Annotated in this window: 107 protein-coding genes, 5 tRNA genes, 1 rRNA gene and 5 pseudogenes (2 of these 118 only partly in view); 82 read left to right on the forward strand and 36 right to left on the reverse strand. The window is 50.7% G+C overall.

The genetic code is table 11. The annotated features are described in order from the left end of the window. The 6 genes from ET464_RS18265 to ET464_RS18290 form a co-directional block, all read left to right on the forward strand. A 23S ribosomal RNA gene (locus tag ET464_RS18265) occupies nucleotides 1-1,467 on the forward strand (it extends 1,468 nt beyond the left edge of the window). Nucleotides 1,468-1,573: 106 nt separating this feature from the next. Beyond that, nucleotides 1,574-1,648 (forward strand) — tRNA-Glu (locus ET464_RS18270). 3 nt (nucleotides 1,649-1,651) lie between these two features. Then, a tRNA-Thr gene (locus tag ET464_RS18275) sits at nucleotides 1,652-1,727 on the forward strand. Between the two features lie 9 nt (nucleotides 1,728-1,736). Then, nucleotides 1,737-1,812 (forward strand) — tRNA-Lys (locus ET464_RS18280). A 9-nt stretch (nucleotides 1,813-1,821) separates the two neighbouring features. Beyond that, nucleotides 1,822-1,908: transfer RNA gene (locus tag ET464_RS18285), tRNA-Leu, on the forward strand. Nucleotides 1,909-1,915: 7 nt separating this feature from the next. Beyond that, nucleotides 1,916-1,990 (forward strand) — tRNA-Gly (locus ET464_RS18290). A 288-nt stretch (nucleotides 1,991-2,278) separates the two neighbouring features. On the opposite strand, the gene ET464_RS18295 is transcribed toward ET464_RS18290, so the two are convergent. The 3 genes from ET464_RS18295 to ET464_RS18305 all read right to left on the reverse strand — a co-directional run bounded on the left by ET464_RS18295 (nucleotide 2,279) and on the right by ET464_RS18305 (nucleotide 5,077). Further along, nucleotides 2,279-3,511 (reverse strand): aminopeptidase, encoded by a 1,233-nt coding sequence (locus ET464_RS18295; protein WP_129443406.1) that lies wholly within the window; start codon nucleotides 3,509-3,511, stop codon nucleotides 2,279-2,281. Nucleotides 3,512-3,523: 12 nt separating this feature from the next. Continuing rightward, nucleotides 3,524-3,733 carry a DUF2536 family protein gene (locus ET464_RS18300; protein ID WP_129443408.1) on the reverse strand — a complete coding sequence of 70 codons (210 nt, stop codon included), beginning with the start codon at nucleotides 3,731-3,733 and terminating at the stop codon, nucleotides 3,524-3,526. Between the two features lie 84 nt (nucleotides 3,734-3,817). After that, a complete protein-coding gene (locus tag ET464_RS18305) occupies nucleotides 3,818-5,077 on the reverse strand; it encodes an MFS transporter (protein WP_129443410.1) in 1,260 nt (419 codons plus the stop codon). A gap of 216 nt (nucleotides 5,078-5,293) precedes the next feature. Here ET464_RS18305 and ET464_RS18310 point away from each other — a divergent pair, with 216 nt between their 5' ends. Beyond that, nucleotides 5,294-6,913 (forward strand): S-layer homology domain-containing protein, encoded by a 1,620-nt coding sequence (locus tag ET464_RS18310; protein ID WP_244226589.1) that lies wholly within the window; start codon nucleotides 5,294-5,296, stop codon nucleotides 6,911-6,913. 107 nt (nucleotides 6,914-7,020) lie between these two features. Here ET464_RS18310 and ET464_RS18315 read toward each other — a convergent pair whose 3' ends face one another. Beyond that, the gene (locus ET464_RS18315; RefSeq protein ID WP_129443412.1) at nucleotides 7,021-7,611 is read right to left on the reverse strand and encodes an SEC-C metal-binding domain-containing protein; all 591 of its coding nucleotides are present in this window, start codon (nucleotides 7,609-7,611) and stop codon (nucleotides 7,021-7,023) included. Between the two features lie 185 nt (nucleotides 7,612-7,796). Between ET464_RS18315 and ET464_RS18320 the strand changes: the two genes are divergently transcribed. Both ET464_RS18320 and ET464_RS18325 read left to right on the forward strand, forming a co-directional pair. Continuing rightward, nucleotides 7,797-9,203, forward strand: a complete 1,407-nt coding sequence (locus tag ET464_RS18320) for an NAD-dependent malic enzyme (RefSeq protein ID WP_129443414.1) — start codon at nucleotides 7,797-7,799, stop codon at nucleotides 9,201-9,203. Between the two features lie 77 nt (nucleotides 9,204-9,280). Further along, nucleotides 9,281-10,114, forward strand: coding sequence for a sugar phosphate isomerase/epimerase family protein (locus ET464_RS18325; protein ID WP_129443416.1), 834 nt, complete (start codon nucleotides 9,281-9,283; stop codon nucleotides 10,112-10,114). On the opposite strand, the gene ET464_RS18330 is transcribed toward ET464_RS18325, so the two are convergent. Further along, a complete protein-coding gene (locus ET464_RS18330; protein WP_129443418.1) occupies nucleotides 10,096-10,311 on the reverse strand; it encodes a hypothetical protein in 216 nt (71 codons plus the stop codon). The genes ET464_RS18325 and ET464_RS18330 overlap by 19 nt on opposite strands. Before the next feature lie 209 nt (nucleotides 10,312-10,520). On the opposite strand from ET464_RS18330, the gene ET464_RS18335 reads away from it, so the two are divergent. Both ET464_RS18335 and ET464_RS20625 read left to right on the forward strand, forming a co-directional pair. Then, on the forward strand, nucleotides 10,521-11,096 hold the full coding sequence (locus tag ET464_RS18335; RefSeq protein ID WP_244226590.1) for a ribonuclease H-like YkuK family protein: 576 nt from the start codon (nucleotides 10,521-10,523) through the stop codon (nucleotides 11,094-11,096). A gap of 113 nt (nucleotides 11,097-11,209) precedes the next feature. Continuing rightward, entirely contained in the window at nucleotides 11,210-11,332 is a 123-nt protein-coding gene (locus tag ET464_RS20625; RefSeq protein ID WP_279630104.1) for a hypothetical protein, read from the forward strand. A 147-nt stretch (nucleotides 11,333-11,479) separates the two neighbouring features. On the opposite strand, the gene ET464_RS18340 is transcribed toward ET464_RS20625, so the two are convergent. After that, nucleotides 11,480-11,941 carry a Dps family protein gene (locus tag ET464_RS18340; RefSeq protein ID WP_244226591.1) on the reverse strand — a complete coding sequence of 154 codons (462 nt, stop codon included), beginning with the start codon at nucleotides 11,939-11,941 and terminating at the stop codon, nucleotides 11,480-11,482. 1,548 nt (nucleotides 11,942-13,489) lie between these two features. On the opposite strand from ET464_RS18340, the gene ET464_RS20930 reads away from it, so the two are divergent. After that, nucleotides 13,490-14,158, forward strand: a complete 669-nt coding sequence (locus ET464_RS20930; RefSeq protein WP_425271780.1) for an ATP-binding protein — start codon at nucleotides 13,490-13,492, stop codon at nucleotides 14,156-14,158. A gap of 17 nt (nucleotides 14,159-14,175) precedes the next feature. Here ET464_RS20930 and ET464_RS18350 read toward each other — a convergent pair whose 3' ends face one another. Together ET464_RS18350 and ET464_RS18355 are read right to left on the reverse strand one after the other, a co-directional pair. Further along, nucleotides 14,176-14,415, reverse strand: coding sequence for an NHLP leader peptide family RiPP precursor (locus tag ET464_RS18350; protein ID WP_129443424.1), 240 nt, complete (start codon nucleotides 14,413-14,415; stop codon nucleotides 14,176-14,178). A 69-nt stretch (nucleotides 14,416-14,484) separates the two neighbouring features. After that, on the reverse strand, nucleotides 14,485-15,237 hold the full coding sequence (locus ET464_RS18355; protein WP_129443426.1) for a class 1 isoprenoid biosynthesis enzyme: 753 nt from the start codon (nucleotides 15,235-15,237) through the stop codon (nucleotides 14,485-14,487). A gap of 393 nt (nucleotides 15,238-15,630) precedes the next feature. On the opposite strand from ET464_RS18355, the gene ET464_RS18360 reads away from it, so the two are divergent. Next, nucleotides 15,631-16,209: a hypothetical protein gene (locus ET464_RS18360; RefSeq protein WP_129443428.1), complete on the forward strand. Its 579-nt coding sequence runs from the start codon at nucleotides 15,631-15,633 to the stop codon at nucleotides 16,207-16,209. 167 nt (nucleotides 16,210-16,376) lie between these two features. Here ET464_RS18360 and ET464_RS18365 read toward each other — a convergent pair whose 3' ends face one another. Beyond that, nucleotides 16,377-17,258 (reverse strand): SDR family oxidoreductase, encoded by an 882-nt coding sequence (locus ET464_RS18365; RefSeq protein ID WP_129443430.1) that lies wholly within the window; start codon nucleotides 17,256-17,258, stop codon nucleotides 16,377-16,379. A gap of 182 nt (nucleotides 17,259-17,440) precedes the next feature. On the opposite strand from ET464_RS18365, the gene ET464_RS18370 reads away from it, so the two are divergent. Beyond that, nucleotides 17,441-18,472 (forward strand): NADH:flavin oxidoreductase/NADH oxidase, encoded by a 1,032-nt coding sequence (locus ET464_RS18370; protein ID WP_129443432.1) that lies wholly within the window; start codon nucleotides 17,441-17,443, stop codon nucleotides 18,470-18,472. 116 nt (nucleotides 18,473-18,588) lie between these two features. On the opposite strand, the pseudogene ET464_RS18375 reads toward ET464_RS18370, so the two are convergent. After that, a pseudogene (locus ET464_RS18375) lies at nucleotides 18,589-19,805 on the reverse strand (SLC45 family MFS transporter). A 16-nt stretch (nucleotides 19,806-19,821) separates the two neighbouring features. Next, complete coding sequence (locus tag ET464_RS18380) at nucleotides 19,822-20,562, reverse strand: glycerophosphodiester phosphodiesterase (protein WP_244226592.1); 741 nt, start codon at nucleotides 20,560-20,562, stop codon at nucleotides 19,822-19,824. A 247-nt stretch (nucleotides 20,563-20,809) separates the two neighbouring features. Between ET464_RS18380 and ET464_RS18385 the strand changes: the two genes are divergently transcribed. Both ET464_RS18385 and ET464_RS18390 read left to right on the forward strand, forming a co-directional pair. After that, entirely contained in the window at nucleotides 20,810-21,151 is a 342-nt protein-coding gene (locus tag ET464_RS18385) for a metal-sensitive transcriptional regulator (RefSeq protein ID WP_279630105.1), read from the forward strand. A gap of 14 nt (nucleotides 21,152-21,165) precedes the next feature. Further along, nucleotides 21,166-21,369 carry a copper ion binding protein gene (locus ET464_RS18390; RefSeq protein ID WP_129443434.1) on the forward strand — a complete coding sequence of 68 codons (204 nt, stop codon included), beginning with the start codon at nucleotides 21,166-21,168 and terminating at the stop codon, nucleotides 21,367-21,369. Between the two features lie 86 nt (nucleotides 21,370-21,455). Here the strand turns inward: ET464_RS18390 and ET464_RS20465 are convergent, their stop codons facing one another. Beyond that, nucleotides 21,456-21,572 (reverse strand): DUF6254 family protein, encoded by a 117-nt coding sequence (locus ET464_RS20465; protein ID WP_244226593.1) that lies wholly within the window; start codon nucleotides 21,570-21,572, stop codon nucleotides 21,456-21,458. Nucleotides 21,573-21,700: 128 nt separating this feature from the next. On the opposite strand from ET464_RS20465, the gene ET464_RS18395 reads away from it, so the two are divergent. Beyond that, nucleotides 21,701-22,438, forward strand: a complete 738-nt coding sequence (locus ET464_RS18395) for a GTP cyclohydrolase II (RefSeq protein WP_129443436.1) — start codon at nucleotides 21,701-21,703, stop codon at nucleotides 22,436-22,438. An 84-nt stretch (nucleotides 22,439-22,522) separates the two neighbouring features. On the opposite strand, the gene ET464_RS18400 is transcribed toward ET464_RS18395, so the two are convergent. Further along, complete coding sequence (locus ET464_RS18400; protein ID WP_129443438.1) at nucleotides 22,523-22,825, reverse strand: DUF6171 family protein; 303 nt, start codon at nucleotides 22,823-22,825, stop codon at nucleotides 22,523-22,525. A 17-nt stretch (nucleotides 22,826-22,842) separates the two neighbouring features. Then, nucleotides 22,843-24,336, reverse strand: coding sequence for an alpha-N-arabinofuranosidase (locus ET464_RS18405; RefSeq protein ID WP_129443440.1), 1,494 nt, complete (start codon nucleotides 24,334-24,336; stop codon nucleotides 22,843-22,845). Between the two features lie 608 nt (nucleotides 24,337-24,944). Between ET464_RS18405 and ET464_RS18410 the strand changes: the two genes are divergently transcribed. Then, the gene (locus ET464_RS18410; RefSeq protein ID WP_129443442.1) at nucleotides 24,945-25,805 is read left to right on the forward strand and encodes a DUF421 domain-containing protein; all 861 of its coding nucleotides are present in this window, start codon (nucleotides 24,945-24,947) and stop codon (nucleotides 25,803-25,805) included. A gap of 136 nt (nucleotides 25,806-25,941) precedes the next feature. Here ET464_RS18410 and ET464_RS18415 read toward each other — a convergent pair whose 3' ends face one another. Further along, nucleotides 25,942-26,718 (reverse strand): hypothetical protein, encoded by a 777-nt coding sequence (locus ET464_RS18415; RefSeq protein ID WP_208543867.1) that lies wholly within the window; start codon nucleotides 26,716-26,718, stop codon nucleotides 25,942-25,944. A gap of 327 nt (nucleotides 26,719-27,045) precedes the next feature. Between ET464_RS18415 and coxB the strand changes: the two genes are divergently transcribed. The 13 genes and pseudogenes from coxB (at nucleotide 27,046) to ET464_RS18475 (ending at nucleotide 37,880) form a co-directional block, all read left to right on the forward strand. Next, complete coding sequence (gene coxB / locus ET464_RS18420) at nucleotides 27,046-28,095, forward strand: cytochrome c oxidase subunit II (RefSeq protein WP_129443444.1); 1,050 nt, start codon at nucleotides 27,046-27,048, stop codon at nucleotides 28,093-28,095. A gap of 68 nt (nucleotides 28,096-28,163) precedes the next feature. Beyond that, entirely contained in the window at nucleotides 28,164-29,993 is a 1,830-nt protein-coding gene (ctaD, locus tag ET464_RS18425; protein WP_129444579.1) for a cytochrome c oxidase subunit I, read from the forward strand. Next, the gene (locus ET464_RS18430; protein WP_129443446.1) at nucleotides 29,990-30,607 is read left to right on the forward strand and encodes a cytochrome (ubi)quinol oxidase subunit III; all 618 of its coding nucleotides are present in this window, start codon (nucleotides 29,990-29,992) and stop codon (nucleotides 30,605-30,607) included. Before ctaD ends, ET464_RS18430 begins: the two co-directional genes overlap by 4 nt. Nucleotides 30,608-30,610: 3 nt before the next feature. Beyond that, nucleotides 30,611-30,931 carry a cytochrome C oxidase subunit IV family protein gene (locus tag ET464_RS18435; protein WP_129443447.1) on the forward strand — a complete coding sequence of 107 codons (321 nt, stop codon included), beginning with the start codon at nucleotides 30,611-30,613 and terminating at the stop codon, nucleotides 30,929-30,931. Nucleotides 30,932-31,042: 111 nt separating this feature from the next. Further along, nucleotides 31,043-31,945 (forward strand): cytochrome c oxidase assembly factor CtaG, encoded by a 903-nt coding sequence (ctaG, locus tag ET464_RS18440; protein ID WP_129443448.1) that lies wholly within the window; start codon nucleotides 31,043-31,045, stop codon nucleotides 31,943-31,945. Between the two features lie 52 nt (nucleotides 31,946-31,997). Continuing rightward, nucleotides 31,998-32,459, forward strand: a complete 462-nt coding sequence (locus tag ET464_RS18445; RefSeq protein ID WP_129443449.1) for a DUF420 domain-containing protein — start codon at nucleotides 31,998-32,000, stop codon at nucleotides 32,457-32,459. A 206-nt stretch (nucleotides 32,460-32,665) separates the two neighbouring features. Next, a complete protein-coding gene (locus tag ET464_RS18450; protein WP_129443450.1) occupies nucleotides 32,666-33,388 on the forward strand; it encodes a hypothetical protein in 723 nt (240 codons plus the stop codon). A 24-nt stretch (nucleotides 33,389-33,412) separates the two neighbouring features. Then, the gene (locus ET464_RS18455; protein WP_129443451.1) at nucleotides 33,413-33,802 is read left to right on the forward strand and encodes a GntR family transcriptional regulator; all 390 of its coding nucleotides are present in this window, start codon (nucleotides 33,413-33,415) and stop codon (nucleotides 33,800-33,802) included. A gap of 43 nt (nucleotides 33,803-33,845) precedes the next feature. Further along, nucleotides 33,846-34,267, forward strand: a pseudogene (locus ET464_RS20470) (ATP-binding cassette domain-containing protein); the annotation flags it as partial. Continuing rightward, nucleotides 34,256-34,753, forward strand: coding sequence for an AAA family ATPase (locus ET464_RS20475; RefSeq protein ID WP_482811947.1), 498 nt, complete (start codon nucleotides 34,256-34,258; stop codon nucleotides 34,751-34,753). The pseudogene ET464_RS20470 and the gene ET464_RS20475, both read left to right, overlap by 12 nt. A 39-nt stretch (nucleotides 34,754-34,792) precedes the next feature. Beyond that, nucleotides 34,793-35,695, forward strand: a complete 903-nt coding sequence (locus ET464_RS18465; RefSeq protein ID WP_129443453.1) for an ABC transporter ATP-binding protein — start codon at nucleotides 34,793-34,795, stop codon at nucleotides 35,693-35,695. After that, nucleotides 35,688-37,007 carry an ABC transporter permease gene (locus ET464_RS18470; protein WP_129443455.1) on the forward strand — a complete coding sequence of 440 codons (1,320 nt, stop codon included), beginning with the start codon at nucleotides 35,688-35,690 and terminating at the stop codon, nucleotides 37,005-37,007. Before ET464_RS18465 ends, ET464_RS18470 begins: the two co-directional genes overlap by 8 nt. A 27-nt stretch (nucleotides 37,008-37,034) precedes the next feature. Next, a complete protein-coding gene (locus tag ET464_RS18475) occupies nucleotides 37,035-37,880 on the forward strand; it encodes a phosphotransferase family protein (protein WP_129443457.1) in 846 nt (281 codons plus the stop codon). A 36-nt stretch (nucleotides 37,881-37,916) separates the two neighbouring features. Here the strand turns inward: ET464_RS18475 and ET464_RS18480 are convergent, their stop codons facing one another. Together ET464_RS18480 and ET464_RS18485 are read right to left on the reverse strand one after the other, a co-directional pair. Beyond that, nucleotides 37,917-38,993 (reverse strand): Gfo/Idh/MocA family protein, encoded by a 1,077-nt coding sequence (locus ET464_RS18480; protein WP_165280049.1) that lies wholly within the window; start codon nucleotides 38,991-38,993, stop codon nucleotides 37,917-37,919. Between the two features lie 20 nt (nucleotides 38,994-39,013). Further along, nucleotides 39,014-39,937 carry an AraC family transcriptional regulator gene (locus ET464_RS18485; protein WP_129443461.1) on the reverse strand — a complete coding sequence of 308 codons (924 nt, stop codon included), beginning with the start codon at nucleotides 39,935-39,937 and terminating at the stop codon, nucleotides 39,014-39,016. A 244-nt stretch (nucleotides 39,938-40,181) separates the two neighbouring features. On the opposite strand from ET464_RS18485, the gene ET464_RS18490 reads away from it, so the two are divergent. Beyond that, complete coding sequence (locus tag ET464_RS18490; RefSeq protein WP_129443463.1) at nucleotides 40,182-40,910, forward strand: ThuA domain-containing protein; 729 nt, start codon at nucleotides 40,182-40,184, stop codon at nucleotides 40,908-40,910. 488 nt (nucleotides 40,911-41,398) lie between these two features. Beyond that, nucleotides 41,399-42,610 (forward strand): acyl-CoA dehydrogenase family protein, encoded by a 1,212-nt coding sequence (locus tag ET464_RS18495; RefSeq protein WP_129443465.1) that lies wholly within the window; start codon nucleotides 41,399-41,401, stop codon nucleotides 42,608-42,610. A gap of 73 nt (nucleotides 42,611-42,683) precedes the next feature. Here ET464_RS18495 and ET464_RS18500 read toward each other — a convergent pair whose 3' ends face one another. After that, nucleotides 42,684-43,223, reverse strand: a complete 540-nt coding sequence (locus ET464_RS18500; protein WP_129443467.1) for a hypothetical protein — start codon at nucleotides 43,221-43,223, stop codon at nucleotides 42,684-42,686. A gap of 233 nt (nucleotides 43,224-43,456) precedes the next feature. Here ET464_RS18500 and ET464_RS18505 point away from each other — a divergent pair, with 233 nt between their 5' ends. The 3 genes from ET464_RS18505 (at nucleotide 43,457) to ET464_RS18515 (ending at nucleotide 45,586) form a co-directional block, all read left to right on the forward strand. Beyond that, entirely contained in the window at nucleotides 43,457-43,903 is a 447-nt protein-coding gene (locus ET464_RS18505; RefSeq protein ID WP_129443469.1) for a MarR family winged helix-turn-helix transcriptional regulator, read from the forward strand. Nucleotides 43,904-44,021: 118 nt separating this feature from the next. Beyond that, nucleotides 44,022-44,972 (forward strand): ring-cleaving dioxygenase, encoded by a 951-nt coding sequence (locus ET464_RS18510; RefSeq protein WP_129443471.1) that lies wholly within the window; start codon nucleotides 44,022-44,024, stop codon nucleotides 44,970-44,972. 5 nt (nucleotides 44,973-44,977) lie between these two features. Then, nucleotides 44,978-45,586, forward strand: a complete 609-nt coding sequence (locus tag ET464_RS18515; protein ID WP_129444581.1) for an alpha/beta hydrolase — start codon at nucleotides 44,978-44,980, stop codon at nucleotides 45,584-45,586. Nucleotides 45,587-45,659: 73 nt separating this feature from the next. Here ET464_RS18515 and ET464_RS18520 read toward each other — a convergent pair whose 3' ends face one another. The 7 genes from ET464_RS18520 to ET464_RS18545 all read right to left on the reverse strand — a co-directional run bounded on the left by ET464_RS18520 (nucleotide 45,660) and on the right by ET464_RS18545 (nucleotide 50,801). Continuing rightward, nucleotides 45,660-45,842, reverse strand: a complete 183-nt coding sequence (locus tag ET464_RS18520; RefSeq protein ID WP_129443473.1) for a twin-arginine translocase TatA/TatE family subunit — start codon at nucleotides 45,840-45,842, stop codon at nucleotides 45,660-45,662. Nucleotides 45,843-45,880: 38 nt separating this feature from the next. Beyond that, a complete protein-coding gene (gene tatC / locus ET464_RS18525; protein ID WP_129443475.1) occupies nucleotides 45,881-46,615 on the reverse strand; it encodes a twin-arginine translocase subunit TatC in 735 nt (244 codons plus the stop codon). Beyond that, a complete protein-coding gene (locus ET464_RS18530) occupies nucleotides 46,616-48,340 on the reverse strand; it encodes a GMC family oxidoreductase (RefSeq protein WP_129443477.1) in 1,725 nt (574 codons plus the stop codon). Nucleotides 48,341-48,354: 14 nt separating this feature from the next. Beyond that, a complete protein-coding gene (locus tag ET464_RS20800; protein WP_341869717.1) occupies nucleotides 48,355-48,627 on the reverse strand; it encodes a gluconate 2-dehydrogenase subunit 3 family protein in 273 nt (90 codons plus the stop codon). Beyond that, nucleotides 48,624-49,127 (reverse strand): gluconate 2-dehydrogenase subunit 3 family protein, encoded by a 504-nt coding sequence (locus tag ET464_RS18535; protein ID WP_341869718.1) that lies wholly within the window; start codon nucleotides 49,125-49,127, stop codon nucleotides 48,624-48,626. Before ET464_RS18535 ends, ET464_RS20800 begins: the two co-directional genes overlap by 4 nt. 169 nt (nucleotides 49,128-49,296) lie before the next feature. Continuing rightward, a complete protein-coding gene (locus tag ET464_RS18540) occupies nucleotides 49,297-50,286 on the reverse strand; it encodes an aldose 1-epimerase (RefSeq protein WP_129443479.1) in 990 nt (329 codons plus the stop codon). Between the two features lie 167 nt (nucleotides 50,287-50,453). Next, nucleotides 50,454-50,801 carry a hypothetical protein gene (locus tag ET464_RS18545; protein ID WP_129443481.1) on the reverse strand — a complete coding sequence of 116 codons (348 nt, stop codon included), beginning with the start codon at nucleotides 50,799-50,801 and terminating at the stop codon, nucleotides 50,454-50,456. Between the two features lie 184 nt (nucleotides 50,802-50,985). Between ET464_RS18545 and ET464_RS18550 the strand changes: the two genes are divergently transcribed. The 8 genes from ET464_RS18550 (at nucleotide 50,986) to ET464_RS18585 (ending at nucleotide 63,303) form a co-directional block, all read left to right on the forward strand. After that, nucleotides 50,986-52,071 carry a lactonase family protein gene (locus ET464_RS18550; protein WP_129443483.1) on the forward strand — a complete coding sequence of 362 codons (1,086 nt, stop codon included), beginning with the start codon at nucleotides 50,986-50,988 and terminating at the stop codon, nucleotides 52,069-52,071. A gap of 53 nt (nucleotides 52,072-52,124) precedes the next feature. Next, a complete protein-coding gene (locus tag ET464_RS18555) occupies nucleotides 52,125-53,348 on the forward strand; it encodes an MFS transporter (protein WP_129443485.1) in 1,224 nt (407 codons plus the stop codon). A 77-nt stretch (nucleotides 53,349-53,425) separates the two neighbouring features. Next, nucleotides 53,426-54,001, forward strand: coding sequence for a hypothetical protein (locus ET464_RS18560; protein ID WP_129443487.1), 576 nt, complete (start codon nucleotides 53,426-53,428; stop codon nucleotides 53,999-54,001). A 255-nt stretch (nucleotides 54,002-54,256) separates the two neighbouring features. Continuing rightward, entirely contained in the window at nucleotides 54,257-55,027 is a 771-nt protein-coding gene (locus ET464_RS18565) for a DUF2087 domain-containing protein (RefSeq protein WP_129443489.1), read from the forward strand. 14 nt (nucleotides 55,028-55,041) lie between these two features. Then, nucleotides 55,042-55,515, forward strand: coding sequence for a GNAT family N-acetyltransferase (locus tag ET464_RS18570; RefSeq protein ID WP_165280050.1), 474 nt, complete (start codon nucleotides 55,042-55,044; stop codon nucleotides 55,513-55,515). A 173-nt stretch (nucleotides 55,516-55,688) separates the two neighbouring features. Continuing rightward, nucleotides 55,689-56,909, forward strand: coding sequence for an S-layer homology domain-containing protein (locus ET464_RS18575; protein ID WP_165280051.1), 1,221 nt, complete (start codon nucleotides 55,689-55,691; stop codon nucleotides 56,907-56,909). A gap of 875 nt (nucleotides 56,910-57,784) precedes the next feature. Then, the gene (locus ET464_RS18580; RefSeq protein ID WP_165280052.1) at nucleotides 57,785-63,049 is read left to right on the forward strand and encodes a PKD domain-containing protein; all 5,265 of its coding nucleotides are present in this window, start codon (nucleotides 57,785-57,787) and stop codon (nucleotides 63,047-63,049) included. Nucleotides 63,050-63,063: 14 nt separating this feature from the next. Beyond that, a complete protein-coding gene (locus ET464_RS18585; protein ID WP_129443498.1) occupies nucleotides 63,064-63,303 on the forward strand; it encodes a hypothetical protein in 240 nt (79 codons plus the stop codon). A gap of 185 nt (nucleotides 63,304-63,488) precedes the next feature. On the opposite strand, the gene ET464_RS18590 is transcribed toward ET464_RS18585, so the two are convergent. Then, nucleotides 63,489-64,247: a DUF1836 domain-containing protein gene (locus tag ET464_RS18590; protein WP_129443500.1), complete on the reverse strand. Its 759-nt coding sequence runs from the start codon at nucleotides 64,245-64,247 to the stop codon at nucleotides 63,489-63,491. A 247-nt stretch (nucleotides 64,248-64,494) separates the two neighbouring features. Here ET464_RS18590 and ET464_RS18595 point away from each other — a divergent pair, with 247 nt between their 5' ends. After that, the gene (locus tag ET464_RS18595) at nucleotides 64,495-65,823 is read left to right on the forward strand and encodes a hemolysin family protein (RefSeq protein ID WP_129443502.1); all 1,329 of its coding nucleotides are present in this window, start codon (nucleotides 64,495-64,497) and stop codon (nucleotides 65,821-65,823) included. A 112-nt stretch (nucleotides 65,824-65,935) separates the two neighbouring features. Here ET464_RS18595 and ET464_RS18600 read toward each other — a convergent pair whose 3' ends face one another. Then, nucleotides 65,936-66,151 (reverse strand): hypothetical protein, encoded by a 216-nt coding sequence (locus ET464_RS18600; RefSeq protein ID WP_129443504.1) that lies wholly within the window; start codon nucleotides 66,149-66,151, stop codon nucleotides 65,936-65,938. Nucleotides 66,152-66,231: 80 nt separating this feature from the next. Next, entirely contained in the window at nucleotides 66,232-67,362 is a 1,131-nt protein-coding gene (locus tag ET464_RS18605) for an ROK family protein (RefSeq protein WP_129444583.1), read from the reverse strand. Nucleotides 67,363-67,603: 241 nt separating this feature from the next. Here ET464_RS18605 and xylA point away from each other — a divergent pair, with 241 nt between their 5' ends. From xylA to ET464_RS18630, 5 genes are all read left to right on the forward strand, one after another. Continuing rightward, complete coding sequence (gene xylA / locus ET464_RS18610; RefSeq protein WP_129443506.1) at nucleotides 67,604-68,917, forward strand: xylose isomerase; 1,314 nt, start codon at nucleotides 67,604-67,606, stop codon at nucleotides 68,915-68,917. 21 nt (nucleotides 68,918-68,938) lie between these two features. Beyond that, the gene (xylB, locus tag ET464_RS18615; protein WP_129443508.1) at nucleotides 68,939-70,435 is read left to right on the forward strand and encodes a xylulokinase; all 1,497 of its coding nucleotides are present in this window, start codon (nucleotides 68,939-68,941) and stop codon (nucleotides 70,433-70,435) included. A gap of 262 nt (nucleotides 70,436-70,697) precedes the next feature. Then, nucleotides 70,698-71,174 carry a MarR family transcriptional regulator gene (locus ET464_RS18620; RefSeq protein WP_129444585.1) on the forward strand — a complete coding sequence of 159 codons (477 nt, stop codon included), beginning with the start codon at nucleotides 70,698-70,700 and terminating at the stop codon, nucleotides 71,172-71,174. A gap of 139 nt (nucleotides 71,175-71,313) precedes the next feature. Continuing rightward, nucleotides 71,314-72,549: an MFS transporter gene (locus ET464_RS18625; RefSeq protein WP_129443510.1), complete on the forward strand. Its 1,236-nt coding sequence runs from the start codon at nucleotides 71,314-71,316 to the stop codon at nucleotides 72,547-72,549. 336 nt (nucleotides 72,550-72,885) lie between these two features. Further along, nucleotides 72,886-74,604: a methyl-accepting chemotaxis protein gene (locus ET464_RS18630; protein ID WP_129443512.1), complete on the forward strand. Its 1,719-nt coding sequence runs from the start codon at nucleotides 72,886-72,888 to the stop codon at nucleotides 74,602-74,604. Between the two features lie 34 nt (nucleotides 74,605-74,638). On the opposite strand, the gene ET464_RS18635 is transcribed toward ET464_RS18630, so the two are convergent. Then, nucleotides 74,639-75,538 carry a PAS domain S-box protein gene (locus tag ET464_RS18635; protein ID WP_129443514.1) on the reverse strand — a complete coding sequence of 300 codons (900 nt, stop codon included), beginning with the start codon at nucleotides 75,536-75,538 and terminating at the stop codon, nucleotides 74,639-74,641. 251 nt (nucleotides 75,539-75,789) lie between these two features. On the opposite strand from ET464_RS18635, the gene ET464_RS18640 reads away from it, so the two are divergent. Beyond that, nucleotides 75,790-76,269, forward strand: coding sequence for a hypothetical protein (locus tag ET464_RS18640; protein WP_244226595.1), 480 nt, complete (start codon nucleotides 75,790-75,792; stop codon nucleotides 76,267-76,269). A 5-nt stretch (nucleotides 76,270-76,274) separates the two neighbouring features. Here ET464_RS18640 and ET464_RS18645 read toward each other — a convergent pair whose 3' ends face one another. Then, nucleotides 76,275-77,282, reverse strand: coding sequence for a hypothetical protein (locus ET464_RS18645; protein WP_129443516.1), 1,008 nt, complete (start codon nucleotides 77,280-77,282; stop codon nucleotides 76,275-76,277). A 118-nt stretch (nucleotides 77,283-77,400) separates the two neighbouring features. Continuing rightward, complete coding sequence (locus ET464_RS18650; protein WP_129443518.1) at nucleotides 77,401-78,660, reverse strand: BaiN/RdsA family NAD(P)/FAD-dependent oxidoreductase; 1,260 nt, start codon at nucleotides 78,658-78,660, stop codon at nucleotides 77,401-77,403. Nucleotides 78,661-78,791: 131 nt separating this feature from the next. Here ET464_RS18650 and ET464_RS18655 point away from each other — a divergent pair, with 131 nt between their 5' ends. From ET464_RS18655 to ET464_RS18695, 11 genes and pseudogenes are all read left to right on the forward strand, one after another. After that, nucleotides 78,792-79,625, forward strand: coding sequence for an alpha/beta hydrolase (locus ET464_RS18655; protein WP_129443520.1), 834 nt, complete (start codon nucleotides 78,792-78,794; stop codon nucleotides 79,623-79,625). A 77-nt stretch (nucleotides 79,626-79,702) separates the two neighbouring features. Further along, complete coding sequence (locus tag ET464_RS18660; RefSeq protein ID WP_129443522.1) at nucleotides 79,703-81,436, forward strand: ATP-binding protein; 1,734 nt, start codon at nucleotides 79,703-79,705, stop codon at nucleotides 81,434-81,436. 2 nt (nucleotides 81,437-81,438) lie between these two features. Next, nucleotides 81,439-81,561: a hypothetical protein gene (locus ET464_RS20630; RefSeq protein ID WP_279630107.1), complete on the forward strand. Its 123-nt coding sequence runs from the start codon at nucleotides 81,439-81,441 to the stop codon at nucleotides 81,559-81,561. 111 nt (nucleotides 81,562-81,672) lie between these two features. Next, entirely contained in the window at nucleotides 81,673-82,107 is a 435-nt protein-coding gene (locus ET464_RS18665; RefSeq protein ID WP_129443524.1) for a BrxA/BrxB family bacilliredoxin, read from the forward strand. Between the two features lie 14 nt (nucleotides 82,108-82,121). Then, nucleotides 82,122-82,930, forward strand: a pseudogene (gene nadE, locus ET464_RS18670) (ammonia-dependent NAD(+) synthetase). 373 nt (nucleotides 82,931-83,303) lie between these two features. Further along, nucleotides 83,304-83,702, forward strand: a complete 399-nt coding sequence (gene acpS, locus ET464_RS18675) for a holo-ACP synthase (RefSeq protein ID WP_129443526.1) — start codon at nucleotides 83,304-83,306, stop codon at nucleotides 83,700-83,702. 189 nt (nucleotides 83,703-83,891) lie between these two features. Beyond that, the gene (locus ET464_RS18680) at nucleotides 83,892-86,102 is read left to right on the forward strand and encodes a heavy metal translocating P-type ATPase (RefSeq protein WP_129443528.1); all 2,211 of its coding nucleotides are present in this window, start codon (nucleotides 83,892-83,894) and stop codon (nucleotides 86,100-86,102) included. Between the two features lie 109 nt (nucleotides 86,103-86,211). Continuing rightward, entirely contained in the window at nucleotides 86,212-87,198 is a 987-nt protein-coding gene (locus ET464_RS18685) for a DUF8832 domain-containing protein (RefSeq protein ID WP_425271781.1), read from the forward strand. A gap of 67 nt (nucleotides 87,199-87,265) precedes the next feature. Beyond that, nucleotides 87,266-87,391, forward strand: coding sequence for a hypothetical protein (locus ET464_RS20635; RefSeq protein WP_279630108.1), 126 nt, complete (start codon nucleotides 87,266-87,268; stop codon nucleotides 87,389-87,391). Beyond that, nucleotides 87,381-87,905 carry an NUDIX domain-containing protein gene (locus tag ET464_RS18690; RefSeq protein ID WP_129443532.1) on the forward strand — a complete coding sequence of 175 codons (525 nt, stop codon included), beginning with the start codon at nucleotides 87,381-87,383 and terminating at the stop codon, nucleotides 87,903-87,905. The genes ET464_RS20635 and ET464_RS18690 overlap by 11 nt, the downstream gene beginning before the upstream one ends. A 63-nt stretch (nucleotides 87,906-87,968) precedes the next feature. After that, nucleotides 87,969-88,670, forward strand: a complete 702-nt coding sequence (locus tag ET464_RS18695; RefSeq protein ID WP_129443534.1) for a metallophosphoesterase family protein — start codon at nucleotides 87,969-87,971, stop codon at nucleotides 88,668-88,670. Between the two features lie 82 nt (nucleotides 88,671-88,752). Here ET464_RS18695 and ET464_RS18700 read toward each other — a convergent pair whose 3' ends face one another. Next, nucleotides 88,753-89,100 carry a c-type cytochrome gene (locus tag ET464_RS18700; RefSeq protein WP_129443536.1) on the reverse strand — a complete coding sequence of 116 codons (348 nt, stop codon included), beginning with the start codon at nucleotides 89,098-89,100 and terminating at the stop codon, nucleotides 88,753-88,755. A gap of 163 nt (nucleotides 89,101-89,263) precedes the next feature. On the opposite strand from ET464_RS18700, the gene ET464_RS18705 reads away from it, so the two are divergent. The 15 genes and pseudogenes from ET464_RS18705 to ET464_RS18770 all read left to right on the forward strand — a co-directional run bounded on the left by ET464_RS18705 (nucleotide 89,264) and on the right by ET464_RS18770 (nucleotide 101,856). After that, complete coding sequence (locus ET464_RS18705) at nucleotides 89,264-90,139, forward strand: helix-turn-helix domain-containing protein (RefSeq protein WP_129443538.1); 876 nt, start codon at nucleotides 89,264-89,266, stop codon at nucleotides 90,137-90,139. After that, nucleotides 90,139-91,371, forward strand: coding sequence for an A/G-specific adenine glycosylase (gene mutY / locus ET464_RS18710; RefSeq protein ID WP_129443540.1), 1,233 nt, complete (start codon nucleotides 90,139-90,141; stop codon nucleotides 91,369-91,371). The genes ET464_RS18705 and mutY overlap by 1 nt, the downstream gene beginning before the upstream one ends. Nucleotides 91,372-91,388: 17 nt before the next feature. After that, entirely contained in the window at nucleotides 91,389-92,012 is a 624-nt protein-coding gene (locus ET464_RS18715; protein WP_129443542.1) for a bifunctional 4-hydroxy-2-oxoglutarate aldolase/2-dehydro-3-deoxy-phosphogluconate aldolase, read from the forward strand. Between the two features lie 784 nt (nucleotides 92,013-92,796). Then, the gene (locus ET464_RS18720; RefSeq protein WP_129443544.1) at nucleotides 92,797-93,480 is read left to right on the forward strand and encodes a hypothetical protein; all 684 of its coding nucleotides are present in this window, start codon (nucleotides 92,797-92,799) and stop codon (nucleotides 93,478-93,480) included. 115 nt (nucleotides 93,481-93,595) lie between these two features. Beyond that, nucleotides 93,596-94,006: a helix-turn-helix domain-containing protein gene (locus ET464_RS18725; RefSeq protein ID WP_129443547.1), complete on the forward strand. Its 411-nt coding sequence runs from the start codon at nucleotides 93,596-93,598 to the stop codon at nucleotides 94,004-94,006. Nucleotides 94,007-94,080: 74 nt separating this feature from the next. After that, on the forward strand, nucleotides 94,081-94,278 hold the full coding sequence (locus ET464_RS20935) for an IS3 family transposase (protein WP_425271782.1): 198 nt from the start codon (nucleotides 94,081-94,083) through the stop codon (nucleotides 94,276-94,278). Nucleotides 94,279-94,298: 20 nt separating this feature from the next. After that, a pseudogene (locus ET464_RS20940) lies at nucleotides 94,299-94,433 on the forward strand (IS3 family transposase); the annotation flags it as partial. Nucleotides 94,434-94,471: 38 nt separating this feature from the next. Further along, nucleotides 94,472-94,669: pseudogene (locus ET464_RS20480) on the forward strand (multidrug ABC transporter ATP-binding protein); the annotation flags it as partial. Between the two features lie 306 nt (nucleotides 94,670-94,975). Further along, on the forward strand, nucleotides 94,976-95,989 hold the full coding sequence (locus ET464_RS18740; protein ID WP_129443551.1) for a LacI family DNA-binding transcriptional regulator: 1,014 nt from the start codon (nucleotides 94,976-94,978) through the stop codon (nucleotides 95,987-95,989). Between the two features lie 239 nt (nucleotides 95,990-96,228). Continuing rightward, nucleotides 96,229-97,467 carry an ABC transporter substrate-binding protein gene (locus ET464_RS18745; RefSeq protein WP_129443553.1) on the forward strand — a complete coding sequence of 413 codons (1,239 nt, stop codon included), beginning with the start codon at nucleotides 96,229-96,231 and terminating at the stop codon, nucleotides 97,465-97,467. 79 nt (nucleotides 97,468-97,546) lie between these two features. Next, nucleotides 97,547-98,413, forward strand: coding sequence for a carbohydrate ABC transporter permease (locus tag ET464_RS18750; protein WP_129443555.1), 867 nt, complete (start codon nucleotides 97,547-97,549; stop codon nucleotides 98,411-98,413). After that, nucleotides 98,413-99,237: a carbohydrate ABC transporter permease gene (locus ET464_RS18755; protein ID WP_129443557.1), complete on the forward strand. Its 825-nt coding sequence runs from the start codon at nucleotides 98,413-98,415 to the stop codon at nucleotides 99,235-99,237. The genes ET464_RS18750 and ET464_RS18755 overlap by 1 nt, the downstream gene beginning before the upstream one ends. A 40-nt stretch (nucleotides 99,238-99,277) precedes the next feature. Further along, nucleotides 99,278-100,948, forward strand: coding sequence for a glycoside hydrolase family 13 protein (locus ET464_RS18760; protein ID WP_129443559.1), 1,671 nt, complete (start codon nucleotides 99,278-99,280; stop codon nucleotides 100,946-100,948). Between the two features lie 199 nt (nucleotides 100,949-101,147). Continuing rightward, complete coding sequence (locus tag ET464_RS18765) at nucleotides 101,148-101,630, forward strand: DUF2975 domain-containing protein (protein ID WP_129443561.1); 483 nt, start codon at nucleotides 101,148-101,150, stop codon at nucleotides 101,628-101,630. Between the two features lie 10 nt (nucleotides 101,631-101,640). Then, nucleotides 101,641-101,856 carry a helix-turn-helix domain-containing protein gene (locus ET464_RS18770; protein WP_129443563.1) on the forward strand — a complete coding sequence of 72 codons (216 nt, stop codon included), beginning with the start codon at nucleotides 101,641-101,643 and terminating at the stop codon, nucleotides 101,854-101,856. Nucleotides 101,857-101,909: 53 nt separating this feature from the next. Here ET464_RS18770 and ET464_RS18775 read toward each other — a convergent pair whose 3' ends face one another. Then, nucleotides 101,910-102,566, reverse strand: coding sequence for a FusB/FusC family EF-G-binding protein (locus ET464_RS18775; protein ID WP_129443565.1), 657 nt, complete (start codon nucleotides 102,564-102,566; stop codon nucleotides 101,910-101,912). A 345-nt stretch (nucleotides 102,567-102,911) separates the two neighbouring features. After that, on the reverse strand, nucleotides 102,912-104,405 hold the full coding sequence (locus ET464_RS18780) for a DHA2 family efflux MFS transporter permease subunit (protein WP_244226596.1): 1,494 nt from the start codon (nucleotides 104,403-104,405) through the stop codon (nucleotides 102,912-102,914). 210 nt (nucleotides 104,406-104,615) lie between these two features. Between ET464_RS18780 and ET464_RS18785 the strand changes: the two genes are divergently transcribed. Continuing rightward, nucleotides 104,616-105,203 carry a TetR/AcrR family transcriptional regulator gene (locus ET464_RS18785; protein ID WP_129443568.1) on the forward strand — a complete coding sequence of 196 codons (588 nt, stop codon included), beginning with the start codon at nucleotides 104,616-104,618 and terminating at the stop codon, nucleotides 105,201-105,203. 93 nt (nucleotides 105,204-105,296) lie between these two features. Here the strand turns inward: ET464_RS18785 and ET464_RS18790 are convergent, their stop codons facing one another. Both ET464_RS18790 and ET464_RS18795 read right to left on the reverse strand, forming a co-directional pair. Next, nucleotides 105,297-107,939: a beta-glucosidase gene (locus ET464_RS18790; protein ID WP_129443570.1), complete on the reverse strand. Its 2,643-nt coding sequence runs from the start codon at nucleotides 107,937-107,939 to the stop codon at nucleotides 105,297-105,299. A gap of 64 nt (nucleotides 107,940-108,003) precedes the next feature. After that, entirely contained in the window at nucleotides 108,004-109,128 is a 1,125-nt protein-coding gene (locus tag ET464_RS18795) for a GntR family transcriptional regulator (RefSeq protein WP_129443572.1), read from the reverse strand. A 418-nt stretch (nucleotides 109,129-109,546) separates the two neighbouring features. Here ET464_RS18795 and ET464_RS18800 point away from each other — a divergent pair, with 418 nt between their 5' ends. The 4 genes from ET464_RS18800 to ET464_RS18815 form a co-directional block, all read left to right on the forward strand. Then, nucleotides 109,547-110,914 carry an ABC transporter substrate-binding protein gene (locus ET464_RS18800; RefSeq protein ID WP_165280054.1) on the forward strand — a complete coding sequence of 456 codons (1,368 nt, stop codon included), beginning with the start codon at nucleotides 109,547-109,549 and terminating at the stop codon, nucleotides 110,912-110,914. 84 nt (nucleotides 110,915-110,998) lie between these two features. Next, nucleotides 110,999-111,892, forward strand: coding sequence for a carbohydrate ABC transporter permease (locus ET464_RS18805; protein ID WP_129443576.1), 894 nt, complete (start codon nucleotides 110,999-111,001; stop codon nucleotides 111,890-111,892). A 10-nt stretch (nucleotides 111,893-111,902) separates the two neighbouring features. Next, on the forward strand, nucleotides 111,903-112,721 hold the full coding sequence (locus ET464_RS18810; protein ID WP_129443578.1) for a carbohydrate ABC transporter permease: 819 nt from the start codon (nucleotides 111,903-111,905) through the stop codon (nucleotides 112,719-112,721). 58 nt (nucleotides 112,722-112,779) lie between these two features. Then, nucleotides 112,780-115,343 carry the 5' portion of an alpha-mannosidase gene (locus tag ET464_RS18815; RefSeq protein ID WP_129443580.1) on the forward strand. It continues 160 nt past the right edge of the window, so 2,564 of the gene's 2,724 nt are visible here — the first part of the coding sequence; the start codon lies at nucleotides 112,780-112,782; its stop codon lies off the right edge, out of view.

The raw sequence follows: 115,343 nt of genomic DNA on the forward strand, positions 1-115,343 counted from the left end.
TATGAGCAATGGGGTGACGCAGAAGGGTAGTGACGCGGACTGATGGAATAGTCCGTCCAAGCAGTGAGGCTGATGTGTAGGCAAATCCGCACATCGAAAGGCTGGGCTGTGATGGGGAGGGAAATTTAGAGTACCGAAGGTCATGATCTCCGGCTGCCGAGAAAAGCCTCTAGCCAGGTGAAGGTGCCCGTACCGCAAACCGACACAGGTAGGCGAGCAGAGCATGCTAAGGCGCGCGGAGTAACTCTCGTTAAGGAACTCGGCAAAATGACCCCGTAACTTCGGGAGAAGGGGTGCCTCGGTAGGGTGAATAGCCCGAGGGGGCCGCAGTGAAAAGGCCCAAGCGACTGTTTAGCAAAAACACAGGTCTGTGCGAAGCCGCAAGGCGAAGTATACGGGCTGACGCCTGCCCGGTGCTGGAAGGTTAAGGGGAGCGGTTAGGGGTAACCCGAAGCTGTGAACCGAAGCCCCAGTAAACGGCGGCCGTAACTATAACGGTCCTAAGGTAGCGAAATTCCTTGTCAGGTAAATTCTGACCCGCACGAATGGCGTAACGACTTGGGCGCTGTCTCAACGAGAGATCCGGTGAAATTTTAATACCTGTGAAGATGCAGGTTACCCGCGACAAGACGGAAAGACCCCATGGAGCTTTACTGCAGCTTGATATTGGACTTTGGTACGATCTGTACAGGATAGGTGGGAGCCTGGGAAGCATGAGCGCCAGCTTGTGTGGAGGCGACGTTGGGATACCACCCTGATCGTATCGGAGTTCTAACCCGCTACCGTGAATCCGGTAGGGGGACCGTGTCAGGCGGGCAGTTTGACTGGGGCGGTCGCCTCCTAAAAAGTAACGGAGGCGCCCAAAGGTTCCCTCAGAATGGTTGGAAATCATTCGGAGAGTGCAAAGGCATAAGGGAGCTTGACTGCGAGACCAACAAGTCGAGCAGGGACGAAAGTCGGGCTTAGTGATCCGGTGGTACCGCATGGAAGGGCCATCGCTCAACGGATAAAAGCTACCCTGGGGATAACAGGCTTATCTCCCCCAAGAGTCCACATCGACGGGGAGGTTTGGCACCTCGATGTCGGCTCATCGCATCCTGGGGCTGAAGTAGGTCCCAAGGGTTGGGCTGTTCGCCCATTAAAGCGGTACGCGAGCTGGGTTCAGAACGTCGTGAGACAGTTCGGTCCCTATCTGTCGTGGGCGTAGGAAATTTGAGAGGAGCTGTCCTTAGTACGAGAGGACCGGGATGGACGTACCGCTGGTGTACCAGTTGTTCCGCCAGGAGCACCGCTGGGTAGCTATGTACGGACGGGATAAGCGCTGAAAGCATCTAAGCGTGAAGCCCCCTCAAGATGAGATTTCCCAGTATGTAAGACCCCTTGTAGACGACGAGGTGGATAGGTTCGGGGTGGAAGCGCAGCAATGCGTGCAGCTGACGAATACTAATCGGTCGAGGGCTTATCCTAATGATTACCCCGAGAACATCGGGACGGCTAAAGCGTGCAACATTGTTCATACTCAGTTTTGAAGGTTGCAATTGTCTTCTATGATATTGTTTCCTAACTCATGTAAGGCCCGTTGGTCAAGGGGTTAAGACACCTCCCTTTCACGGAGGTAACAGGGGTTCGAATCCCCTACGGGTCACCAAACGCCGTTGTAGCTCAATTGGTAGAGCAACTGACTTGTAATCAGTAGGTTGGGGGTTCAAGTCCTCTCGACGGCACCATTTACATGAGAGCCATTAGCTCAGTTGGTAGAGCACCTGACTTTTAATCAGGGTGTCGAAGGTTCGAGTCCTTCATGGCTCACCATTTGCATATGCGGTCGTGGCGGAATTGGCAGACGCGCTAGATTCAGGTTCTAGTGGTGTAACAGCCGTGGAGGTTCGAGTCCTCTCGACCGCACCATATGCACGCGGACGTGGCTCAGTGGTAGAGCATCGCCTTGCCAAGGCGAGGGTCGCGAGTTCGAATCTCGTCGTCCGCTCCATAATGAAGGTAACAGTCCTGTAGCTGAAGCTAGCTGCAGGGCTTTTTTGATTTTTCGGGAAGCTGTTATGGTCCATTTCCCGGTTATGCGCCGGCAGCAGTGGATCAGCGGCACGATCGTACCTTTTATTGCAGCTCAAAAAACAACCCCTGTGGGGAAAGCGCCTTATGTAAGATGCGCCTTGTCTCACGGGGGTTGCTTATGCTTATTGTTAGGCAAACGAACGAACGTTAAGTTAAACTCACAAGCCTGGTTCTTGCTGCTTTATCGCTTGGCAAGAGCAATGATTTAAAATGCCCAGTTGCCTTGCTTGAAGATGGGCTCTTCGTGGCCGTCTTCGGTAATGCCGGAGATGTCCATTTCCGCCGAGCCGATCATAAAGTCGACGTGGGTAATGCTTTGGTTGAGGCCACGCGCTTTGAGCTCATCCGGCGAAAGACCTTTGCCGCCCTCGAGGTTAAAGGCATAAGCGCTGCCGATCGCCAAATGGTTGGAGGCATTTTCGTCAAACAGCGTGTTGTAGTACAGAATGCCGGACTGCGAAATAGGCGATTGGTGAGGTACCAGAGCCACCTCGCCCAAATAATGGGCGCCTTCGTCCATTTCGATCAGGCTCTTAAGCGTTTCTTCTCCTTTTTCCGCTTGTACGCCTACAATGCGGCCGTTCTCAAACGTCAGCGTAAACCCGTCGATAATGTTGCCGCCGTAGCTAAGCGGCTTCGTGCTGGACACTTTGCCGTTGACGCCGGTAGCGAGAGGTGCAGTGAACACTTCTTCGGTAGGCATGTTAGCAACGAAGCTGATGCCTTTTTCATTGACGCTGTCCGCAGCAACCCAAATATGGCCTTTCGGCAGCTCAATCGTCAAATCTGTGCCAGGAGCGGTGTAATGCAGCTTTTTATATTTTTTGGCATTCAGGTAATCGGATTTCTGGTTCAGCGTCTGGATATGATTCTCCCATGCCGCTACAGGATCGCCTGTGTTGACACGAACTGCGGACAGGATAGCTTCCCATAGCTTATCGACTTGCCGATCTTCCGGCACATCCGGGAATACTTTCGCCGCCCATGCTTTGGAAGGCGCCGCTACGACGCACCAGCTCATTTTGTCCGCTTGCATGTATTGGCGGTATTGATACATCGCTTTGCCGTACGTGCGCTGATGGTTCGCGATGCGTTCGCCGGGCACGCCTTTCAGCAAATCCGGATCCTGGGATACGACGCTGACGATAGCAGCTCCGTTCTCGACAAGTTCCAGCATTTCGCCGGCGTACCATTTTGGCTCTTCCAGGAAAGCATTATCCGGAGCCAGGTCATAACGGAGACGGGTTACGGTATCGTCGCTCCAGTTGATTTTGACATTGTAGGCGCCTGCTTCATATGCTTTTTTGGCAATAAGGCGTACCAGCTCGGCAGCATCAATAGCAGCGTTGACGATCAGCGTTTGCCCTTTTTGAATTTTGACCCCGACATTCACGATCAGGTCAGCATAACTGTTCAGTTGTTCTTGAAATGTAGACATATAATCCCTCCGCTACTTTTTTAATTTGAAATGGACTGCTGCGCTATACAGCATTTTGCCGATGTTTGGGTGAAAGGTAACCTGGTATTGAATGGAGCTTACATCCAGCAGAAGCGCTTGGTTGTTTGTAATCTGCGTTTCAATTTGCTTCTCCAGCGACTTCAGGTCATACGCTTCAAATAATTCCACCTTGTTCTCAAACAAATCCAATTGAAAGTTCATATGTACTCTCCCGGCTTAAAAAACTTGTACTGCGTGGTTCTTGCGTCCCATGCAATACAAGTTTATTATACGCGACCGCGGGATTCAAGCTTCTCGGGCGACTGCCGCGGCAATTGGCCGGTTCAGACGGGTATGCAGCATGAAAAATAGTGCGGATGCGAGCCCGGCAAACACTGCGAGCCGCAGCACCGGCGCAAGGCCGCCATGGTCATACAGACTGCCCATCACATACGGGCCGATAACCCGCCCGATAGCGCTGATACCGCCGGTCAGACCGATATAAAACGGTGCGTTCTTGCCGGCATGCTCGGAAATAAAGGCGGGAGTTGCCGGAGCGATCAGCATTTCGCCGAGCGTAACAAATGTCATGCCGATCACCATTCCCGTGTAGCTCGGGAGCAGCAAAATAATAAAGAAGCCGAACATATACAGCAGTCCGCTGCCCGTCATTTGCGATGTTACCGTCCGCGCAGCAAACCGTTTAATAAGCATCGTAACCGGTTGGGCGACGAATATTAAGATGCCGTTTAACGTCCATAAGAAGCCGTACATCGACTTCGGAAGCCCTTCCGAAATAATGGAAGGCGATATGCCGGTATTCCACATCGAGTTGCCCAGATAAATAAGCAGCGTGCCGATGGACATGAACAGGTACACCCTCGTGTTCGCGAGCAGCGGCCAGAAGCCGCCGCCAGCCGCTTTGGGACGCTTGCCCGGCCCGTTGGCCGAAGCTGGGTTGGAATCGCGGCCAGGCGAGGGAGCCGCTGCAAAGTCTGGCATGCGGATCTTTCTTAAATAAACAAAAAAGAACGCAGCAAAAACCACAGAGCTGAGCCCGTTCAGAATAAAGCTTAACGAATAAGACACATCCGCCAGGAAGCCGCTTAACGCTGTGCCGATGGCGATGCCTATATTGCTGGCGACATAAGTGACGTTAAACAGTTCCGCCCGTCTGTCGGCAAACCGGAAACCGATAAAAGCCTGGATAGCCGGAAACGACATCGCATTAAAAAAACCGATCAGCCCCATCGTGACGATAAATGGAATCCAATACAGGCTAAGCAGCGGCAGCGCAAACAAAGCCAGCGCATTAGCCAAAATCGCGCCGACTATCAGCTTTTTCACCCCTAATTTGTGATACAGCGCGCCCCCAGCCAGTTGCCCCAAAATTGCGCCGACCGACTGCACAAGAATAACAAATCCGGCGGCAGCCATGCTTTTGCCCAGTTCGTCAAACACATACATCGATATAAGAGGCCACATTAAGGAACCGCCTGCGGAATTGACGAGGCTTGCGGCTAGAAATACATTCACTTCCTTTGGGTAATTATGTAAAAACTTCATGGAATCTATCCTCCTAATCTGGTTGTTCTTTCTATTATACTGGATTGTTTCGGGTTTCTGCCGCTTCTTTTTTTCATCCCAGCATTATGCACCGGTGGCAGAAGGACGGCGCGGAGACCAGCTTTTGGCTAATGTTGTAATGCTGCCGATTTGTTATGCTAGTAAAATGAGGTTTTTTGAGATGAGAGTTTCAAGGGAAAAAGGAGGTTGGCTTCATTGAATAAAAAGAGTCTGCTAAAAAGTGCGGCGGCCTTGATCCTGGTAGCGGGGGCTTGCCTTCCGGCATCGCGTTTGGCGGAAGCGGCGCAGTCTGCGAACATGCCGTATACCGATACTTCTTCCAGTTATGCAGCCGGCGAAATAGCTGATTTATATACAAAAGGGATAATGAACGGAACGGAGGCGGATTTGTTTTCGCCGAAAAAACCGATGACACGAGCAGAGTTTGTAACCGTGCTGGTTCGGCTGCTCCGGCTTCAGCCGGTACAAGCGCAGGTGTCTCCGTTTAAGGATATGAAAGCAGCGGACTGGTATTATCCGTCGGTGATGGCGGCCTTCCAGCTGCAGCTGACGACAGGGACGAGCGGCGAGGCGTTTACGCCGTCCCGCACGATAACACGCGAGGAAGCGGCCCAGCTGCTTGTAAGAGCGTTAAAACAAGCAGCGAGCGCCTCTGCAGCGGTGCCGTATACCGATGCCGCCAAAATCTCTTCCTGGGCAAAAGCAGCTGTAGCGAAAGCGAGTGCGCTTGGCCTTATAAAAGGAGATGAAGGCGGCAGCTTTCGGCCGGGTGAGGCCATGACAAGGGAAGAAGCAGCGGTTATGTTCGACCGCGTCCTAAACGATGACAGATGGGAAGAGGAGCTGGAGAAGCCGGTCAGCAGCGGCATTCAGCTCGGCTGGCAGTATCAGCAGACAACCGTTCAGTTCGAGCAGTCGGTTAAACGTTCGGATATCAATACGTTATCGCCAAGATGGTATTTTTTGGAGGCAAAAGGAGCGGTTTCGGACTATACGGATGTTTCGCTTGTGACCTGGGCGAAGCAAAACGGCAAAGCTGTATGGGCGATGGTTGGCAACCATTCGGATTTGGACATGACTCATGCGGTGTTGTCCAATGAGCAGTACCGGAAAGCAGCTGTTGCTCATTTGTCCGGACTGGTGAAAAAATATGATTTGGAGGGCCTTGATCTGGACTTTGAAAATGTCAGCCCTTCCGATAAAACCGGCCTGACGGCTTTTGTGGGCAGCCTTGCGTCCGAGCTGCACAAGCAGGGAGCGGTGCTGGCCGTTAATGTGTCGCCGGACAGAGGCACAGACTGGACGGAAGCATTTGACTATAAAGCGCTGGGCAGCAGTGCGGACTACATCGTAATGATGGGGTACGACGAGCATTGGGACGGCGATCCGGCTGCGGGCTCGGTGGCGTCCCTGCCGTATGTGGATGATGCGCTTCGGCTGCTGAAGAAGCAGGTGGAAGCAGATAAGATCATACTAGCGATGCCGTTCTATACCACCGATTGGACGGTGCAATCCGGCGGGAAGGCGCTGGCTTCGGCCTCCATCACGATGCAGGATCAGCAAGCCATTGTTCAGCAATACGCAGCCAAGCTGCATTGGGACAGCCAGCTGGGACAATATACCGCCGTCTATCGCAAAAACGGAAATACGCATCAAATTTGGATGGAGGACGGGCGTTCGTTAAGCAGTAAGGCGGCTGCCGCCTTCTCGTACGGGGCAGCCGGTTTTGCTTATTGGTATGAAGGAGCGGAAACCGGCGATGTATGGGCAAGCTTGTACAACGCCAACGTATTTACCCATTACGACTTTCAATAAAGGACGGGGCACATCAACACAAAAAAGCGGGTTTGCGCTGTAAACGCGAACCCGCTTTTTTGTGTTGTTATTATCCGATTCACAGCAATAGAATAGTAGAAAAAAAGTTAAACGAGGATGCCGCCCATGGCTTTTCCCATTTTTTCAAGCTCATCATTCATATCGAATGCAGGCAGCTCGGCGCTGGCGGCTGCATCGTTGTTTGAAGCCGCTTTAGGCGCGGCGGAAAGCTTGTTTTCGATAAAATCGTTTATTTCCTGGAACCGTTTGGAAAGCGAGGTTGTAGAAACGCCGTAGTGCTCGGCCAGCTCGGCTTGGCTCTTGGCGATGCCGTTCGCTTCCGATACGGCCAGCTCAATCGCTGCGCAATGGATGCCCGGCTTGCGGAAGGAAGGCTTCGTTTCTGCGGAGAAGCGGTTCCATAACGCAATAGCTTCTACAATAATGCTTTCTTCATAACGGCCGTTCATGTTCTCGTGCAGGTGAAGCGCAAGCTGGCGGTACGAATCGGCTTGCCATTCCAGCTCTTGTTCGACCATATGAATAATATCTTGTTCCGTTAATGCAACGCTGCGATGGCCGGAAGAAAGCAAAGCCGACTGCAATCTTGCATTAGTTTGATCCTTTTCCAGACAGCAGCGCTTATACTTCAATCCGCTGCCGCAATGGCAAGGCTCATTTCTGCCTATTGTTGCCAAACTATCAACTCCTGTACAACTTGCTGTGCTACCTAATCATACTAGATGCAAGCAGGGTATGACAAGTTTTATGAGTAATTTTGGATAAACTAGGAAGGATAAGACGAGTCTGGTAGCGAAATGGCGCAACTTGTTTTATGATGGGTATGGATATACGGCACACAGGTTGAGGAGGATGCATACAGATGGCTTACAACAGTATTATTGTCCGACTTGAAATGAATCATGAACGAATTAACTTTGGGAACGTAGCATCTGCTGTAAGCAAAGCCGGGGGAGATATTACGTCAATCGACGTCATCCGGTCCGGGCAGCTCAATTCGGTCCGCGATATTACGATTCATGTAGCCGATCAGAAGGATACCGAGGTCATTGATGCGCTGAAGCAGCTGCCGGGCATTGTCGTGGTTAACGTGTCCGATCAGACATTTCTGGCGCATCTGGGCGGCAAAATTGAAGTTACGCCTAAAATGCCGATTAAAAACCGCGATGATTTGTCCAAAGTATATACGCCTGGTGTTGCGCGCGTATCCAACGCCATCCATGAAAACCGAGAAAAAGCGTATTCGCTTACCATTAAGCGGAATACAGTTGCCGTCGTAACGGACGGAACCGCCGTGCTGGGATTAGGCGATATCGGGCCTGAGGCAGCCGCTCCTGTTATGGAAGGGAAAGCGATGCTGTTCAAGCAGCTGGCCGGCGTAGATGCGTTCCCGATATGCCTGAACACGAAAGACACCGAAGAAATCATACGTACGATCAAAAACATCAGCCCGATTTTTGGCGGCATCAATCTGGAGGATATCAGCTCGCCGCGCTGCTTTGAAATTGAAACCCGCCTGGCGCAGGAGCTCGATATTCCCGTATTCCACGACGATCAGCACGGTACGGCTATTGTTGTCGTTGCCGGTCTCTTGAATGCGCTTAAGGTCGTAGGCAAGCGTATCGAACATGTGCGTGTCGTCGTCAACGGCATTGGCGCTGCGGGCGTATCGATCTGCAAAATGCTGCTTGCCGCAGGTGTGACGCGGCTTGTGCCGGTAGACCGTGAAGGTGCGATTGTGCGCGGCGGCGGATATGATCACCACCCGATGTGGGCTTGGCTGGCGCAGCAGCCTCAGGTCGAAGACAAAGCGGGCACGCTGCAGGAAGTGATCGGCGGCGCTGACGTCTTTATCGGCGTGTCGAGAGGCAATGTGCTGTCGGCAGCTGATGTAGAACAAATGGCAAGCGACCGCATCGTATTCGCGATGGCCAATCCGACGCCGGAGATTGATCCGGAAGAAGCGATGAAGATTGTGCGCGTATTTGCGACAGGCCGAAGCGATTATCCGAACCAGATCAACAATGTGCTTGTATTCCCCGGCGTATTCCGAGGAGCGCTGGACTGCCGCGCCCGTTCGATTAACGAGCCGATGAAGCTGGCTGCCGCCCGCGCTATTGCTGCTGTCGTGACGGCTGAGGAACGAAATGAGCAATACATTATCCCGAGCATATTTAACGAGCAGGTTGTAGCCAAAGTGCGCAGAGCGGTAGTGGAAGCCGCTATTTTAACCGGGGTTGCCCGGCGTATTCCGCCGGATTTCCGCTGATGGCTTGCCTGCGGATTTGTGGCGTTAGCTAGGGGCGTCTTCCCGGCGCCCTATTATTGGGGAGAGGAATGAAAGCGATGTCAATTGGCGTGTTGGCGCATTTATTCGGCAGGCTGCCTTACCGGGAGCTTGCCGCCAAAGCCCGTTTGTACGGGTTTCAGCATGTGCAGCTTGCGCTTTGGAAAGCGGTAAGCGATGTGGATTTCAGCCAGAAAGGGAAGCTTAGTCCCGGTCTCGCGATGTCGATTGCAGAAGCGTTCGATAAAGAGAAGGTGCACATCTCGGTGCTGGGCTGCTACTTGCATTTTTTTGACCGGGATGAGGCTGTACGGCGGAACAATGTGGAACGATGCAAGGAGCTGCTTCGGTATGCGCGGCTGATGGGCGCGCCGATGGTTGCTTTTGAGACGGGCAGCTTGCCGGACAGGGATTATACGGAAGCCGACTGGCAGGTCATGAAGCGGGTGCTGGAGGAGCTGGCTGAAGAAGCGGAACGCTGGGGCGTCTTCATCGGGCTGGAAGCGGCAAACGGCCATTTGATCGGCACGGCGGAGCAGCTGCATGCGATGCTGGAGGAGGTGCCGACCTCGCAAATCGGCGTTGTGCTGGACCCGGGCAATTTGCTGCATGAAGGCAATATCGCCCGCCAGGAAGCGGTGATCGAGGAAGCGTTCCGGCTGCTGGGCGGCCGTATTATCGCTTGCCATGCCAAGGACAGGCTGCTTCAGCCTGACGGAAACGTCATAACGAAACCGGCCGGTCTCGGCCAGATGGATTATAACCTGTATATGAAGCTGCTGCAGCAGTATAAGCCGGAGGTTCACATTATTATGGAGGAAGCTGCGGAAGAACAGATGGCATCCTGTAAATCGTTTATCGAGCAAATCCGAAATCAATATTCCGTTCTATAAAACAAAAAGGAATCATCGTCCATGAGGGCGTGATTCCTTTTATGTTTATGATGCTCTTTGGCCAGCCGGGATTTCAGGGTAGGGGTTGTTTTGGTTGCGGGCTGTACCCCGTTCCAGCTTCCTCTTAATTGTTCAGGGCTTATTCTCCCTTGCTGCGCAAGCTTGCGGCGCTGTTTCTTAGCTTGGCTGATTGCCATGTTCCATTCCTCCTAGGTTGAACTTTAGCTTAGAGCGGTATCGTTCTTGTTGTTAGTATAGTCATTTCCGGCGCTAATCTCCACTCCCTGTCATGAATATATTGTGAAGGAAGGAAAACTTATTTGCATTACGGACATAACTATATAATAAGACGAAGAAAGGGCTGGCTAGTCCTAGGCAGGTGATAAGGATGAGACTAAACAAGCGAATGGCTTTGCCAGAAGAGCTAAGTTTTCAAAACTTGTCTGAAAAAAGGCTTTCACTTTACGATGTGATGGACCGGATTTTACATTTTATGGCGAGTGATCCTCATTCCTCTTACCAGTTCGTCATCGGGACGGACAGTCAAGTATTTAACGGTTATACCAAATTTATAACCGGGATCATTATGCGGCGGATCGGCAAAGGCGCCTGGGCTTGTTACCGGCAGGTCGTGGTGCCCCGCGAATTTACTTCCATCAAAGAGAAGCTGATGTACGAAACGGCGCTGTCGCAGGAGGTGGCATATTATTTTACGCGGGATGGCGGCGTCAGGCGGATGGAGGAGTTTCTGCTGCCGTATGTGTACCAGGGCGCTTCGCTGGAGCTGTTTATCGACATTGACGCCGGCACGGAGCCGATTGTGAACAAGACGTCGCTGTACGTGCAGGAGCTGGTCGACCAGGTGCATGGCATGGGCATTTACGAGCCGCGTGTAAAGCCGGACGCCTATGGCGCTTCCAGCTATGCAAACCGCTATACGAAGAAGCCGGTGGAAGACGGGAAAAAGTACGCGAAGCCGTAAAGGCAATGGCTGCATCCCGAGGCGTGCATCAGTTGGGTAATCCGGCTTATAAATGTTGTATAGTTGTGATAAGATATGGTAAAAGCCTGCGGTTTATGGTGTGCGGGGAGGGTATGACAATTATGGATGTGCCGGTATCAGTATGGATATTTGCCGCAATTATCGCCATAGCGGTTACATGGATCACGTTATGGGTAACGAAAAAAGCGTACTCCAAACGCTGGGAGGACGAATAGCAGGTTGTAAGCAAAAAGCCGCGGCTTGTTTGAAAGCCGCGGCTTTTTGCGCATCTGTGCGCGGTGCCGGGGCGCAGCAGCGCTGCCGGATCGAGAGGAGCGCCGACTCCGGCAAGCGGCATCCATCCGGCTTCGGGCTATCCGCAATTAGCCCAAGTAGGCGTGCAGCATCCAGTTATGCTTCTCAATATCGCTGCGGATGCTTGTGAATAAATCGGCGGTCGGATCGTCATGCGCTTCACTTGCCGCTTCGATACCGTCCGCCAGCTGCAGGGCGATCGCCGACAAATCGTCTGCCAATTCCTTGACCATCTGTTCGGCGGACTCGCTGCCTCCGCCGGACGCTTCCTGAATGGTCGCCATGGCAAGCTGTTCCTTCATCGTGGAGACCGGTTTGCCATGAATCGCAAGCAGCCGTTCGGCCGTGTCGTCCATATATTTTGCTGCTGCCGTATACAGCTGTTCGAATTTTTCATGCAGTGTGTAAAAATGGTGCCCTTTTACATACCAGTGATAATGATGCAGCTTCGTATAAAGAACCGACCAGTTCGCTACCTGCAGGTTTAATGCTTCTTGTACCGCTTGATTGGTCATTGCGTTAACAGCCATAAGTAATTCCTCCTTTATTTATCGCAGCAGGAAGCTTCCGATTGCTTCATGCTTATGTGCGCAGTCTTGCTTTAGCTTAATCCATTTACGGGTTTTCTTATTCATGGGGGCAGATTATTTCATCCTCGGGTCAATATATTTCCAATCAGCGCAGGCTACCAATATTTATCTTTTTATTTATGAAATCATGATATAATAGTCTTGCAACAAACGACCTATTTCGACATGATTAGACGTATCTTCTTCAGCGCCTGGAACGGTATTGAGATTAACATGACTCGCGAGGTAAGCAAATTGGTGAACAATAATAAGCGTATTTGGATAAAAGCTTTTATTTTATTTGTGGTTCTGCTCCATATTGGGCCGCTGATCGTTTCGGCTTCGCAGCCTGCAACGGTAATAAGCGAATGGCAAATGAAATGGATTGCATCCGAGCCGTCCAACGGATCATCAGACCGGCTGCTGCCGGATCATTCGGGATGGTTTCAAACAGCTGCCGATCAGAGCGAGCAGCCTCCCGAGGATACGAAAGGGGCTTGGATTACGTTCAAGCTGCCGGATTTGGCGGGCTTAAAGACAGCAGGGTTGTATATCAGCGATCTGTCCAGCCAAAATATCGAAGTCTATATACAAGGAGACAGCGTATATTCCTCCTACCGGCATTACCCGTACGCAAGGCGCGCGCTGTTAATCCAACTGCCGAATTCGGCTTCCAATCAACAGGTACTTATTTATTTGCAAGGGAATCCGGACAAGCTTTCCATACATAAACCGTTGGTGATCGGCAGTTATGATCCATTAAATGAAAAGTACTTGCATTCGGTTCTGATTGACGTTGTTTTAGGTTCCGCTATTACGATTATTGCGGTTATTATGTTGTGCTGCCTTTTGTTTCTGCATAAATCGATACGGCCAAGCTGGGGGGCGCTTTCCCTCGTTATTTTATCGATAGGGCTTCTAATCATTTCCAATACCTGTCTTCCTTACACAGATGACGGCTCGTTTGGCGCCTTATGTTTTAATTTGTTCGACTTGTCCAGCAATATTTTGCTGCCAACGTTTTGTATCTTTTTTGAAATTATATTCGGCAAAGGTTTTTTATCGATCATTGCTCATTTGAAAAGAGCCGCTTTTGTCATTACGGTGTTATCGTTTGCCGGCTTTGCGATTAATTTGGCTACCCATAACCGTTATTATGAGATGTATTACAGCTTTTTCACTTTGCTGGCTTTGTTGTTTTTAGCTGTCAGCTCGATCATTATGGTTGTTGTGTTAATCCGGGAATGCTTGAAAAGAAATAAAGATGCTATTGTCATTATGATTGGTTTATTGGCCTTTGCTTCTACGGTTATATTGGAAATGGGCTGGTTTTTGCTGCAGGGGCAGCAGCATCGGCTTGACTTTTGGAAGTGGGGGACAATCGGCATCATTGTCTGCTCGTTTTATGTATTAAGCAGGTCCATCTATCGCAATTTCGAGAAGCTGACGGATTATTCCAGACAGCTGGAGGCATACAGTTCGGAGCTGCAGAAATCAGAACAGATGGAGATGGTGAGCCACCTGGCAGCTTCTGTTGCCCATGAAGTCAAAAATCCGCTCCAAGTTACAAGAGGTTTTCTGCAGCTGCTTGGAGGAAGAAATGTAGCCAGCCACAAAAATTATATGGGGCTTGCTATTCAGGAGCTGGACCGGGCCGCTGAAATTATCGACGGATTTTTGGATTTTGCCAAACCGCAAACGGAAGATTTTAAAGATTTAAATATAGAAGATGAATTGCAGCAAATTACGAGTATTCTAACGCCGCTTGCCCAGCGTAAGGGCGGGCAAATTGAACTTAGCGCCGAGCCGATTTTTATTAAAGGCAACTCGACGAAATTGAAGCAGGCGTTAATCAACATCGTAAAAAACAGCATTGAAGCATTGCCGCAGGACGGCAAGATTGAAATATTTGCGAAGCTGTTTACGGACGAAGCCGTCATACTCGTCAAGGACAATGGAGTCGGGATGACGGAAAGCGAGCTTAAACGTATCGGCCAGCCGTATTATACGAGCAAAGAAAACGGTACGGGGTTAGGGCTGATGGTCACCTTTCAAATTATTGAAGCGATGGGCGGAGGAATCGAATATACGAGCCAAAAAGGGCAAGGTACGCTTGTCTCGATTCGTTTTCCAAGCGCCAATGTTCAAAAAAAGCCGCTTATGAACCAAACTTCATAAGCGGCTTTTATTTGATGTTAGTCCCAAGCGGGAAGATCTACAATTTCATTGTTGATTTCATCGGCAGGGTTGGCAGGGATAACAAGATAATAATTGTCCCTGGTTTCTTCCAGCACGGTAATATTTATGCCAGCCGGAACAGGAATGGCAAATGCTCGTTCAATAGCTGCAGCTGCATCGAATTGAAGCTCTTGTCTAAAACTTTCATCTTCCCAAGCTTTTTCAATAATTTGTTTACGAAGTTCCTCGATTGACATTCGTAAGAGCCTCCCAGTCTAGCATAATAGACGCAGTCATATTCTACCATGGCAAAACATGAAAATCTATCATTTTTCCCTTGATTTCGACAATTGATGGTACAAACCGCCCAAGACTAAAGAACGTTTATGCTCTTCTGTCTTGAGGGCGAAGGCCGTCATTACTTCGCATAGGGAATGCTGAAAGGCTCTTAGATGGGAAGGGGATGGTTTGCCGTTCAAATCAAAGTTAATTTCTTGCGCTTTCTTGGCATAGCTGCCGGCAATTCCTCGCACCGCTATCGCTGTACCGGCCTCCTGGGCAGTAATCTGCTGCTTGCCTAGCGCAAGTTTTACAGCAGCCAGCAGGCAATTGTAATTTCCATCCTGCAGATCGGCCCGCCAATCCATTAAATCATCTGACATCTGAAGCAAAACAAGGATGTGGCCGATCAGATGCTCATAATCTGATATGCGTTCAGATTGTCCGGCGAGCATTAGCGAGCCTGTGCTCATTAATTTGACCGGGCTTGCTTTTAAGCCGACTTGAATAAGGTTGTGGTGGTAAAAATCGACGTCCCCCTCCAATACGACTCCGGCCGTCCAGTCCTCGATATATTGTTTGAAGTATTGCCAGAAGGACGAATCTACAGGGAAAAGCTGCTGTAAAAGCTGGAGGCTTTCTATGTATAACAAATTAGCGAAAGCTAATTTTGTTTTACTGCCGGTCGGGGCCGTTTCATCCATCACATCGTCTTGTATAAAAAAATAGAGCATCAGCAAAGTACCGGCTAGCGACAACTTGCGGCATAACTCGTCAGGCAGGCGGGTTTCTTCCTGCATCCAATAAGGGAGCAAATAACAAATATAATTGGCCGATGGTTGGCCAAACGGATTAAACCGTGCTAAATAATCAAGCCCGTAAGGCCGGACATGTGCCGGAAAACGGGATAAAATGCGTTCTGCATCGGCAAAAATATGACGGAGCTCGGTTTCAAAAGGAGCGGCATAGGCACGGTTCATAGGGATGATAACGTTCCTTTCTTTATGAATTCGGGCAATAGTACAAAACTACTATATCAGCTTCTGGCAATAGATGTCATCAGCGAAACTGGACCAAGGTCGGGCAGCGGCTATATCTGAGGTCGAGCGGGATTTACTACCTGGGATGGTTCAAACCTGTATGCCCCTTCAAGTACAGTTAGAGCATACATTGTTAACGCTGGAGGTAGCTGGATGGAAAGGAAGCCGGACGTATACATCGTACTGACCGATACGGGGACGTTATTTACGAAAACGATCAAATATTTCACCAAGGATCCTTTCAATCACGCGTCGCTCGCCTTTGATGCCGATCTGAAGGAAGTGTACAGCTTTGGCCGCAAATCCCCGGGCAATCCGTTTGTAGGCGGGTTTGTGAAAGAAGATATGCGGGGCGGACTGTTCCGGCAAGCGGTATGTGCGGTTTACCGTTGTCCGGTGACCCCTTGCGAATATGACTTCATGCGGCAGTTTATTGCCGAGATGGAACGAGACCAGGAGCTATACCGCTATAACCTGCTTGGTGTTATTGCATTGTTGTTTAACATACAGATGAAGCGGGAAAAAGCCTACTTCTGCTCGCAATTTGTTGCGGATGTTTTCGAGCGGAGCGGCATAGCGCTGATCCGCAAATCGCCGCTGCTGGTGAAGCCCGGGGATTTCCCGTGTACACCGATGCTGGAGCTTGCCTATGAAGGCATATTAAGGGCTTATGTCGAAAGGAACGATCATGTTAAGCGTCCGGTCCAGGCTGTAAAGACGCGTACGGCATAAGCGCAAAAACTCCGGCAAATGCCGGAGTTTTTGCAGCGGGGCATAGAAAAGACTCCGGCAAATGCCGGAGTTTTTTGGCGGCTGGGCATAGAAAAGACTCCGGCAAATGCCGGAGTTTTTGCAGCTGGGCAGAGCGGGAAGCTGCCTGCAGCATGGCCGCTGCTATCCTATCCGTTAACGACGGTACCGCCGTTCACATGGATGATCTGGCCGGATACATAACTGGAATCATCCGAAGCGAGGTACACATATGCTGGAGCGAGCTCATACGGCTGACCGGCGCGCCCCATCGGCGAATCCGATCCGAATATGGACACTTGCTGCGCTTCGAATGTCGACGGAATAAGCGGTGTCCAGATTGGACCGGGTGCTACGCCGTTTACCCGTATCCCTCTTGGAATGAGATGTTCGGAAAGCGAGCGGGTAAACGATACGATGGCCCCTTTGGTCGAAGAATAATCAATCAGGTTGGGGCTGCCTTTGTAGGCGGTAATGGATGCGGTATTTACGATGGTCGATCCGGGTTTCAAATGCGGGATGGCGGCTTGCGTCAAATAAAACATGCCGAACAGATTCGTGCTGAATGTACGGGTCAGCTGCTCCGGTGTAATATCTTCGAATTTCGCCTGCGGATGCTGCTCGGCCGCATTATTGACTACGATATTCAGCCCGCCGAATGCCTGCACCGCTTGATTCACTGCTTGCCCGCCAAATGCCGGGTCGCCGATATCTCCCGGGATAAGCAGACATTTGACGCCGGCTTGCTCCACGGCTGCCTTGGCGGCGTTGGCATCCTCGTGCTCGCTATAATACACGATGGCGACATTGGCGCCTTCTTTGGCAAAAGCGACAGCGACTGCCCGCCCGATGCCGCTGTCGCCGCCGGTAATAATAGCTGACTTGTTAGCCAGCTTGCCGGCGGGCTTATACGTATCGGATTGGAAAACGGGGAGCGGGTTCATTTCACTTTCAATTCCCGGCTGACGGTTTTGGTGCTGAGGCGGAAATGCTGCTTTGGGCTGCTGTTGTCCGGCTGGTGTGCTCGGCATAGGATTGTTCCTCCTTAATCGGGTTATGTTAGGGAAGATGAAGATATGGTGAAGGTATCTTGGTTAGCTTGGTCTTTTTAGGGCTGATGATATACAATATAAATTACCCGATAAATGGAATTGGAAAACCATGAATAACGGGTGAATAACGATGAATAACCATGAGGAGGAAATCATCCGATATGACTTCCATTTTAAATACCCCATTCCGGTTGAACGGTTTAGAACTGAAGAACCGGGTTGTTATGGCGCCGATGTGCCAATATTCGGTTGATGCCAAGGACGGCATTCCGAACGAGTGGCATTACGTGCATTATATTTCCCGCGCTGCAGGAGGCGCCGGCCTTATCATTATGGAGATGACCGACGTAGAGCCGGACGGCCGGATTACAGATAATGACCTTGGCTTATGGTCGGATGAGCAGATTCCTGCGTTTGCCCGCATTGTTAAGGAAGTGCATAAATACGGCTCACGCATCGGCGTACAAATCGCCCATGCCGGCCGAAAAGCGCAGGATGCAGAGCAGCCGGTTGCGCCGTCCGCCATCGCGTTCAACGACTCGTTCAAAACGCCGCGGGCGCTGACAACGGCGGAAGTGAAAGAGATGATCGTCAAGTTTGGCGATGCGGCAGAGCGCGCGGTCAAAGCCGGCGTCGATATGATTGAGCTGCATGGCGCACACGGCTATTTGATCCATCAGTTCCAGTCTCCTCGTTCCAATAAGCGGGATGACGAATACGGGAAAGATCTTGCTTTGTTTGGCGTTGAAGTGATCCGCGAGGTGAAAAGCCGCCTGCCGGAAGGCATGCCGTTAGCTATTCGGATTTCTGCGGTTGAATATGCGGATGACGGCTACGATATTGATTATGGCATTGAACTGGCGCGCCGCTATAAGGAAGCGGGAGTAGATGTGCTGCACGTGTCGACAGGTGGCGAAGGCGAGCCGGGCGCGCGGAAGCCGGGCAATTACCCGGGTTTTCAAGTACCTGCAGCCCGCGCAATCCGTGAGGCGCTGGGCGTTCCGGTTATTGCAGTCGGCATGCTGGAAGATCCGCTGCTGGCGGAGAAAGTGCTGGCAGACGGCGATGCCGATTTGATCGGGATCGGCCGCGGTTTGCTGAAGGATCCGTATTGGACTTATCATGCGATTGAAGCGTTAACCGGCTCATCGGTGCGGGATATCGTGCCGGTTGCATACCGCCGCGGGTTCTAAACAGGATCGCATCACCACAAATAAAAGGAATGCCGCGCTTTCGCTGCGGCAAAACCAACAAAGAAGCTCCAGCATCCGCCATTAGCGGGGTGCTGGAGCTTCTTTGTTCGGCTGCCTTATACGGAAAGATTGCGTTGTTCCTGCACATGGCGAACGGAGCGCTGCTCCTTGACGGGCAATAACAGCAGCAAAGCGATGCACATCCCGCAGGCGGAGCTGTAAAACAGCGCCGAATAACCAAGCCAATCAATGAACAAGCCCATAAGCGGCGGGGAGGCGATGGCGGCAAGCGAAGACACCAAATAATAAATGCCGGTGCGTGTGCCGATGCTGCTTTCGTTTCCTAACGATACGACAAACGGATACGAGTTAATGTTAACAAGCGCCCAGCAAATGCCCCGGCTAACAGCAGCAGACGCAGCGGCAGCAGGTCATCTATCACAGAGATGACGGCAAAACAGATGATCAGCCCGGATATGCCGATGGCGATCGTCTTTTTTTTGCCGATCCGATTGCCCAGCATGCCGCTTGGTATAGCCGCAACCACAAAAGCAAGCGAAAAAAAGGCGAGGGAGAAGGACGCTTCTCCTTCCGTCAGGCCCAGTTCGTTTTTGCCGTACAGTGTAAAAAAGGTTTCAATGCCATTGTAGGAGACGAACCAGAAGAAGATGGCTCCCAGAAGGAACAGGGTCGGCCGGGTCCACTCGGCGCGATAAGACGCGGGAAGCGTTTGGCCGGATTCGGATTCGGGAGCAGGCTGCATGCTGTACACAGCATCCCGGCTTTCCTTCACCTTGCGGACCAGAATGATCAGGCTGAGCAGCGTCAATACCGCTGCGGTCATAAAAGGCAGCGAATGATGCGCGTCGTACAGGATGGAACCTGCGCCGAAAGCAAGCACCGAACCGACGCCGCCCATAAAATTGATAATGCCGTTTGCTTTCGTCCTTTTGGCTTCCGGCGTAATGTCCGGCATAAGTGCAATGGTGGGGGAGCGGAACAGGCTCATCGACAAATTCATGAGCACCATGTACAAAACAAGTGTAACAAGGCCGGTGTACCACGGCAGCAGGGCGCTGAATACAGCAGCCAGCGGCATGCCGATGAGCAAATATGGCATTCTTTTCCCGTATTTCGTGCGTGTGCGGTCGCTGCGTCTGCCGATCCACGGCTGAAGGAACAACGCGAAGTAATTGTCGATTGTCATCATAAAGCCGATAACCGCGGCGCTGGCTATGAATTTTTCGAGAAAAAAAGGAACAAATGCGTTATACAGTGCCCATGTAATGCTAATGCTGAAAAAACCAAAACCAAGCAGCCACGTTTTTTTCACCGGCTTCAGCCTCCTGTTACGTGAGCGTCTTCAGCAGCGCTGCAAGACGGTCCGGATAATCGGTTATAATGCCGGAAACGCCGGCTTCCAGCATCCGTTTCATTTCGTCAGGCGCATTGACGGTAAACGGGTTGCATGCGATGCCGGCGGCAGCCGCCTCCAGAACCCACTCTTTCAACACCGCGTATTTAATGGGATGAAGGGCGTTTGCGCCTAACGTTGCGGCATAATCCCAAGGGCGGTACAACCCTTCCATGTACAAAATGCCGGTATCTATGTCCGGTGCGAGCTGTTTGCATACAGCAAGAGAATAATGATTAAAGCTGGATAGGACGACTTGATCGCTAAGCCCGTAAGCGCGCACCGTTTCAATGACCTTTCTCTCTAAGTCCGGATACGGGATGAGGCCGTTTTTCAGCTCGATGTTAACAATGATATTCGCAGATTTTGCTAGTGCCAGCAGCTCTTCCAGTGAAGGAATGGTTTCTCCGGCAAATTCCTCGCTGAACCAAACACCGGCATCGAGCTTCCGCAGCTCTTCAAACGTCAAATCTTTGACCAGCGCGTCAAAACCGGTTGTCCGACGTACGGATTCGTCGTGGATCAGCACCAGGCGGCCGTCTGCCGTCATCTGCACATCCGTTTCAATACCGGTAGCGCCAAGCTCAAGCGCTTTTGTAAAAGCGGCCATCGTGTTTTCCGGGCAGTAACCTGATGCGCCTCTGTGGGCAAAGTTAACGGGCATTTTTTTGGTCATGGCGGAATCCTCGCTTCTTTTTTTGGAATGGGATCATCAACAGTGCTTACACTATTACTATAGGGCATAATTGTTAGTGCAATGTCAAAAAAACAGCTGTTTCGCGTTGATTCGGTTTCCAGCGGAAAATAGCCTGTTCCAGCCGTTGCCTGGCTATATGCGGCAGGTTGTGTTGCTCTTGCATACCCCATAGGGGTATGCTATGATAGGAAAAGCAAACCAAATACCCCCTGGAGGTATGCATAAGATGGAGAGCCAGCCGGCGGTAACGCATGAAGCACATCAGGATGATAGCTGCCATGTGCCCAATGACAGAAAAAGCCATCATTCGGATAAAATGAAGTCCAATCTTATTTCGCGCCTAAACCGGATTGAGGGGCAAATCCGCGGCGTAAAGGCGATGATTGAGAAGGATACGTATTGTGACGATGTATTAAACCAAATTTCAGCGGTGCAGTCCGCTTTGAACAGCGTGGGCAAGCTGCTGCTGGAAGGGCATCTGAAAAGCTGCGTCGTTGAACGGATTCAAGCGGGGGAGCAAGATGTCATTGATGAGCTGCTTACAACAGTAAATAAATTGATGCGATAGGGAGTGTATTCAAGATGACCAAAACAATTTTGAAAGTGGAAGGCATGTCTTGCAATCATTGTGTGCAAGCCGTGGAGAAGGCGGTTTCGAATGCCGGGGCAACGGGTAAAGTAGATTTGGCGGCCGGTAAAGTAGAAGTTCAATTCAATGAAGCGGAGGTTTCCTTGTCGGTTATCAAAGAAGCGATCGAAGAACAAGGATATGACGTTGTTTCTTAAGCGAATGCAGCAACTGAATATTTTATGACTATAGAAGCTGCCGCAAATAAAAATTTGCGGCAGCTTTTTGAATGGGAACGAAAGGATTAGGGCTGCTGAGGATTCGCCAGTTCCTCAAACGACTTCACTTTGCCATGCGGCGGTTTCTGGTTATGTTTTCGTTGATGCCAGCGGTTTTCTCTGCGGTTTTTGGAAGTTGTCATCGTGGCAGCGCTCCTTTCGTACTTGTAGCTTGGCTTGCATGAGAGGCAAACATACAGGGAATACGGCTGCCAATTTTCGTGTAAACTAGCCGCAAAGCGCAGGCGCAAAGCAAGGAAGGAGTATGGCCATGGATTCCGAGGTAATGACCTTACTGGAACATAAAATTCGCATGATCGAATCGGACGGAAAATATATTTATTTGGTTGGCCCTATTCAGCTTCCCGTTCAATTATACGGCGAAACATTCAAGTTCCAGTGGTATTGCTGGTTGAATTGTAAGGAGAAGGAACAGGATTTGGAGGCTATGGTGCGGAAGCTGTCCGACGTTAATTTGGCAGAAATGCAGCAATCCAGCGTGCTTGCATACGGTGATTTTGAAAATTCCGATGATGTATATGTGCGGCTGCACAGCATATGCCATACGGGCGATATTTTCGGCAGCAAGCGCTGTGACTGCGGGTATCAGCTGCATCAGTCGCTGAAGATGATCGCTGAACATGGAGCGGGAGCGCTGTTCTATTTGGCTAACCATGAAGGCAGAGGCATCGGCTTATTCAGCAAAGCGATGGCTTATTTGCTTCAGGAGCAGGGAGCGGATACGGTGGATGCCAATCTGCAGCTTGGATTTGCGGACGACGCCCGCAATTACAGCGATGCTATCGCGGTGCTGAAAGAGCTGCGGCATAAGCCGGTCACCTTAATTACGAATAATCCGCGCAAGCTGGAAGCGCTGAGGGCGGCAGGCATGAATGTGGGCAAACGGATTGCACTATGGGGCGACCGGTCCGAGTTTAATGAACGTTATTTGCAGACGAAAATAAAACGGTCGGGGCATTTCGAAAGCAGCTGCCCCAACGATGACTAGCCGGCAACAGCCCTTGTTCTCCAAGGGTGCCGGCTGTTTTTTTTATTCTTTATCTTGTGACGCTTTCGAACCACCACGGCGGATTCAGCGTTCCTCTGCCGCCCAAATCCCCGCCGCGGCAGCTTCCCACCGGTCATCTCCCGGTTTCGCGCAGCTGCGCGCCTTCAGCTTGGCCGTAATTTGTACGATACATCCGCATATCAGGCAGGTTGTACCGTTCATCAGCTTATCACAGCCGGAGCAGGCGGTAAGGCGGAGCTGATACATCTCGTCCGTTACGCAATGTTCCGGCGATTGAAACATAGGCGCCTGGAGCATCCGATTGATTTGCTGATCCGTTACATGATAGCTGCTCTCGCAGCCTTTGCAGCCTCTGTGATTATCCATATGGCTCCCGTTCCGGACTACGCTTGAACGACTTCAAGCACCGTGACGGACATAGGCGCCAGGTTGGCGATGACCGTCGTGCCGGCCAGTTCAAATGCGGTAAAAGACTGCGGCTTCACTTGCTCCGGCTGGCTGAACGTATTGTGCGCATCAATCGCATCCGCTGTAAGGGTTGTGCCGCTTACTGTAAAATCGCTGCCGGATAGTCCGCGAAGGTCAATGTCGATGGCAGCTGCGCCTGCATGATCGAGGTTGCACAAGCTGATATGGATGCGGCCTTCGGCATCTACGGAAGCGGACGCGGAAATTTGGTTGACGGACTTGCCGTTTATTCCATAGCTGTTGCCCGAGAAACTTGTCTGCAGCAGCGTAGCATCCTGATGCACTTTGTACATATCCATCACGTGATAGGTAGGGGTCACCACCATTTTCTCGCCTTCGGTTAAAATAACCGACTGCAGCACGTTTACGACCTGCGCAAGGTTAGCGATGCGGACGCGGTCACTGTGCTGGTGGAAAATGTTTAAGGTTACGCCGGCGACAAGGGCATCTCGGATCGTGTTTTGCTGGTACAGGAATCCGGGATTGGTGCCCGGTTCGACGTCGTACCATGTGCCCCATTCATCGACAACAAGAGCGATTCGTTTATCCGGATCGTAGCGGTCCATAATCGCAGAATGGCGGGTGATCAACTCGTCCATGCGGAGCGCATGAAACAGCGTGGAGAACCATTCCTCCTCTGAGAATCCTGTTGCCGGGCTTTTATTTTCCCATATGCCGCTTGGAATTGTGTAATAATGAAGGCTGATGCCGTCCATGAAGCGATGAGCCTCGCGCATGACGGTATCCATCCAGTCGTAGTCGTCGCTATTTGGGCCGCAGGCGATTTTAAACACGTTGTTGCCGCCGTAATTGCGGACATACGTTTGATAACGGCGGTACAAATCTGCGTAATATTGCGGGCGCATGTTGCCGCCGCAGCCCCAGTTTTCATTGCCCACGCCAAAAAACTGCAAGCCCCACGGTTCTTCGCGGCCGTTCTGCTTGCGGAGCTCCGCCATGGGCGACACGCCGTCAAAGGTCATATATTCGACCCACTCGGACATTTCTTGTACCGTTCCGCTGCCTACGTTGCCGGATATGTAAGGTTCACAATTCAGCTGCCCGCATAATTCCATAAACTCATGCGTGCCAAAATGATTGTTTTCGACCACGCCGCCCCAATGGGTGTTAATCATCCGCTTGCGCGATTCGCGCGGTCCGATTCCGTCTTTCCAATGGTATTCGTCGGCAAAGCAGCCGCCCGGCCAGCGCAGGTTTGGAATACGAATTTTTTTCAGCGCTTCGACCACATCCTTGCGGATTCCTTTTGTATTCGGAATAGGGGAATCTTCGCCTACCCAAAATCCTTCATAAATGCAGCGCCCCAAATGCTCGGAGAAATGGCCGTATAGATGACGGCTGATGGGCGATAACAAACAATCGGCATTCACGGTCAAACGGTTCGTCATTTCACAACCTCCAATTAATAAAAATATTAATCAGTTAATAATTTGATTATTTCTATTATCATCTTAAATGGCGGCGCTTTCAAAATCAATCCTTATTTTTGAGTTAATCCTCCGCAATGCCGCCTAAAATGGACAACGGCACCCTGCAATTAGGGTGCCGTCTTATTTTTTGCTGCGCATGTGATGCGCATTGCATATATTTAACCGTACCTGCTGGACAGGCCGCGCTGAAATCCCGTTAATTTTTCAAATCTTGCTGTTTACTCGTTATTCCAAAACAACGAAAGCCCTGCCTCTCTTTCGTCCTTGCGGCTCCGAAGACCGCGCCAGTGTGAATCAGAACTACAGTACAAATGAATGGTGTGAAATTAACTGCCTTCAAAGAAATCAAATTCGAGGAAAAAAGGATGTTCTTTCGAGGGATTTACTGAGGTTAAATATAGCATTCAACTTAATAAGTATAGCGCATCTGAATAACAATTGCAACATTCGTGTATAAAAAGTAGATTGGCAATAATTAAGAATGACAAGTTTAATTATGGATATTCTATAAGGGTAAAAAAAGCTCCGGTTATATACAGCAAATCTAGAAGGAGGAAATCCGGCCTATGCCGCTTTGGATCGAGGTTACACTTCGCACATTAGCTTCCGCTGTTATTTTATTTGCCATTACAAAAATTTTGGGCAAGCGGCAAATATCGCAGCTTTCCCTATTCGAATACATTACGGGGGCAACGATGGGCAATATTGCCTCTTATGTATCACTCGATATTGATAATTACTGGTATATCGGCGTTATTGCGCTGACAGTGTGGACGATTGTATCCGTAAGCATAGAGTTCATTACGCTCAAAAGCAAAAAAGCACGCGATCTGCTGGATGGAAAAGGCACTGTACTTGTGCAGAACGGCGCATTAATCCGTAAAAATTTGAAGAAGGAACGCATTACGCTGGACGAATTGATGGAGCAGCTGCGCAAAAAGGACATTTACCGGCTGGCCGATGTCGAGTTCGGTATTATGGAGAAAAGCGGCGATATGAACTTCCTGTTAAAAAAGGAATTTCAGCCGCTTACGCCAAATGCGCTTGGCTGGAAAGTGCCGCGTGAACGCGAACCGATTACGGTGATGCAGGACGGCAATATATTGGACCCTTCATTAAGGCAGACCGGATATGACGAGCAGTGGCTGAAGCATCAGCTGCGAAGCCAAAAGGTGCAAACCGAAGATGTGTTTTTTGCGCAAGTCGATGCAACGGGCAATTTGACGGTGCAGACAGGGGATGCAGCGCTGCCGGAGCAGGCGCCTTCTAAGCCGACCGAAAATATTGCGACGCTGCTCAAACAGTTTGATAACGAGCTGCATATGCTTGAACAATTTGCGCCAAACGACAAGGATCGTTTGGACTACCGCAATGCGAGAGAAAAGCTTCATATCTCAATGCGTGATTATCGGCCGCTGCAGCCGTAAGCCTGAAGTCGGATTCAAACAGGCCATAAGGAGGCAGTTTGATCGCGAAAGGGCGACGCCTCCTTATGGATAAAGCAGATGCTGAATTCGCACCTATATAATAGGAAGAAATACATTTGAACGTGGGAATGGGATGCTAATAAAGCAGCTGCGAGTCCTGTCCTTGATGGGCAGGCGGCGCTCCTTGCTTGGTCCATTGGCCTTTGGCGCTTGTAGTCTTCTTGTTTGCAATCGGCCCCGGCATCAGCTGGCCGCCGGCAAATTGGTGCTTTACAAGGATGTTGAAATCGTTCAGCCAAGGCATTAACGAGTGACCAAGCCAAGCTTCCTTGGCAAACTCATTTAACTCGTTAACGTACTCTTTGTTGGCCGAGATGTACACTTCCTGAACCATCGGCGCCATTTCGCGTATTTTTACAGCAATGGTCTGCTTTAGTTCCGACGACAGCTCACTGTGGTCGTTCACTGAAAAATAGGAGTTATACGGCGTCACCAGCTTCCGGTTGTCCCAATAAGGGCTGCCGTTTTGATGATTGTATACCCCTTCGCCCATGCCGCCGTTGTTTTGCTCAGACGTTTTGCTTGAACCTTTTGTACCTACAGCCGTCCAGTCAAGCATAATGCCTGCGTAAGCATTCTTATCGGTCAGCATGACAATGGCGCCGGCGATGCCGTTTAAGGATGAGATGGCATTGGACAGCTTGGAACTGTACTCAAAGAAGCTGTTATCATGCTGGTACGGATTGCCGGACGAGGCGCCGTACATTTTGCCTCCGATCATTTTGGGATCCCCGGTTTCACGGCTGCCGTAATCCTCATCGCTGTTATGCACACGCTGCTCATACGCACATCCGGAAGCTGAGGCAATGATGACGGCCCATACGAGCAGCAAGGCTGATACACGTTTGATCATAAGCTGCATTCCTCCTTACCCGCAGTAATAAGGTTAGATTTTGCCGCGGCGTTTGAAATATACGTATTTCTATCATACATAATTGCCCATGGGTTTGGCGCACAATGTAGGGGAGGAACTCCAAAATGAAAGCGTTAAAGTTTGAATTTTTGACAGCTTTTAGAACAATTTGTGAACTCTCTGAGGAACATTGACAAAAAGTCCCTGCAACTTTATATTTAAAAAGTAATAAAGTAGCAACTATTGTAATTACAGCAATGAAAGCGTATTTTGCTGCAATTTTAACATGTTTTGCAGCTGTGAAAACGTCAAAAGTGGGGTTGATTATTGATGAATCGGTGGCAGATTGTGAAACGGTTAGCACCGCTTATGGCCATTATGGCGCTAGTGCTGACAGCCTGCGGTCGGGATGACTTGTCTACCCTTAGGCCACAGGGTCCGGTAGCGGAAGAGCAATACAACCTGATGAAGCTGGCGATTGCAATTATGATCATTGTTGTAATCGTCGTGTTTGCGATTTCTTTCTACGTTATTATCCGGTACCGCAGACGTCCAGGAGATAAGACGATTCCTAAGCAGGTTGAAGGGAACCATAAGCTGGAAATTATTTGGACAATCATTCCGATTGTCTTGCTGATCATTTTGGGAGTTCCAACCGTTCAATCCGTATTCAACCTATCGAAAGATTACACCGATGACAGTAACGCAGTTAAAGTTATTGTGACCTCTCATCAATACTGGTGGGAATTTGAATACCCGGATTACGGCGTTAAAACAGCGCAAGAGCTTGTAATTCCAAAAGGCAAAACGATTTCGATCGAAGCCAAATCGGCTGACGTGATTCACTCGTTCTGGATTCCATCACTTGCAGGCAAGATTGATACCAACCCAGGCGGCAACATTAACAAAATGCATTTCTCAGCACCTAAAGAAGGCGTTTACTTAGGGAAATGCGCGGAGCTGTGCGGACCTTCCCACGGTTTGATGGATTTTAAAGTGAAAGCGGTTGATTCCGCATCGTTTGATCGCTGGGTATCGGCTTTGAAAGCTCCTGTTGCGATGCCGGCTGATCCAGCAATCAAAGAAGCCTTCGTTAACAAATGCTTGACATGCCATGCTGTAGGCGACCAAGGCGGACCGGCTTACCCGAACTTGACTGGCATTGCGAGCCGTGATTCGGTTGGCGGTATTCTCATCAACACCGATGACCCTAAATATTCCAATGAAGGTTCCGTATACGACAACCTGAAACGTTGGATTTCCAACCCGAATGCTGTGAAGCCGGGGAATGGAATGGGTAAAATCGAGCTGACGGATCAAGAGTTGGATGGAATTGCCAAATATTTGTCAGAATTAAAGCTCGATTATGAACAATAAATCATCGGTAACTGAAGGAGGTACCTACCTTGTCGCATGCACACGAGGTTAAACGTTACAGAGGGCTGATGGATTGGCTCACAACGGTTGACCATAAGAAAATCGGTATACTGTATATGATTGCAGGAGGATTTTTCTTCCTTGTAGGCGGTTTGGAAGCTATTCTTATCCGTATACAGCTATGGAAGCCGCTTAATGACTTTGTGGATGCCAATACATACAACCAGCTGCTGACCATGCACGGCACGACAATGATCTTTTTGGCCGCTATGCCGCTCCTGTTTGCGCTAATGAACTGTATTATTCCGCTCCAGATAGGGGCTCGCGACGTTGCTTTCCCGTTTGTTAACGCGCTTGGCTTCTGGACTTTTTTCCTGGGCGGCGTGCTGCTCAATATCAGCTGGTTTGCAGGCGGTGCGCCGGCAGCAGGCTGGACTGCATATGCCACTTTATCCGGTGATACATTTAGTTCCGGACACGGATTAGACTTTTATGTCATCGGCCTCCAGATTGCCGGTATCGGCACGCTGGTCGGCGGCATTAACTTTCTGGTCACCATTATTAATATGCGTGCTCCGGGTATGAGCTTTATGCGGATGCCGATGTTCACATGGACCATCTTTATCACATCCGCGCTTATCTTGTTTGCATTCCCTGCTTTGACCGTCGGTCTGGTTGCGTTGATGTTCGACCGGCTGTTTGGCGCTAATTTCTTCGAACCATCGGCAGGCGGTAACGCTGTCTTATGGGAGCATATCTTCTGGATATTTGGTCACCCGGAAGTTTACATTCTCATATTGCCGGCATTTGGGGTTATTTCCGAGGTAATAAGCACATTCTCGCGCAAGCGGCTGTTTGGATACAGCTCCATGGTGTTTGCAACGATATTAATCGGTTTCCTGGGCTTCATGGTGTGGGCGCATCACATGTTCACAACAGGCCTTGGCCCGGTTGCAAACTCGTTGTTCTCCATTGCAACGATGCTGATCGCAGTGCCAACCGGGATCAAAATTTTCAACTGGCTGTTTACGATGTGGGGCGGATCTATCCGGTTTACGACAGCAAATCTGTTTGCGGTTGGTTTTGTTCCGACATTCGTTATGGGCGGCGTCACCGGCGTTATGCTAGCTGCGGCTCCGGCCGACTTCCAGTATCATGACTCGTATTTCGTCGTAGCCCATTTCCACTACGTTATTGTAGGCGGTTTGATTTTAGGGATATTCGCAGGCCTTCATTACTGGTGGCCGAAAATTTTCGGCAGAATGCTTAATGAAGGTTTGGGTAAACTGACATTCTGGACATTCTTTATCGGATTCCATCTGACTTTCTTTGTCCAGCATTTCCTAGGTCTCATGGGGATGCCTCGGCGTATTTGGACGTACCTGGACGGTCTTGGCTTTAATGAGCTGAACTTGATCAGTACGATTGGCGCTTTCTTGATGGGCTTCGGAACAATCTTTTTCCTGCTCAACATTGTTGTTACGGCATTCAAACCGGCCAATGCAGCAGCTGACCCTTGGGAGGATGGACGTACGCTGGAGTGGACGATTTCTTCACCGGCGCCGGAATACAACTTTGCTCAAACGCCGCTTGTACGCAGCTATGACGCCTTTTGGAAAGAAAAGATGGACGGCAATCATGCGATGACGCCGGCAGAGCCGTTAGGTCCGATTCATATGCCGTCTCCTTCGATTCTTCCGCTGTTTATGTCCATTGGGCTTTTTATCGCCGGACTAGGGTTTATGTACCAGAAGGACTGGGATAATCATCTTGGCGTGTATATGGGGATATTCGGCTTGATTATTACTTTCTTCTGTATGATGCTTCGCTCCCTCCGGGATGATCACGGGTATCATATTGAACCGGATGACATTCACGATCAGGGGGTGAAAGCATGAGTTCACATGCACATGCAGAAGGCCAGCTGCCTCATGAACCGGAAAAAGCAACGGCAGAAGGCCGCAATAAGGTTCTTGGCTTCTGGCTGTTCCTCGGCGGGGAGACCGTATTGTTCGGAACATTATTCTCCTCGTTCCTTGCTTTGCGTGACCAAGTGCTTGACGGTCCTAAAGCATCGGAATTGTTTGAACTGCCGCTTGTCGCGCTGGCAACAATACTCCTGTTGACGTCCAGCTTAACAAGCGTATTTGCAACCTATGCTCTGCACCGCAACAATGTAAAAGCGTTAATCAGCTGGCTGATTGTTACCGTTGTGCTGGGCCTCGGATTCCTTGGCCTTGAAATTTACGAGTTTAACAATTACGCCAGCGAAGGCCATCAGTTCAGAACAAGCGCATTCAGCTCTTCGTTTTATACGCTGGTTGGCTTCCACGGCGGTCACGTACTGTTTGGGGTTTTATGGATATCGCTTATTATCGGCCAGCTTGCGAAAAAAGGTTTGACGGTCGTAACTGCACCTAAAGCGTATGTAGCCGGATTATACTGGCACTTTATCGACGTGGTTTGGGTATTCATTTTCACCGTCGTTTACTTGATGGGAAAGGTGGGCTAACGAATGGCAAGCGAAAGCAATCATTCGACCACGGAGCGGCCGCAGCGGCATCGGGTGGAAGGGCCGCAAAAGCATATTATCGCATTTGTGTTTTCCCTTCTGCTGACGCTTATCGCATTTGCTGTCGTGATATCCGGAGATGTAAACAAAGATTTTATTTACCTTGTATTGCTTGGCACTGCATTGCTCCAAGTATTCGTACAGCTTGCTTTCTGGATGCATATGAAAGATCGAGGGCATGTCATGCCGATTATCGGAATCGGCTTTGGAGTTTTCGTCGTATTCACGATGGTTATTATGGCCGAATATTGGGCATGGTGGTAACAGAGCAAGGAGGGTTCCTCATGGAACCCTCCTTGCACTATTGATTTGATTTTGTCCAATTTTATGTAAAAATGGATGGAATGAGATGAATGTCTGGAAGGAGAATCCACCATGCTGGGACTGCAATATTTCACCTTTGAAGAATTGTGGAATCCGATCTATATGTTTGTTATGGCGGCCATTGTCATTTTATATTTTTATATGATTGGCCCATGGAGAGAGAAACATGCGCCGGAAGCGCCACAATCAACCGCCTGGCAGAAAACATTATTTATAACGGCAGTGATATTGTTTTATATGGTGCAGGGCGGACCGGTCAATTTGCTTGGCCATCTGATGTTTACGTTCCATATGATTGATATGTCCGTGTCTTATTTGATGGTTCCGCCGTTGCTGCTGTTGTCGATCCCGGGTTACTTTTGGCAAGCGGTCTTTGCTAAATCCTGGTGGCGCAAACTGCGGTTTATGATGAACCCGATTGTGACGCTTGTTTTATTTAATTTGTTGTTTTCCGTCTATCACGTACCGATGATTCATGATTACATCATGACGCATTATGCGATCCATCGCGCCTATTATTTGCTGTTGCTCGTAACAGCCATCATGATGTGGTGGCAAATCGTATGTCCGGTGCCGGAGTGGAACCGGCTAACCGATCTGAAAAAGATGGCGTATGTTTTTGCCAATGGCGTGCTGCTGACTCCGGCATGTGCGCTAATCATTTTTGCCAGTACGCCGCTGTATGCCGTTTATAACGATCCGGATGTATGGGTGAAGGCGATGGGTTATTGCGTATCGGGCGATCCTAACCGGCTGCTCGCGATGTTTAACGGGCCGCAATTTTTTAATTTAATGGAACCGGTGGAAGACCAGCAATTAGGCGGTATTGTGATGAAGCTGCTTCAGGAGTTTATGTATGGCGTCATATTGGCTTATATTTTCTTTCATTGGTTTAAGAAAGAACATACGGAAGACGATATGCCTAACACGAACCCGAATACCGGCGCAGTCTAATTTGTTCCTTGTATACATAGGAAATAACGATCAAGATTAGGTGGGGATTGCGTTGTCCATTTATGAAATCATGCCGACTATAAGTACAGCTTTTATCGTCATAAGCGGAATTCTGGTAGCGATTGGATGGCGCCTGGCCATGAAGAGGCAATTTGCTACACATGAACGGGTAATGGTGGGCGGTGCAGTAACGGCTTTACTCTTTTTTATCGTGTATATATCGCGAACCGCTTTGGTAGGAAATACGTCATGGGGCGGGCCGGATTGGCTGAAGCCTTATTATATGGTGTTTTTGTTGTTCCATATTGTGTTGGCAACTGTTGCAGCTGTTTTTGGCATTACGACCTTATTGCTTGCTTATAATAAAAGATTTGCAAAACACCGCAGATGGGGACGAATTACGGCCAGCATTTGGCTGCCCACCGCTTTTACCGGCGTTGTCGTGTATGTATTGCTTTATTTGATGTATCCGGGCGGTCATACGGCGCCTGTCTATCGTGCGATATTTGGATAATTGCAGCATCTTAGAATGGATGTAGAAACTGCCTGAAGGCTAAGGAAACCGCTGAAATGATAGCTACGCGGGGTTATGGCCTTCAGGCAGTTTTTTATTATCGAATATGGATATGTTTGACAGAAGTGTAATGATGTGAGTATACTGTGTATAAAGATATATACAGTGGATCGCTTTATAGTTTGAGGTTGGAGGGGAAATCATCGGTGAAGGCTTGGCAAGGAGCATGGCATATTGCAAAACATGAGATTCGCAGAAAGCCGCTGGGCAGCTTGTTCACGCTTTTTTTTAGCGGATATATGGCATTAACTACTTATCAGCAGTTTGATTCTTCTACAGGCCATGAAACAGGCGGAATCATCAGCATGATGGATTTTTTGATGTTGACCGTTTTTCCGGTGCTGGCTTTCTCCTATAACCGGATGACCTTCCGCTGCTGGCGTGAAGATACGAATACACGCAGGCTGGCTCAGTGGAGAACGATACCGATACCGGTTGCAAGCATCGTGTTAGGCCGAATGCTGCAGATGGTGTTTCATTTGCTGCCCGCAATGATCCTCTATTTTACTATCCAATATGTAACACACCCGGAACTGCGAACATCTACTCATTTAGGCCATTATTTTCTTTTTGGGCTGTTTTGGTTTTTTTATGCATTGGGTATGGCTGTCGTTTATTTGTATCTCGAACTAGGATATTCAGGCAAACAATATTTATTATTTACCATTCTGATTTTCTTTATCATAGGCATCGTTACGACGGTTATTGCGATTGGGCCGCATATTCATCTGGTTCGAAAAGTGCTGGAAGCCGAAGCTGACGGACAATGGGGATATACAGCGGTATCGCTGCTGTTTAGCGCTGTCATGCTGTTCAGCGGGTACAAAATCATTCCGGTGCGGCTGCGTAATCGAAGTTATTTGAAATAGTCGAAAGAAAAAGAAGGTGAAAGCGTGTGGCTGCCGATACACATTAATGAACAAAGCGCGGAGCCGCTTTATTATCAGATCGAAGTGCAGCTGCGTGCTCTTATCGTAAGCGGCCAGCTGGAGGAAGGGCTGCTCCTTCCATCCATACGTGAATTCGCACAAAGGCTAAAATGCAGCATTATTACGATTCGGCGCGTTTATCAGGATTTGGAGGCGGAAGGCTTGCTCCGGACCAAGCAAGGAACCGGTACCTATGTCGCCAAGGTAGAAAATAAGGACAAGGATCGCTACCGGCTGGAAGCTGTCATTGAAGCGTTTAATACCGCAATAGAAGCGGGACTACGTGTACAGTGCAGTAAAGAGGAGCTTTATGAGATTTTTCAAAAAGCGCTTCAGCGCTATCAGTTTAATTAGTAGAGCAGCAAACGCGGACAAAAGCAGAGGTGAATATATTTTGATGGCAAATGAATGTGCAGCAGAACTGTGTGCGGTCGAGCTGCAGCGTACACATTTTAAGCTGGGGCCGGTCGGGCTGGCTATTCCAACCGGATATGTAACGGCGATTGTTGGCCCTAACGGGTCCGGGAAAAGTTCCTTATTCCGGCTGCTGCTTGACCTCATCAAGCCGGACGCGGGGAAGTTAAACTGTTTGGGGAAACGATCGGACGTTCCGCCGACACCCATTTGAAACAGCGAGTAGGCTATTTGCCCGAAGAACCTACGATGGGGGAAGACGACATGACGGGGGCATTCAAAGCGGCATTCAGCCGCCCGTGGTATGCGAAGTGGGATGTTAACCGGTACCGCGAGCTGCTCCGTATATTTGAAGTGGAGGATGGCATTAAACTCGGCAAAATGTCGAAGGGGATGCGGCGCAAATATGATTTTATCCTCTCCATGGTACATCAGCCCGAACTGCTGCTGCTCGACGAACCGTCATCCGGACTTGATCCGCTTGCTTGGCGGCTTATGATTGATGTCTTGCATCGTTATATGGAAACAGGTGAGCGCACGGTCATTATGGCTTCCCATATTGTGGAGGAAGTGAAACGGCTGGCCGATTACATCGTATTTATGGCTGGCGGACGGATATTGGGCTGTTATGAAAAAGATGAACTGCTTGGCGGCTGGCATTCGTTTTACATTCATAAAGAAGGATTAACCGAAGCGCAGGCAGCAGCTATGCCGGGACAACGCCGTATAGATCATTCAGGAAGCGCGCTTAAAGTCGTGACGGAGCTTGCCTTTGAAGCCGAAACCTGGTGCAGGGAGCAAGGCATCCTTATTGTGCACCGCCATCCGATGGAGCTGGAAGATATATTGGCGGAGCTGCTGGAGAAAGAACGGATACGAACCAGATCTTAAGTTGAGGTATGACATTTGAGGTTTGAAAGGGGAACACGGATGAAGCCATTAATCGTAGAGCAGGTTGTCAAGCAATACGGGGATAAAACAGCGGTAAACGGTATTAGCCTGGAGGTAGGGGAAGGTGAAATTTACGGCCTGCTGGGCGCAAACGGCGCAGGGAAAACAACGACGATGCGTATGGTGCTGGGGCTGATCTATCCCGATCACGGTCGGATTTTGTACAATGGCAAGCCTTATACGCAACAGGAGTTGCGCTTGCTTGGCTATTTGCCGGAGGAGCGCGGATTATATGCAAGAGTGAAGGTAAGCGACCAAATTACGTATTTGGCCCGCTTGAAGGGCATGTCCAAAAAGGATGCGGAAATCAATTTGAAACGTTGGCTGGACCGGTTTGAAGTACCTGAATATTACGATAAAAAAGTGGAAGAGCTGTCCAAAGGCAATCAGCAAAAAATCCAGTTTATCGCCTCTGTCATCCATAACCCTAAAATCGTAATATTAGACGAAGCGTTCAGCGGCCTTGATCCCGTCAATGTCGAAATGCTGAAGAAGGTTGTCAAGGAGCTGCGCGATGAAGGCATGACGATGCTGTTCTCGACACACCGGATGGAGCATGTCGAGGAGCTTTGCCGGAACATTACGATTTTGCACCGGTCCAATGTAGTGCTGCAAGGCAATATCAAGGAGATTAAACGCCGGTATCCGCGGGAAAAAGTGATTCTGAACACGGAAAGCGAAGTAAAGGGACTGCAAGGACTGCAAGGGGTAACGAAAGTGGAACGGCATGAATACGGTTATGAAATTGGCATCTCGGATGAATCTGCAGCTCCACATATTTTGAATTTGGCAGTTAGCCAGACGGCAATTCAGCGGTTTGAAGTGATGGAGCCAACGTTAAATGAAATCTTCATTCGATCGGTAGGTGAGCGGCATGAATAGTTTCTGGACGGTAGTGGGGTTTACGATTCGAAGCAAGCTGCGGGGCAAAGCTTTTTTGATTACAACGCTTATTATGGTCATTATTTTATGTATTGGCTCTAATTTGCCGTCTATTATTTCGCTGTTTGATAAAGACGGCCCAGGCAAAGCGACCGCGATCGGCTATATACAGGCGGAACAGGGAAATGCGGCGGAAGGGGCGGCAATCGCCAAACAGCTGCAGGCGTATTACGAGTCCCAGGCGGTTCCGGACATCAAGCTAATCGGCTACCCGGATGCCGGCTCGCCGGAACAAAACGAAGCTGAGTTAAAGCAAGCGATTGTAGACAAAAAGATTAAAGGCTACCTCACCTTTGGGGAAAAAACGGCTAACGGGCTTCCGGCGGTATCGTACAATTCGGAGAAGCTGATGGCTGGCTCCGTCTCCACCTCATTGGCAAGCGCGCTTCAAGTTGTGAATGTAAATCGGATTTTACAAGATTCAGGCATATCGGAGCAGCAAAAAGCACTGCTATTCACTCCGGTCGAAGTGGAATCCGTCAAAATTAAAGCGGGCAGCGGCGTAGGCAAAGGCGATGACAAAACGCCAGAGGAGCAAGGGGTAGATATCGGCCTGGCGACCGTTATTTCACTTATGCTGTTTATGGGCATTATGATTACCGGACAAATGATAGCATCGGAAATTACTTCGGAAAAAAGCTCTCGTGTTATGGAGCTGCTCGTTACAAGCGTAGCGCCGCTTAAGCAAATGTTCGGCAAAATTATCGGGATGTGTATTATCGGTTTAGGCCAAATTGTGCTGTACGGCATTGTAATCGGCATTAACCTGTCGCTGCCTAACAATCAAAACGCTCTCCAAGATATGAATTTGAATTTGAACAAAGTTGATCCTCTGCTGTTTATGTATGCGATTATCTATTATTTGCTCGGCTACTTCCTGTACGCCACTTTATATGCGGCGATCGGATCGACGGTCAGCCGGACAGAGGACCTCGGGCAGGCGGTTATGCCCATAACGATGGTTTCGCTTGTCAGCTTCTATATTTCTTCGTTTAGCGCAAGCACGCCGGACAGCATGCTTGTGACAGTTGCATCGTATGTGCCGTTCTCGGCGCCATATGTTATGATGCTGCGGATTGCGCTGGTTGATCCTCCGGTTTGGGAAGTGCTTGTCTCGATTGCCATTATGGTTGTGTTTATATTGGCCGCAGGCTGGATATCGGCAAAAATTTACCGCACCGGCGTATTGATGTACGGCAAACGTCCAAGTATTAAAGAGATTCGCAAAGCGATGAAAGCTTTTAAAGTCTAATCCTTCATTCCAAAGGCGGGATTCCGGATGAAGAAAATTGCCGAAGGGCGTACGGCAGATATATTCGAGCAGGAGACGGGCAAAATTGTAAAGCTGTATCGCCGTTATATGGATGTACAATCGATTCAATATGAATACGCGGTGAACCAAGTAGTAGGAGCTTTTGATTTGGCTGCGCCTAAAGCGTATGAATTACTAGAGGCCGAACAAAGAAGAGGCATCGTATTTGAACGGGTCGAAGGCGAAACGATGCTGAGTCTGATTATCCGGCAGCCAGGCGAGATGAACCGGCTGGCTGCCCAGTTTGCCAAATTGCAAAACCGGATACACCGGTATGAGGTAGAGGTAGAGGTAGAGGCGGGAACTGGCGGCAAACGGGGCATTTTAAAACAAAAAGAGCTGCTGAAGCGTCATATCAACAGCACACCGCTTCTTTCCGAGCAAGTCAAAAATGAAATTTTAGAGCAGCTGGAGCAGCTGCCGGATGGGAACCGGCTTTGCCATGGCGATTATCATCCGGACAATGTCATGTTCGGCGAGCAAAGCTGGGTTATCGACTGGATGAACGGCACAGTCGGCCAGCCTGCCGCCGATGTCGCCCGTACCGTGTTGCTGATCCGTCACGGGGCATTGCCTGATGATGCTCCAAGCGATGTCATTGAAGCGATTCAGCATATGCGCGAGAACATTATCAGCATCTATTTGGAACATTATTTGCAGGTTAGCGGCTTGCAGCAAGCCGAAATAGACCAGTGGCTGCTGCCGGTTGCAGCAGCAAGGCTGGCGGAAGGTCAGCCGGAACAGGAGCAAAAGCAAATACTCGGGCTGGTTGACCGCTTACTGGCAGAAAGCCGCCTGCGCGCCAGATTATAAAATAGGAACACGAATCCATACACCGGAGGCATTAAATTATAGCGCTGGCGACACGCGTACCGATTGTCCGGTGGCGGCCGCCCGGTCAATGGCCATGGACAGGCGAATATCCATTAACGCTTCCTGCAGCGAATAAAAACGGGTGTCCTGCTTGGCATAATCAGCCATACGGGACAATGTTTCGGCCATTGCAATTTCATCGTCGGAAAACGGCGCCGGATAATACGGGTTGCGGTACAGGCGCTCTGCTCCGCCCCGCAGTTCCCGCAGCGACAGGGGAGCCAGGCTGCCTTCCTGGCCGTCCTGCAGCCTGCGGATTGACCATGTTTCATAACCGCCCGGCCCGCCGGAGCCGCTTATGCTGCTTGTCACTTCATTGTCCCGGATCTCGCCGTGCGAGCCGCGGATGAGCAGCCGGTTTTGGCGCAGCGGGGAAAAATATTGGGAGCGCGTAAAATCAAGCAGAGCGCTTTTGCCGTTACTGAACGACAGGATGGCGATATCTTGCAGCTCCGTCTCGAGCTTGTCCTGCACAGCCCGTCCCCGGTATGGAACTTCCAGAATCGGCAGCTCGAACCGGCGGGCTGCAATTTCACATTCGGCACCCGCCTTCTCCGAAAGATAATGACGGATCAGGCTGATGCCATGATAGCCGTGCGCGGCCGATACTTGCACGTGGCGCACATCGCCTATACGGCCGGAGCGGATGACTGCCGCCCGGGCGGCATGATGCGGCTGCAGCGGGTATTGCTCGGCAACTTGGATCGGTGCGCCTGCTTCGGCAAGCTCAGCTATCCGCTTGAAGCCCTCTTCGTCGGCAGCAGGAGGCGTCTCGGCCAATACCGGCACGCCTAACGATGCCAGCTGCTGCAGCACTGCAGGGGCTGATGCTTTTGACACGGCCGTCAGCACAAAATCGCAGTGCTTCGCCAGCTCCTCCGGCGTTGAATACAGCCGGATTCCCCATTTGGCTGCAGCATCTTTATATTTAGCCGGATCGCGAACGGCAATGCCGACGATCTCGAACAGATGCGGCAGCTGTCCCGCTACGCGCAAATAAGCTTCCGCCCGCCATCCCATTCCTACAATTCCGAACCGTACAGGTTGTGTCATCTTGTTTACCTCCATTTGGTTTATACCATGGCAGCAGGTTCCCGGAGGCGGTCTTTAAATTGCTTGGGAGAGCAGCCGTTATACCGCCGGAACCGGTCGTAAAAATGCCCCAGATTGGATATGCCCACCGCTTCAGCGACTTCGGCAATGCTGGTATCGCTGGTCAGAAGCATCTGCTCCGCTTTTTTTATCCGCTTGTACACAACAAAATCAGTGAACGACATGCCGACCGCTTTTTTGAACATTTTGATGAAATGGGTGTAACTGATATTCATAAAAGCGCTCAGTTCGTTTATCGACAGCTTTTCGCTCAAATGGTTTTCAATGTAATACAGGGCGGGCTGAAGACGCTCCAGCATCGCATTGTCCAAATAGTTCAGCTTTTTGTCGGTATCATGGCGCAGCAGCAGCAGCAGCATCGTTTTCAGCCGGGAGGAAACAGCCAGCTCGAAGCCCAGGCTCTGATCGTTCATTTCCTTGTAAATTTCCCGGATAAGCCGGACGGTTTGCCTGCGTGCGCCGTCATGCTTGCTGTACACGTAGTTTAACGCGCTCAGCGGGCGGATGACCTCGGAGAAATATTGCATGCTTTTTAAGGTGCTGGAATCCCAGTACTTGGACAGGTCGATTTGAAACACAATATAGCTTAAATTTCCCGCTTTTGTCTGCACGGTCGTGTGCGGCTCGTTGGAGCCAAACAAGGCAATATCGCCTTCACGGAGGAGCAGCTGCTCCTGATTGTAAAAAACGGCCATCTCGCCTTGCAAAATAAGCAGAAATTCGATTTCTTTATGATAATGCCAGTGGGAATTAAACTGCTGAACCTGCTCGATTTGCAGGTCGGCGTCGCGAATATCTTCATTGGATGTGTCAATTTGCCAGATGCGGACGGCAAGAAACGGGTCCTGGTAGACCACTTGCTCATAATACATTTCGGGATACATAGGCTGTATTCTCCTTTATCGCGATGGGAACAGACAGGCGTACACCCCTTCAGTTTATCATAACCGGATGCCAAGGGACATTTTGCGAAAATCACAGATTTGCGTAAAAAAAATAGGCGTAAAGCCGCTCATGCAAACACGGAGTACAGAATAGCGTAATAATTATATCGGATTTGCAATCGATTTCATAAGGACGGGATGATTATAATCATAATAAATGATTGATAGTAAAGGAGCGAATAGAATGGGCGCAAATATAAAAGTCACGATCTGGAACGAACATCGCCATGAACTTAGCAATGAAAAAGTGGCAGCCATTTATCCTAACGGGATTCATACGGCCATTGCCGAAGGACTGGAAGGGGCTTCTTCCGTCAAGTTTGCATTGCTGGACGATCCGCAGCACGGGCTGACGGACGAAGTGCTGAACGACACGGATGTTCTCATCTGGTGGGGCCATATGGCGCATCATGAAGTTCAGGATGAAATCGTGGAGAAAGTATACAACCGCGTCATTAAAGGGATGGGGCTTATCGTCCTTCACTCCGGCCATTTCTCGAAAATTTTCAAAAAGCTGATGGGCACATCCTGCGATTTGAAATGGCGTGAAGCGGACGATAAAGAGCGGCTGTGGGTAGTTAATCCGGCCCATCCGATCGTGGAAGGCATCGGACCGTATTTTGAGCTGCCGAAGGAAGAAATGTACGGCGAGCACTTTGACATTCCAGCTCCGGACGAGCTTGTGCTGATCAGCTGGTTTGAAGGCGGCGAAGTGTTCCGCAGCGGCTGCATCTACAATCGCGGTGCGGGCAAAGTATTTTATTTCCGCCCGGGCCATGAGACATACCCGACCTATTACGATGCGAACGTGCGCAAAGTCATTTCCAATGCGGTCAAATGGGCTGCTCCAGTTAACCGCGAATTGCCGGTATACGGCAATTCGAAACCGCTGGAAACGATTTCGGAAAAATAGTAATTCCGCTTGCTTAGCGGCTTGATTTGATTAGAATAACGAATACGGCATTGCCGCCAGCGAACTGCTCCTTATGGAAGGAGCAGCCCGCAGGCGGCAATGCTTTTTTTGCTTCAGGACGGATGGGGAATTATCTCTTTGGTTGGCTGGGCTGTATTTGGGGTATCGCTAAAGAAAGGTAATCCGTTATGGTTTGCCGGAATGGATGAAAGGGGGCGAAAGGTTGAGCGAACTGTATTACATTATCGTCATGACGGCTGATCTTGCTGCCGGCCTTGGGTATTTGATTTACGCCGGTAAAAAAGCGCTCGAATACGAAGAAGATGAACACCGCGCCGAATAATTCGTCTTGGACACAGCGTCCCCATCCGTAATACAATAAAATAAATAACCGGGCGACTTACTCGGGATAACCTGTCTGCTGAACGAATCGGGCAGGCTGTCCGCGTGCAAGGTGCGCTTGGTACGGAGGGGAAGGTGCTTGCCTAATGATCGGCTCGGATCCATTTGTACGCAATGAGAGAGAGGTTTGGATTGCCGAAAGGTCGGACCGGCTGGCGGCGGTGTTTGCTGAACGGGCTCCCGGACATGACCGCGAAGGTTCATTTCCTTTTGATAATTTCCGCGATTTGAAGGAAGCCGGCTACTTAAAGCTGACGCTGCCCAAGCAATACGGCGGCGACGAAGCTTCTTTATATGAAATGGTGCTGGCCCAGGAGCGGCTTGCGCGCGGCGACGGCTCCACTGCGCTTGCCGTAGGCTGGCATATCGGCGCGATGCTGCAGCTGCGTTATACGAAGGCATGGCCGGAGAAGCTGTATGCCGGCTTTTGCGAAGCGGTCATCCGGGACGGGGCGATGGTGAACAACTTCGCCAGCGAAAGAGCGACCGGCAGCCCGAGCCGCGGCGGCAGGCCGGAGACGAAAGCGGTGCGTACGGAAGGCGGCTGGCTGCTGACCGGACGCAAAACGTTTAGTACGCTCAGCCCGATTTTGAATCATTTTACGGTGAGCGCCTATGTCGAGGAAGAGGAGAAAACCGGACAGTTTTTTGTCCGCAAAGGACCGGGCGTCAGCATTGAAGAGACATGGAATACGATGGGCATGCGTTCGACCGGCAGCCATGATCTGCTGCTGGAGCGGGTGTTTGTACCGGAAGAGGAACGGATCGACGGCAAAGGGCGCGGAGAGGACACAGGCATGTCCGATTACGGCGGAGCGCTGCTGCATATTCCGGCGTGTTATATCGGCATCGCGTATGCAGCGAGGGATTATGCCGTTCGTTTTGCCGCCAATTACAAGCCAAACAGCTTGCCGGGCTCTATTGCGGAACTGCCGAATATTCAGCGGCAAATCGGCGAAATGGAAGCGGAGCTGATTACAGCGCGCACGCTGCTGTATGCGGCAGCGGACCGCTGGGACCGCGAGCCGGAGCGCCGCCCTGAGATGCGGCCGGAGCTGGGGCTGGCCAAATATACGGCGACCAATCATGCGCTGCGAATACTCGATCTGGCGATGCGGATTGTGGGCGGCTCCAGCTTGTCCCGCGATTTGCCGCTGGAGCGGATGTACCGGGATGTGCGTGCAGGTTTGCATAACCCGCCGATGGATGATGCCGTTATCACTTCGCTGGCGCGTCGGGCAATCGCGGAAGTACAGCAGCAAGCCGACAGCGGGCGGAGAGGTGCGGGAGAAATATAGCTAGGAGAACAAACAGCAAGCCTGACGGTGCGTCCGTCAGGCTTGCTGTTTGTTTCATTTGACTGTACCGCTCTTATTTTTGCTTCACAATTTCCGCTGTGATCTTGGAGATGGTTTCGTCGTCTAAATGGTTATAATTCATTAGAATGGAACCGTTGCCGTTATGAAACAGCAGGAAGGTGTGCCCGCCGGTTATCGCCTTCTGAAGTTTATTGCCGCCTATGTCAATCGTTTCACTGCTGTCTAAATCAGACGTGCGATTGCTGTACGTAATTTCAATGGCTGTATTTCCTTCATAGGGGCCGTATAAAAATTGTTTCTCGCCGCTTGTATTCTGCTCATTTGCCGGCTGGATCAGTTCCCCTTTGTTTGCTGTGTAGGCGACCAGCACATCCAGATGGTTTCCGCCGGCAGCGCCTTGGTTCTCTTTTGGCGGATAAGTAAGCTGTACAGAACTGACATCGTATCCGTCCAGCTTCGGAATTTGAAAATTAAGGCTGGCATTATCAATTAAATTTTGCGCTGTAACTAATTGTTTGTCCGAATTTTGGTTTTGGCACCCTGCTGCCAAAACCATCCATACGAGAAAGAACAAGAGGCTAAGCTTCTTCATACAAAATCACTCCTTCGTTATCGACACAATCCTTATATCGGTTTAAACAGGTTGAAACAACGCCATACAAACAGAAAGGGGAACGGTGCGGTTTATTTGATTTTAGCATATATTGAAAGCAACCTGCCTCTGTCCTGCCTCTAATGCACTGTTGACAGCTGCATGAGGATGTTGTATATTTATCTTAAATTTAAGATATTTAAATTAAAGAAGAGTGGCGAGGTGATGCCAGAATGCCAGAGCAATTGAATCAAGAGCTGTCGCTGAAGCTGATGGTCGTCTTGTCCAAAGCGTACAAAACCGTTATGGATCAAGCGATCAAGGATATGAAACGGCATGGTTTGTCGGCTTCGGAATTTACCGTGCTCGAGCTGCTGTACCATAAAGGGCGGTTTCCGTTGCAGCAAATCGGAAGCAAAATATTGGTAACGAGCGGAAGCATCACGTACAACATCGACAAGCTGGAGCGCAAAGGGTATTTGAAGCGAGTGCCATGCGATACAGACCGCCGGGTGACGTATGCGGAAATGACGGATGAAGGCCGATCTTTTTTTGACGCTATTTTTCCGAAGCATGCCGAAGCCTTGACGGACACCTTGTCAGGACTAACGGATGACGAAAAATCGCAGGCTATCGAACTGCTGAAAAAACTTGGACTGGAGGCGCAATCCAAGCTTTAGCTTGAGCGCCGTTTTTCAGCCCTAATATCTTAAATTTAAGATGATTAAATTTAAAACGAAGCAGCAAACGGGCATAAGCCCTTTCATTTGATTCATGATAACGATAAGGAGAGTGCTAATGATGAAAAAAACAAACGGGATTCACCACGTTACCGCATTTGCCGGAGGGCCGCAGCAAAACGTCGATTTTTACGCCGGTGTGCTTGGGCTACGGCTCGTGAAAAAAACGATTAACTTCGATGCGCCCGAAGTGTACCATCTTTATTTCGGCAACGAGACCGGCAGCCCGGGCACGGCCATGACGTTTTTCCCGTCACGCGGAGCGCGGAAAGGGAAAGTTGGCGGCGGGCAGGTGGGCTACACGACGTTTGCGGTTCCTGCAGGTACGATGGACTTTTGGGAAGAGCGGCTCGACAAGCTGGATGTTCCTTACAACGTGACGGAACGCCTGGGCGAGCGGTTCGTACAATTCGCCGACCCGGACGGCTTGCAGCTGGAGCTGGCGGAGCGGGAAGAAGGGCGGCTAAGCGAATGGGCATTTGGCGGCGTGCCTGCGGACAAGGCGATTAAAGGCTTTGGCGGCGCGCTTCTGTACAGCATTGCGCCGGACCAGACGATCGGCGTGCTGACGAATGTGCTTGGTCTGGACAAAGTCGCGGAAGACGCGGACTATATCCGTTTCCGGGCTGCCGGCGACATCGGCAACGTTATTGATCTTCACCGTGCGGCATTGCCGTGGGGAGCGGGCGGCGCGGGTACGGTGCATCATATCGCATGGCGCGCGGACAATCGCCCCGATCAGGAGGAGTGGCGCGAGCATGTGCTGAAGCACGGCTTCCAGCCGACGCCGGTTGTGGACCGGCAATATTTTACCGCGGTATATTTCCGTGAAGCGGGCGGCATTCTGTTCGAGATTGCAACGGACGATCCCGGTTTTGTAACGGATGAAACGTTTGATGAGCTGGGCGGGAAAGTTCAGCTGCCGGAATGGTACGAGAAACACCGCGCCTTGATTGAACGGAATTTGGAGCCGATTACGGTGCGGGTATTGGAGGGGGATCAGGCATGAGCACGATGAAGCATTTGTTCAAGCAAGGCGATCTGGCGGCGCCTACCCTTCTGCTGCTGCACGGCACGGGCGGCACGGAGCATGATTTGCTGCGGCTGGCCGAAGCGATCGCCCCGGAAGCTTCGGTGCTCAGTGTTAGAGGCAACGTGCTGGAGAACGGAATGCCGCGGTTTTTCCGCCGGCTGGCCGAAGGCGTTTTTGACGAAGAGGATTTAATCTTCCGGACGGATGAGCTGAACCGGTTTATGGATGAGGCTTCGGTGCAATACGGCTTTGACCGGAGCAATGTGGTGGCTGTTGGTTATTCCAACGGCGCCAACATTGCGGGCAGCCTGCTGTTTCATTACCGGGACGCGCTCCGGGGAGCGGTGCTGCATCATCCTATGGTGCCGATTCGGGGGATCGCGCTCCCGGATTTATCCGGTGTGCCTGTCTTCATCGGGGCGGGCGTAAACGATCCGATCTGCTCGCCGCAGGAATCGGAAGAGCTGCATAAGCTTCTGGAGGGTGCCGGGGCAGAAGTTGCATTATTGTGGGGCAATCGCGGCCATCAGCTGACAAGCGCGGAGGTCGAAGGCGCGGCGGCATGGTATAAAGAGCATTTTCGGTTGTAAAAGCAAAAGCCTGAGGCGTCCGCAGCTACGCGGAATGCTTCAGGCTTTTTATCATGGGCTTTGCCGCCCATCTTTATTTCAGCAAATTCGTGTCGTCGTTTTGCGGATCGTCGGCAATGCCTTTGGTGGAGTTGCGGAATTCGCGCAGCGTATCGCCAAATGCCCGTCCGAGCAGCGGCAGCTTCGCCGGTCCGAATACGATGAGCGCAATGGCGAGAATAATAACAAGCCCTGATATGCCGATATTGTTAAACATGGTAATTTCACCTCCTGGCAAATGGTTGATGAAGCGCTTCAGCCGGGGTTCATTTGCAGCCGGGAACGTCTGGCCGAATAACGCCATGATACGAACACGCTTATTTCAAAAAGCAGGATTAACGGCACTGTAACCGACAGATGGGATACAAAGTCGGGCGGCGAAATGCAGCTGCCAAGTATTGCAAGCCCGACGTAGGCGTACTTGCGGATATGCTTGACGCGCTCCGGCGTGAGCACACCGATGAAGGTCAGGAACAGCATCACCAGCGGCATTTCGAACGCAAGTCCCATCGGATACAGAAAGCCGATCAGGAACGAGACGTAATGCTGCAAGCCGTACACTTCGTTGGCGCCAATCGAATGGTTCAGCTTGATCATGAACGAAATCATCATCGGCAGCGCGACCGTATAGCCAAAAGCAACTCCGGAAGCAAACAGAAGCAGCGATGCCGGAACAAACCAGAGAGCTGCTTTTTCCTCCCTCGGGGTAAGCCCGGGGCGTGCGAACAGCCACAGCTGAAACAGCAGGCAGGGCAGGGTAACCGCCGTTCCGAACAGCAGCGCGCATTTCATATACACCATCAGCCCGTCCGATAAATTAAAGACGCTCCATTCCACCTGCACCGAGCCGAGATGCTCCTTCACGAAGGTAAGGAGGCGCGGCGACAAATAGATGCCGACGGCTAATGCGCACAGAAACCAGACGGCGACGATGACGAGCCGCTTCCGCAGCTCCGTGAGATGGCTGATGACGTCCTTCTCGATATTCATCTACACGAGCGATCCTCCTTTTTCCATATACTTCATAATGCCTTCCGCCGCCCGGTAGGCCAATGCGCCGACGGTTGCCGTCGGGTTGTAGCCGCTGTTATGGGCAAAAGCGGATGCGCCTACGACAAATACATTCTCCGCATCCCACATTTGCAAATAGTTATTGACGGTCGAGATGCTTGGATCGTCGCCCATGACCGCGCCGCCCGTATTATGGGTAGACTGGTACGGCACGATGTTGTACGTTTTTATTTCGCTGGCGGTATCCACCTTCGTTGCGTTCATCGCCTTCATAATCGCATCCGTTTTGCCGCTCAAAAACTTCACAAGCTCGCGGTCCTGCTCTTCAAAATCAAACGTCATCCGGATGAGCGGGTTGCCCAGGCTGTCCTTATATACCGGATCGAGGTCCAGATAGTGATGCCTATACGGCATACATGCACCTTGGATGCTGACCGTTAAACTGCGGTTTGCGTATTGAAGCGACTGTTTTTTAAAATCCGGACCCCACATCGGCGTACCCGAAGGCGTAGAGTTGTTCTGGATCGGCCGCTTGCCCGTTTGCGTATAGGCGATGTTGCCGCCATGCAAAAAGTTCAGATCGGCGTGGTCAAAGTTGTCGCCGTTAAAATCGTCGAGGCAGCTGCCCAGCGCCCCTGCGCCCGCAAACGTATTAAATTCCTTGTCGTCGAAGAAGCCCGTCGAGCTTGCGCCCAGTATTTGATAAGCATAGTTGCGCCCTACGACGCCGGTGCCGGACTGCGGATTATACGGCTTGCCCAGTTTCGAATGCAGCAGCAGCTTGACGTTGGAGAACACGAAGCTTGCCAGGATGACAATATCCGCCGGCTGCTCAAATTCCTCGCCCGTCGGCGTATTGACGTAGACAACACCGGTAGCTTTGCCGCCGTTATGGATAACTTTCGTTACGTTGGCATGTGTGCGGATTTCCAGGTTTCCAGTTTTTTGCGCTACCGGAATTACGGTAACGGTCGGATCCGCTTTGGCGCCGTATTCGCAGCCAAACCGTTCGCAGAACGCGCAGTATTGGCAAGCTCCGCGCTGAATGCCGTCCGGATTCGTATAATCCTGCGACAAATTGGCCGAACTCATGGCATAAGGAGAGAGGTTCAGCGATTTGGCGGCATCCTCAAACATTTTCATGGCCGGCGATTTTTTCATCGGAGGCGTCGGGAACGGCTTGGACATTTTGCCGCGGTGTTTCTCGTTAACTTCAGGCTCGCCGGAAATGCCGGCCATCTGCTCGTATTTGACGAAATAAGGCTCAAGCTCGTCATAGGTAATGCCCCAGTCTTGAATGATCATGCCGTCCGGAATTTTGGATTTGCCGTAACGCTCGACCGTTTTGGTTTTGATCTGAAAATCATACGGCAAAAAGCGGAAGTATTGCCCGTTCCAGTGCACGCCTGCGCCGCCTAGGCCATCGCCGAGCAGGAAGGACCCGTAGCTGCGCATCGGAAGGGAGCGCATTTTTTCGTTATGGCGGAAGGTGACGGTCTCTTTCGAAAGATCCTGCATCAGCTCATAACGCTGCGCGTAACGCAGCTCGTCATGGACATGGAAATAATCGTTCATGCTCCGCATTTTGCCGCGCTCCAGCCCAACCACTTTGTGGCCGGCTTTTGTCAGTTCAGCGGCGATGATGCCGCCAACCCAGCCCATTCCGACAATAACGATAGGTACTTTAGGCAATTTGGTAGCCATCGGTTATAACCTCCTTAGCCGTTCATATGATCATGCAAGCTGATCGGTTCGATTTTGGCGAATTCGTCTTTCTCGATAATGTCGATGTAGCCGTATTGGTTGCCGGGGTAGTTACGCATACGCCAGCCGTCCATATTTTTGTTGCCGCCGTACAGCGGGTCGGCGTAGACGCCTTCGAGCGTCAGCTGCCGCAGCAAGGAAAAGAAGGTCGCGGAAGGAATGCCCTTCAAATCGGCTTTATTCGCTTCGAATGCGGCGAGCGTTTCATCCTGCTCTTCCGGCTTCAAGTTGCTGAACGCGTTGTTATACTTTTGCTGCCCCAGTCGTTAAGAGCGGCAAGCCCGAGCGCAAACAGCTCATGGCGTTTGAAGCCAAGCTGGTAGCCCTGGTCGGCGTCCGCTTCGTAAAAGGGCGGCATCATGTAATCGCGCGCATTAATGCCCCAGCTGCCGGCCAGCTGATGGTCGATGTAGTACGCAACGCCAAGCGTTTTGGCGCCGGGTCCCAGATCATCTTCAGGGAATATCCGCTCAGCAGCGGCTTGAGTCGTCTGGAACTGCTCTTGCGTCATATACATGAGCGCCTGATTGTAATCTTTGTTGTTGGAATCTCCCGGAGCATTTTCATTGCTTTTGTTTGATGGGGTTTCCTTTTTGTTGTTCGCTCCGATCAGTCCGCCGATAACTCCGCCTACAACGACGCCGCCAAGCGCCGTGCCGGAATATTTCAGAAAGTTGCGCCGCGATGTGTCTTGCGGTTTATTGGGGGATTCGTTGTGGTCAGCCATTGCTTGTCCACCTCCGCTGAATAATTCATTGGCAAGTAACGATAGTTTTACCGAACGAGAGAAATTCATCCACTTTACATAAAAAAATAAACCATGCCTGCGGAGCGTGATGCTCTTCAGGCATGGTTTATAAGAGGTAATAGATAACTTGCCGAAATGCTGGCAGCCGTTACTTTACATAAAGGCGGCTTGTCGATTCCCAGATGCCGCCCGGCTCAAGCGTGACGAAGCCGGTCTCTTCAGCCGGGAGGCTGGAGTTAGGCGCATTCACCAAATTGAGCTGAGGTTCAGGGCAGAAATACTGGTTCGACATGTTGTTGTTCCAAATCATCCATTGCTTATAGGCGGAGCTGACATCGTAAACAAGCGTTTTGCCGATGCGGTGGTCAGTCAGTTCCATAGCATTGCGGCCGTTTTGCGGAACGGCAGTGTAATGGTTGTCCATCGCGCCCCAATAAGGCGTAATGCCGCCGGATTTCATGCGCTCTTCTTCCGGGAGAAGAGGCAGTTTTTTGCCGGTTGGCAAGCTCCGGTCGGACAGTTCCCAGCGTTCGCCGATGGTTAGTGTAAACGTGCAGTCTTCCGGCGTGCTGCCCGGAGCAAACGGCGCGTTAACGGTCGTATGGAATCCAATCATGCATGGAATGTCTTCGTTGCCTTCGTTATGTACCGAAACATGCTGCAGCAGGCCGGTCTCGTTCAGCGAGTAGCGGAGACGCAGCGTAAAGCGATGCGGCAGGTAGCGGTAAATGGCATGCTGCTCGTCTACCGTTACTTTAAGCGATACGTAGCTTTCGGTTTTCGTTACGCCGTAATCTTCAACTGTCCAAGGCGTGTCGTGGAAGAAGCCGTGCAGATGGTTGCCGCTCGCCGGCTCGTTAACCGGGAAGGTGTATTCACGGCCCTGGAACGTAAATTTTCCGTCGTCGTAGCGGTTTGGCGGAAACAATACCGGAATGCCGTATACGATTGTATTCGCTTTAAACTGTTCTATTTCGTCCGCTTTCGGCTCGCGCAAAAAAGCATAACCGTTTACCGTGTCGCGGAATGCAATCAAATTAGCGCCAATCTCCGGAACAACAGCGGCTTCATATGGTCCCCATTTGAGCCAGACAGCCTTTTCGGTATAAAAGGGTTGCTCGAATGCTTGTCCTTGCATGCTCTTTATATCCTCCTCGTCAGGTGGCAGCCATCAAGGCGCCAGCTTGTTTATTCCAACTTAGAATAGCAGGTGAGCAGGCGGCGAACAACTCCAAAATTAAAAATCAGGACCTCGGCGATACGGGCCGCCGGGTCCTGATTCGGACGGTGCGCAAATATAAACGATTAACTTGCCCCGTTTTGCTGCTGCAACAGCTGGTGAATAACATTGTGCTTGCGCCAAGGAATCGGCAGCTGTTTCGTTTCCGAATAGAAGGCCGGCCCAAAATAAATAACGCCGCGGGTAAACGATTTGATTTTGCCGATGTTGACGTAGCAGTTCGATCCGATCGGGTAATAGCCTTTTTCTTTAGTTAGCTTTTTCACCTGGTCCGGAGTCATCCGTTTTTTCAAGTTGTAGTTTTTGCCGTGAAAGCTGACAAGCCCAAGCGACCCGATTCGAAAGTATAAAATATCTGTCTCCAAATCAAACCTTTCGTACAAGTCCGTTCCCCTCAGTGTTGTATTCATCATTCCATCCCCCTTTATCCGAAATGTGAATCCTGAGATGTTAGCGCTTACATTATAGCATACCGTTTTTCTGTTTTGAAGTGTTTTTTTGGATGGATTGTCCGGCCGCCGCCAAAAGCAATTGTCTTAACGAGGAGCTTATGCTATGGTCACTTTATTGGAAATAAAACGGAGGGACTGATGAGCTGTGGCACGATTTGACGGGCATTATCATTATTCAGGCACGGTGTATATCGGTTGTTACGGGCCGGCAGACGAAGCGACTATCCATGTCTGCCAGTTCGACAAAGAGACGGGAAAACTGGAGGTGAAGGAGAGCTACGGCGGTGTAGCGGACGCGTCTTTTTTGACGCTGCATCCGAACGGCCGTTATTTGTATGCCGTCAGCGAAACGGAATTTACGGGCGGGGTCCCGGGCGGCTCGGCCGTTGCGCTGGCTGTCGGCACGGAAGACGGCAAGCTTGCTTTTACCGGCGATACGCTGACCTATGGGGCGCATCCTTGCTACATCAGCACGGATGCCGCGGGAACAACCGCATTTGTAAGCAACTACAGCGGCGGCACGATTACGCTGCTGCCGATTGAGGCGGACGGCACGCTGGGCGAAGCTTCTTTTGTCATTGAGGAGGAAGCGGAGCTTGGCCCTCAGGCCGACCGCCAGGAGCAGCCTCATCCGCATTCCATCCAGAAGGTAGGACCGTATGTATATATGGCCGATCTGGGAACGGATACGATTTTTATATTTAAGCATGGAGCTAGTGCGGGCGCTTTTTCGTTTGTCGGGACGTGCCGGCTGCAAGCGGGCGCCGGACCGCGCCATATCGCCTTTCATGAAGAGATTCCTTATGCTTACGTAGCCAATGAGCTGGATTCTACGGTAACGGTGCTGCGGGTGGAGGAAGAAGGCGCGAGGCTTGTGCCCGTGCAGACGTTATCCACGCTGCCGCCTTCGTATGAAGGGAACAATTTTCCGGCGGACATCCACTTGTCGCCATCGGGCCGTTATCTGTACAGCTCCAACCGGGGGCATAACAGCATCGCCGTCTATGAAGTAAATCTGGAGGACGGCAGTCTTACAGCGATTCAGCATCATTCCTGCGGCGGTGATTGGCCGCGTAATTTTGCACTGACGCCGGACGGCGGCTTTTTGCTTGCAGGCAATCAAAACTCCGGCAGCGTGGCGGTATTCGCACTGGATCCGGAGCGCGGCGTCATTACGGAGCAAGTGTTCGAACTGGCTGTATCCAAGCCGGCATGTATTCTGGTGAGCTAGACGGCTTAATGGTATAGGTTAATCATTCATTATTGAAAGAAGGTCTTGCTTTAATGTCAGTCAACAGCCAATCGGCCAAAATGTCTGCTGTGCAGACGGGCACGATTTATTCTATATTGCTGGCCGTCAGCTCGGTCCATTTATTAAACGATTCCATGCAGTCGGTTATTCCGGCGCTGTACCCGGTTCTCAAAGATTCGTTAATGTTATCGCTTGCCCAAATCGGCTGGATATCGTTTACCGTTAATATGACCTCATCGGTGCTGCAGCCGGTTGTCGGGTTATATTCGGATAAACGCCCTACGCCGTGGATGCTTATTGCCGGCATGGTATGCAGCATGGCCGGTATGGTCGGCATCGCTTATTCCCCAAGCTTCTTGCTGCTGCTTTTATCCGTTGTATTTGTCGGATTGGGGTCTGCGGTATTCCATCCGGAAGGATCAAGGGTCGTCCACTTTGCCGCGGGGGGCAAAAAAGGGCTGGCCCAGTCCATTTATCAGGTTGGCGGCAACTTCGGCCAGTCGCTGGCGCCGCTCATGACAATGTACATTTTTCTTCCGCTCGGACAACATGGCGCCGTATGGGGAACGCTGCTTGCGGCGGCGGCAATTGCCATTCTGCTGCGCGTTGTTCCTTGGTATGGCAGCAAGCTGAGAAGCGAGGCGCTGCCGGTTAAAAGCAAAAGCCATGCAGCGGGCAGGCAGCCGGCGGCTTACAGCAACCGTACCATTTTATTTGGTTTAACTATGCTGCTGTTTCTCGTGTTCGCACGGTCCTGGTACGCGGCAGGCATTTCAAGCTTTTTTCAGTTTTTTGAAATGGATAAATACGGATTGTCGGCTAAGCACGCCCAGGTAGCTATCTTTTTATTTATGATCGCAGGGGTTATCGGGACGTTCTGCGGCGGTGTAATGTCGGACCGTTTCGGACGTAAAAAAATGATCATTTTTTCAATTGCCGGAGCGGCGCCGTTTGCGCTGCTGCTGCCGCACTTGCCGTTAGGCTGGGTATACCCGGTTATTTTCGTGCTTGGGTTTATATTGCAGTCGGGTTTCTCCGTCACAGTCGTATATGCGCAGGAGCTGATGCCGGGCAAAGTGGGAATGGCTTCCGGTCTTGTAACCGGGCTTGCGTTTGGCATGGGCGGACTAGGCTCCATTGCGATCGGAAGCGCAGCGGATGCGTACGGCATAACGGATGTTATGGTCGTGACCAGCCTGCTGCCGATTCTGGGTTTGCTGGCGTTTCTGCTGCCGAAGGAAAGACGTTTGGCATAAAGCGTGTGTTGCCCTTATGCTGTCCGGGTGCCATGCGGCATTCAAACAGCCAGGCTTGAAGAGGAGGATAACGATTCATGCGGACTTGGTCCAAAGGCGCCGTTATGGCGGCAACGATTATAATCGGCGTCTTCGTGATCGTATTTTATCGGGCGGCTGCTTCTTTTGTTGATCGCTATTATGTGACGCCGTCATGGGATTCCGTTCTGTTTCTTGCCTGTCCGTTTCTAGCGGTTTGCGCGCTGCTCTGTTATGCAGCCTATCGGACAAACGAGCCGAAAAGCAGCTGGCTGAGCCTTGCTTTGATCGTGATCATTGCAGCGGTATGGGCGGCCGTACCATTCAGCCTCATGATGAAGAACGGACAGGACTACCATTTTGAATACAACCGCTGGGTCAGCGAGCCGGGCAAAAGATCATTGATGGTGGATAATATGCTCCGCCGCTATGAGCTTGAGGGGATGCCCCGTATGGATGTTGTCGATTTGCTGGGCGCGCCTAGCTCGCCGGCCGATTATCGCACAGGGGATGAGCTGGTTTATTCGCTGGGGATCAAACCCGCGGACTGGGAGCATCCTGTTCAGGCGTCGCTGGTCCTTTATTTGGACGGTGACGATCAAGTGGATCATTATGAGATTAAGCGCAGTCAATAAGGAAAACAACGGCTGGGAAGTGCGGGGCAAGGCACAGGGTAATGACAAGCTTAAGCTAAGGCAAATGAGAAAAGGCAAGACAAGGCAAGCCTAAGCTAAGGCAAATGAGAAAAGGCAAGACAAGGCGCGGTTCCGGGAACTGCGCCTTTTTTGTGTTTAATTTCTTGTATAGAGGAGATGTCTTTTGCAAATAAGCAAACGTAATAATATAATGTCTATAAAATAAACAAACATAAATAAGGAGTGTTTGATAAAATGACGGGTTTTGATTGGCAGGTGAGCCTTGAGGATTTAAAAAAAGGGTTTGTTTACGACTCTGCGAAGGAGCAGTACGTGTGCTTAGTATGCGGCGAAGCTTTTGAGGAAGGCATCGTTTACCGTGTTCCGGGAATGGATGACCGGATGTACGAAGCAAAAAGGTTCGCAGCTTATCACATGGAATCGGTGCATGGCTCGATGCTGGCGCAGCTGCTGGAGATGGATAAAAAAACGACCGGGCTGACCGATTTGCAAAAAGAGCTGGTCCGCGATTTTGCCGCCGGATTATCGGATGCGGAGATTGTAAAGCGGATCGGGGCCGGCAGCGCATCAACCATTCGCAATCACCGGTTTGTGCTGAAGGAAAAAGCAAAGCAGGCGAAGCTGCTGCTTGCGATTATCGAACTGATGGAAAGCGGCGCGCCGGCCGATTCGCCTAAATTTGTGCCCGTTCATCCAACGGCTACGCAGGTGGATGAACGGTATGCGTTAACGGAAGAAGAAAACAGCAAGCTGCTGAAGCAATATTTGCCTAAAGGGCCGGATGGCCCGTTAACGGCTTTTCCCCGCAAAGAAAAGCGTAAAATTGCCGTGCTGCGCCATATTGTTTCGTATTTTGAAGCAGGCAAGCAATACAAGGAAAAAGAAGTGAATGAGCGGCTGAAGCTATTTTGGGAGTCGGACTATGTCACACTGCGGCGTTATTTGATCGAATACGGGTTTATGGACCGGACTGACGATTGCAGTTTGTATTGGGTGAAAAAGTAAAGGAGGCTGGCTTGTTGTTATCCTTAGTAAAAATTACGGATGAGCTGATTAAGGCTGAACTGGACATTTTGAACGCTGATTCGTATTATAACCGCGTCTCGACCGGTCAGGAGACTGTGACGCCGGAAGAGCTGGCGAAAGAAAAGGAGCAGGCGGCGAAGCTTGGAGCGGAACGTTATTTGGTGCAGGAGAATGGGCGGCATGTCGGAATCTTGGATTTTCTAATGGTCAATCCGAACGATAACTGCGCATGGCTTGGCCTGCTGCAAGTGAATAAGCCGTGTCAGGGGCAAGGTTACGGCCGCCGGATGCTGGAGCTGTATATGAACATGATGAAGGAGCGCGGCGTTGCCGCATTCCGTATCGGTATTTTGGAGGACAATGAGCCGGGCTTCCAATTTTGGATGAAGCAAGGTTTTGATTATGTAAAAACCGTCGTCAATGACCGTCAAAAAACGGTTTTAATCTATGAAAAAACAATCGGATAATGGTAAAAAAGGACAGGAAAAGTCGAGAGAAAGGTTGACACATTTTCATAATACGGATTAAAATGTAAATAATTGTGAGCGAAGCACGCTTAAAGCCGAATAGGTTTTTTGCGTGCTTTTTTTATATGGTTCAGCCCATACGAAATCAGAATAGGGGAGAAATGATGATGAAGATGAAGAAAAAAATGTACACGAAAGCAGCTTTAGTGATTGTAACTGGAATGCTGGCCGCTTCAAATATTTGGCCTTCGGCGGCACATGTGAAAGCAGCTCCTTCAGCCGCGTTTAAAGATACAATCCCGGCATGGGCGGAAGATTCGGTGAAGACGGTTGTAGATGCAGGGATTATGAACGGCTATCCGGACGGCACGTTTAAGCCCAACGATCCGATTACACGGGCAGAGCTGTTAAAAGTAATGGCATTAACGTTCTATTTAACGGTTGCGCCGCCATCAGCCGGCCAGCTGTGGTACAAGCCTTATGAAGCAGCACTAACAAATGCGAAGATTTATATGTCCGGCGATTGGCCAACAGATTTAACAAAGCCCGCCACGCGCAATGAAATGGCGATTACGGCCGTTCGCGGATCGCAAGCGGCATATCGGGGTCAACGCCTAACAGCGGCAGAATTTATGTTCCGGGCAGTTAATGCAGGCCTGCTTTCGCGTAACGGTACGAGCGCAGAAGCCATCGACACCGCCGGCACAACAACCCGCGCGCAAGTCGCAGTGCTGGTTACACGATTGCTGAAATTGCAAGACGGCGAGACACTCCCAGTGGACCAAGGCGCATCAACGGCCGCTGAAGTCGCATGGCATCATCACAATATGATCACGATGTTCGGGCAGGACGATTTGGTTTCGTTGCCTTATAAGGTGAATGTGAATTCTAAGTTCGACGTTTCTATTGAACAAATGCTGGTCTTAGATCCGGGCGACTCGCAGGGATATTATAGCCAGTATTTGAAGGATACTGAAGATTTTTTCCTCGGAGGACAATATGCTCAGCCTAACGCTGGTTATTTATTTGCTTTTAAATTAAAGGGCATTAGTAAAGTTGCAAGCAATGAATATGTCGACGTTCTAGGTGTTTTTTATATGTTTGTCGAGAGTTTACAACAAGGAACGTTCTATCCATCTGATAAATATATGTTCAATGATGGGAAAGTAATTGATCGTGGTGGTCTATATCGTAATAGCACCAATTTTAAACTTTCGAAGGTAGGGGCAGAAGGCTACGACTATTATTACGTTTTTGTAGATAAGAATTTTATTCAATCTCAAATAAAGAAATATGGTGCTCTACCAATTCATATGGAGCGGTTTGCTAAACAAATGGATAAAAATACTCAATTCTATTTAACAGGGGTGAAAGATAGAGAATGGCAGCAATAAAAATTAGGCAGCTATTGGTGTGTATATTACTTGTAGTAATAGGCGTAAGCGTACTTCCGCTTACGCCTATTTCCATGGCTGCATCTTCGACAACAACAACGGTCAGTGTTCCTTCTTTATTTTCTTCCTCAGATAGATTTAATGCTTCCTCAACGAAAAGTGTTACGAAGGATATAAGCTCATATGTGCCTAAAGGCTATCAAGTAAAATCTTATGAAGTTTTTAAAACGGCTTCAGATAGCAAGGGTCAATTGTCCGAGGTTAGCAAGGGACAACTAGGGAGCATCAGCAATAATATTTTAAATATTCCTTCTTTCAGCGGAGCGGAAGTTGATGTAAAAAATGTCGGTTTTACTTCTCATATGTACTTTGCTTTAGATCGCCAGCACAACGGTAAACAATTTAATATTACTTCTGGAAAGACGGGTAAAGTGTGGACGGTTTCCCCGGCTGTTGGAGACAAATGCTGGTCTGGAAATATAGCGACTTGTCCAGGTCTTTTAAGCACAGATATCAATGGTAAGTCTCTTACTTCAGACGTCAAAAGTCCAGACGGGTGGGGGGTTATGATTAGCGATGGATTTTCAGGTCCCAAGGAATACTATTATGAAAAAACGGATGAAGTCGTTACTCCACCACAGTTGAGATCAAATTCGGTGAAAATAACATCGGCGACTCCTTCAAGTCCCTCTGTCAAAGTATCTTTTTTAGTAACAAATAACCATGCTGATTTGACGGCATATATCGATATGAGCTCAAAGAATAAAGGGGGGAAAACAGCCCCTTACGGTGATCAAAATGCTGCCACCCTTACATATCCAGTAGATACAACCACCGACTGGGCAGCACAAACCTACCTCTACGAAGGCCGCGTCGTGCTCACGCTTGAGCCGATAACTGGTGATGGAACACCAACGGTTTCTTGTTCCTGCAAAGTTGACCCTGATGTCATTCAATTTGCTAATGCCGATGTCCCCGTTACTTCCATGCTAACCGCCACACTTCGCAACAAAGGCTCCAAAACGATCAAAGACTGGACGCTTTACGGCCGCGCGAATGATGGCAGCCAGCTGCAGACGATTACAAGCACAGCGCCCGGGCAAGAAACCGCCACCTATAAATTCCGGTTCACCATTGCCAAAGAAAAGCTGAACAACGTCGACAGCTATACCGAAACGTGGGTGATGCGTGCGCGGGTCAATTTTACGGACGGTACATCAGCGGAAAGCGTTCTGGAATGTACGACGCTCGTAACAAAGGGAGCGCCGCCTGCATCCGGTCCGGACTCGACACCAGCACCAACGCCCGAGCCGATACCGATTCCGGAGGCAGACATTCAGTTTAATCCGGATACGATCGTTACCGGGGAACAATCTTCACTCCAGAACCGATCCCAAAACTATGATGATTTCGAGTGGACATTTTCCGATAATTTAAGCGAAGTCTTTACAGATACATCCAGAACCAGCTACCCGAATAAAACCTTTACGAAACCCGGTATTTATCAAGCAACCATTACCGTGTGGAACGGACTGAACAAAAAAGTGTCCGATACCGCTACCCTGTATGTGGTGGACCCCAAACCGGTTGCCATTATTACCGGCCCTTCCTGCATCATCGAAGGACGGCCCTTTGATGCAGCCTATCATTTGTTAAACTCCTACACACCGCTGGCCAGCCGGGGCGTCACCATCAATTTTTCGCGTTCCGAGACACGTTATAAAAAAATAGGGGATACCGATTATACGCCGGGCTGGCCAACCGGGGAAGGCATGGAGCTTGGCACATACGAAATTGAAGGGAAAGTATACGATTCACAGGGCAGAGAGAGCGACTGGGCATCCATGACCCTCGAAGTCGTGCCGGATCAAGCGCCAACCGTTTCGCTCGTAACGCCGGAGGAAGCGTACCGGGGCAACGATGTGCAGCTGTATCTCGAAGGGAAAAGCCCGGACGGCGACGCTATCGTGCATGCAGTCATCGAAGAGCGGTACGATGCCGACAATGACGGGAACTTTGAAGAGGAAAGCTGGAAGACCCTTTATGACGGAGATTACAAGCAGTGGGTGCCGGTGACCTATTCAACGGTTGGCAAACGGCAATATCGCGCCAAAGTAAAGGAAGACTGGGGTTTGGAATCCGCATGGTCTGGCCTGGAGCAAACCACTATTTTAAACTACGCGCCCAACATGGATTTCAATGTTTACGGCTTAACCTCACAGCCAAACGAAGACAGCCAGCCGCCGGAGCTTTCGTATACGTCGAAGTCGGTTTATCATTCCTGGACGCTCAAGACGCCTTATCAGTCCGATAGCACAGCCAGTCTGAATCTTTGGAAAGCCGACGACAGCTTTTTATCGACCAAAGCGACGCAAATGATGAAATTCAGCAATGATTATCCGAATATGGGGCTGGGTCCAAATGCCCGTTCGCCGTACAAGCTGGCCAGCGATTTAACAGCTGCGCCTCCTTATCTTGCGCCCTCTGGGCTGGTCTACAAAATTTTTGCGGGAAACCGTATGTACGCGCTCAATCAGGGCACCTACAATGCAGCGGATAAAACCTATACATTCACGGTCAATGAACTTAATTCGTTAAATGGCAGCTTGTTAAGAACCTTTACTATAACGGGCACGGGGCAGTTCGGCAACGACGACTCCAGCAAGCATTTTAATGAAGGGATGATGGACGCCGAAGAAAATTTCTATTTTCACCGTATTACGGATGACCGGAACTTGCTGATTGATAAGTTCGATAACGAAGGGAATCATCGGGATACCTATACGATTCCACTCGATTCAACCTTAAAAGATGCTGTTTTTTCGCACAGCGAATTGTCTCCGGACGAGCAATACATGTATGTGTTTGTACGCTATTATAAGACCGATCCAAGTATATTCCAGGAGCAGGTGATCAAATACGCGATGCAGCAGCGTACGGTCGTGTATTCCGTTCCGGTAGGCGATTTGTTTAAAGACAGCTTGCTGGATGATATAAAAGTGACGCATGTTGGCGACGGGACGATCTATTTCAGTTTCCGCACGCAAGGGTATTATTCGGATGCCCATGATCAGCAAGTGACCTTTGCGAGAATATCGCCAGCCGGCGTAACCGGGTATCTCAATAGGAGTGCGGAGTATGCGTCTCCGATTGTTTTAAGTGAAGATGGCAAACGGGCTTATGTCACGATTGGCGATACAACAAGCACCTCGATGACAACCAGCTTTTCAACATTTGTCAGCTCTAACTGGGCATCCGTGAACAGTTATAAAATCGATTGGAGAAACGATTCGCAGTTTGGCGTCCCATCCTCGGATGCGATGAATAAGCCGAATCCCGTTGTTTTGCCAAATGGCGATGTGCAGGACTTGCTGTTGTTTACGAAGGATGGAGCATTAAAAAACAAAAATAATTTATCCACCTACGGCTTTTCCAAGTTGATGATGGATGCAGGCGGTAATCTGATTGGCATCAAGTCGGATGGGGCGAAAGTAAACGGCTCTTATCAGACCGGGGTTACGGTCGCTTCCAATACCCAATCCGTCGTTTGGGTACAGGAGCCTGTAATTGATCGTTACAACTACTTTTCAGACAGCTACACAAGCAACATTCAGCCGGATGGTTCAATTTATGCATTTAACAGTATTGATCTAAAGGAATATGTTTACCCGTTTTATTCGCCAAGCGCCGCTGGCGGCATTGTCAATCCGATTGACGACAATACGGTTGAGGTCAGCAAGAAAGATTGGTCGGGCTTATGGTACGATCCGAACACGAAGGTGAAAAACTATACGTTTAGCTTTAATACGGCTATCGGTGATCTGAAAAACAACGGTATTGTGGGTGCGGCGTTCCAGATTAAGGACCCGGAAAACATGTACAGCGTGGAATGGAGTAATGATACGCTTACCCTGTATAAGGTGGTTAATGGAACAAAGACCGTCATGAAATCGGCTGCCGTTGCCCGTTCTGCGGGCGTCACGTATCCGATGGAAGTAGAATCTATAAACGGAAACTTGCGCGTGTCCATTAATCATGTGAAGCAGCTTGAAGGATATGATGAAACCTTCACCTCCGGCTCCTTTGGCATTATGGCTATCGGCCAGCCGCAGGCGAAGTTTTCGGGCATTCATTTGAAAAATTACGGGGATACGTACATCGAAGAGACGGCGCAAACGGTTCTCGTAGGCGAGGAAATCAAATACGACAAGCTCTTTTCGGACTTGGAGAATGACCCGGAAGCGGCAGAGCGATGGTCGTACAGCCATGATCCGAACTACTTTGCAAATCCGGAAGGCCCAAGCGAAGTGGATGGAAAGACGTTTGATGAGACAGTTAAGTCGCTGGACAAGCCGGGGCTATACAAAATCACCGCGACGGCCGAAGACGATCCGGGCCTGCCGAATTATCAAAAATGGTCGGAGCCGGTGACCAAAGAGCTGTATGTTCACCGCCGGCCGATTGCGCAGCCGGACGTGAGGCTGACGGATAAAGTGTATGAGGACGGTACTGCGCTGGATTACACGACGTACGACACCTCGTATGACCCGGATGTGCCGGACTACTTGGCGCAGCGCGTTTTCCGGACCCGCTGGGCGGATGAAAGCACCTGGACGATGGGGCAGCGGTATTTGTATGACCGGCCAGGCGTGGAGCTGATCATTCAAGAGCAGGTGAAGGACGTTCACGGAGCTTGGTCGTATTGGGGAGAAACAAGGGTCTACGAAGATGCGTTGCCTCCGGCGAACCAAACGAAACCGGTGATGACGATTACCGTTCCGGGCGGCACCGAAACCAATCCATACGTTTACGCTACTACCCAAACGCCAACGATCTACTGGAAGTATTTTGACGCGGAAAACGATCCGCAAGAGCAGTTTTATTTGAAACTGGTTTATGCCGATACGGGCGATACGATAACGGAGGTTTCCTATCCGGGTGACGATTATTTCTTTAGGCTGCAGGACGGTATACTGGAGCCGGGACGGAAAGTAAAAGTGTTCGGGCGCGTCTATTCGAATGGCGTATGGTCGGATGACAGCAATGAAACATATCTGATCGTGAATACGCCGCCGAAGACCAAACTGCTCAGCTTTAACGGTCCAACCGCTTTGGCGCCGATTTATACGAACAACAACAAGCCGGAACTGAAAGTGCAAGTGACCGATGCAGAAAACCAAACCACAAAATTTGTGGACTACGAGATTACAAAGGTTTCTACAAGCCAAATCGTGGTCGATACCAACACGGCCACCAGCTCAATGGCTTACATCCCGGCCGGTCTGGCCGATGGACTATACAGCTGGAAGGCGAGAGCGAATGATGGACTTGACTGGGGGGATTATTCAGAAACGGGTTACTTCTTTGTGGATACGGTCCGGCCGGATGATACGGACGAGAAGCTGACCATATCTCCGACGTCCGTCACAGTGAAATTCAATCCGTTCAGCGACGCTGATCCTTCTTCTGGCCACGCCACCCGCGGCTTCTATATGCAGCAGGTGAACGATGATGGCAGCGTAACGGCTATTGATTTGAATGGCAACGGAACGGTAGAGGAAAGTGTGCCGCTCGACAAAAACGCGCTTACGTACACCGTTAGCGGACTAAAAACAGGTCAGCAGTATCGCCTGATGGTGGTGGACTGGGACGCAGCCGGCAACATGGGGCAATATGCGTATATTTACTTTAATACGAACCGGCCGCCTATTGCTGATTTTGACTGGTCGCCCAAGCCTGTATATGAAGGGGATGCCGTACAGTTTGCTTCATCCGCAGCCGACCCGGATGCAGATCCGCTAACGGCGGTGTACAAGCTGACCCGCCCGGATGGAACGACAGCCAGCTATGGCTATTCGCTCACTGCGCCTTATGAGCCGGCCGGACCTTCTGTCCGGATGGATACGCCGGGTATGTGGCGCATGGCTTTAAGCGTGAGCGACGGTATTGAAACGGTTGAAACAGTCAAAACCATTGCGGTGCTGCCGCTTTCCGTTACCGGTTATGTGAAGCATACCGAGGAATGGGATAAACGCCGCAAGTCGTATAACCAAAAGCAAAGCGGGGACGATAATCTCCCCGGACTTCCGTTACCTTTTGGGCAGGGGAGAAGTTTATACTGCAGGCAGACACGACATTAACCGGGACGGATACAGTGGCTGAACGGGTTACCGTGCAGACGGGAACTTACAAGGTTGAGCTTGAGCCGGCAGGAGCGGGAAGGAACTTCTGGCAGGGGGAGCTGTGGGAGGAATCGCTGTACGGCTGGACAAATGGCTCGTATGACTTCCGTTTTACGGTTTACTACAGCAACGGCACGGTCAAAGAAGCCGTATCCACCATTATTATATCCGGCACAGCAGACGAGCTGCTTGGCGTGCATCGAGTTCACTAGCACCGGGGCACAAGCTGAGGATGCCCTGGCGCCCTAGCAGTTTGTGCTCCGCAGCGCCTTACGTTAGTTGGCGCGCAGCGCGCTCGGCGGACCGCGGCTGCTGCAGCCATAAACATAGAAGCATCTAAATCCGCATAACAGCGGGTTTAGATGCTTCTGTTTCTGCTGGCAGCGCCGGCAGGCATTTATAAAAACATCGTCGCATTAAAATAACGTTTGGACACGGAATGGCAATAGGCGGTTTGAATGGAGACCGCCGCAATCAGCATAAAATTGCGGACTGCTTCGCGCTGCCTGCCGGTAAGCTCGGGCAGCGTGCGGGCGTAACGGTTAGCCGCGGCAAGCACCATTTGCTCCGTTACAAAATCCTGTTTATAGTTTTCCGAATCCGTCGCTTTCGCTTCAATCTGCCTGTGAGTGGCGTCAAGCTGCTCGAACATGTCCGAATAAGCTTCATATAACGAAACGGGGCCAACGAGATCGTCATTCTCGTCTTCCGGTTTGTTGAATAAAATACAGAACAACTTGCGAATCGACTCGAAATCCAGGTTATATTTCAAGTCATCAATTATAAACAGCAGTGCTGCCTGATTAATTGAATATTTTTTGCCGACCTTCGGGCAGTCGAAATAGGGCTTGAAATCGCGTTTGACCCAGTTTTGCATCGCAGTCAGCGAAACGCCGGAATATTCGATCAGCCGGCCAAGCGCGGCAATTTCCTGGAGAGAAAACCCTTTCACCCGCGTTCCTTTAATCAGCTTTTCAATGACGGGAGGCAGGGAGGTCGAGAGAAAGGCGGGCATGGCCGAACCTTGCTGCTGATCATTAAGATGGCTGCTTGTCCAGCTGGCTTGCAGCACCTGCAGCGGGCTTTCATGGCTTTGGCCGTTTAATGCAAGCAGCAGCTTGGCCATATCTTTGCGGGTTAGTATAAAGCTCTCCATGCGCCTTGCCTTCCTCCTGTTCCGTTATTTCAAGTTCATATGAACTCATCATACGCCTCTGAAAACGGCTTGTAAAGGCTAGATAATGAAAGATAAAGACTACGTGAACGCCGTTTTCACCCGTTTTCAGACAATTCCTGCCTGAAGCGACCAGATAAGAAGGTTGTCATTGGCAGGTGGAGTTCGCTATATTAGTTCATAAGAACTTATTATATTAAAATATATAAAAGGATTGTGAAAACCGAAAATGGGTATAGGATTTAATCTGTTCTTGTTTGCAGTTCTCATTATACTGTCGGCTTTTTTTGTGGCTACGGAGTTTGCGATTATTCGCTTGCGTTCCAGCCGTGTCGACCAGCTCGTTCTGGAGGGCAAAAAAAATGCGCTGGCGGTACAACGGGTGACCAGCAGCCTGGATGCTTACTTGTCGGCGTGCCAGCTAGGCATTACGATTACGGCACTGGGTCTGGGCTGGCTTGGAGAACCAACGATTGCGAAACTGCTGCTCCCGCTGTTTGAGAGCATGAACTTGGACGGAGAAATCAGCCATGTTGTAGCATTTATCGTTTCATTCGTATTGGTAACCTACGTGCATGTCGTCATCGGCGAGCTTGCGCCTAAAACGTTTGCCATTCAAAAAGCGGAAGCGATCAGCTTCGCGTTTGCAAAACCGATTATTTATTTCTATAAAGTGATGTATCCGTTTATTTGGCTGCTGAACGGCTCGGCGAACAGCCTCGTCCGAATTTTTGGCTTAAAACCGGCAAGCGAAAAGGATGAAGCCCATTCCGAGGAAGAAATCCAGATCATTTTGACCGAAAGCCTGGAGAGCGGCAAAATCAACACGACGGAATATGGATATGTAAGCCGCATTTTTGCTTTTGACGAAATGCTGGCCAAGGAAATTATGGTACCGCGTACCGACATGATTGCACTGTATACCAACAAAACGTTCAAGGAAAATCTGGAAATTATCCGCAAAGAGCAATATACGCGGTTTCCGGTCGCTGCGGACAGCAAAGATAATATTATCGGCATGATCAATACGAAGCAGCTGTTCCTGGAATATGATTCGGATAAAGGCGTTGACTTTAAAAGCTTGATTCATCCGGTGCTGACGGTGCCGGAGGTCATTCCGGTGAAGCAGCTGCTGAAACGGATGCAGCAGGAGCGTGTCCATATCGCGATCCTGATGGATGAATACGGCGGCACTTCCGGTCTGATTACAATCGAGGACATTCTGGAGGAAATCGTCGGCGATATCCGCGACGAATTTGACCAGGATGAACGGAAGGAAATCGAGAAGCTGGACGAAAACTGCTATCTGCTTGACGGCAAAGTATCGCTGGATGAACTGGCCGATTTGACCGGCTGCAGCTTTGATGACGAAGAAGTGGATACGGTTGGCGGCTTCCTGTATATACATGTCCGCGAGCCGAAAGCCGGCAAAGAATTTTTTTACGAGAATCTTCATTTCATCGTCCGCGAAGTAGGCAAAAACCGTATTAAAAAAGTGGAAATGATTATTCAAAAAGAAGAAGAACTAGCGTCGCTGGCCGAGATCGAGCCGGCGTAAACGATAGAAGCTCCTGCTGCCAAGCGATAAGCGAGGCGGGCAGGAGCTTTATTGATTTATGGGCCGCCGGTTCAATCCGGGCCTGCGTATGAAATCCAGATGATCCATTCCGTTAAGGCGATTCGTCGCGCGAGGTGTCCTCGGTACGGATGCCTCCGGCGCCGAGCAGTTTATGCTCAATGGATTTAGCATGGATTAAACAAATGACAACCGGATAGACAAGCAGTGTGCCCAAAATAGGCGAAAGCGTACCGTCATAGGAAAGAAGGGTGATCCATATGGCGGCAATCCACAAGTTTATCCGCACATATTCAATCAGTTTTTTCATCGTTGGCCGCTCCTTTGCAGCTGTACTCTTAACAGCTTATGAAGCGGCTTTTCCGGATGTGTGCTGTGAAGCAGATTTATTTATTGGCTTTTGACCTGATTGAAAAAGTGGCTGATCGCATAATAAGCAGCGCCGCGCACCGCCGACTGGTCCTGCAGCTCGGCAAACGTCAGCTTGACGCGTTCATGGTGATACGACAATGTGCGTTCCGCAACAGCCCGCTGCAGGGACGGCTCCAGCCATGCTTTCGCCCGGCTCATCCGGTTGCCGATAATGACAATGTCGGGATTGAACACATTAATGATGCTGGAAATGCCGGCTCCCAAATAAGAGCCGATCTCCTCAAACAGCGACTGCACCTGCTTGTCGCCGGCTTCCGCCGCTTTAATCAGATTGCTGAGGCTGCTGCTGCCGGGCAGCCCAAGCTCGGCTGCCTGCTGCAAAAGCGCATTTTCCGAAGCGTACAGCTCCCAGCAGCCTTTATTGCCGCAGCGGCAAGGCTTCCCGTCGTATTCGATCGACAGATGCCCAAGCTCCCCCGAAAATCCGGATGCCCCTTTATAAAGCTCCTTGTTCAAAATAATGCCGGTGCCGATCCCGATCCCGACGCTGACATAGATTTGATGCGCAATGCCGCGCCCGGCCCCGTATTTTTGCTCGCCCTGCGCACCTGCATTCGCTTCGTTGTCAATGGTTACGGGAAGGGAAAACCGTTCTTCCAGCATGCGGCGCAAATCGACTTTGCGCCACTGCATATTAGGTGCAAATAGAATAGACCCTTCATCATCTACAATACCCGGTACGCCGAGGCCGATGCCCACAATGCCGTAAGGGCTGTCCGGTGCCAAATCCATGAGCTGCTCGATGCATGAAATGAGCTGGTTTAGCGCAAAATCAGGTTCGTGGTGGTTCATATCCAGCTCGTGCTCGCTTACAACGGCGCCTTCGAGATCGGTTAATATGCCGCGAATGTAATTGACGCCCAGATCGATGCCAACCGCATAACCCGCCGTCGCGTTAAATACAAGCATGACGGGCTTTCTTCCGCCGCTGGACTGGCCGGGACCGGTCTCAATAATCAAATGCCCGTCAATCAAATCCTGAACGAGGCTTGAGACGGTTGCTTTGTTCAGGCCGGTCATTTCTGAAATTTGCGCGCGTGACAGCGGCGCATGTTTCAGAACGGAATCCAGCACAATGGATGTATTCATTTTTTTGATGAAAGCAAGGTCTCCAGTCTGTTTTAGTGCCAAAGGCGGACCTCCGTCCGTTTTTTATTGTGTCCCATTTTAGCAATGTTGTGTTCATTTTACCACAAAGTAAAAAACTTTGTTTGTTTAATAGACAAACTAAGTCAGTGGTGTTATTCTTATTGAGGACGTTTACAGTATCTCTATCACAACATGTTATTTTTCGAAGCTTATGCTTCGCCAAATTAAAGGAGGATTAACCATGTCCGTATTTAAAAACATCCCTACGATTCAATTCGAAGGCAAAGGTTCCGACAATCCGTTTGCATTCAAACACTACAATCCAAAAGAAGTTGTGCTCGGCAAAACGATGGAAGAGCATCTTCGTTTCGCAGTAGCATACTGGCATACTTATGTTGCAAACGGCACTGACCAATTTGGCGTTGGTACTGCAGTACGCGACTGGGACAAATTCAGCGGCCTTGACCTTGCTAAAGCACGCGTTGAAGCGAACTTTGAATTCATGGAAAAACTGGATATCCCTTACTTCTGCTTCCATGACGTAGACATCGCTCCAGAAGGCGCTACGCTGGCTGAATCGAACAAAAACCTCGACGTTATCGTTGCTCAAATTAAAGACAACATGAAGTCGTCCGGCCGCAAACTGCTCTGGAACACAGCTAACATGTTCTCCAACCCGCGTTATGTATTTGGCGCAGGTACTGCAGTTAACGCTGACGTATACGCATATGCAGCAGCTCAAGTTAAAAAAGGTCTTGAAGTTGGTAAAGAACTGGGCGGCGAAAACTATGTATTCTGGGGCGGCCGTGAAGGTTACGAAACGCTTCTGAACACAGATATGGCTTTCGAGCTTGACAACCTTGCTCGCCTGTACCATATGGCTATCGACTACGCTAACCAAATCGGCTTCGACGCTCAATTCCTGATCGAGCCTAAACCAAAAGAACCTACGAAACACCAATATGACTTTGACGCAGCTACAACGATTGCATTCCTGCAAAAATACGGTTTGCAAGACAAATTCAAACTCAACCTGGAAGCTAACCATGCAACGCTGGCTGGCCACACGTTCGAGCATGAAATTCGCGTTTCCGCAATTAACGGCATGCTCGGTTCCCTTGACGCTAACCAAGGCGACTACCTGCTTGGCTGGGATACAGATGAATTCCCGACTGACCTGTACTCGACGACTCTTGCGATGTATGAAGTGCTCAAAGCAGGCGGCCTGGGCCGTGGCGGCGTAAACTTCGACGCAAAAGTACGCCGTGGTTCGTTTGAAGTTGACGACCTGTTCTTCGCACACATCGCAGGTATGGACAGCTTCGCTTGGGGCTTGAAAGCAGCTGCTAAATTGATCGAAGGACGCGTTCTCGACAGCATCATCGAAAACCGTTACCGCTCGTTCAAAGAAGGCATCGGCGCTGACGTGGTATCCGGCAAAGCGACTTTGGCTTCCCTGGAAGCTTACGCGCTTCAAAACAGCGTGATCAAAAACGAGTCCGGCCGTCAAGAACGTATCAAAAACATCCTGAACGATGTTATTTTCAGCGTTTAATAAATAGGAGGTCTTTCAGACATGCCTTATGTCATTGGTGTAGACCTCGGGACGAGCGCCGTCAAAGTACTGCTCGTCGACAAAAACGGCACGGTAGCTGGGGAAGTTTCCCGCAGCTACCCGCTGTTTCATGAATACTCCGGCTGGAGCGAGCAAAAGCCGGATGATTGGGTTCAGGCAACGGTAGAAGCACTGAAAGAACTCGCGGCACAAGAGGGCATTAACGCCGCTGAGATCGAAGGCATCAGCTTCTCCGGCCAAATGCACGGCCTTGTGCTGCTCGACAGCGAAGGCAACCCGGTGCGCAACGCGATCCTGTGGAACGATACGCGCACAACGGCGGAATGCCGCGAAATCGAAGCTGCGCTTGGCGACAAGCTGCTGAAAGTTACGCGCAATCCGGCGCTGGAAGGCTTTACGCTGCCGAAAATCCTGTGGGTGCGCAAGCACGAGCCGGAAGCATTTGCGAAAGCAAGCTTGTTTGTGCTGCCGAAAGATTATGTGCGCTACCGCCTGACGGGCGAGCTGCATATGGATTATTCCGACGCAGCAGGCACGCTTATTCTTGACGTAGCAGGCAAAAAGTGGAGCGACGAAGTGCTCTCCGCCTTTGATCTGCCGGCAAGCTTCTGCCCGCCGCTTGTGGAATCGCACGGCCAGACCGGCACGCTGCTTCCGCAAATTGCGGAGCAAACCGGCCTCTCCGCAGCAACGAAAATTTTTGCCGGCGGCGCTGACAATGCTTGCGGCGCAATTGGCGCAGGCATTCTGAGCGAAGGCTTGACGCTTTGCAGCATCGGTACGTCCGGCGTTATTCTTTCGTACGAAAATGATTCGTCGAAAGATTTTGCCGGCAAGGTCCATTTCTTCAACCACGGCAAAGAAGACGCTTTTTATGCAATGGGCGTTACGCTGGCCGCAGGCTACAGCCTCAGCTGGTTCAAGAAAACGTTCGCTCCAGGCGAATCGTTTGACGAGCTGCTTGCAGGCGTAGGCGACATCAAGCCAGGCGCAGACGGCCTTCTCTTTACGCCGTACCTGGTGGGCGAACGCACGCCACATGCCGACTCGCAAATCCGCGCAAGCTTTATCGGCGTGGACGGTTCGCATGAGCGGAAGCATTTTGCCCGTGCGGTTATGGAAGGCATTACGTTCTCGCTCCATGAATCCGTCGATATGTTCCGCCAAGCGGGCAAAACAGTCGACAAGATCGTTTCGATCGGCGGCGGCGCTCAAAATCCGGTTTGGCTGCAAATGCAAGCCGACATTTTTGGCGCGGAAGTGGTAGCGCTTGAGAACGAGCAAGGTCCTGGTCTTGGCGCAGCTATGCTTGCAGCATACGGCTGCGGCTGGTTTGCAAGCCTGGACGAGTGCGCAGAGCGTTTCGTGAAGCATGCCAAGTCTTATCAGCCAAACGCTGATGCGGTGGCGGCTTACGAAGGCCTGTTCCGGATTTATCAGCAAGTATATGGAGCAACGCGCGGCTTGAACGCCGAGCTTGCTGCTTATCGTCATTAATCGTTTGGAAGTTTTTCGTGGTTTTTCCTATCCTGTTGCAACACAGCGCATAGTTCTACTTTTAACGCTTATGCCGGTTCGACCCGGCGTAAGCGTATTTTTTTTGTACATCGGCTATAGGCGGGAGCGGGACTACCGTTCTGTTTTTGTTTTTGGTAAGGTAGAGGTACGGAACGGACATCATTCGGTAAGACAAGGCGCCGGTTCTATTTTCAAAAAAAACGGAAAATGGTTAATGCGCGAGCGGGCAGGAGGACAGGCCATGAACAAAGAGGAACAAGTTATAACGGGCTTCAGGGACGTATTCAACAAGATGGTTTGGCTGAATAAGTTCAAGATGGAAGCCAATCTGAAAGGTTACAAGCCTTCTGAAGTCCATTGCATGGAATACATTGAAAAACATATAGATTCCAACGTGACGAAACTTGCCGAGTCGCTGTATATGACTAGCGGGGCCATAAGTAAAATAACGCAGAAGCTCATCAAAAAAGGCCTTATCGAAAGTTATCAAAAGCCGGATAACAAGAAAGAAATTTATTTCAGGCTTACGGAGCAGGGGAAGGTCATTTATACAATCCATGAGGAGCTGCACCAACAATTTCAGGAGCGGGATAAAGCGGTATTTGAGCAGATAACCGATGAGCAATTTGACAGTATGCTTCGCTTCCTGGAAAAGTACAGCAAGCATTTGGATGCAGAAATCAAGAAACAGGGAATCCTTTTGAAGCAGGAAGAATGAGAGGAATAAACAAGAAGGCAGCCGCGGCTCTTTAAGAGCGGGCTGCCTTTTTGTTTGGCATTCATTTTGTTGACAAGGAAGGAAAAATGAGATACGCTTGTTTTGTTTCCTAGGAAGGAAAAGATGAAAGGAGAAATTCATGTTTAAATCATCACACCCTAAACAGAACACAGAACAAACGATGAATAACAATACATTGTTATTTGGTCTTATGTCTGTGTTTCTTTGCGGAATAGGTTTCAGCATTATAACCCCGGTCGTCCCCTTTTTGGTGCAGCCTTATGTAAGCAATCCGGGGGATCAGGCTATTGTTGTTACGCTGTTGACCTCTGTTTATGCCGTCTGCGTGTTTTTTGCAGCCCCTGGGCTTGGCGCTTTGAGCGACAGGTTTGGGCGCCGTCCATTGCTTCTGATATGCCTTGCGGGCTCTGCCATCGGGTATATCGTATTTGGCGCAGGAGGAGCGCTGTGGGTGCTGTTTGCCGGGCGCATCATTGAAGGCATAGCAGGAGGCAGCATTAGTACGCTTTTCGCTTATTTTGCAGATATTACGCCTAAAGAGCAGCGCACCAAATACTTCGGATGGGTGAGCGCGGCTGCAGGCGCAGGCTCCGCCATTGGACCGGCTCTAAGCGGGCTGCTTGCGAAATTCGGCCATTCGTTTCCCTTATATTTTGCAGCAGTCATAACGGTATTGAATGTTGTGTACGGGTATTTTTTTATGCCGGAAAGCCTGGACAACCATAACAGACTGAGCAAGATAACGATGGTTAGGCTGAATCCATTCTCGCAGCTAATGAACGTGCTTTCTGCAAGAAACGTAAAGCGGCTGCTTGTGGCAGCGTTTTTGCTTTGGATTCCGAACGGGTCATTGCAGGGCGTTTTTTCACAATTGACGATAGATACCTTCCATTGGACGCCGGCGCTAATCGGATTGATGTTTTCCATTATGGGAGTTCAAGATATATTGTCCCAAGGCTTCATCATGCCGAAGCTTTTGAAGAAGCTTAGCGATAAACAAATTGCAGTTACCGGCATGGCGGCGGAAATAATAGGCTACTGCCTGATTGCGGCATCGGCTTTGTGCACGTGGTATCCGCTTCTGATCGCCGGGATATTTATATTTGGTTTTGGCGATTCGATCTTCGGGCCTTCATTTAATGGAATGGTGTCCAAGTCCGTTGAATCAAGCGAACAAGGAAGGATTCAAGGAGGCAGTCAATCCATTCAGGCTTTGGCAAGAATAATCGGACCGGTCGTTGGCGGCCAAATCTATGTCGCGATGGGCCATGCCGCGCCTGCGATTATGGGTATCATCCTTATAGCAGCGGCAATTCCCGTTATGTATAAGAGCACGCAGGTAACAAGTGATTAGGTTTTAATAGTACGGCTGTTTTAGCCGGCAAACGGCGGTCTGGAGCTTCGTGATCCTAACCGCCGTTTGCTTTCTCAACTATGTTATTGCCGTAATCGGGCCACCCTTGGATGTACAACAGGATGATTTTAGCCTGCAATATGGTGAAACACGGATAAAAGGGATTAAAAGTTAAAAAGATTACACTTTTATTCAGAAGGATGAGCGCAAAGGGATGCGACAGCCTTCGACTCCATCCGCTATTCTTTTATTTTATGAAATGGGTCTTTAGTGTAATGGTTGAGTAATATATACTATTTTTATACATAGAGACAAACATAATTTAGGAGGAAACCAATGCGGATAGGATGGAAACTAACAGTAAGCCGGCGGTTGGTCGCCTCGTTTTTGGCGATTCTTGTCATACTTGCGGCTAACGGCATTACGACTTTTGTCATGATGGGCAAAATGAACGATAATGCTTCAAGCTTGTCGGGTGTCTGGCTGGCCAACACAGAAGCCATTATGAACATTAACAATGCCCATGAAAGCCTGCTGACTATACAGTATCAAATGCTGTATCAAATGAATGACCAGCAGCAGATGTTAAAGCTGGAGAGCCAAGGCGGCACCATTCTGGACAATCTCGAAAAGTGGTTTGCGCAATATCGGACCGGCTTTACGGCCAATAATGATACGAATTTGTTCCAGTCGCTCAAAAAGCAGTCCGAGCTGTATGTGCAAAGCTATAACGCGCTTCTGGATACGATTGAAGCCAAAGGTGACAGCTATGCGATAAGCAAAGCAATTCGCGACTCGGACAGCTCGTTTAACGCATTGAATACGTATATCGATACGCTGATGCTTCAAAATAAACAAGGCGCAGAGAAAGAAAGCCGATCCAGCGATACGATTAACCGTCAGGGCATGTATGCAACAGCTGCCGGCCTGGTGATTGCCATCGCGGTTATCGCTTCGCTGGTGTATTACATTCGGCGTACCGTTTCGCAGCCGCTGAAGAAGGCCGCTGACGTTGTTTCCCTTGTTGCGCAAGGGAACTTGAACGTGACGGTGCCGCAAGTGAAGCAGCAGGATGAGATCGGCACGCTGGCGACAGCGCTCAGCGGGATGATTACGATGATCCAAAGCACAATCCAGCGCGTTCAGCAGGCCGCTTCAGGCGTCAACGCATCGGCGCAGGAGCTGCTGGCGGCTTCGCAGGAGAATGCGAGCGCGTCCGATCAGGCTGCTGCTATGGTCCGAGAGTCTGCCGCAGGAGCGGACGAGCAGCTCGCGAGCTTTGAGGAAATCGGCCGTTCGACGGAAGAAATGACGATTGGCGTGCAGCGTATTGCCGAAAGCAGCGGGGAGGTTGCTCTGCTTTCCGCCAAAGCGGCCGACCAGTCTAAAGAAGGCTCCGATACGATTGCCGAGGCTTCGGTGACGATGAACAAAATCGACCTGTCGATCCGGACGGCGGTTCAGCAGGTTGAGCAGCTGGAGAGCCATATGGGCAGCATCGGCAAAATTCTCGGCATGATCGGCAACGTCTCGAAGCAAACGAACCTGCTTGCGTTAAATGCTTCCATTGAAGCGGCGCGTGCGGGCGAACACGGCAAAGGGTTTGCCGTCGTTGCAGAGGAAGTCCGCTTGCTTTCCGCACAGACGGCAGAGGCGGTAACGGAAATAACGTCGGTTATATCCAAAATCATGAGCGATACGGAATCGACCGTTCACTCGATGCGCGCCAGCAGGCAGGAATCACAGCTTGGCCTTCAGAAAATGGAAGCGGCCGGCGATTCCTTCCGCGTAATCGCCGAAGCTTCCAAAAATGTTTCGAGCAAAATCGAAGAGGTGGCGGCAGCAGCCGAACAGCTTGCCGCAAGCTCGGAGGAAGTTGCGGCATCGGTCGGCCAAGTGATGGGCATTGCCCGACGTACTTCCGATATTTCCAAGGAAGTAGCTTCGGCGGCCGACAAGCAGTCCGCTTCCGCGTCCAATGTGGCGTCGGCGGCGGGGGCTCTGACGGGCATCGCACAGGATATGAACGAGGCGGTAAGCGGCTTCCGCACGTAAGTTTAATGGCAATGGAGCAGTCTCGAAGCGGCGGTTACCGCTTGAAGCTGCTCCATATCGACTCAGGTTTCACCCCCAGCTCCCCGGCGATTAATTCAGCCGTCAGGCGCTGGGGTTTTTTAATTTTGCCGTTGCGGATTTTGGAGATGGTCGTTAAGGAAATCAGCGTAGACTGGGCAAGCGACGTAGCGGTTATATTTTTATTCAGCATCAGCATTCGCAGCTTGTAGCCCGGGTCATCTTCCTGTTCGTTCAGATGCAGGCTGGCGATAATAACGGAAAATCCGGTGAAGGTCCGGCAGCCGTTGAACATCGGTTTTACAATGATGCTTGCATGTTGCGATTTGCCGTCGATTTGCAGCCGCAGCTCTACTCTTTCAACGGTTCCGTTGTTTTTGGCATAATCCAGCATCCGTTTTACGCTTTTTCGTGAGTCTTCTTCAATGAATTCGAAGGCCGGCCGGCCCAAATAGTAATTGGCGGTATGAATGACGGGCGTGTAATACCGCTCCAGCGAGCGGATCCGGTATTGCTCATCCAGCTGGGCGGCAGCCGAGATAGGCTGCTTGACGGCATATTCCTCGATCCACTTCTGTACCGTTATATCCTGGCACATAATGATGCAGCCGTTTTTCTCTTCAAGCGGGAACATGCGCCCTGTGACACGAACGGGAATGGCGGTTGCGGACCTTGCGTTCAGCTCCTCATCCATAGCCGCAAAAGGCTCGTTCTCATCAGTCAGGCGGGCGACCATTTGGCCGAATGACGCGCCTTCCTTAAATAGCCCGCTTGGGTCTGCTTCAAGCAGCTCTTGTTTTTTATATCCCGAGAGGGATGTGAAAGACGGATTAATATCGCGAATGTACCAGCGGTTATGTTCAAACTCGGTAATGAGCATCGGTTCTTTCATCAAGTAAAATACATTTTGCATCATGTATGCCTTCCTCCCGACTTAAGGATGGTTAAGTCATCAAGTCTACGGTATAAATTACATGTAAATAACAAGTTATGTTAGAAAATATAACAAATCGTTATACAACGATTATGCAAAATTATTTTCGGATTGACAACCGCATTTTGAAAAGAAAATGGAAAAGGCTATGAATATTACAAATTTTGGGCAGTCTAGAACCATACCGCTGCAACTGCCGGTTAAATTTATTGAAAAAAAGAGGAGGATGGCTAATGGCATCCGTTGAGGCGCTGCTTATCCAGTTTACCGATTCCTGGAGCGCGTCCCTGGCTTGCGATACGCTTCAGCAGCTTGGTTATGATCCGGTGCTTCATGACGGGAACCGTATCCATATTCATTTGAACAGCAGCGACACCGTGCCTGCGCTCGAAATTGTTCAAGCGCATGGGGGGCGCTTGCTGGAGCTGACCGCTATTGATGATTCGGTGTTAACGAATACGGCCTACTCGCTGGACGGCATTGCGATTCCGGCTCATCTGGTCAACGAGGACTGGACGGAACGGGAATCCGCTATCGTCAATGAGGAAGCGGCAGGGCTGCGGAACCGCGACGATGATGCGGATACTTCGCATGAGTTTTTGCCGGACCCGGGGAATACGGTTATTTCTCGGGAGACGTCAAAATTTAATCAAACGACAAATATCCCGCCATTTGCTGGTTCAAGCAAAGGCGGGATTTGTTTTGTTCCCTAGATCTTTTAATATTTGAACGTGCTGAGCTCGCTGTCTTTAATCGTCAATTCGTCGAGCGGGTCAAGCCCTTCATTTAAATTGTATACGTAAACCTTGACGTTATCGCGCTCGGATATCGTGATCCGCAGCTCATAATCATCGGTAATTTCATCAATATCTGCTGTGTAGTATTCATAATGTTTGGCAGGTATGTTGATATTGTCCGTTTGGATGATACGTGAATGGCCGGGCGATGACCAAGCGATGACGGTTACCGTGGCTTTGATCGCGGCGGGACGGCGGTTATACACGACAACGCGGGCAAAACGGGCTGTATTGCCGATGCGCGGAATGGTGCCGGTGCTGAGCGTGACGGCGTTTTTCTCTGCTGCCATGCCAAAGGAGCGGCCGCCCGCAGAAAGGGGCGAACCGCCGGAAGCGGTGCGCCTGCCCGCCGAGAGAGCGCCGGCAGGGCCGTGCGGCAGCGTATTGCCGCCGGAAGCGGTCGGAGCAGCGGCGGCGGTGCGCCTGCCCGCCGAGAGAGCGCCGGCGGAGCCGTGCGGCAGCGTATTGCCGCCGGAGGCCGTCGGAGCAGCGGCGGCGGTGCGCCTGCCCGCCGAGAGAGCGCCGGCAGGGCCGTGCGGCAGCGTATTGCCGCCGGAGGCCGTCGGAGCAGCGGCGGCGGTGCGCCTGCCCGCCGAGAGGCCGCGCGGCACTTCACCGGCCGGCGCAGCAGCATCTGCCGCTGGCTGCAGGAAGCCGCCCGGCACTGCGATTTTACCGGCCGAGAGGCGGCGGGCGCCACCCCGCGCCGGCGATGCAGCCTTGCCAGTTGAAGCATGACGCCCGCCTGCGGGGCCGGGGGTTTGCTTTTCTGATGATTTATATGGAGCAGGCGGAATGTAATAAGGGACAGGCAAAGCCGGCGCCGCGGTTTTTGGCGTTTTGTTAGCCGGCTGCTTGCCTTTTCCGTGGCGGGAAGCCTGCTTAAACACCTTGTTCATCCATACCTTTGATGCACGAGATTGAGCCATAGCCTATTTTCCCCTCCTGAATATCCTTGTCTGTATGTTATTCAAGCCGGGTGGCTGCCGCATCGGACTATTTCACTCTATCATTGGCACATTTTTGCCTGCAGCTGCTGCGCTGCGCTTATTGCCGCGAGGCGGCATGTTTGCCGGCGGCGTAGCCGGTAGAGAAAGCGGCTGTAATGTTGTAGCCGCCGGTGTAGCCGTGGATGTCCAATATTTCGCCGCAGAAATAAAGGCCGTCGATCAGCTTCGACTGCATCGTTTTGGGGTCGATTTCTTTCAGATGAACCCCGCCGCCGGTAACAAACGCATCTTCGATTGACAATGTGCCGTACACCCGGATCGGAAACCGTTTGATCACTTGGGCGAGCGCCATCCATTTTTGCTTCGGAATGTTGTCATATGTGACGGACTCGGACAAGCCTGCCTTGTCGAGCAGCAGCGGGACCATGCGTTCCGGCAGGCAGCTTTTAAGCACATTTTTAATCGCTTTTTTGGGCTCTGCTTCGGCAAGCTTTAATGTTTCGGCGAAGATGTCATCGGCCTTTTTCTCCGGCATAAAATCAATAGAGGCTTCAATATTACCGGTCTCGAATTGTTTCAGCGCCTTGACGACAAACTGGCTGCACCGCAAGGCGATAGGGCCGGAGATGCCGAAATGGGTAAACAGCATGTCTCCTTGATGCTCGATCAGTTTTTTGCCTTTAGGGCTCCATACCGATAGCGATACATCTCTTAATGACAAGCCTTGCAGCTCTTTGCTTTGAATAAAAGGCTCGTTGGATGTTAGCGGAACTTCTGTCGGGAACAACTCCGTAATGGTGTGCCCGGCGTCTATCGCCCATTGGTAACCGTCGCCTGTAGACCCGGTTTGCGGCACCGATTTGCCGCCGGCTGCAACAATGACGTTTCGGCCGGCGTACACTTGGCCGGACCGTAAGCGGACGCCGGTCGTATGCCCGTCTTCATAGCAGACACGGTCTACCGGAGCGTTTAAGACGATTTCAACGCCTTGCTTCCGCACCTGTCCGATCAGCGTGTCTACAACCGTCTTCGCCCGGTCGGTGACGGGGAACATCCGCCCGTTATCTTCTTCCTTTAGCTGAATGCCTAAATTTTCGAAAAAACGGATAATCTCTTTATTGCCAAACTGGCGAAGCGAGCTGTTCAAAAACCGGCCGTTGCCGGGAATATGCCTGATCAGCTCGTCCAGCTCCTTATTGTTCGTTACGTTGCAGCGCCCGCCGCCGGAAATGCCCAGCTTCCTGCCGAGTTTGTTCCCTTTATCGAGCAGCAGCACTTTTGCGCCGTTTTCGCTGGCGGCGATACCGGCCATCAAGCCGGCGGAACCTCCGCCGATGATAATGACATCATAGATCATAGTTTCTTGGTCTCCTAGAAGGGGTCGTTTGGTTAGCATTGTATCATTTATCGCCTTGCAGGTGAAAGAATGAGGCGAAGCGTACTATTAAAGGATAGAATTATAGGATAGAGAGCAGAAGGGGGATTCGGATGCGCCGCAATGATTGGACACTGATTGCCGAAGACGGCACGGAGCTGTATGCGAGAAGCTGGCATCCGGGCGAGCGGACAGCCTTGCTTGGCGCTGTGTGCCTGGTGCATGGAATGGGCGAGCATGGCGAACGATATGCCCGGCTGGCGGAAAGTTTGACGGCAGCAGGTTTTGCCGTATTTGCCCACGATCAGCGGGGGCATGGCAGGACGCCGGGGCAGCGTGGGCATACGCCTCTTGAAGAGGCGGTGTCCGACGCCTGCAGGCTTATTGGGGAAGCCCGGTCCCAATGCGAAGGGGTGCCGGTTTTTTTATACGGCCACAGCATGGGCGGTAACGTGGCGCTTAACTGCGCGCTGCGGGAGAATCCTCCGATTCAGGGGCTTATTTTGTCCAGTCCGTGGCTGCGGCTTGCAAGCCCGCCTCCTGCCGTGCAAGTGTGGCTGGGGAAGCAGATTTCGCGGTTCGCGCCCCGGTTCACCCAATCGACGCGGCTGAAGCTGCAGGATTTATACCGCTCCGGTTATACCGATTCGGCTGCCTGGCATGATTTGTACAACCATACGAAAATCACTGTGTCGACCTATTTAGCTTTCCATGAGTCGGGAGAGTGGGCGCTGCATCATGCAGACCGGTTATCCTGCCCACTGCTGCTGCTGCACGGCACGGCCGATCGTGTCGTCTCCTACGCGGCCAGCGAAGAGCTGGCGTCCCGGACGGAACGGCTGTGCACGTTTTTATCCTGGGAGGACAATCTGCATGAACTGCATAATGATTTGGACGGCGAATCCGTTGCTGCATCTGTCGTTTTTTGGCTGCGGACTTATTTGTAAAAAAACGGAATATATGATTAAATAAATCTATTAGCATCGTGAAAATCAATGTGCGATTAGGGGGAGACTGATCGTCCGTGATAAAGGAATTGTTATTGCAGTTTGTTGTTGCGTTATTCCCCGCAGTCGTTTATCAGCTTTGGCACGATTCGGACAAGCATTCGAATCGCGGAAAACTTTACATATGCGCAGCCAGCGGTGTATCCATGCTCGTCTGCCTGCTGCTTTGCTATGATTTTCATGGTTTTGATATTGATTTTGGAATCGTTCCTTATTTAACGGGCTCCCTGTACGGCGGAGTTCCGGGCATTGTTGTGCTAAGCGGCATTTACGTCCTCACGAGAGCGCCTATGCTGCAATCCGCCGGCGAAACGATAGCATTCGTATCGTTCCTCGGCTTGTTTATGCTGGCGTTATTTAAGCTATACCCGTTGTTTAATGCAGCAAATGCAAAAAACAAATTGAAAATCAGCACTTCCATCATCTCCGCAGCAGTTGGCTTTAATCTGCTCGCCTCTACGCTATATTTGGATTACACTTCCGTTAACTATACACCGCAAATTATTGCTGTTTCTTTCTTATCAATCATTTCCTGCTTGGCCGGAAGTTATTTTTCGGTTTTTATTATCGAGTCGCTGCGGCGCAACCGGCTGCTGGAGGACGAGATTCGCCTCGTCTCCGCAAACTACAGCAATCAAGTCGAGGCGCTCCAGCAATTTATTAATGAAACGGCGTTTGCGGTTTTGCTTGTTGACCATAACGGGCGTTTGACGCATATTAACGAGCTGGGGATGAAGCTGTTTGCACTGATGCCGAATGACGGCAGCATACAGTATTTTATCGGCTGGCCGTATGAAACGATATTCCAGCCTCCAAATTCCGCTATTTGCGTTCATGCGCTGTCCAAGGCGCTGAAAGGCGAAAGAACGGTTCAGGAGCCAATTATCGGCGAAAAATATATTTATTTAAAAACAGCGTTCCCGCTTTACGCGGCGGCGGAAAAGGACGACATTACCGGCGCCGCGCTTATCGTCCAGGATATTACCGAAATTACGCGGCTGCGCAATGAGGTTGGCCGGATGGAGCGGCTTAGCCTGGTTGGCCAGATGGCGGCGAGCATTACGCATGAAATCCGCAATCCGATGGCGGTTATTCGCGGATTTGTCCAACTGATACGCGAAAGAAGCCCTGCGGACCAGCAGCAGTATTTTCGGATCGTAATGGAGGAGCTGGACCGTACGAACAGCATTATTAACGACTTTTTGTCGCTGGCGCAAAACCGTGCCTTAACGATGGAGCTTGGTTCCTTAAACGAGCTTATCCTTCAGATGGCGCCGCTTCTGGAGGCGGACGCCAACATGCGCGGGCAAAGCGTCGTGTTGACGCTGCAAGAGCAGCTTCCTCCAATGATGATGAACGAGAAGGAAATCAAGCAGCTGCTCCTTAATATCGCCCGCAACGGCATGGAAGCGATGGGCGATGCAGGCATTCTTCATATTGAAACCCGGTCGAAGCCGGGAATTGTGGAGCTGCTGATCCGCGACGAGGGGATCGGGATCCCACAGGAAAAAATCAAGCAGCTGTTTGATCCGTTTTTTACAACAAAGCAGCGCGGGACGGGGCTTGGCTTATCGCTTTGCTTAAGCATAGCCGAACGCCATTCCGGCCAGATTGATGTAGAGTCGAGCCCGGGAGCGGGGACAACATTTATTGTTGCATTTAACATTTCGCGACATAAGGGGGAGGCCGGCCGTGCATACTATGGAACGAGCGGCATGCAAGAGCAGCTAAGGATGGAAGGAGGGGCATAAAGTTGGCAGGCAAACCAAATGGAGACTCTTTCGAACAGCAGCGCCAAGCGGACCAAAACGCGAAAGGCAGCCGGCAGGCCGGGTACGATAAAAAAACAAAAGGACCTAATCGTCCGTCCACTTAAATAGCAAGCTCATCAAGCAACCGGATGCTCAATGCTCCGGTTGCTTTATTTTCGAAGCAGGCGGTATAATAGTAACTAAAATTAGGTTATTACAAAGGAGTGTTTCATACGATGTCAATGTCATTTGAACGATATATGTTTGATATGATCCAACCGATGCGCGATGAGCTGACGCAAATTGGCGTTCAGGAGCTTCGTACGCCGGAGGAAGTGGAAGAAGCGCTTCCGAATGCGAAAGGCACCGCGCTTGTCGTTGTGAACTCGGTATGCGGCTGCGCCGCAGGCATGGCCCGCCCGGCGGTTGCCGATGCGCTGAACCATGAGATTGTTCCAGACCATCTGTTTACGGTTTTTGCAGGGCAAGACAAAGAAGCTACGGCGAAAGCACGCGAATATTTTGCGCCGTACCCGCCGTCTTCTCCTTCGATCGCACTCATGAAAGACGGCGAACTCGTATATTTCATCGAACGCCATCAAATTGAGAACCGTTCCGCAGCGGAAATCTCGGCAGACCTCACTAGCGCATTTGAACGTTTCTGCAAATAACAGGGGGAAACCAGGTGTCGTTACAAAACGAAATTATTAACCGCCTTGGCGTAAAACCGGAAATTGATCCGGATGCGGAAATACGCAAGCGCGTTGATTTCTTGAAGGAATATGTGCAAAAAGCCGGAGCAGCCGGACTGCTGATTGCCATTAGCGGGGGATCGACAGCGCGGTTGCAACCGGGCTTTGCAAGCAGGCGACGGATGAGCTGACGGAAGAAACCGGCCGGGAATATATGACGCTGGGGGTATTCCAGCCGTATTCCGAGCAGGCGGACATTCAAGACAGCTACGCGGTTGCCGAAGCTTTTAAGCTGAAGCATAAAGTGGAGACGAACATCGGCGAAGCAGTCGATGAAATCGCCATCGAAGTGGAACATGGCTTCAAAAAACTCGGCATGCCGCGCCATTTGAGCCGCGGCGGCAAAGGGAACATTAAAGCAAGAACACGTATGGTGATGCAATACGCGCTTGCTTTTGACCTGAACCTGCTTGTTGTCGGCACGGACCATGCGTCCGAAGCGATTACCGGTTTCTTTACGAAATGGGGCGACGGCGCCGTAGATATTACGCCGCTTAGCTCGCTGAACAAACGCCAGGTCCGCCAGCTTGCCGCAAGACTTGGCGTGCCGCAAAGCGTCCTGGACAAAGCGCCTACAGCCGGCCTGTGGGACGGTCAAACGGATGAAGCGGAGCTTGGCATTACTTACGAGGCAAACAGCTCTTATTTGGAAGGTAAAGCTATTGATCCTGCTGCAAAAGAAAAGCTGGAAAAGCAATATTTAAAAACCGCACATAAACGCGATCCGATTCCGGGCATTTAAGGAGAGGAGCGACAAGCAGCATAGAGGCCGCCAGCCGTCTATGCTGCTTTTTTTGTAGCGTAAACGTTATTGAATGCGCATACAATGGAGGTAAATGGAAAATGATGTAACAAACGATAAGTTGCTCTTAGATTGGCTATACTGCAAGTATAAAGCCAAATCCGGCTTAAGCCGGATGGAGCGGGGAGGAATCGTGATGATTTATCGGGAAGGCGATTTGAAGACGGGTATCCTTAACGGGTTATTATTATCTATTCCGCTGTGGGGCATCATTATCGGCTTATGCATCCGTTAATCGTGCAGAGGACAGATGCGATTGACGAGCGGCATACATTCTGATAATCTCGGCTTCATATGGAAGCGGGGGAATGAAATGATCGTTGGGGTTGGCCATGATGTGGCGGATATGGAAAGGTTCGAGAGCATACTGGGCGGCAAAACGGCCGAGCGGTTTATGATGCGCATATTGACGGAACAGGAGCGGGAAGTGGCATCCCGCTATGAAGGCAAGCGCCTGGTCCAGTACGTCTCCGGAAGGTTTGCAGCCAAGGAAGCGGTTGTCAAAGCGCTGGGCTGCGGTATTGGCGGAACGGTCGGGTTTGAAGATATAGCTATCGTCCCTGATGCAAACGGGAAACCGCTATGCGCATTAAAGCCGGAAGCTTGGGAACGGCTGGGGTTAAACATGGAAAGCCATAAGCTTCATGTGACGATTACCCACGACAAGGCGATTGCTTCGGCGGTTGCAATAGCGGAATGTCTGAGCGTCTGACAGCGCTTCATGTCGGGAATAGAGAAATGAGCTGATCCGGCTCATTTTTTATTTGGCCAGGGACATCTTCTTCAAAAATCCGGAAAAAGGGACAAGCTGTTTGTTTGACATATATACCATAGGGGGTATACTATGTTCACAAAGAGGTAAACATTGGCCTATCTATGGTTATAAGGATGTGAAAAAAGGATGGAGAAGGTTGACCTGCAGCTTGAAGGCATGTATTGCGCCGCTTGCTCCGCCCGGATCGAGAAGGCGTTAAATAAAATGAACGGCGTGTCCGAAGCCAACGTAAATTTGGCTTTGGAGGCGGCGCATATATCGTACAATCCGGCTGAGGTGTCGATTGAGGACTTTATGCGGAAAGTGGAGCAGCTCGGGTACAAAGCGCTGCCGAAGCAGGAGCAGGCGGACGAAGCCGAACGCCGGAAGCAGTCTGCCAGAAGGCAGGAGCTGAAGCTGGCGGCGTCGGCGGTATTGTCGCTGCCGCTGCTTTGGGCAATGGCGGCTCATTTTACGTGGCTGTCATGGCTGTGGCTGCCGGAGCTGTTTATGAATCCTTGGTTTCAGCTGGCGCTGGCGACGCCGGTCCAGTTTTATATCGGACGGCAGTTTTATACCGGCGCTTATAAGGCGCTTCGCAGCGGAGGGGCAAATATGGATGTGCTCGTTGCTTTAGGCACATCCGCCGCTTATTTTTACAGCGTATATACAACAGTCCAGTGGGCGGCCGATGGCGGCGGCACCCATCACGCCCCGCAAATGTATTACGAAACAAGCGCTATTCTCATTACGCTCGTGCTGCTAGGCAAGCTGCTGGAATCGCTCGCGAAAGGCAAAACTTCCGATGCAATCAAATCGCTGCTCCAGCTGCAGCCTAAAACCGCTTTGGTCATAAGGAACGGCAAAGAGGTTACGCTGCCTGTGGAACAGGTATCGGCGGGAGACATGGTGGTCGTCAAGCCGGGCGATACGATCCCGGTTGACGGGCAAGTGATGGAGGGAAGCTCTGCCGTAGACGAGTCGATGCTGACCGGCGAAAGCATGCCCGTTGCCAAGGCCGCCGGAGATACTGTCATCGGAGCGTCGGTCAACCGCAATGGCCGGCTTGTCATCCAGGCAACTTTTGTCGGCAAAGACGCTGCGCTGGCCCGTATTGTAAAGGCGGTGGAGGAAGCGCAAGGCTCCAAGGCGCCGATTCAGCGCATCGCAGACCATATTTCCGGCATATTTGTACCGATTGTGGTAGCCATTGCGATTGCGGGTTTTGCTCTGTGGTACATCCTTCTTGATCCGGGCAATCTGTCTGCGGCTTTGGAAAGCGCGATAGCGATACTGGTCATTGCCTGCCCATGTGCGCTTGGCCTTGCGACGCCAACCTCTATTATGGCAGGTTCGGGCCGTGCAGCCGAGCTCGGCATATTGTTCAAGGGCGGAGAGCACCTGGAAAAAACACAAGCGGTCGATACGGTTGTGCTGGACAAAACCGGCACTGTTACGGAAGGCAAACCGCGGTTAACGGATGTTGCGGCGGCCAGTGGCATGCCGGAGAAGGAGCTGTTGCAGCTGTTGAGCGCAGCTGAATCCGCTTCGGAGCATCCAATCGCAGAAGCGATTGTAGCCGGTGCGCAGCTGCAAGGAGCCGAACCGCTCAAGGCGGACCGGTTCGAGGCATTTCCCGGCTTTGGCATCTATGCGATGGTGGAAGGCAGGGAAGTGCTTGCCGGAACACGCCGTCTGATGGCGCAACACGGCATTGCTATTGCGAAGGCGCAGCTGGATGAGATGGAGCGCTTGGAAGAGCAGGGCAAGACGGTTGTATTGGCAGCCATAGACCGTAAGCTGGCCGGAATGGCGGCGGTGGCGGACACGCTGAAGGAAACATCCCGGGAAGCGATCGCCCGGCTGCAGGCGATGGGAATTGAAGTTATAATGGCAACCGGCGACAATGAGCGGGCTGCGCGCACGATTGCGGCAGAAGCCGGCATCCGGGAAGTAAGGGCGGAGATGCTGCCGGAAGGCAAAGCGCTCGAAATTAAAAAGCTGCAGGAGCAAGGCAAAAAAGTCGCGATGGTCGGAGACGGCATTAATGACGCGCCTGCGCTTGCGACAGCGGACATCGGCATGGCTATCGGCACCGGAACCGGCGTTGCGATTGAAACAGCCGACATCACGCTGATGCGGGGCGATTTGAACAGCATCGCCGATGCGATCGGGATGAGCCGGAAAACGATGTCTAACATCCGGCAAAATCTGTTTTGGGCGCTTGGTTATAATGCGCTTGGTATTCCGATTGCCGCTTCCGGGCTGTTAGCCCCGTGGATTGCGGGAGCGGCTATGGCGCTAAGCTCCGTATCGGTCGTATTAAATGCGCTTCGCCTGCAGCGGGCAAAGCTGTAATCCGGTATAACAAGCTCCTTTTTAGGGAATGAATCGTGGAGACTGCATGGATCCGCTTCTTTACGCGGATTATGACGAGGAACCTTAAACAAGGAGTTGACCGTTAGTGATGCGTTTTGTTCGTCTAATAACCGTATATGCCATAGCATTCTCTATTTCGCTGTTGGCAGGTTGGGCGATCCGGGCCGCATGGCAGCCGGGCGCTCCGGATGCAGCCGGATATCCCCCGGAAGCAAGTGGGATTGCTGCAGAAGCATATGAACCGGAAAGGGATATGGGGATGAGCGGGCAAATGGGCTCCGGCGAACCTATTGCGGTTATGGCCGGCCGCCGCGCGGATGGCCATTCGTCCGAAGCCGGGGCTGGCACTGGCGCGCACCGGCATGAAGAAGGCGGCGATACCGGCAGCATTAACGCCGATTGGAGCATTAACGGCGGAAAACAGCCGAAAGCCGGGCAGCCTGCAGTTATCCGGATTGCGGTTACAAGCGGCGGCCAGCCGGTGGAACACTTTGCATCCAGCCATGAGGCGAAGCAGCATCTGATTATTGTCAGCCGCGATTTGTCTTATTTTGCGCATGTTCATCCGGTTGATTTCGGCGGCGGACGGTTTGAGGTGAAGACCGTATTCCCTGCCGGCGGAGATTACCGGCTGATTGCCGATTTTGAACCGGAAGGCGCCGGACCGGTCCATCGGATGACATGGATTCAAGCAGCCGGCCGCAAAGCTCCTGAAGTGCCTCTACAGCCCGATGACCGCTTGGCCCGTCTGGCGGACGGCGTCCGTGTCCAGTTAACCGCTGAAAGCCCGCTGCAAGCCGGGAATGAAGTTACGCTTGCCTATAAGCTGGCGGATGAGAAAACCGGCGCTCCGGTAACGGATTTGCAGCCTTATTTAGGGGCGATCGGCCATGTCGTCATTTTATCAAGCGATGCCCGCCTGTATTTGCATGTTCACCCGCTTGAAAGCCAAGGCTCAGGGCCGGAAGCCAAATTCCAGACGGTATTCCCGCAAGCCGGCATCTATAAAATATGGGCGCAATTTAAACGGGAAGGCAGTGTTATAACGGTGCCTTTTACCGTCCGGGTTACATGATCCCGCGATCATTGCGTATAGCAGCTGTACCTTAGAACCGTACCTTTTGGTGAAGGCGGGTTCGCCGGTGCAGCTGTTTTTTGTTTGTGAAGTGAAGCAGAGCCGGAAGGAGACCAAGCAGCGGAAGACGAACCTATATAAAGCGAAAGCTTCATTTGCGAAAAAAGAAGCTTTGCGTAAAGATGACAACTAAGGAAGTGAACATCTTGGAAGTGCGTCAAATGACCGCAGCCTATTTATTTCACGGCAGCCGTGTTTTATTAATTCGGAAAGAAAAAAGCCAGCTGCATGGCGAGCCTTTTTGGAGCGGGCTTGGGGGGCATATGGAAGCTGAAGAGCTGAACCATCCGCAAGCGACGTGTTTCCGGGAAATTCAGGAGGAGTCGGGACTGACCGATGAAGACATTACAGGGCTGGAGCTGAAATATGTGCTGCTCCGCATTAAAGAACGGGAAATCCGGCAGCAGTTTGTGTACATGGGCTTCACAGACCGGACGGATGCCGTCCCCTCGGATGAAGGCGAGCTTGACTGGATCGAAGTATCCGAACTGATGGAGCTGCCTATGTCTGCGATCAACCGGTTTATGCTGGAACATTATTTGCTCAGCCCCAATCGTGAAGGCATTACGGTAGGCACGATTACGACAGACCTTGAAGGGAATCCGTGTATGCAGTGGGCGGAGCTGAAAGATCCCGGGCGTTTCTAGCAGAACCGGCGGACCGAGATCCGGGCTGGAGCGGCGGCCGGATTGCAGAAGGGGGAATGGAAGATGAGGACACTCGTTATAAGCGATATTCACGGATGCCTGGATGAGCTGCGGGCTTTGCTCCGGCAAACCGGTTATACGCCGGGCGAAGACAAGCTAATATTGCTTGGCGATTATGTGGATCGGGGGCTGAATTCCAAAGAAACGGTAGAAGAAGCGATCCGCCTTGTGAACAATGGAGCCGCCGCGATCCGCGGCAATCATGACCAGCGGCTGGCCGATCTGGTACGGAACGGCGGGGACGAGGTGGTACGCAAGTTTTTTGAGCATGGCGGTGAACAGACGTTCCGCAGTTATGCAGGGGTGCCTTCATCGGACATGAGCTTGTCTGCGTTCAGGCAGCTTATGTTAACCAAGTTCGCGCATCATCTCGCTTTTTTGGAAGAGCTGCCGTTTTATATCGAGGATGACCGCCACATCTATGTACATGCCGGGCTTCACCCGGACTTCAGCAATTGGAAAGAGCAGCCCGAATATAACTTTATGTATATAAAGGAACCTTTCTTATCCCGCCCTGCTGCCGTCAGCAAAACGGTCGTATTCGGCCATACCAGAACAGCCGATATTCACGGCTCGGCCAATATTTGGTTTGGCGGCGGCAAAATCGGCATTGACGGCGGCTGCGCATACGGCATGCAGCTGAATGCGCTGGAAATCGCAAAGGACGGAAGCTACACCGCCCGCCATGTTGCCAGAGGCTGTTAGCCGCCCGTTTCATGCCTGTGAAAAAATAAAGCTGGGAACGCAGCCGGCCGCCTTTTTGGCATCGCCCTTGCGTCATCCAGCTTTATTTTTTTTGGGCCAGCCAAGCTGCAAGAGCCGCGATCTCCTGCTCGGTAACGCGCCCTTTCTGGCTGGGCATCCTGCTCCCGCCATCAGTAATTTGCTCGACCAGTTCCGCTTCGGTCATCCGCGCCCCGACCTTTTGAAGGTTGGTGTCCGGGCCAACCCGGCCTTGCAGATCCGAGCCGTGGCAGCTGACGCAGTTCGCTTTATAGACCGCCGCCGTATCAGGCGGGGCATCCATATGCGGGGTGCCGCCGCTGCCGCTCCCGCCGCTGCAGGCGGACAAGGCTGTTACAAGCAGCAAGGAAGCGGCCGTGGCCGTTATAGCCGTTCGTATACGTAAATTCATGCGGGGACCTGCTTTCCTGGCGTTTATAGATCAATATGCTTGTCTATTTTGTCTTCAGTATAATCGGAATTGGAAAGCTGGGCAATTGTGGTAGTTATATAATTTTGCCGCAGGAGCCTTTATAATAGGAAAAAGTAAATGATTATACGATTTAGGAGCAGCAATGGAACCCTCTCTAACGAATTATTTTCTTCAAAACCAAATCGACCATTTTCAAGCGGAAGTGACAATGGCGATGTATATTGAACTGAACCGTGATATAGCGGATTTTTTAAACGAGCATTCTTTTTACCGGCTTTTTTATGTACAGCAGGGAGAAGGCAGCATTGCTATCGGAGATGCCATTTTTGAAGTGGCGCCGGGGACGATGTACCTCGTGCCGGCAGGGGTTCATTTTGCTTTAAACGTCTCGCAGCATTTTCAATGCTATACCTGCCATTTTCGCTCCGAGCAGTGGGATATGCCGCTTATTAACCGGATGGAAATTCCCTATGTTTCGGTTATTGACGACCGGCAGGCTGTTAAAGCTCTGTATGACAAAATGGTTGCGACACACCACAGCCGTTCGGTGACGCGCAATTTAAAGCTGCGCGGGCAGCTGAACGAGCTGTTTGCGGTCTATTTGGATTCCTGCTTTCAACAAGCAGCCGTACCGCAATCGGAGACGGAAGCGGAACAAAACTGGAATGCAGTGCTGGCTTATATCGACAGCCATCTTGACCGGCCGATTCTGGTTGAAGAGCTGGCTAAGCTCGCTTGCCTGCATCCGAATTATTTTATTACGCTGTTTAAAGAAACGATGGGCTGCTCGCCGATCCAGTTCGTGACGACCAGGCGGATATCGGCTGCAAAGCAGCTATTAGCGGCAACGAAGCTGCCTGTTTCAGACATTGCCGGGCAAGTTGGGATGCAGAACCATTACTTATCGCGGCAGTTTAAACGAATGATCGGGTTAACCCCTTTGCAGTACCGCAAGCTGATGCAGGCAGAGGAGCTAAGAAGCAGGCCGGAAGGGCAATTAAAGGAGTATATTGGATAATGACAGTGGATGTAAAACAATTTTTCAGCACGGAGCTGCTGGCTTGGTACCGGCTCGTCAAACGGGATCTTCCATGGCGGAAAAACCGCGACCCTTACCGGGTATGGGTATCGGAAATTATGCTGCAGCAAACCCGTGTAGATACGGTAATTCCTTATTATGAGCGGTTTATGGCCAAATTCCCGACTGTCCGGGAGCTGGCGGCAGCACCGGAGGAAGAGGTGCTGAAAAGCTGGGAAGGGCTTGGCTATTACTCGCGCGCCCGCAATTTGCAGGCGGGGGCGCGCGAGGTCGTGGAACGGTACGGCGGCATCGTGCCGGATGACAAGACGGCGGTAGCTTCGCTGAAAGGCGTAGGGCCTTATACAAGCGGAGCTATTATGAGCATTGCATTTAACCGGCCGGAACCGGCGGTGGACGGCAATGTGATGCGCGTGCTGTCGCGGTATTTTTGCCTGGAGGATGATATTGCGAAGCCCTCAACGCGCGTTGGCATTGAAAAGCGGGCCGTTTCGCTTATTCCGGAAGGCGCTGCGGGCGATTTTAACCAAGCGCTGATGGAGCTGGGCGCATTGGTGTGCACGCCGAAATCGCCGGTATGCCTGACCTGCCCGGTGATGGAGCACTGCGCGGGAAGGCTGGCCGGGAAAGAGACGGAGCTGCCGGTCAAAACAAAAGCGAAACCGCCGCGCGAGGAACTGCGCGCTGCAGTCATTATCGCCGGCAGCGGCGAGCATGCAGGCAAGGTGCTTGTCCGCCAGCGCCCGGCGAAAGGGCTGCTGGCGCAAATGTGGGAGTTCCCGCATTTGCTGGTGGACGAGCATGGCGAAGATGCGGCGCTTGCGGATAAACTGGCACGGTCGCTGCATGAGGAGACCGGCCTGCTCATCCGGCCGACGGGCCGGCTGATGGATGCCGATCATGTGTTCAGCCATATCCACTGGAAGATGAAAATTTACGAAGCCGATCTTGGTGCAGCCGTGACAGGGGCAGGCAGCGAGAAGGCCTGGCCAGCTGCTGGAAGCGCCTCAGGACGAGCAGCTCAAACGCTGTATGCGGCAGAGGCGTCCGCCGCTTATGAAGACAGCGCCGCTGCCTCATCAGCGGCGCCGTCAAGAGCCAAGCTGCCGGCCCATTACCGCTGGATCGGACGTGAAGAGATGGAACAATTAACGTTTCCGAACTTATTTTTGCGTGTATTAAACCAATATTGGGCTAACTCAAAACGATAATACGGGGGAATCGGAATATGCTGGACCTTTTGCTGGAACATCGGATTGTGGCCATATTGCGCGGAATTGAGGACAAGCACGCGGACGCTGCGGGGAAGGCGCTTCTGGACGGCGGCATCCGGTTGATGGAAATTACAATGAACACAAAAGGCGCAGCCGCTATGATCGAACGATGGAGAAGCCGTTTTGACGGGCAGGCAGCTATCGGCGCGGGGACGGTGCTGGATGTTGCGATGGCGCGTGAAGCGGCTGCTGCCGGCGCCCAGTTTATGATTTCGCCCAATCTGGACGAGGAAGTGATTGCGTTTGGCCGGGAGCGGGGCATCTCCGTTTGGCCGGGCGTCATGACGCCTACCGAAATCGTCCGGGCCTGGAAAGCGGGGGCGGAAGCGGTCAAGTTGTTCCCGATGGCGTCGCTTGGGTTAAACTACTTGTCCGAAATCCGCGCGCCGCTTGATTCGATTCCGATTTTGGCAACCGGCGGCGTAGATTTGGACAATATCGCGGCTTATTTCAAAGCGGGGGCTAATGCCGTCGGCATGGGGAGCAAGCTGCTGAATATGGAATGGGTGCGTGAAGGGCGGTTCGATCTTATTACCGAACGTGCACGCCGGTTTGCGGAAACGGTGCGGGGGTTGTAAAAAAAAAGAGCCAACGGCATCGGGCCGCGGGCTGCAAGAGAGATATATAAATAAAGGGGGGTCATGGGTTCATTATAAAAAACAAAGATGAAAGAAACATGAAGCCTTTATTACAGTTCGATTACATATGGGAAAAATTGTATTTCAGAGGACGGCCGAATAACACCATGTTTATGCTCCGGGCATTCCCCCTTCGTTAAGCTTCTTTCATAGGATGTTCCAAAGGTAGAGAGGGTACAAACTAGTGCAAGCTCTAAAGGTTTTTAATAACATAGAGAAGTTAAATGCAAAAATAAATGTAACGAACTGTGATTTAAAAGTTTCTTCTACTTATTATGATTGTACTTGTGTTGTAGAAATATCGTCTGATACTCATCCGATACTTAAATTTTCGTTGTCGGACTTTAAACGAAAAGATAAAGAAACCGAAAATATATTAGATATAATTAGTGAGAATAGGTTTATTATTATGCATGCAATTGAGCATAAAGGTCAATGCGGACATTTTTTGCTTCCCATTTTGGAGTTTTTAGAAAGCCATTTGATTTGCATAATCCTAATCCCTTTTAATGAATTAAACGAAAGAAACAGGACGTTTTTTAAAGCGTTAGAGAATATATGGATGAGAAATTTTGACGTCACGAATAATCAATTGGTTTATGCTTCATATGAGAATCCTTCGGGATATATTTAATCTAAAGGCCGGCATTCAATTATGGCATCCATGCAACGGATGCGAAACGGTGAATGATGTACTCTATTCGGAAAGGCGTGATTATCAAACATGAGTGAACAGGTCCATTCGGCTGTTGTAAACAATATTGTTTGGTGCGGAATTATATGTGAGACGCATGGGATTACTGCCGCTTCAAGTAAACATGTTTGGAGTACAACAGCGAAAGCGCCGCCTTTTTACCCGGACATCATTACATCAAGCAGGCATGCAACGGTGAAAGAGGTTATTGACATCATTGGAAATAGAGAAGTATCTTCCATTAAAGATAGCTTCGCTAATCTCGATATGTCGCCTCTTGATTTTGAAATCCTGTTTAAAGCCGAATGGATTTACCATGCGCCACTGGCTAACTTGGAGCCTATTCCATCGGGATGGCACGAAGTCACCGCTAAAAATGACTTCGTAGATTGGACTTTGGCTCATGGTTCCGGAAATGTAATTAAGCCTGAACTTTTAAATCGCCGAGATGTCAAAATGTACGCCTATACGAATAAGGGTGAAACGGCAGGATTTATTGCTAACTTGGGCGGCAATGCCGTGGGGATATCCAACGTATTTTCAAGCGTTAACAGCAATAATTTATGGTCTGACATTCATACAATAGCTTCATTGGATTTCCCGGGGCTGCCTACCGTAGGCTACGAGCAAGGCGATGATCTTGCCGCGGCGCTCCAATCGGGATGGACCTCGGCAGGTCCGCTTCGTGTTTGGGTGAAATCCAAAAATTATTAAGAGCTTAAATGCTTAAATAAAAAAGCGGGTGCTTCATGAAGTGCACCCCTTATAGTGGACATTGGAAAAACACCCTAGTGTTTAGCCGATGAAAACCATAGGGGTGCTTTTCGTTATGGCAAAAAAGGGACAGAAATTTGTGACGTACAGCTTTGAAACGAAGAAGAAAGCAATTGAGATGCGTCTTCAAGGAATGACGGTAGGGAGAATTGCAGAAGAGTTAGGGATTGTTGATGTTGGACGAGTGAAGACCTGGATGCGTCGGTACAAACAGATGGGAGAATTCGGCTTAACAGACACGCGAGGAAAGCGGAAAGAATATGTCGATGAGAACCGCTATGTTAAGCGGCTTGAAATGGAGAATGCCGTTTTAAAAAAGTGGTTGGCCATTACGAAGGCGGAGGTGTATCAGAAAAGTGTAGGCTCGTTGAAGAGCTCAGAGAGCATTTCACCGTTACAGAGCTTTGCAAAGAAGTCGGTCTCTCTAAGAGCGGATTCTATGCCTATCTTAAACGAAAAGCTGTAAATAAGGACAAGTCATCCAAAGAGATCATTCGCACCACGTATGAACGCTATAAAGGCATTTATGGCTACAGACAAATTCAATTATTGATGTACCAAGATCATAAGATATGGATGAACCACAAGAAGATCCTGCGTCTCATGCGGGAAATGGGGCTGCGATCTAAAATACGCCGCAAATTCCGTCATCATCGATCTTGGGGCTTAGGCGACAGAGTGGTGAGAAATGTGTTGGAAGCAATTTTGAAGCACTTAAGCCTAATCAGAAATGTGTAACAGACGTTACACAATACCGAGTGAAAGATAGCTGGCTATACCTCCCTACCATCAAAGACTTATGTCAAAACGAAATCGTCGCCTATAACATGAGTTTACGCAATGATAAGGATCTTGTACTCCAAACGTTCTCTAAAGCATTTGAAAAGGAAAAGGACGTAACTGGGCTAATCGTTCATAGCGATCAGGGAAGGCGATCCAGCAGTCACTGGTGGAGCTGTCGAAGGACCGCACCACACTGGTCATCGCGCATCGGCTGGCCACCATCAAAAACGCCGACCGGATCGTCGTGGTGTCCGAGCAAGGCATTGCCGAGCAAGGGAAACATGAGGAACTTATTGCGGTACAAGGCGCCTACAACCGCCTGCATCAGGCGCAATTCGGCGGATAGTCAGTACATCATAAGGGGATGCTTCCTTTGTTGAAGCACCCCTTATTTTATAGACTAGCGATAACATGGGATGTGGAATAATATAGTAAAATAAAATGTCGAAAATCTGCCTAACTGTGAAATCACTGCGTTATGAAAGGAACCCGCCTATGATTAACTTTTATGATGTACAAGTATTGTACTGTTCGCTGCCGTTTGCCCACAAAGGATTGAAAGCGGTTTTACAAAATCCGTTGACAAATAAATAGGACGTAACTATACTGATGTTAAACGTTTACGTAACGCAAAGGGGTAAGAAACAAAAAGATGATTAACAATCCTCCTACAATTAAAGATGTAGCCAAAGCAGCCAACGTATCGGTGGCAACGGTATCGCGCGTGCTTCATAACCTTGCCGGCTATTCGGATAAAACAAAGCAAAAGGTTTTGCAAGCGGTCGCGGATCTTGGCTACAAGCCAAATGCGATAGCCAGAGGGTTGATTAACAAGCGTACGCAAACGATTGGCGTTTTGTTTCCCGATGTGTCGAGCAACTTTTCGTCTGATATTTTGCATGGAATTGAAGAAGTTGCGCATGAACACGGCTTTAGCGTTATTGTGTGCAACACGGCTGCGGAAGGCAAGCGGACTTTAAACTATTTGCAGGTGCTTCATGAGAAGCAGGTCGACGGCATTGTTTTTACAAGCGAGATGCTGAAGGACGAGTATTATGACGCAATGAAGGAAATGCGCGTTCCGGTCGTGCTGGTCAACACGCATTCCCAGAAGCATATGCTTCCATACGTGAAGGTTGATGACTGTCAGGCTGCTTACCAGGCCACGAATTTCCTGATCCAGAGCGGCCACCGCGAAATTGCGATGATTGCAGGCACGCGCTGGGACATGCTTGCAGGCGCCCCGAGGCTGGACGGCTACAAGCGGGCGCTGGAGGATAACGGCATTCCGTTCGAGGAATCCAAGGTTATCTATGGCGACTTCAGAATGGACAGCGGCAAAAAAGCGATGGAGCAGCTGCTCGCAAGCAAAATGCCGTTTACGGCCGTTTTTGCAGCGAGTGACGAGATGGCGATTGGCGCCATGAACGTGGCGATGGCCAAAGGGCTTCGTATTCCTGAAGACATCTCGCTGATCGGTTATGACGATTTGAACATTTCCCGCATGATTTTTCCGCCGCTTACAACCATCCATCAGCCGTTGGCATTGATGGGGCGGCTTGCTTCCGAGAAGCTGATTGCCTTAATTGAGGGGGCTGAACAGGTGCCAAGCAGCATTGTGAACCATCAACTGGTGGAAAGAAAGACTGTTCGGCGTTTGCCTTGAATAAGGCATGTTTTTCTCCTTATTGAGTAAACGTTTACTCAATTAAATTTAATGAGCGTAATCGCTATGGTGAATGAAATTCACAAAAATAGGGAGAATAAGAAAAAATATTGCATTTAAGGAGGTGAGTACAGCAAAAGGGCAGGTAATGAAGGCAAAAATCCACGTTTTTTTCTGATGGTAGAGTAAACGTTTACGTTCTTTATTGCATCCATTTTATACTTTGGAGGGTCTATTCCATGAAAAAGACACTATCAGTAATTGCAGTAAGCGCATTAGTCATGACCGCATTAGCAGGCTGCGGCAGCAACAGCGATTCGGGCGGCGGTTCGAAAGGGAAAGTGAAGCTGGAGTTTTTCCAAAACAAAACGGAAGCGAAAGCGTCCTTCGATGAGCTGGTCAAAAAGTTTAACGAAGCGAACCCGGATATTACCGTTACGCAAGTAAATCCGCCGGATGCGGAAACAGTGTTGAAAACGCGCGTTGCGAAAAAAGACGTACCGGACATTATCGGGATGGGCGCAACCGATGCATATGCCCAGCTTGCCAAAAGCGGCGTGTTTGCCGATCTGTCGGGCGACCTGACTTCGAATATTCAACCTGCATACTTAAACATGCTGAACAAGCTGACCGGCTCGGAGACGGTAAACGGCATTCCGTTTACGGCGAACGCCAGCGGCATTATTTACAACAAAGCGATGTTCGACGAGCTTGGCCTCACCATTCCGAAAACATGGGACGAGCTGATCGCAACCGCCCAAAAAATTAAAGACGCGGGCAAAACGCCGTTTTACTTGACGCTTAAAGATTCCTGGACGCTGATGGTGCCGTTCAACTCGCTGTCGACCGACATCCTGGGCATTGATTTCTATGCAGACCGCACGAACGGCAGCGTGAAATTCGACAGCCCTCAATTCCGCGAAGTGGCCGAGAAGCAATTGAAGCTGCTCGACTTTGGCGAGAAGGATATGTTCGGCAAAGGCTATAACGACGGCAACGCGGCATTCGCGAAAGGCGAAGCGGCGATGTACATTCAAGGCGTATGGGCGATTCCGGAAATTCAGAAAGCTAACCCGGACGTGAAGCTTGGCGTATTCCCGTTCCCGGCGACGAACGATGAAGCAAGCAACAAAGTGATTTCCGGCGTGGACACGCTGCTGACGATTTCCAAAGATACGAAACATCCGGAAGAAGCGAAAAAGTTTATCGACTTCCTGCTGCAGCCTGAAAACGTGCAAACGTACATCGACGAGCAAAAAGCTTTCTCCGCTGTAAAAGGCGTAAACCAATCGGACGAAAGCGTACAAGGCTTCAACGCAGCATTCGAAAGCGGAGCCATCGATGATTTCTCCGACCACTATATCCCTGGCGCTGTAAAAGCGGACACGATTATTCAAGCGTTCCTGCAAAAGAAAAACGTAGACGCGTACGTGAAGCAATTTGATACGGAATGGGATAAAGTGGCGAACCGCAAATAAGGATTATGCCACACGATGGGAGGGCGAGAGCGCTTAAGGGTGCTCTCTTCCTTGTCCCTATTGAATAAGGAGGTACATCATGGCCAAAAGAAAAGCGGCGTTCTATAGCATGACCATTCCCGCTCTGCTGCTGTTTTTCGCTTTTCATACGTTTCCCGCGCTGCAAGGCATCTTTTATTCGTTTACGAACTGGGACGGCTACAGCGACGGGTATGATTTTGTCGGCTTTAAAAACTTCAAATCGCTGTTCACGGACACCAACGTCCTGAATTCCTATTTGTTTACGTTTAAATATGCCATTGTCGTTACGGTTCTCATTAACATCATCAGCCTGCTGATCGCGCTGGGGCTGAACTCGCGCATCAAATACCGCAATTTTTTCCGCGGCGTTTACTTTTTGCCGAATGTGCTTGGCGTGCTGATCGTCGGCTACATTTTTAACTACATTTATTCCAATGCCATTCCGATACTGGGCGACAAGCTGGGCAGCAGTGTCCTGTCGACAAACATTTTGGGCAATGAGAAATGGGCTTGGGTCGGCATCGTCATCGTAGCCGTTTGGCAGGGCATCGCCTTTAACACGATTTTGTATTTGTCGGGTCTTCAGACGATTCCGCGTGATTTGTACGAAGCTTCCGATCTGGACGGGGCGAACAAATGGCAGACGTTCTGGAAAATTACGTTCCCGATGCTGGCGCCGTTCTTTACGATCAATATGGTGCTGGCGATGAAAGGCGGCCTGATGGTGTTCGACCAGATCGTTGCGCTGACAGGCGGCGGTCCAGGACGGGCAACCCAATCAATCGCTATGCTCATCTATCAAGGCGGTTTCCAAGGCGGAGAATTTGCGTACCAGTCGGCGAATGCGGTTGTTTACTTTATCGTCATCGTGGTTATCTCCGTTATTCAGCTGAAATTTTTACAAAAGAGGGAGCTTGATGCGTAATGAATAAAGATCGTTCTACGAATTGGGCCGTGACCATTCTGATCGCGCTTGGCTCCCTGTTTATTTTGTTCCCGCTGTATATGACCGTTTCGATTGCGCTCAAAAATCCGGAGGAGATGGCTAAATCGATTTTTGCCCTGCCGACGGGACTTCACTTCGAGAACTTTTCCAATGCGATTAAAGCAACCGATTTTTTCAGCGCATTTAAAAACAGCGCCTTGATTACACTCATTTCGGTTGGCTTCATTTTGCTCAGCAACTCGCTTGTTTCCTATGCGGTGGCGCGGAATATGGGCAGCAAGTTTTTTAAAGGCCTTTATTTCTACTTTATCAGCGCCATGTTTATTCCGTTTCAAATTATTATGCTTCCAGTCGTGAAGCTGACGACAAACCTGCATATGAACAACATTCCGGGCATTATCGTGCTTTATATCGTATACGGCCTGGCTTTCAATATTTTCGTCTATGTCGGTTACATCCGCTCGATCCCGGTTGAGCTGGAAGAAGCGGCTACGGTGGACGGCGCATCGACTTACGGCACGTTCTGGCGCGTTATTTTCCCGCTGCTCGCTCCGATCAATGCAACCGTTGCGATACTCAGCTGTTTGTCGACGTGGAATGACTTTATGCTTCCGCTCATTATATTAAGCGATCCGAATTCCTACACGCTGCCGCTGGTGCAATATGTATTCCAAGGGCAGTTCAGCACCGACTTCAACCTGGCATTTGCTTCTTACCTGCTGGCGCTTGCCCCGATGGTAATCGTATATCTGGTAGCGCAAAAGTGGATCATTAACGGCATCACGCAAGGTGCTGTCAAATAACCTGTTAAAGAGAGAACAAACGGATGGGAGAAACAAAAAAATGACAAAAACGTGGTGGAAAGAAAGCGTCGTGTACCAAATTTATCCTCGAAGCTTTCAAGACAGCAACGGTGACGGCATTGGCGACATTCCCGGCATCATTTCCCGGCTCGATTATTTGCAGACGCTTGGGGTAGACGTCATTTGGCTCTGCCCGGTCTATCAATCGCCCAATGACGATAACGGATACGATATTAGCGATTATCAAAGCATCATGAGCGATTTCGGCACGATTTCCGATTGGGAGAAGCTGCTCGAAGGGCTGCACAGCCGCGGAATGAAGCTGATTATGGATTTGGTCGTGAACCATAGCTCCGATGAGCATGCCTGGTTTGTGGAATCCCGCAAATCGAAGGATAATCCTTACCGCGATTACTATATATGGCGTGATGGCAAAGACGGGAAGGAACCAAACAACTGGTCTTCCTTCTTTAGCGGATCAGCCTGGAAAAAAGACGAAGCAACCGGCCAATATTTCCTTCATCTATTCTCGTCCAAGCAGCCTGACTTGAACTGGGACAACGAGAAGGTCCGCCGCGAAGTATACGATATGATGACATGGTGGCTGGATAAAGGCGTGGACGGCTTCCGGATGGACGTCATTAACCTGATCAGCAAAGTGCAGCAGCTGCCGGACGCAGCCGGAGAAGGCAAATATAATTTTGGCGGCGACTACTTCATGAACGGCCCGCGCATTCATGAATTTATGCAGGAAATGAATCGCGAGGTGCTGTCGAAATACGATATTATGACGGTTGGCGAGACGCCGGGAGTGACCCCTGAAGAGGCGGCGCTTTATGTTGGCGAAGACCGCGGCGAGCTGAACATGGTATTCCAGTTCGAGCTGATGGATATTGACTCGGGTAACGGCAAATGGGATGTCTGCCCCTGGAAGCTGACCGATTTCAAACGCATTATGAGCAAATGGCAGACCGGGCTGGCGGGCAAAGGCTGGAACAGCCTGTACTTGAACAACCATGACCAGCCGCGTATGGTATCGCGGTTTGGCAATGACGGCATTTACCGCAAGGAATCGGCGAAGATGCTGGCGACGCTGCTTCATACGCTGCAAGGGACGCCGTACATTTATCAGGGCGAAGAGCTGGGCATGACCAACGTCAAGTTTGGTTCGATCGAGGAGTACCAGGATATCGAAACGCACAACATGTATAAAGAGTTCGTGGAAGCGGGCCATCCGGTCGAGCAAATCATGAATTCGATCTATATTAAGGGCCGAGACAACGCCCGTACGCCGATGCAGTGGGACGCGACGGCGAACGGCGGCTTTACGAGCGGAACGCCTTGGCTGCAAGTTAACCCGAACTTCACGGTAATTAACGCCGAGGAAGCGTTAAACGATCCGGATTCCGTGTTCCATTATTACCGGAAGCTGATTGAGTTCCGCAAGCGGAACGAAATTGTTGTGTACGGCGATTTCAAGGAGCTGCTGGAGCAGGATGAACGCATTTATGCGTATACCCGTACGTTAGGGGAACAGCGCCTGCTCGTTGTATTGAACTTCTTTGCGGACGAAACGGTGTTTGCTTTGCCGGATTCGGTCCGTTACGGTTCTGCCGAACGGGTATTCGGCAATTATGAGCTTTCTCCAGGTTTTGACCTCAATGAGCTGAAGCTTCGCCCATATGAAGCGCAAGTTTTTACACTGGTTTAGCTTTAGCCCGGGCGGTCTGCTCCGGCAGGCCGCCAATCTTTTGGCGGCAATAGAAAATCCCGGCCTTACGAGGCCGGGATTTTTGTGTTGTTTTAGTAACCTAGGACGTAAATTTGTTCTTATGGGATAAAAATTTATTGATAAACGATAAATTCTGTGGTAAGATCAAACTCGAAAATATGGAAACGGGGTGCATAGGATGGAACGGGGAACAACACTTTTTTTGAAGGTTGTTGTTTTTCTGATTGGCATTGTATTTTTGGCTGTGTATATTTTTATCGTGCCGGGTATTGCGCATTATGCGGAGGAATTGTATCCGGACAGCTCGTACATCCAATATTTTCTTTTTGTTGATTTGTACGCAACGGCCATTCCTTTTTACTTCGCCTTGTATCAGGCTTTAAAGCTGCTAACCTATATCGACAAAAATAATGCCTTCTCGGAGCTGTCTGTGCGGGCTCTCAAAAACATCAAGTTTTGTGCAGCTGCCATTAGCATTTTGTTTGTACTCGGGATGCCGCTGTTTTATTTGCTGGCGGAGGAAGATGATGCCCCGGGAATTCTGTTAATCGGGCTTGTCATCATCTTTGCTTCCATGGTCATTGCCGTATTTGCGGCTGTTCTTCAAAGGCTGCTTCAAAATGCGATCGCTATTAAATCTGAAAATGATTTAACGGTTTGAGGTGAAGGTTATGGCGATGATTATAAATATTGATGTCATGCTGGCGAAGCGGAAGATGAGCGTTACGGAGCTTTCGGAGAAGGTAGGCATTACGATGGCGAACCTTTCGATTTTAAAAAACGGCAAAGCGAAAGCAATCCGGTTTTCTACGCTGGAGGCGATTTGCAAAGCGCTGGACTGCCAGCCGGGGGATATTTTAGAGTACAAAAAGGAAGAAGAACATTAACCGCACTTCAAAAAAACCTGCCGAATCGGGATTCGGCAGGTTTTGAAACGTAATCATTTTGCCAGCACATCATGGAAAAATTTATCCAAAGCGGCGACATCGGTTATATTCCGGTTGCAGGTTTCGCTGTTTAAGCAAATATAGTTGCCGATCGCTTTGTAATAATCGGGGGACGCGTTTGCCGGTTTCGATTTGGTAATGGCGGTAAACAGCGCGACCTCTTCATGCTTGCTGCATACAAAACATACGCCTTTTTTATTGGTCGGCGTAAATCTTCCTTCAATGCCGGCCAGCTGATTGTGATGAGGATAGGCAAGATACATTTTGCCTGAAGCGATGTCTGTCCAGCCCATATAAGTGACATAACGGAAGTCGAGCGCCTCCAAGCTAGGCGTTTTCAGCTTTTTTACTTTTGGAAACAGTTTTTTAAGCTGGTTATCCGTTACTTGAGGCATCTCCGCCACGTATGGCTCCAGCGAGTTTACATAGGACCGGCATTCCTCTGCCGTTTGAAGCGAGGAAATGGCCTCAAGCAATGGCTGCTGCGCCTCGCGGGATGTCGGGAAAAGCTCCAATACTTTGGCTTGAACCTCGTCGCGCAGCGACAGGATGACTTTCGGATCGGAAGACGTGTTGAATGCGCGCTGCAGCTGACCGACTTGCTTTTTAATATAATTATATTGATGGTTTCTAATGAATGGTTGACTCATGCTTTTCAGCCCCTTATTTGGATATGGTTCATTACAATAAGGTGCAAAGCGCATTCTTTAGAAACGATAACAGCAGGCGAAAGGTTATTAAATGGTCCGCCCCATGCAAAGTATCGCCTCTAAATCAGGCTTTGCATGAGTTGATCTCATTCCGGCAAACTGATTTGCCATCATTACCGACCTCCTTTGGATAGTCTCATTATAAAATAGTTTGACCGGCGAGACAATGTGAACGAACGGACAGGCGAAGGCGGGCAGTCAAATGTCTATATACCAATAGCGGCGGCGCCGGAATCCAATTCCGGTGCCGCCGCTATTGTTGTTACTGCGATAGGAAAGAGGCGTTTAGGCCTCGCTTGTCACGTTGTGCTTCAGCGGGGACGATACGGTGTCGTCTTTTGCTTGCGCGACCCGTTTAATAAACAGCGACAGCAGCAGGCCGATAATCCCGATGCCGATAATGACGAGATAAGCGTCGTTGATCCCTTCAATCATCGCTTTTGTCTTCAAGCTTTCCAATGAAGCGCCGCTTGCCGCGCTGCCTGCCATCATATCCTTCAGATGGGCGGTCGTCTGGCTGGTCATAACGGTAACGAGCAGCGAAGTGCCGACAGCTCCGGCTACTTGCCGGATCGTATTGGAGATCGCCGTTCCGTGCGCGTTTAAGCGGGGAGGCAGCTGATTGAGGCCGGCCGTTTGGATCGGCATCATAAACAGCGCCATGCCGATACGGCGTCCGGTCGACATCAGAATCAAATACGTGTAGCTTGTAGATTCCGTCAAATGAATAAAACCAACCGTTGTGCCAATTGTAATAATAAGGCCGATAATGGACAGCCATTTGGCGCCAAACCGGTCAAACAGCCTGCCGGTAACCGGCATTAGGAAGCCCATCACCAGCGCGCCCGGAAGCAAAAGCAGGCCGGATTCCAAAGCGGAATATCCGCGGGCGTTTTGCAAATAAAGCGGGAGGAGCATCATATCCGCATACATCATCATCGTTACGGCGATATTGATGATCGTAGTCAGCGTAAACATATTGTGTTTAAATGCTCTCAAATCAAGCAGCGGATTGCGGGAAACGAGCTGCCGCCAAGTAAACAAAGCCAGCGCGATAATGCCGCCTGCTATCATCAGCACCACTTCTGCGCTCGACCAGCCCAGGCTGCCGGCACGGCTGAAGCCGTACAGCATCGCCCCGAAACCGATGGTGGACAATATGACGCTCAGCATATCGATTTTTGTATGCTCGCGCTCCGATACATTTTTTAAATAAACATAACTGCAAATAATAACGATAACCGCCAGCGGAATCATGGCGTAGAACAACGTCTGCCACTTGTAATGCTCCAGCACATAGCCGGCCAGAGTCGGCCCGATTGCCGGCGCAAATATTATGGCGAAGCCGACAAGGCCCATCGCTGCGCCGCGTTTTTCCGGCGGGAACAGTGTCAGGATAACGTTCATCAGCAGCGGCATAATGATGCCTGCGCCTGCCGCCTGGATCATGCGTCCGGTAAGCAGAACCGGAAAATTAGAAGCTATGGCGGATACGATCGTGCCAACCAGAAAAACAAGCATAGAAGCTTGGAATAACTGCCGTGTCGTAAAACGCTGCATGAAATAAGCAGTGATCGGAATGAGCACCCCGTTCACGAGCATATAACCGGTCGTCAGCCATTGGGCGGTCGTAGCCGAAATGTTGAAATCGTTCATCAGCTCGGGCGTTGCCACACTCATAATCGTCTGATTCAACGTTGCCAGGAAGGCTCCGAGAATCATAATGAACATAATCGGCCCTTTTTTGGCAGAGCCGGCTGCAGTAAGGCTTGCGTTCATCTTTTTCTCCATCCTCTCCAATTTCTCTAGACTTAATTTACAACGTGTTAGATAATAAACGATGTATAAAACAATTATAGTCAGAAAGATGTACCTTACAAGCAACGTATTTCGCCGAGATGTCAATTAGTTGTCATTTCAGGCATGTACTGTAGTTTAAACTGGAGAAATAAGACAGTTATTATGAAATTATAAAGGAGTGACGGCGTGATGGAGCAAACGAAAACTAAAATCGATCCTAGAGTCATTCGCACGCGCCAGCTGTTGAAGGATGCATTTATTGATTTGCTGCAGGAGATGGACCTAGAGAAAATTTCGGTGAACCGGATCGCAGAACGCGCCACGATCAACCGGGTTACCTTCTATCTGCATTACCGCGATATTCCCGATATGATGGAGAAGATGGCGGATGAAATGATTGAAGATATGGAAAAAAAGATCATCATCCGGGGGAGCCGCTTCAACGAGGAAGAGAACGGCAATTCGCAAATGCTGCTGCGGTTTCTGGAGTATATTGCGGATAACGCCAAGTTTTTCAAAGTCATCCTGGCGTCGAGAAGAATCCCGGTGTTTACCGACCGCATACTGAAGCTTCTTATTGAATCAATTGCATTCCGGGTCGGGGAAAAAATCGACAGCGATCCGGTCACCAGTGAAGGCATTCAAAAGGACATTATCGTCTGGTACGCCTCCTCTGCGCTGATCGGCACGATTGTGAACTGGCTGCGGAACGATATGCCTTATTCGCCCCATTATTTGGCCAAGCAATTTGCGCTGCTAGGTACGCTCAAGCATTAATACGGCAACAGCCTGCTTCTCTCGCGGCGGAGAGAAGCAGGCTGTTTGGTTTAAATGCGCATTTTGGCCTGGGAAGGCGTCATTCATAAGCTGTTATTGTTCCTTTGTTACCGTAAGATCGCCTGTCAGGCGGATATGCTCCGAGCTCGAGCCAACAAGGATGCGGAATTCGCCAGGCTCTACGACCCATTCCAAGCGCCGGTTAAGCAGACGCAAATCTTTGCTTGTTAATGTAAAATGCACGCTGGCCGTCTCGCCGGCTTTCAGATGGATACGGCGGAAATGACGGAGCGATTTGTCCGGCAGGGCAACCGAGCTGACCAAATCGCTGACGTACAGCTGAACAACTTCGTCGCCATCGCGGCTGCCGGTATTGGTAACGTCAAACGACACGTCTACGGTACCGTCCGCATGTATGGACGTTTCGCTCAGCTTCAGCCCGCCGTATTCGAATGTCGTGTAGCTCAGCCCGTGGCCAAAAGGATACAGCGGACGGTTGCCGCCCTCCATGTATTGCTTTTGCCCGCCGCGCCGGCGGTTATAGTGCACCGGAATTTGGCCGAGCGTTGCCGGGAATGAAACCGGCAGCCGTCCAGCAGGGTTGTAGTCGCCGAACAAAATTTCGGCGATGGCGTCGCCGCCGTTTTCGCCGGCGTACCAAGCTTCTACAATCGCCGGAATATGGCGGGATTCCCAGCCGAGCGTCACCGGGCGGCCGTTCTGCAGCACCAGCACGACCGGCGTACCGGTCGCGTGGATCGCCTGCAGCAGCTCCAGCTGATTTGGCTGCAGGTCAAGGCCGGAACGGTCAACCCCTTCGCCGCAGGTGCGTTCGGAATCGCCAAGCGCGACAATGGCAACGTCCGCTTCCGAAGCGATGCGGACCGCTTCCTGGAAGTCTTCTTTTTCGGAGCGCCAGCCGAGCATGACGTCAACCCCGTTAGTATCCTTCCAATATTCCACGCGAATGGCGTACGACTCGCCGGCTTTCAGCTCGACCGGCACTTGCTTCGTTGCCGGATGGCCGCTGCCCCAGCCGTCTACGATCAGCTCGCCGTCCAGCCATAAGCGCATGCTGTCTTGGCTTACGGTCCCGATATAACCGCTGAAATCGGTTTTTGGAACAAGCTTGCCTGTCCAGCGGACGGAAAAATGGAACGATTCAATCCGCTCATCCGGTTTCGTAATGACCCAGTTGAAGCGGATGCCGGTATCGACGCGCGACAAGACCGGGTCTCCTTCGCAATTCGGATTGTTGAAGTATTGGCCAAGCAAGCCGTTGTTGCCGGCATCATCGAACAGGCAGTCGGCCGGAATGGCGGTAAGTTCGTCTGCGAGAATGCCGGTTCCTTTTGCATAAAGCACTTTGGTGGACGGGGATACCAGCTTCTTAATGCCGTCCAGCAGCGTCACTGGCTTAAATCCTTCGATGTACGGCGTATAATCGCCGAGACGGGCCGTATCGGCGCTTGGGCCGATAACCGCAACGGACGGCACGTCTTTGTTCAGCGGCAGCAGCTGATCGTTTTTCAGCAGCACGATGCTTTCGCGGGCAGCCTGCAGTGCCAGTTGTCCATGCGCTTTGCTGCGGACAACGGTTTTGGACAGGTTTGGATCCGTATAAGGATTTTCAAACAAGCCAAGCATAAATTTGACTTTAAGAACGCGGCCGACCGCTGTATCCAGCGTCTCGCGGCTAATTTCGCCGCTTTCGATCATTTCGGCAATTAACGCCTGGTAATGCTCGTTTGGATAATCGTAATATTGCATATCGACGCCGGCTTCAAGCGCTTGGCGAATCGCTTCTTTGTCCGTCGCAGCGGTTTGGTGCGCATGCTGCAGACGGGCGATGGCGCCAAGGTCCGAACGGACGAATCCGGGCATATTCCATTGTCCGCGAAGCACGTCCGTGAGCAGGCTGGCATCGGAAGCGACCGGAACGCCGTCGATAGAGTTGTAGGCGCACATCGCATTAATCGCTCCGCCTTCCACGAAAGCGTCCTCAAAAACCGGCAGATGATACGCGATCACATCGTTTAAGCCGACAGTGGCATGCGATTGGTTCAGGCCGGATTCCGGAATGCCGTGTACGGCAAAGTGTTTAGGTTCGGCGATAATGGTCCGGTCGGAAGCAAGATCGTCGCCCTGCATGCCTTGGATCATGGCGACACCCATCCGGCCGGTCAAATACGTATCTTCGCCGAATGTTTCTTCGACGCGTCCCCAGCGCGGATCGCGGGCGATATCCAGCACCGGCCCGAAAGACTCGTGAATGCCGTAGCTGCGCGTCTCGGCAGCAATGCCCGCACCGATCTGGCGGACGATGCCGGGGTTAAACGTCGAAGCCATCGAGATGGCGTGAGGGAACACGGTAAAGCCGGGGCGGAGCAGGCCGTGAAGCGCTTCCTCGCTGAACAAAATCGGAATGCCGAGGCGTGTTTCTTCCACGGCGTAACGCTGCAGCGCATTATTAACATCCGCGGTACCGTACAAGTCATGGATACAGCCGATGCCTTCTTCCCCGATCAGCTCCTTCACTTTGGGCCAGACGATTTCCGCATCATCGGCCATAACGGTAATCATATGCGGATGCGTTTTGTTCATGAACGAAGTGCCGAAATACTGGTCCAGCTGGCGGACCTTTTCCTTAAGGGTCATTTTGCCGAGCAGGTCTTGGACCCGCTCATCAATCGGGGCATTCGGATTCAAATACAAGCTGTTGGTTGATTGAGACATACAATAGCTTCCTCCTCTGGCAGACGGGCTGCGGAATGAATGATAATGATGGCAGCAGCTAAAACTAGACTTTAACTGCAGGAACGGCACCTGTCGATTGGCGGACAATCATGCTTGTCGGCAGCTTGATCTGGTGATATTCGGTGGAACGCGATTCAATCTGCTCTACAATCAGTTTCCCTGCTTCCCTGCCCAGCTGGCGTTCCTGCTGCACAACGGCAGTAGGCGGCACAATGGCGAAATCCGGATGGTCCACATCGTCGAAGAAGACGATCGACAAGTTTTCCGGCACACGGATGCCCAGCCGCTGCGCGGTCAGAATAACCTGCTGGCTGAAGTTGGACGATAATAAGGCCGTCATATGGGGATGCGCAAGCAGAAACTGTTCGATTAATAATGAGACCTCCCGATCGCTGCTGTTAATAAGCAGGCGGGTCATTTCAAGACTGCGGTCGATTAATATATGGTGATCTTCCAGTGCCTTTTCATAGCCGGCAAGCCGTTCCTCAATACTGGAAGTGCCTTCCGCTTTCGTGGAAATAAAACCGATATGCTGGTGCCCAAGCTCATGAAGATGATTAACAGCGGCTATCGCGCCCTCAAAGTGATTGGAGCTGACCGAGTTGGTGTCAATTCCTTTCAACAGACGGTCAAGCAGGACGAGCGGAAACCGGTTTAATGTAAGCGATAAGATTTCATTGTTGTAATTTTCGCCTTCAACCGGATAGATGATCAGCCCTTGTACGCCATGCTGCTGCATCTCCCGGATTTTTAATATTTCTTCTTCCTGCGAATCGTTTGTTTTTGAAAAAAGAAGCTGATAGCCTCTCTCGGACAACGAATCTTCGATACCGCTCAATAGATTGGCGGTGAACCGGTTATCAAGCCGGGGAAGGAGAAAACCGATTGTTTTTTGCGGCGGAGATACGTATTCTACGGCGGGAATGTCCAGCATCTCCTCTTGGTAATGATCCGCAACAAAGGTTCCTTTGCCTTGAAGCCGGTATACAACGCCGCGTTCGACCAGTTCGCTTAAAGCATTTTTGACCGTGATCCGGCTTACACTGAACTGCTCGGCAAGCTCGTTTTCCGAAGGAATACGGCTGAGCGGCTTCCAGTTCTGGTTGCGGATTTGGTCTACAATATAGTTTTCTATCTTTTTATACAAAGGCTTATATTTTTTGGCCATAAAGGATTAGCTCCAATCCGACAGGTATATGAGTTAAATATAGTACAACATAACAATGTATACAAGTGTATTTATTTTTTTAAATCAAATGTGTGAAAATAGGTACAATACCGCGTTATTTCTAGAGTGCTGTGTATAAGGGATCGTGGGGATGTTGTATTGATATTTATATACATCTAATTAAAGTTGTATCAAAAAATAAACATTTACATAAAAAAACAAGTTGATTATATTGATGATACAAAAGGCCTTACGCAATCTATCACAAACCGCGGGGAACATTGCGAATTCGATTACGTGCAGGAGGTGGGGGAGCAGTCAGGCTTTTTATGAACCTCTGTCTAGTCCTTTTTTTCGTAAGACGCAAAAAACAAAACTTCAGAGAAGGTGGTTGCGCATGAAAAGAAAAAAAAGTTGGATGCTTTTAGCAACAATAACCGTTTTAGCCCTAATTGTAAGCGCTTGCTCCAGCGGCGGCAATAACAATTCCGGCGGCAGCGGAAGCTCTGGCAAAACGTTGACGATGTGGACGTGGAAAGTGGCATATGTACCTGGTTTTGAAGCCGCTGCCAAACTTTACGAAGAAAAAACCGGCGTGAAAGTGAAAATCGAGACGTTCACACCAGACGATACGTACAGACAAAAATTTAAAGCTGCTGCAAACTCCAAAGATTTGCCTGATGTAATTAACTGGTGGGCAACAGCAGGCGATTCGATCGAAGGTTCGGTTGAAGAGCTGAGCCCGCTGATCGGCGATGATGTGCTGGGCAAATACTTCAGCACTGCGATGGACCCGATCCGCATTACGCAAGCGCAAGTGGATTCGTGGAAAACCGACAAAAATGCAACCGAAGTTCAAAAATCGCTGAAAGCCGGCCAATTCTACGGCTTGCCGCTTGATATCGGCGGGTTCTTTACCTTCTACGGCAACAAAAAGCTGATCGAGCAAGCCGGCTTGTCCGCAGAACCGCCAAAAACATGGGAAGAATTCATCTCCATGATGGAAACGATCAAGAGCAAAACCGGCACGCCGGGCCTTGTGCTTGGCGCGAAAGTATCCGACCTGTGGGAAAACTGGGCAGGATCCGCGCTTTCGATTATGCTGAACGGCCCGCAAGGTTATATCGACCTGCTTGAACGCAATGCGAAGCTGAGCGATCCGGCTAACCTGCCGATCGTAAAAGCGGCCGGCATGCTTTCGGATAAAGATTTGCTGATGCCGGGCATTTTGTCCACGGACATTGACGGCGCTGACCAAGCGTTTGCAGCAGGCAAAGCAGCCTTTGACCTGGGCGGTTCCTTTACAATGTCGACACTGCTGGCAATGGGCATGAAGACGGACGATATGATTACGTTCCCGGTTCCGCCAATCGAAGGCTCGAAAATTACGAACTGGACGACAGATCCGTTTACACTGACGATGCTGTCGGTCAACAAAGACTCCAAAAACAAAGACCAAGCGCTTGATTTCATTAAATTTATGACGACGGACCCTGACGCAACTATCGCATTCGCAAACGCTGCCTATACGATTCCGGCACTGAACCTGGGCGACCGCTCCAGCGACCTGCAGGATAACTTGAAGGCAATCGAAACATCGTTTGCTACCGTTCCTGGACCTTATTCCGAAGCGATGCCTGCAATTAATGCATACCGCGCGAAAAACAAGGAATGGGAAGTTTACGCCCAGTCGATCCAATCAATGTGGGAGAAGAAAATGACTCCGGAACAAGTGGCGAAGAAATTTGACGATACGATGGCCAGTCTGAAAGCAAGCGGCAACTAATTTCAATTTACCTTGAGCCGGCTGATGCTTCATTCTAGAATCGCATGCAGCCGGCCGGCTTAGGGAATAGAAGGTGATTAAGTTATGGTGTCATCCAAAAATAAGTGGGTTCCGTATCTGTTTTTATTGCCGGGCATCCTGTTGTTTTTAGGCGTGGGTCTTTATTCGGTCGGCTTTTCGATTGTACTCAGCTTCTACAACTGGTCGGGGATTGATTTCTCGACGGCGCGGTTTGAAGGCTTAAACAATTTCCGCCGTTTCCTGCTCGGGGACGACCCGATTGTTACGCAAAACTTTTATCATGCCGTGCTGCACAACGTCATTATCGCAGTCGCGCAGATCGCGGTCGTTATTCCGGTCGCGCTCGTGCTGGCGTTCGTGCTGCAAAATACGAAGATGGCGTCGCTTTACCGGACGGTTTACTTTTTGCCGATGATCGTATCGGGCGTTGCGATGTTTTATGTATGGAAAGGTTTGTTTGAGCCAAGCGGCGCGTACAACTCCTTGTTCCACTGGCTTGGAATGGATTTCATGACCGTGCCGAGCGGCATGCTGGGCAGCTCGTCCACCTCGCTGATCGGAATTATTATTACATTTATATGGGGCGGTTTGCCGGGGACGCTCATTTTGTACTACGCAGGCCTTACTTCCGTTGATCCAAGCTTGTATGAAGCGGCCAGCGTCGACGGGGCGACCAAAGTCAAAATGATTTTGAAAATTACGTGGCCGATGCTGAAGCCAATTACGCTTATTGCAGTCATCCAAATGCTGAACGGCGCGTTCCAGGCGTTCGAGAACGTCTACATTATGACCGGCGGCGGTCCGGCAGGCAGTTCGGAAGTTATCGGCACTCTCGTATACCGTACAGCCTTCCTGGATAACAACTACGGTCTTGCGAGTGCGATCGGCTGGGTCTCCTTCTTGATTACGGGGGCAATCGCTATATTCAGCTTCCGTTCATTCAAGACGGACATTTAAGGAGGTTCCTATGGTCAAATCAATCAAACATATCATACTCGTGTTGTACGGCCTGGTCTGCCTGTATCCGTTTTTGTGGATGATCGGAACATCGCTGAAGACAACGCAGGACGCTTTGGCCAACCCGCAGTCTCCGCTGCCGGAAGGCGGATTTCAATGGTCCGTCTTTGGCGACGTATGGAACAAGCTGAACTTTTACCGCTTTTTTGTCAACAGCGCGGTGGTCAGCATTATCGTTATTATTGGCGTTGTCATTATTTATACGATGATGGGTTATTCGTTCTCCAAGTTCCGGTATAGAGGGAAAAAGGCCATTTACTACACGTTTATTGCGCTGCTTCTTGTACCGGGTGTAACGACATTGATTCCGCTATATATCAACATGACGAATCTTGGTTTGGAAAACACGTATATCGGCATCATTTTGCCGATGATCAACGGCGCCGCGCCGTTTGCGATATTCCTATTCACCAGCTATTTCCGCACGATTCCGCATGAAATGTATGAAAGCGCCGTATTGGACGGCTGCGGAAGCTTCAAAATTTATTACAAAATTTATCTCCCGCTGGCGCTGCCGGCAATCGGCACGATTGCCATTATGAACTTTATCGGCAGCTGGAACAACGTGCTCTGGCCGATGATCATCGTCAATGACCAGCATATGTTCACTTTGCCGATGGGACTCATGTATCTCGATTCTTCTTCGTTCAAGAAGTGGAACGAGCTGATGGCGGGCGCACTGATTACCATTGTTCCGATTCTGATCGCGTTCCCTTTTATGCAAAAAACGTATATCAAAGGCATGACGGTTGGTTCTGTAAAAATGTAGCTCGGGCAGCCGCTTAATGATTATAAAAAAATAGAGACATGGATTGGGATGAGTAAAAATGACTGTTAAGACAGCGCACATTATCGCTCACTCGCATTGGGATAGAGAATGGTATGTTCCTTTCGAGAAACACCGGCTGAAGCTGATTCAGCTTATGGAAGATTTGATTGAGCAGTTTGACCGCAATCCGGAATTTACAAGCTTCCATTTGGACGGTCAATATATTGTATTGGAAGATTACTTGGAAGTAATGCCGCACCGCGCCGAACGGGTTTACGAACTTGTAAAACAAGGCAAGCTGATCGTTGGTCCTTGGTACATTTTACAGGACGAATTTTTGATCAGCAGCGAAGCCAATGCGCGTAATCTGCTGATCGGCATTAACGCATCCAATCAAATAGGCGGTTACGCCAAAGTAGGTTACTTTCCCGATTCGTTCGGCAACATCGGGCAAGCCCCGCAAATTATTAGCCAGGCGGGCATCGACGTGGCCGTATACGGCCGCGGCGTAAAGCCGGTAGGCTTCAACAACCAGATTCAGGAAGGCAACGCCCATACCTCGAAATATTCGGAGATGTACTGGACATCGCCGGACGGCAGCCGCGTGCTCGCGATTTTGTTTGCCAACTGGTACAACAACGGCGTTGAGATTCCGGTTGATCCCGAAGAGGCGAAAGTGTACTGGAAGCACAAGCTTGCCGCAGCGGAGCAATTCGCATCGTCGCCGGATCTGCTGTTCATGAACGGCTGCGACCATCAGCCGCTTCAGAAGGATTTGACCGAAGCGCTGAAGACGGCGAAAGCGCTCATGCCGGATATTGATTTCAAACATTCCAGCTTCCCGGAATATATCGAAGCGCTGAAGCGCAATAAACCGGATCAGCTGGACGAAGTGAAAGGCGAGCTGAGAAGCCAGTGGACGGACGGCTGGATAACGCTGGTCAATACGGCATCGGCGCGCGTGTACATTAAGCAGGCTAACGTGGCAACCCAGACTTTGCTGGAGAAAGTAGCCGAACCGCTGGCCACGATGGCTTATTTGGCCGGAGCTTCCTATCCGCGCCACGAGCTGCTGTACGCCTGGAAGACGCTGCTGCAAAACCATCCGCATGACAGCATTTGCGGCTGCAGCGTGGACGAGGTGCACCGCGAGATGATGACCCGCTTCGCGAAATCGCAGCAAATGGCGGAAGGGCTGGCGGAGCAAAGCGCCGAATTCCTGGCTTCGCAAATCGACACCTCCGGTTTTAAGGCGGAATCGGATCGTCCGTTTGTGGTGATGAATACAAGCGGCCATTCCCGCAGCGGCGTTGTCAAAACAGTTGTTGATGTGGAACGGCTTTATTTTGAAGCAGGCAAAGAGCCGTCTGAATGGTATGAGCAGTTTGCTTCCTATGAGCCGGGTGAGCTGATGGTTGTGGATGCGGAAGGCAACGCTGTGGAAGCGATAATTCGCCCGCTTGGCATCGGGTTTGGCTACGACTTGCCGGATGACCGTTTCCGCCGGCCGTATTGGGCTTATCAGGTCGAAGTGGAGCTTTATGTGCAGGATGTGCCGGGAATCGGCTACCGTTCTTTTGCGCTTACCCGCAAGCAAGGCGCCGGTTCGGCGTCTGATGCGGCGCTGCTGTCGCCGGCGGACCGCGTACTGGAGAACGGGCTTGTGAAAGTGCTCATCGCGGATGACGGCTCGTTTGGGCTGCAGGATAAAGTCAACGGTTATCATTATGAAGGGCTTGGCATTTACGAGGATACCGGAGATATCGGCAATGAATATATGTACAAGCAGCCGGACGGTGAAACGCCGCTGACGACAAAAGGTCTTCAAGCGGACATTACGCTTGTTGAAAATTCGCCGCTGCGTGCCGTTTACCGCATAGAACACCGCTGGATGCTGCCGATTGGCGCAAACGAAGTGCTGGATGAGGAAATCCGCTCGATGGCGCCGTTCCGCTACCGGAAAGCGCAGCGTGTACAGCAGACGGCTGAAGTGAAGCTGGTAACGGAGCTGACCCTGGAGAAAGGCTCGCGTTCTGTCAGCATTGCCAGCACCATCAACAACACCGTGGAGGATCACCGTGTGCGGATGTTGTTCCCGACCGGCCTCCAAACAGATCATGTGACGGTGGATTCCATCTATGAGCTGGCGGATCGTCCGATCAAGCCGGAAGCGGAATGGAAAAACCCAAGCAACGCGCAGCATCAGAACGCATTTGTCAGCATTAGCGACGGCAAAGCCGGTGTGACGGTTGCCAATATCGGGCTGAATGAATATGAAGCGCTGCAAACGGACGGCACGATTGCGGTCACACTGCTCCGCGGCGTGCGCGAGCTGGGCGACTGGGGCGTATTCCCGACGCCGGAAGCGCAATGCAAAGGCGAGCATACGCTCCGCATGAAGCTGATCGTCCATGATGGCAGCGCAGCCGAATCGGGCGCGTACGCGGAAGCTTACCAATTCCCTGTGCCTTGGACGGTACAGCAAACCGGCGTCCATGCCGGCAGCCTGCCTGCCGACCATGAGCTGCTCCGCTGGGAAGGCGAGAAGCTGGCGTTCAGCGCTTTGAAAGTTGGCGAGCTGAGCGACGATTTGTTCCTGCGTGTGTTTAACGTATCCGGGGA

The sequence above is a fragment of the Paenibacillus protaetiae genome, from assembly GCF_004135365.1.
GTDB classification, from domain to species: domain Bacteria; phylum Bacillota; class Bacilli; order Paenibacillales; family Paenibacillaceae; genus Paenibacillus_AP; species Paenibacillus_AP protaetiae.

Bases quoted from the DNA above. Each gene is read 5' to 3' on its own strand.
- ET464_RS18295 (WP_129443406.1), bottom strand. From the start codon at position 3,511: ATGTCTACATTTCAAGAACAACTGAACAGTTATGCTGACCTGATCGTG.
- ET464_RS18300 (WP_129443408.1), bottom strand. From the start codon at position 3,733: ATGAACTTTCAATTGGATTTGTTTGAGAACAAGGTGGAATTATTTGAA.
- ET464_RS18305 (WP_129443410.1), bottom strand. From the start codon at position 5,077: ATGAAGTTTTTACATAATTACCCAAAGGAAGTGAATGTATTTCTAGCC.
- ET464_RS18320 (WP_129443414.1), top strand. From the start codon at position 7,797: ATGGCTTACAACAGTATTATTGTCCGACTTGAAATGAATCATGAACGA.
- ET464_RS18325 (WP_129443416.1), top strand. From the start codon at position 9,281: ATGTCAATTGGCGTGTTGGCGCATTTATTCGGCAGGCTGCCTTACCGG.
- ET464_RS18330 (WP_129443418.1), bottom strand. From the start codon at position 10,311: ATGGCAATCAGCCAAGCTAAGAAACAGCGCCGCAAGCTTGCGCAGCAA.
- ET464_RS18335 (WP_244226590.1), top strand. From the start codon at position 10,521: ATGGCTTTGCCAGAAGAGCTAAGTTTTCAAAACTTGTCTGAAAAAAGG.
- ET464_RS20625 (WP_279630104.1), top strand. From the start codon at position 11,210: ATGACAATTATGGATGTGCCGGTATCAGTATGGATATTTGCCGCAATT.
- ET464_RS18340 (WP_244226591.1), bottom strand. From the start codon at position 11,941: ATGGCTGTTAACGCAATGACCAATCAAGCGGTACAAGAAGCATTAAAC.
- ET464_RS20930 (WP_425271780.1), top strand. From the start codon at position 13,490: ATGGTGAGCCACCTGGCAGCTTCTGTTGCCCATGAAGTCAAAAATCCG.
- ET464_RS18350 (WP_129443424.1), bottom strand. From the start codon at position 14,415: ATGTCAATCGAGGAACTTCGTAAACAAATTATTGAAAAAGCTTGGGAA.
- ET464_RS18355 (WP_129443426.1), bottom strand. From the start codon at position 15,237: ATGCAGGAAGAAACCCGCCTGCCTGACGAGTTATGCCGCAAGTTGTCG.
- ET464_RS18360 (WP_129443428.1), top strand. From the start codon at position 15,631: ATGGAAAGGAAGCCGGACGTATACATCGTACTGACCGATACGGGGACG.
- ET464_RS18365 (WP_129443430.1), bottom strand. From the start codon at position 17,258: ATGCCGAGCACACCAGCCGGACAACAGCAGCCCAAAGCAGCATTTCCG.
- ET464_RS18370 (WP_129443432.1), top strand. From the start codon at position 17,441: ATGACTTCCATTTTAAATACCCCATTCCGGTTGAACGGTTTAGAACTG.
- ET464_RS18380 (WP_244226592.1), bottom strand. From the start codon at position 20,562: ATGACCAAAAAAATGCCCGTTAACTTTGCCCACAGAGGCGCATCAGGT.
- ET464_RS18385 (WP_279630105.1), top strand. From the start codon at position 20,810: ATGGAGAGCCAGCCGGCGGTAACGCATGAAGCACATCAGGATGATAGC.
- ET464_RS18390 (WP_129443434.1), top strand. From the start codon at position 21,166: ATGACCAAAACAATTTTGAAAGTGGAAGGCATGTCTTGCAATCATTGT.
- ET464_RS20465 (WP_244226593.1), bottom strand. From the start codon at position 21,572: ATGACAACTTCCAAAAACCGCAGAGAAAACCGCTGGCATCAACGAAAA.
- ET464_RS18395 (WP_129443436.1), top strand. From the start codon at position 21,701: ATGGATTCCGAGGTAATGACCTTACTGGAACATAAAATTCGCATGATC.
- ET464_RS18400 (WP_129443438.1), bottom strand. From the start codon at position 22,825: ATGGATAATCACAGAGGCTGCAAAGGCTGCGAGAGCAGCTATCATGTA.
- ET464_RS18405 (WP_129443440.1), bottom strand. From the start codon at position 24,336: ATGACGAACCGTTTGACCGTGAATGCCGATTGTTTGTTATCGCCCATC.
- ET464_RS18410 (WP_129443442.1), top strand. From the start codon at position 24,945: ATGCCGCTTTGGATCGAGGTTACACTTCGCACATTAGCTTCCGCTGTT.
- ET464_RS18415 (WP_208543867.1), bottom strand. From the start codon at position 26,718: ATGATCAAACGTGTATCAGCCTTGCTGCTCGTATGGGCCGTCATCATT.
- ctaD (WP_129444579.1), top strand. From the start codon at position 28,164: ATGGATTGGCTCACAACGGTTGACCATAAGAAAATCGGTATACTGTAT.
- ET464_RS18430 (WP_129443446.1), top strand. From the start codon at position 29,990: ATGAGTTCACATGCACATGCAGAAGGCCAGCTGCCTCATGAACCGGAA.
- ET464_RS18435 (WP_129443447.1), top strand. From the start codon at position 30,611: ATGGCAAGCGAAAGCAATCATTCGACCACGGAGCGGCCGCAGCGGCAT.
- ctaG (WP_129443448.1), top strand. From the start codon at position 31,043: ATGCTGGGACTGCAATATTTCACCTTTGAAGAATTGTGGAATCCGATC.
- ET464_RS20475 (WP_482811947.1), top strand. From the start codon at position 34,256: ATGCGGCGCAAATATGATTTTATCCTCTCCATGGTACATCAGCCCGAA.
- ET464_RS18465 (WP_129443453.1), top strand. From the start codon at position 34,793: ATGAAGCCATTAATCGTAGAGCAGGTTGTCAAGCAATACGGGGATAAA.
- ET464_RS18470 (WP_129443455.1), top strand. From the start codon at position 35,688: ATGAATAGTTTCTGGACGGTAGTGGGGTTTACGATTCGAAGCAAGCTG.
- ET464_RS18475 (WP_129443457.1), top strand. From the start codon at position 37,035: ATGAAGAAAATTGCCGAAGGGCGTACGGCAGATATATTCGAGCAGGAG.
- ET464_RS18480 (WP_165280049.1), bottom strand. From the start codon at position 38,993: ATGACACAACCTGTACGGTTCGGAATTGTAGGAATGGGATGGCGGGCG.
- ET464_RS18485 (WP_129443461.1), bottom strand. From the start codon at position 39,937: ATGTATCCCGAAATGTATTATGAGCAAGTGGTCTACCAGGACCCGTTT.
- ET464_RS18490 (WP_129443463.1), top strand. From the start codon at position 40,182: ATGGGCGCAAATATAAAAGTCACGATCTGGAACGAACATCGCCATGAA.
- ET464_RS18495 (WP_129443465.1), top strand. From the start codon at position 41,399: ATGATCGGCTCGGATCCATTTGTACGCAATGAGAGAGAGGTTTGGATT.
- ET464_RS18500 (WP_129443467.1), bottom strand. From the start codon at position 43,223: ATGAAGAAGCTTAGCCTCTTGTTCTTTCTCGTATGGATGGTTTTGGCA.
- ET464_RS18505 (WP_129443469.1), top strand. From the start codon at position 43,457: ATGCCAGAGCAATTGAATCAAGAGCTGTCGCTGAAGCTGATGGTCGTC.
- ET464_RS18510 (WP_129443471.1), top strand. From the start codon at position 44,022: ATGATGAAAAAAACAAACGGGATTCACCACGTTACCGCATTTGCCGGA.
- ET464_RS18515 (WP_129444581.1), top strand. From the start codon at position 44,978: ATGAAGCATTTGTTCAAGCAAGGCGATCTGGCGGCGCCTACCCTTCTG.
- ET464_RS18520 (WP_129443473.1), bottom strand. From the start codon at position 45,842: ATGTTTAACAATATCGGCATATCAGGGCTTGTTATTATTCTCGCCATT.
- tatC (WP_129443475.1), bottom strand. From the start codon at position 46,615: ATGAATATCGAGAAGGACGTCATCAGCCATCTCACGGAGCTGCGGAAG.
- ET464_RS18530 (WP_129443477.1), bottom strand. From the start codon at position 48,340: ATGGCTACCAAATTGCCTAAAGTACCTATCGTTATTGTCGGAATGGGC.
- ET464_RS18535 (WP_341869718.1), bottom strand. From the start codon at position 49,127: ATGGCTGACCACAACGAATCCCCCAATAAACCGCAAGACACATCGCGG.
- ET464_RS18540 (WP_129443479.1), bottom strand. From the start codon at position 50,286: ATGCAAGGACAAGCATTCGAGCAACCCTTTTATACCGAAAAGGCTGTC.
- ET464_RS18545 (WP_129443481.1), bottom strand. From the start codon at position 50,801: ATGATGAATACAACACTGAGGGGAACGGACTTGTACGAAAGGTTTGAT.
- ET464_RS18555 (WP_129443485.1), top strand. From the start codon at position 52,125: ATGTCAGTCAACAGCCAATCGGCCAAAATGTCTGCTGTGCAGACGGGC.
- ET464_RS18560 (WP_129443487.1), top strand. From the start codon at position 53,426: ATGCGGACTTGGTCCAAAGGCGCCGTTATGGCGGCAACGATTATAATC.
- ET464_RS18565 (WP_129443489.1), top strand. From the start codon at position 54,257: ATGACGGGTTTTGATTGGCAGGTGAGCCTTGAGGATTTAAAAAAAGGG.
- ET464_RS18575 (WP_165280051.1), top strand. From the start codon at position 55,689: ATGAAGAAAAAAATGTACACGAAAGCAGCTTTAGTGATTGTAACTGGA.
- ET464_RS18590 (WP_129443500.1), bottom strand. From the start codon at position 64,247: ATGGAGAGCTTTATACTAACCCGCAAAGATATGGCCAAGCTGCTGCTT.
- ET464_RS18595 (WP_129443502.1), top strand. From the start codon at position 64,495: ATGGGTATAGGATTTAATCTGTTCTTGTTTGCAGTTCTCATTATACTG.
- ET464_RS18600 (WP_129443504.1), bottom strand. From the start codon at position 66,151: ATGAAAAAACTGATTGAATATGTGCGGATAAACTTGTGGATTGCCGCC.
- ET464_RS18605 (WP_129444583.1), bottom strand. From the start codon at position 67,362: ATGAATACATCCATTGTGCTGGATTCCGTTCTGAAACATGCGCCGCTG.
- xylA (WP_129443506.1), top strand. From the start codon at position 67,604: ATGTCCGTATTTAAAAACATCCCTACGATTCAATTCGAAGGCAAAGGT.
- xylB (WP_129443508.1), top strand. From the start codon at position 68,939: ATGCCTTATGTCATTGGTGTAGACCTCGGGACGAGCGCCGTCAAAGTA.
- ET464_RS18620 (WP_129444585.1), top strand. From the start codon at position 70,698: ATGAACAAAGAGGAACAAGTTATAACGGGCTTCAGGGACGTATTCAAC.
- ET464_RS18625 (WP_129443510.1), top strand. From the start codon at position 71,314: ATGTTTAAATCATCACACCCTAAACAGAACACAGAACAAACGATGAAT.
- ET464_RS18630 (WP_129443512.1), top strand. From the start codon at position 72,886: ATGCGGATAGGATGGAAACTAACAGTAAGCCGGCGGTTGGTCGCCTCG.
- ET464_RS18635 (WP_129443514.1), bottom strand. From the start codon at position 75,538: ATGATGCAAAATGTATTTTACTTGATGAAAGAACCGATGCTCATTACC.
- ET464_RS18640 (WP_244226595.1), top strand. From the start codon at position 75,790: ATGGCATCCGTTGAGGCGCTGCTTATCCAGTTTACCGATTCCTGGAGC.
- ET464_RS18645 (WP_129443516.1), bottom strand. From the start codon at position 77,282: ATGGCTCAATCTCGTGCATCAAAGGTATGGATGAACAAGGTGTTTAAG.
- ET464_RS18650 (WP_129443518.1), bottom strand. From the start codon at position 78,660: ATGATCTATGATGTCATTATCATCGGCGGAGGTTCCGCCGGCTTGATG.
- ET464_RS18655 (WP_129443520.1), top strand. From the start codon at position 78,792: ATGCGCCGCAATGATTGGACACTGATTGCCGAAGACGGCACGGAGCTG.
- ET464_RS18665 (WP_129443524.1), top strand. From the start codon at position 81,673: ATGTCAATGTCATTTGAACGATATATGTTTGATATGATCCAACCGATG.
- acpS (WP_129443526.1), top strand. From the start codon at position 83,304: ATGATCGTTGGGGTTGGCCATGATGTGGCGGATATGGAAAGGTTCGAG.
- ET464_RS18680 (WP_129443528.1), top strand. From the start codon at position 83,892: ATGGAGAAGGTTGACCTGCAGCTTGAAGGCATGTATTGCGCCGCTTGC.
- ET464_RS18685 (WP_425271781.1), top strand. From the start codon at position 86,212: ATGCGTTTTGTTCGTCTAATAACCGTATATGCCATAGCATTCTCTATT.
- ET464_RS18690 (WP_129443532.1), top strand. From the start codon at position 87,381: ATGACAACTAAGGAAGTGAACATCTTGGAAGTGCGTCAAATGACCGCA.
- ET464_RS18695 (WP_129443534.1), top strand. From the start codon at position 87,969: ATGAGGACACTCGTTATAAGCGATATTCACGGATGCCTGGATGAGCTG.
- ET464_RS18700 (WP_129443536.1), bottom strand. From the start codon at position 89,100: ATGAATTTACGTATACGAACGGCTATAACGGCCACGGCCGCTTCCTTG.
- ET464_RS18705 (WP_129443538.1), top strand. From the start codon at position 89,264: ATGGAACCCTCTCTAACGAATTATTTTCTTCAAAACCAAATCGACCAT.
- mutY (WP_129443540.1), top strand. From the start codon at position 90,139: ATGACAGTGGATGTAAAACAATTTTTCAGCACGGAGCTGCTGGCTTGG.
- ET464_RS18715 (WP_129443542.1), top strand. From the start codon at position 91,389: ATGCTGGACCTTTTGCTGGAACATCGGATTGTGGCCATATTGCGCGGA.
- ET464_RS18720 (WP_129443544.1), top strand. From the start codon at position 92,797: ATGAGTGAACAGGTCCATTCGGCTGTTGTAAACAATATTGTTTGGTGC.
- ET464_RS18725 (WP_129443547.1), top strand. From the start codon at position 93,596: ATGGCAAAAAAGGGACAGAAATTTGTGACGTACAGCTTTGAAACGAAG.
- ET464_RS18740 (WP_129443551.1), top strand. From the start codon at position 94,976: ATGATTAACAATCCTCCTACAATTAAAGATGTAGCCAAAGCAGCCAAC.
- ET464_RS18745 (WP_129443553.1), top strand. From the start codon at position 96,229: ATGAAAAAGACACTATCAGTAATTGCAGTAAGCGCATTAGTCATGACC.
- ET464_RS18750 (WP_129443555.1), top strand. From the start codon at position 97,547: ATGGCCAAAAGAAAAGCGGCGTTCTATAGCATGACCATTCCCGCTCTG.
- ET464_RS18755 (WP_129443557.1), top strand. From the start codon at position 98,413: ATGAATAAAGATCGTTCTACGAATTGGGCCGTGACCATTCTGATCGCG.
- ET464_RS18760 (WP_129443559.1), top strand. From the start codon at position 99,278: ATGACAAAAACGTGGTGGAAAGAAAGCGTCGTGTACCAAATTTATCCT.
- ET464_RS18765 (WP_129443561.1), top strand. From the start codon at position 101,148: ATGGAACGGGGAACAACACTTTTTTTGAAGGTTGTTGTTTTTCTGATT.
- ET464_RS18770 (WP_129443563.1), top strand. From the start codon at position 101,641: ATGGCGATGATTATAAATATTGATGTCATGCTGGCGAAGCGGAAGATG.
- ET464_RS18775 (WP_129443565.1), bottom strand. From the start codon at position 102,566: ATGAGTCAACCATTCATTAGAAACCATCAATATAATTATATTAAAAAG.
- ET464_RS18780 (WP_244226596.1), bottom strand. From the start codon at position 104,405: ATGAACGCAAGCCTTACTGCAGCCGGCTCTGCCAAAAAAGGGCCGATT.
- ET464_RS18785 (WP_129443568.1), top strand. From the start codon at position 104,616: ATGGAGCAAACGAAAACTAAAATCGATCCTAGAGTCATTCGCACGCGC.
- ET464_RS18790 (WP_129443570.1), bottom strand. From the start codon at position 107,939: ATGTCTCAATCAACCAACAGCTTGTATTTGAATCCGAATGCCCCGATT.
- ET464_RS18795 (WP_129443572.1), bottom strand. From the start codon at position 109,128: ATGGCCAAAAAATATAAGCCTTTGTATAAAAAGATAGAAAACTATATT.
- ET464_RS18800 (WP_165280054.1), top strand. From the start codon at position 109,547: ATGCTTTTAGCAACAATAACCGTTTTAGCCCTAATTGTAAGCGCTTGC.
- ET464_RS18805 (WP_129443576.1), top strand. From the start codon at position 110,999: ATGGTGTCATCCAAAAATAAGTGGGTTCCGTATCTGTTTTTATTGCCG.
- ET464_RS18810 (WP_129443578.1), top strand. From the start codon at position 111,903: ATGGTCAAATCAATCAAACATATCATACTCGTGTTGTACGGCCTGGTC.